The organism is Nocardia sp. NPDC003693 (assembly GCF_053981095.1).
This window is the reverse complement of sequence record NZ_JBSFNO010000008.1, coordinates 115,344-228,199: the sequence shown is the minus strand read 5'-3', so window position 1 is coordinate 228,199 and position 112,856 is coordinate 115,344. Positions and strand designations below refer to the sequence as shown.

General features: G+C 69.6%; 107 protein-coding genes and 1 pseudogene (2 of these 108 cut by a window edge). 60 read left to right on the top strand and 48 right to left on the bottom strand.

Translation table 11 applies throughout. From position 1 onward, the window contains the following. A protein-coding gene (locus ACWDOP_RS12630) for a malate synthase G (RefSeq protein ID WP_454200498.1) crosses the window boundary here: on the bottom strand, positions 1-1,899 show its 5' portion. Its footprint begins 288 nt before the window's first position; the window shows 1,899 of its 2,187 coding nt (coding positions 1-1,899); its start codon is at positions 1,897-1,899; its stop codon lies off the left edge, out of view. Between the two features lie 211 nt (positions 1,900-2,110). On the opposite strand from ACWDOP_RS12630, the gene ACWDOP_RS12625 reads away from it, so the two are divergent. The 5 genes from ACWDOP_RS12625 (at position 2,111) to ACWDOP_RS12605 (ending at position 6,648) form a co-directional block, all read left to right on the top strand. Then, positions 2,111-2,857: an SDR family NAD(P)-dependent oxidoreductase gene (locus ACWDOP_RS12625; protein WP_456345160.1), complete on the top strand. Its 747-nt coding sequence runs from the start codon at positions 2,111-2,113 to the stop codon at positions 2,855-2,857. After that, positions 2,854-3,489, top strand: coding sequence for a TetR/AcrR family transcriptional regulator (locus ACWDOP_RS12620; protein WP_456345159.1), 636 nt, complete (start codon positions 2,854-2,856; stop codon positions 3,487-3,489). The genes ACWDOP_RS12625 and ACWDOP_RS12620 overlap by 4 nt, the downstream gene beginning before the upstream one ends. Positions 3,490-3,499: 10 nt before the next feature. Next, the gene (locus ACWDOP_RS12615; RefSeq protein WP_454200501.1) at positions 3,500-4,789 is read left to right on the top strand and encodes an acyl-CoA dehydrogenase family protein; all 1,290 of its coding nucleotides are present in this window, start codon (positions 3,500-3,502) and stop codon (positions 4,787-4,789) included. A gap of 105 nt (positions 4,790-4,894) precedes the next feature. Next, entirely contained in the window at positions 4,895-5,425 is a 531-nt protein-coding gene (locus ACWDOP_RS12610) for a DM13 domain-containing protein (protein ID WP_456345158.1), read from the top strand. 206 nt (positions 5,426-5,631) lie between these two features. Beyond that, positions 5,632-6,648, top strand: a complete 1,017-nt coding sequence (locus ACWDOP_RS12605) for a S8 family serine peptidase (protein WP_456345157.1) — start codon at positions 5,632-5,634, stop codon at positions 6,646-6,648. 21 nt (positions 6,649-6,669) lie between these two features. Here ACWDOP_RS12605 and ACWDOP_RS12600 read toward each other — a convergent pair whose 3' ends face one another. From ACWDOP_RS12600 to ACWDOP_RS12560, 9 genes are all read right to left on the bottom strand, one after another. Continuing rightward, positions 6,670-7,401, bottom strand: coding sequence for a hypothetical protein (locus ACWDOP_RS12600; RefSeq protein ID WP_454200504.1), 732 nt, complete (start codon positions 7,399-7,401; stop codon positions 6,670-6,672). A gap of 126 nt (positions 7,402-7,527) precedes the next feature. Beyond that, on the bottom strand, positions 7,528-8,292 hold the full coding sequence (locus ACWDOP_RS12595; RefSeq protein WP_456345156.1) for an SDR family NAD(P)-dependent oxidoreductase: 765 nt from the start codon (positions 8,290-8,292) through the stop codon (positions 7,528-7,530). Between the two features lie 124 nt (positions 8,293-8,416). Further along, positions 8,417-9,079 (bottom strand): DUF305 domain-containing protein, encoded by a 663-nt coding sequence (locus tag ACWDOP_RS12590; RefSeq protein ID WP_456345155.1) that lies wholly within the window; start codon positions 9,077-9,079, stop codon positions 8,417-8,419. Beyond that, positions 9,076-10,593 carry an LVIVD repeat-containing protein gene (locus tag ACWDOP_RS12585; protein WP_456345169.1) on the bottom strand — a complete coding sequence of 506 codons (1,518 nt, stop codon included), beginning with the start codon at positions 10,591-10,593 and terminating at the stop codon, positions 9,076-9,078. The genes ACWDOP_RS12590 and ACWDOP_RS12585 overlap by 4 nt, the downstream gene beginning before the upstream one ends. Before the next feature lie 411 nt (positions 10,594-11,004). Further along, positions 11,005-11,901, bottom strand: coding sequence for a 3-methyladenine DNA glycosylase (locus tag ACWDOP_RS12580; RefSeq protein ID WP_456345154.1), 897 nt, complete (start codon positions 11,899-11,901; stop codon positions 11,005-11,007). Positions 11,902-11,903: 2 nt separating this feature from the next. Then, a complete protein-coding gene (locus ACWDOP_RS12575; RefSeq protein ID WP_454200508.1) occupies positions 11,904-12,968 on the bottom strand; it encodes a hemolysin family protein in 1,065 nt (354 codons plus the stop codon). After that, a complete protein-coding gene (locus ACWDOP_RS12570) occupies positions 12,961-14,337 on the bottom strand; it encodes a hemolysin family protein (RefSeq protein ID WP_456345168.1) in 1,377 nt (458 codons plus the stop codon). Before ACWDOP_RS12570 ends, ACWDOP_RS12575 begins: the two co-directional genes overlap by 8 nt. A 220-nt stretch (positions 14,338-14,557) precedes the next feature. Then, complete coding sequence (locus ACWDOP_RS12565; RefSeq protein ID WP_456345153.1) at positions 14,558-14,959, bottom strand: DUF6463 family protein; 402 nt, start codon at positions 14,957-14,959, stop codon at positions 14,558-14,560. Between the two features lie 44 nt (positions 14,960-15,003). Further along, positions 15,004-15,648 carry a DUF2867 domain-containing protein gene (locus ACWDOP_RS12560; protein ID WP_456345152.1) on the bottom strand — a complete coding sequence of 215 codons (645 nt, stop codon included), beginning with the start codon at positions 15,646-15,648 and terminating at the stop codon, positions 15,004-15,006. A 98-nt stretch (positions 15,649-15,746) separates the two neighbouring features. Here ACWDOP_RS12560 and ACWDOP_RS12555 point away from each other — a divergent pair, with 98 nt between their 5' ends. Next, positions 15,747-16,319: a TetR/AcrR family transcriptional regulator gene (locus ACWDOP_RS12555; RefSeq protein WP_456345151.1), complete on the top strand. Its 573-nt coding sequence runs from the start codon at positions 15,747-15,749 to the stop codon at positions 16,317-16,319. Positions 16,320-16,385: 66 nt separating this feature from the next. On the opposite strand, the gene ACWDOP_RS12550 is transcribed toward ACWDOP_RS12555, so the two are convergent. Next, positions 16,386-17,822, bottom strand: a complete 1,437-nt coding sequence (locus ACWDOP_RS12550; RefSeq protein ID WP_454200512.1) for a GuaB1 family IMP dehydrogenase-related protein — start codon at positions 17,820-17,822, stop codon at positions 16,386-16,388. A gap of 249 nt (positions 17,823-18,071) precedes the next feature. Between ACWDOP_RS12550 and ACWDOP_RS12545 the strand changes: the two genes are divergently transcribed. Then, positions 18,072-18,512, top strand: a complete 441-nt coding sequence (locus tag ACWDOP_RS12545; RefSeq protein WP_456345150.1) for a nuclear transport factor 2 family protein — start codon at positions 18,072-18,074, stop codon at positions 18,510-18,512. Positions 18,513-18,737: 225 nt separating this feature from the next. Next, positions 18,738-19,847, top strand: coding sequence for a hypothetical protein (locus tag ACWDOP_RS12540; protein WP_456345149.1), 1,110 nt, complete (start codon positions 18,738-18,740; stop codon positions 19,845-19,847). Between the two features lie 195 nt (positions 19,848-20,042). Here ACWDOP_RS12540 and ACWDOP_RS12535 read toward each other — a convergent pair whose 3' ends face one another. From ACWDOP_RS12535 to ACWDOP_RS12510, 6 genes are all read right to left on the bottom strand, one after another. After that, on the bottom strand, positions 20,043-21,512 hold the full coding sequence (locus tag ACWDOP_RS12535; protein ID WP_456345148.1) for a DEAD/DEAH box helicase: 1,470 nt from the start codon (positions 21,510-21,512) through the stop codon (positions 20,043-20,045). 37 nt (positions 21,513-21,549) lie between these two features. Further along, positions 21,550-22,491, bottom strand: coding sequence for a M56 family metallopeptidase (locus ACWDOP_RS12530; protein ID WP_454200516.1), 942 nt, complete (start codon positions 22,489-22,491; stop codon positions 21,550-21,552). A 43-nt stretch (positions 22,492-22,534) separates the two neighbouring features. Continuing rightward, entirely contained in the window at positions 22,535-22,936 is a 402-nt protein-coding gene (locus ACWDOP_RS12525) for a BlaI/MecI/CopY family transcriptional regulator (protein ID WP_454200517.1), read from the bottom strand. Between the two features lie 78 nt (positions 22,937-23,014). After that, entirely contained in the window at positions 23,015-23,839 is an 825-nt protein-coding gene (locus tag ACWDOP_RS12520; protein ID WP_454200598.1) for an ABC transporter ATP-binding protein, read from the bottom strand. Between the two features lie 5 nt (positions 23,840-23,844). Beyond that, the gene (locus ACWDOP_RS12515) at positions 23,845-24,954 is read right to left on the bottom strand and encodes a FecCD family ABC transporter permease (RefSeq protein ID WP_456345147.1); all 1,110 of its coding nucleotides are present in this window, start codon (positions 24,952-24,954) and stop codon (positions 23,845-23,847) included. Next, complete coding sequence (locus tag ACWDOP_RS12510) at positions 24,951-25,988, bottom strand: FecCD family ABC transporter permease (RefSeq protein WP_456345146.1); 1,038 nt, start codon at positions 25,986-25,988, stop codon at positions 24,951-24,953. Before ACWDOP_RS12510 ends, ACWDOP_RS12515 begins: the two co-directional genes overlap by 4 nt. Before the next feature lie 122 nt (positions 25,989-26,110). Here ACWDOP_RS12510 and ACWDOP_RS12505 point away from each other — a divergent pair, with 122 nt between their 5' ends. Beyond that, on the top strand, positions 26,111-26,818 hold the full coding sequence (locus ACWDOP_RS12505) for a hypothetical protein (protein ID WP_454200520.1): 708 nt from the start codon (positions 26,111-26,113) through the stop codon (positions 26,816-26,818). Between the two features lie 171 nt (positions 26,819-26,989). Here the strand turns inward: ACWDOP_RS12505 and ACWDOP_RS12500 are convergent, their stop codons facing one another. Continuing rightward, on the bottom strand, positions 26,990-27,586 hold the full coding sequence (locus tag ACWDOP_RS12500; protein ID WP_456345145.1) for a TetR/AcrR family transcriptional regulator C-terminal ligand-binding domain-containing protein: 597 nt from the start codon (positions 27,584-27,586) through the stop codon (positions 26,990-26,992). Between the two features lie 100 nt (positions 27,587-27,686). Here ACWDOP_RS12500 and ACWDOP_RS12495 point away from each other — a divergent pair, with 100 nt between their 5' ends. The 3 genes from ACWDOP_RS12495 to ACWDOP_RS12485 are packed head-to-tail and all read left to right on the top strand — an operon-like array spanning position 27,687 to position 30,716. Further along, entirely contained in the window at positions 27,687-29,027 is a 1,341-nt protein-coding gene (locus ACWDOP_RS12495; protein WP_456345144.1) for an alpha/beta hydrolase family protein, read from the top strand. Beyond that, on the top strand, positions 29,024-29,971 hold the full coding sequence (locus ACWDOP_RS12490) for a fumarylacetoacetate hydrolase family protein (protein WP_456345143.1): 948 nt from the start codon (positions 29,024-29,026) through the stop codon (positions 29,969-29,971). The genes ACWDOP_RS12495 and ACWDOP_RS12490 overlap by 4 nt, the downstream gene beginning before the upstream one ends. A 10-nt stretch (positions 29,972-29,981) precedes the next feature. Continuing rightward, positions 29,982-30,716, top strand: a complete 735-nt coding sequence (locus ACWDOP_RS12485) for an MBL fold metallo-hydrolase (protein WP_456345142.1) — start codon at positions 29,982-29,984, stop codon at positions 30,714-30,716. An 88-nt stretch (positions 30,717-30,804) separates the two neighbouring features. On the opposite strand, the gene ACWDOP_RS12480 is transcribed toward ACWDOP_RS12485, so the two are convergent. Beyond that, positions 30,805-31,629 carry an ABC transporter permease gene (locus ACWDOP_RS12480; protein ID WP_456345141.1) on the bottom strand — a complete coding sequence of 275 codons (825 nt, stop codon included), beginning with the start codon at positions 31,627-31,629 and terminating at the stop codon, positions 30,805-30,807. Continuing rightward, positions 31,626-32,564 carry an ATP-binding cassette domain-containing protein gene (locus ACWDOP_RS12475; protein WP_456345140.1) on the bottom strand — a complete coding sequence of 313 codons (939 nt, stop codon included), beginning with the start codon at positions 32,562-32,564 and terminating at the stop codon, positions 31,626-31,628. Before ACWDOP_RS12475 ends, ACWDOP_RS12480 begins: the two co-directional genes overlap by 4 nt. Before the next feature lie 169 nt (positions 32,565-32,733). Here ACWDOP_RS12475 and ACWDOP_RS12470 point away from each other — a divergent pair, with 169 nt between their 5' ends. Both ACWDOP_RS12470 and ACWDOP_RS12465 read left to right on the top strand, forming a co-directional pair. Next, complete coding sequence (locus tag ACWDOP_RS12470; RefSeq protein ID WP_456345139.1) at positions 32,734-33,372, top strand: PadR family transcriptional regulator; 639 nt, start codon at positions 32,734-32,736, stop codon at positions 33,370-33,372. Between the two features lie 55 nt (positions 33,373-33,427). After that, on the top strand, positions 33,428-34,237 hold the full coding sequence (locus ACWDOP_RS12465) for an SHOCT domain-containing protein (RefSeq protein ID WP_456345138.1): 810 nt from the start codon (positions 33,428-33,430) through the stop codon (positions 34,235-34,237). A 50-nt stretch (positions 34,238-34,287) separates the two neighbouring features. Here ACWDOP_RS12465 and ACWDOP_RS12460 read toward each other — a convergent pair whose 3' ends face one another. After that, positions 34,288-34,497, bottom strand: a complete 210-nt coding sequence (locus tag ACWDOP_RS12460) for a hypothetical protein (RefSeq protein WP_456345137.1) — start codon at positions 34,495-34,497, stop codon at positions 34,288-34,290. 220 nt (positions 34,498-34,717) lie between these two features. Here ACWDOP_RS12460 and ACWDOP_RS12455 point away from each other — a divergent pair, with 220 nt between their 5' ends. After that, on the top strand, positions 34,718-35,536 hold the full coding sequence (locus tag ACWDOP_RS12455; protein ID WP_456345136.1) for a SigB/SigF/SigG family RNA polymerase sigma factor: 819 nt from the start codon (positions 34,718-34,720) through the stop codon (positions 35,534-35,536). Between the two features lie 3 nt (positions 35,537-35,539). Here ACWDOP_RS12455 and ACWDOP_RS12450 read toward each other — a convergent pair whose 3' ends face one another. Beyond that, positions 35,540-35,746: a hypothetical protein gene (locus ACWDOP_RS12450; RefSeq protein ID WP_456345135.1), complete on the bottom strand. Its 207-nt coding sequence runs from the start codon at positions 35,744-35,746 to the stop codon at positions 35,540-35,542. A 635-nt stretch (positions 35,747-36,381) separates the two neighbouring features. Here ACWDOP_RS12450 and ACWDOP_RS12445 point away from each other — a divergent pair. Continuing rightward, a complete protein-coding gene (locus tag ACWDOP_RS12445; RefSeq protein ID WP_456345134.1) occupies positions 36,382-37,323 on the top strand; it encodes an AraC family transcriptional regulator in 942 nt (313 codons plus the stop codon). Between the two features lie 165 nt (positions 37,324-37,488). On the opposite strand, the gene ACWDOP_RS12440 is transcribed toward ACWDOP_RS12445, so the two are convergent. Continuing rightward, positions 37,489-38,577, bottom strand: coding sequence for a saccharopine dehydrogenase family protein (locus ACWDOP_RS12440; RefSeq protein WP_456345133.1), 1,089 nt, complete (start codon positions 38,575-38,577; stop codon positions 37,489-37,491). A gap of 74 nt (positions 38,578-38,651) precedes the next feature. Then, entirely contained in the window at positions 38,652-39,497 is an 846-nt protein-coding gene (locus tag ACWDOP_RS12435; protein WP_456345132.1) for a DUF1206 domain-containing protein, read from the bottom strand. Between the two features lie 169 nt (positions 39,498-39,666). Here ACWDOP_RS12435 and ACWDOP_RS12430 point away from each other — a divergent pair, with 169 nt between their 5' ends. Beyond that, positions 39,667-39,897, top strand: coding sequence for a hypothetical protein (locus tag ACWDOP_RS12430; protein WP_456345131.1), 231 nt, complete (start codon positions 39,667-39,669; stop codon positions 39,895-39,897). A 142-nt stretch (positions 39,898-40,039) separates the two neighbouring features. Here ACWDOP_RS12430 and ACWDOP_RS12425 read toward each other — a convergent pair whose 3' ends face one another. Then, entirely contained in the window at positions 40,040-41,071 is a 1,032-nt protein-coding gene (locus ACWDOP_RS12425) for a fused (3R)-hydroxyacyl-ACP dehydratase subunits HadA/HadB (protein WP_456345130.1), read from the bottom strand. 286 nt (positions 41,072-41,357) lie between these two features. Here ACWDOP_RS12425 and ACWDOP_RS12420 point away from each other — a divergent pair, with 286 nt between their 5' ends. Further along, on the top strand, positions 41,358-41,702 hold the full coding sequence (locus ACWDOP_RS12420) for a histone-like nucleoid-structuring protein Lsr2 (RefSeq protein ID WP_456345129.1): 345 nt from the start codon (positions 41,358-41,360) through the stop codon (positions 41,700-41,702). A gap of 72 nt (positions 41,703-41,774) precedes the next feature. Here ACWDOP_RS12420 and ACWDOP_RS12415 read toward each other — a convergent pair whose 3' ends face one another. From ACWDOP_RS12415 to ACWDOP_RS12405, 3 genes are read right to left on the bottom strand one after another with little or no spacing between them, the layout of a single operon-like run. After that, positions 41,775-42,758 carry an LGFP repeat-containing protein gene (locus ACWDOP_RS12415; RefSeq protein ID WP_456345128.1) on the bottom strand — a complete coding sequence of 328 codons (984 nt, stop codon included), beginning with the start codon at positions 42,756-42,758 and terminating at the stop codon, positions 41,775-41,777. Continuing rightward, on the bottom strand, positions 42,755-43,015 hold the full coding sequence (locus ACWDOP_RS12410; RefSeq protein ID WP_454200541.1) for a hypothetical protein: 261 nt from the start codon (positions 43,013-43,015) through the stop codon (positions 42,755-42,757). The genes ACWDOP_RS12415 and ACWDOP_RS12410 overlap by 4 nt, the downstream gene beginning before the upstream one ends. A gap of 37 nt (positions 43,016-43,052) precedes the next feature. Next, complete coding sequence (locus tag ACWDOP_RS12405) at positions 43,053-43,559, bottom strand: PRC-barrel domain-containing protein (protein WP_456345127.1); 507 nt, start codon at positions 43,557-43,559, stop codon at positions 43,053-43,055. Positions 43,560-43,806: 247 nt separating this feature from the next. Here ACWDOP_RS12405 and ACWDOP_RS12400 point away from each other — a divergent pair, with 247 nt between their 5' ends. The 8 genes from ACWDOP_RS12400 to ACWDOP_RS12365 all read left to right on the top strand — a co-directional run bounded on the left by ACWDOP_RS12400 (position 43,807) and on the right by ACWDOP_RS12365 (position 52,577). Beyond that, the gene (locus ACWDOP_RS12400) at positions 43,807-44,346 is read left to right on the top strand and encodes a DUF4333 domain-containing protein (RefSeq protein ID WP_454200543.1); all 540 of its coding nucleotides are present in this window, start codon (positions 43,807-43,809) and stop codon (positions 44,344-44,346) included. Positions 44,347-44,567: 221 nt separating this feature from the next. After that, positions 44,568-46,475 (top strand): ABC transporter ATP-binding protein, encoded by a 1,908-nt coding sequence (locus ACWDOP_RS12395; protein ID WP_456345126.1) that lies wholly within the window; start codon positions 44,568-44,570, stop codon positions 46,473-46,475. Further along, positions 46,472-48,232, top strand: coding sequence for an ABC transporter ATP-binding protein (locus tag ACWDOP_RS12390; protein ID WP_456345125.1), 1,761 nt, complete (start codon positions 46,472-46,474; stop codon positions 48,230-48,232). The genes ACWDOP_RS12395 and ACWDOP_RS12390 overlap by 4 nt, the downstream gene beginning before the upstream one ends. 78 nt (positions 48,233-48,310) lie before the next feature. Then, positions 48,311-48,955 (top strand): TetR/AcrR family transcriptional regulator, encoded by a 645-nt coding sequence (locus ACWDOP_RS12385; RefSeq protein WP_456345124.1) that lies wholly within the window; start codon positions 48,311-48,313, stop codon positions 48,953-48,955. A gap of 173 nt (positions 48,956-49,128) precedes the next feature. Further along, entirely contained in the window at positions 49,129-50,247 is a 1,119-nt protein-coding gene (locus ACWDOP_RS12380; RefSeq protein ID WP_456345123.1) for a PucR family transcriptional regulator, read from the top strand. Positions 50,248-50,372: 125 nt separating this feature from the next. Further along, complete coding sequence (locus ACWDOP_RS12375; protein ID WP_456345122.1) at positions 50,373-51,356, top strand: Acg family FMN-binding oxidoreductase; 984 nt, start codon at positions 50,373-50,375, stop codon at positions 51,354-51,356. Between the two features lie 48 nt (positions 51,357-51,404). Then, positions 51,405-52,124 carry a TMEM175 family protein gene (locus ACWDOP_RS12370; RefSeq protein WP_456345121.1) on the top strand — a complete coding sequence of 240 codons (720 nt, stop codon included), beginning with the start codon at positions 51,405-51,407 and terminating at the stop codon, positions 52,122-52,124. 12 nt (positions 52,125-52,136) lie between these two features. Continuing rightward, on the top strand, positions 52,137-52,577 hold the full coding sequence (locus tag ACWDOP_RS12365) for a pyridoxamine 5'-phosphate oxidase family protein (protein ID WP_456345120.1): 441 nt from the start codon (positions 52,137-52,139) through the stop codon (positions 52,575-52,577). Between the two features lie 58 nt (positions 52,578-52,635). On the opposite strand, the gene ACWDOP_RS12360 is transcribed toward ACWDOP_RS12365, so the two are convergent. Beyond that, entirely contained in the window at positions 52,636-53,325 is a 690-nt protein-coding gene (locus ACWDOP_RS12360; RefSeq protein WP_456345119.1) for a YczE/YyaS/YitT family protein, read from the bottom strand. Between the two features lie 73 nt (positions 53,326-53,398). Continuing rightward, complete coding sequence (locus ACWDOP_RS12355; protein ID WP_456345118.1) at positions 53,399-55,165, bottom strand: adenine deaminase C-terminal domain-containing protein; 1,767 nt, start codon at positions 55,163-55,165, stop codon at positions 53,399-53,401. Positions 55,166-55,329: 164 nt separating this feature from the next. Here ACWDOP_RS12355 and ACWDOP_RS12350 point away from each other — a divergent pair, with 164 nt between their 5' ends. Both ACWDOP_RS12350 and ACWDOP_RS12345 read left to right on the top strand, forming a co-directional pair. Beyond that, complete coding sequence (locus tag ACWDOP_RS12350; protein WP_456345117.1) at positions 55,330-56,238, top strand: LysR family transcriptional regulator; 909 nt, start codon at positions 55,330-55,332, stop codon at positions 56,236-56,238. Positions 56,239-56,568: 330 nt separating this feature from the next. Then, positions 56,569-56,880, top strand: a complete 312-nt coding sequence (locus ACWDOP_RS12345; protein WP_456345116.1) for a hypothetical protein — start codon at positions 56,569-56,571, stop codon at positions 56,878-56,880. A 121-nt stretch (positions 56,881-57,001) separates the two neighbouring features. Here the strand turns inward: ACWDOP_RS12345 and ACWDOP_RS12340 are convergent, their stop codons facing one another. The 3 genes from ACWDOP_RS12340 to ACWDOP_RS12330 form a co-directional block, all read right to left on the bottom strand. Beyond that, positions 57,002-57,577: a hypothetical protein gene (locus tag ACWDOP_RS12340; protein ID WP_456345115.1), complete on the bottom strand. Its 576-nt coding sequence runs from the start codon at positions 57,575-57,577 to the stop codon at positions 57,002-57,004. Between the two features lie 15 nt (positions 57,578-57,592). Further along, the gene (locus ACWDOP_RS12335; RefSeq protein ID WP_456345114.1) at positions 57,593-58,516 is read right to left on the bottom strand and encodes a Vgb family protein; all 924 of its coding nucleotides are present in this window, start codon (positions 58,514-58,516) and stop codon (positions 57,593-57,595) included. 70 nt (positions 58,517-58,586) lie between these two features. After that, entirely contained in the window at positions 58,587-59,033 is a 447-nt protein-coding gene (locus ACWDOP_RS12330; protein WP_456345113.1) for a hypothetical protein, read from the bottom strand. A gap of 163 nt (positions 59,034-59,196) precedes the next feature. Between ACWDOP_RS12330 and ACWDOP_RS12325 the strand changes: the two genes are divergently transcribed. From ACWDOP_RS12325 to ACWDOP_RS12310, 4 genes are all read left to right on the top strand, one after another. Beyond that, entirely contained in the window at positions 59,197-60,486 is a 1,290-nt protein-coding gene (locus ACWDOP_RS12325) for a hypothetical protein (protein WP_456345112.1), read from the top strand. Beyond that, the gene (locus tag ACWDOP_RS12320) at positions 60,483-61,247 is read left to right on the top strand and encodes a hypothetical protein (protein WP_456345111.1); all 765 of its coding nucleotides are present in this window, start codon (positions 60,483-60,485) and stop codon (positions 61,245-61,247) included. Before ACWDOP_RS12325 ends, ACWDOP_RS12320 begins: the two co-directional genes overlap by 4 nt. Positions 61,248-61,373: 126 nt before the next feature. Continuing rightward, positions 61,374-62,246 (top strand): oxygenase MpaB family protein, encoded by an 873-nt coding sequence (locus ACWDOP_RS12315; RefSeq protein WP_456345110.1) that lies wholly within the window; start codon positions 61,374-61,376, stop codon positions 62,244-62,246. Then, positions 62,243-62,605, top strand: coding sequence for a hypothetical protein (locus ACWDOP_RS12310; RefSeq protein WP_456345109.1), 363 nt, complete (start codon positions 62,243-62,245; stop codon positions 62,603-62,605). Before ACWDOP_RS12315 ends, ACWDOP_RS12310 begins: the two co-directional genes overlap by 4 nt. 178 nt (positions 62,606-62,783) lie before the next feature. Here ACWDOP_RS12310 and ACWDOP_RS12305 read toward each other — a convergent pair whose 3' ends face one another. Continuing rightward, positions 62,784-63,458, bottom strand: coding sequence for a TetR/AcrR family transcriptional regulator (locus ACWDOP_RS12305; protein ID WP_456345108.1), 675 nt, complete (start codon positions 63,456-63,458; stop codon positions 62,784-62,786). Positions 63,459-63,576: 118 nt separating this feature from the next. Here ACWDOP_RS12305 and ACWDOP_RS12300 point away from each other — a divergent pair, with 118 nt between their 5' ends. Beyond that, a complete protein-coding gene (locus tag ACWDOP_RS12300) occupies positions 63,577-65,076 on the top strand; it encodes an MFS transporter (protein ID WP_456345107.1) in 1,500 nt (499 codons plus the stop codon). A 143-nt stretch (positions 65,077-65,219) separates the two neighbouring features. On the opposite strand, the gene ACWDOP_RS12295 is transcribed toward ACWDOP_RS12300, so the two are convergent. Further along, positions 65,220-66,821 (bottom strand): AMP-binding protein, encoded by a 1,602-nt coding sequence (locus ACWDOP_RS12295; RefSeq protein WP_456345106.1) that lies wholly within the window; start codon positions 66,819-66,821, stop codon positions 65,220-65,222. 717 nt (positions 66,822-67,538) lie between these two features. Here ACWDOP_RS12295 and ACWDOP_RS12290 point away from each other — a divergent pair. From ACWDOP_RS12290 to ACWDOP_RS12240, 11 genes are all read left to right on the top strand, one after another. Then, positions 67,539-69,872 carry a sensor histidine kinase gene (locus ACWDOP_RS12290; RefSeq protein ID WP_456345105.1) on the top strand — a complete coding sequence of 778 codons (2,334 nt, stop codon included), beginning with the start codon at positions 67,539-67,541 and terminating at the stop codon, positions 69,870-69,872. 40 nt (positions 69,873-69,912) lie between these two features. Further along, positions 69,913-70,344 (top strand): roadblock/LC7 domain-containing protein, encoded by a 432-nt coding sequence (locus ACWDOP_RS12285; RefSeq protein ID WP_456345104.1) that lies wholly within the window; start codon positions 69,913-69,915, stop codon positions 70,342-70,344. A 44-nt stretch (positions 70,345-70,388) separates the two neighbouring features. Next, on the top strand, positions 70,389-70,790 hold the full coding sequence (locus ACWDOP_RS12280) for a DUF742 domain-containing protein (RefSeq protein WP_456345103.1): 402 nt from the start codon (positions 70,389-70,391) through the stop codon (positions 70,788-70,790). Positions 70,791-70,818: 28 nt separating this feature from the next. After that, entirely contained in the window at positions 70,819-71,385 is a 567-nt protein-coding gene (locus tag ACWDOP_RS12275) for a GTP-binding protein (protein WP_456345167.1), read from the top strand. 115 nt (positions 71,386-71,500) lie between these two features. Further along, a complete protein-coding gene (locus tag ACWDOP_RS12270) occupies positions 71,501-71,941 on the top strand; it encodes a PaaI family thioesterase (RefSeq protein WP_456345102.1) in 441 nt (146 codons plus the stop codon). 111 nt (positions 71,942-72,052) lie between these two features. Continuing rightward, positions 72,053-72,355 (top strand): urease subunit gamma, encoded by a 303-nt coding sequence (locus ACWDOP_RS12265; RefSeq protein ID WP_454205515.1) that lies wholly within the window; start codon positions 72,053-72,055, stop codon positions 72,353-72,355. A 5-nt stretch (positions 72,356-72,360) separates the two neighbouring features. Further along, complete coding sequence (locus ACWDOP_RS12260) at positions 72,361-72,672, top strand: urease subunit beta (protein ID WP_454205516.1); 312 nt, start codon at positions 72,361-72,363, stop codon at positions 72,670-72,672. Beyond that, a complete protein-coding gene (locus ACWDOP_RS12255) occupies positions 72,672-74,393 on the top strand; it encodes an urease subunit alpha (RefSeq protein WP_456345101.1) in 1,722 nt (573 codons plus the stop codon). Before ACWDOP_RS12260 ends, ACWDOP_RS12255 begins: the two co-directional genes overlap by 1 nt. Before the next feature lie 84 nt (positions 74,394-74,477). Continuing rightward, positions 74,478-75,146 (top strand): O-methyltransferase, encoded by a 669-nt coding sequence (locus tag ACWDOP_RS12250; protein WP_456345100.1) that lies wholly within the window; start codon positions 74,478-74,480, stop codon positions 75,144-75,146. A gap of 112 nt (positions 75,147-75,258) precedes the next feature. Beyond that, entirely contained in the window at positions 75,259-75,519 is a 261-nt protein-coding gene (locus ACWDOP_RS12245) for a hypothetical protein (protein WP_456345099.1), read from the top strand. A 242-nt stretch (positions 75,520-75,761) separates the two neighbouring features. After that, positions 75,762-76,178 (top strand): YchJ family protein, encoded by a 417-nt coding sequence (locus ACWDOP_RS12240; RefSeq protein WP_456345098.1) that lies wholly within the window; start codon positions 75,762-75,764, stop codon positions 76,176-76,178. On the opposite strand, the gene ACWDOP_RS12235 is transcribed toward ACWDOP_RS12240, so the two are convergent. Further along, a complete protein-coding gene (locus ACWDOP_RS12235) occupies positions 76,162-76,932 on the bottom strand; it encodes a VOC family protein (RefSeq protein ID WP_456345097.1) in 771 nt (256 codons plus the stop codon). The genes ACWDOP_RS12240 and ACWDOP_RS12235 overlap by 17 nt on opposite strands. A gap of 121 nt (positions 76,933-77,053) precedes the next feature. After that, complete coding sequence (locus ACWDOP_RS12230; protein WP_454205522.1) at positions 77,054-77,722, bottom strand: TetR/AcrR family transcriptional regulator; 669 nt, start codon at positions 77,720-77,722, stop codon at positions 77,054-77,056. A 133-nt stretch (positions 77,723-77,855) separates the two neighbouring features. Here ACWDOP_RS12230 and ACWDOP_RS12225 point away from each other — a divergent pair, with 133 nt between their 5' ends. Beyond that, positions 77,856-79,322, top strand: coding sequence for an MFS transporter (locus ACWDOP_RS12225; protein ID WP_456345096.1), 1,467 nt, complete (start codon positions 77,856-77,858; stop codon positions 79,320-79,322). On the opposite strand, the gene ACWDOP_RS12220 is transcribed toward ACWDOP_RS12225, so the two are convergent. Next, entirely contained in the window at positions 79,297-80,079 is a 783-nt protein-coding gene (locus ACWDOP_RS12220) for a hypothetical protein (protein WP_456345095.1), read from the bottom strand. The two genes, ACWDOP_RS12225 and ACWDOP_RS12220, sit on opposite strands and share 26 nt — an antisense overlap. 111 nt (positions 80,080-80,190) lie before the next feature. Between ACWDOP_RS12220 and ACWDOP_RS12215 the strand changes: the two genes are divergently transcribed. Then, on the top strand, positions 80,191-81,087 hold the full coding sequence (locus ACWDOP_RS12215) for an SDR family NAD(P)-dependent oxidoreductase (RefSeq protein ID WP_456345094.1): 897 nt from the start codon (positions 80,191-80,193) through the stop codon (positions 81,085-81,087). A gap of 99 nt (positions 81,088-81,186) precedes the next feature. Here the strand turns inward: ACWDOP_RS12215 and ACWDOP_RS12210 are convergent, their stop codons facing one another. Further along, the gene (locus ACWDOP_RS12210) at positions 81,187-82,164 is read right to left on the bottom strand and encodes a zinc-binding dehydrogenase (protein ID WP_456345093.1); all 978 of its coding nucleotides are present in this window, start codon (positions 82,162-82,164) and stop codon (positions 81,187-81,189) included. Positions 82,165-82,278: 114 nt separating this feature from the next. Between ACWDOP_RS12210 and ACWDOP_RS12205 the strand changes: the two genes are divergently transcribed. From ACWDOP_RS12205 to ACWDOP_RS12195, 3 genes are all read left to right on the top strand, one after another. Next, complete coding sequence (locus tag ACWDOP_RS12205) at positions 82,279-82,911, top strand: urease accessory protein UreF (protein ID WP_456345092.1); 633 nt, start codon at positions 82,279-82,281, stop codon at positions 82,909-82,911. A gap of 191 nt (positions 82,912-83,102) precedes the next feature. Further along, positions 83,103-83,849: an urease accessory protein UreG gene (gene ureG / locus ACWDOP_RS12200; protein ID WP_454205529.1), complete on the top strand. Its 747-nt coding sequence runs from the start codon at positions 83,103-83,105 to the stop codon at positions 83,847-83,849. A 32-nt stretch (positions 83,850-83,881) separates the two neighbouring features. Further along, entirely contained in the window at positions 83,882-84,532 is a 651-nt protein-coding gene (locus ACWDOP_RS12195) for an urease accessory protein UreD (RefSeq protein ID WP_456345091.1), read from the top strand. 149 nt (positions 84,533-84,681) lie between these two features. Here ACWDOP_RS12195 and ACWDOP_RS12190 read toward each other — a convergent pair whose 3' ends face one another. The 5 genes from ACWDOP_RS12190 to ACWDOP_RS12170 form a co-directional block, all read right to left on the bottom strand. Continuing rightward, a complete protein-coding gene (locus tag ACWDOP_RS12190) occupies positions 84,682-85,374 on the bottom strand; it encodes a hypothetical protein (protein WP_454205531.1) in 693 nt (230 codons plus the stop codon). Positions 85,375-85,722: 348 nt separating this feature from the next. Then, the gene (locus ACWDOP_RS12185; protein ID WP_456345090.1) at positions 85,723-86,637 is read right to left on the bottom strand and encodes a hypothetical protein; all 915 of its coding nucleotides are present in this window, start codon (positions 86,635-86,637) and stop codon (positions 85,723-85,725) included. Between the two features lie 98 nt (positions 86,638-86,735). Next, positions 86,736-88,178: an NAD(P)/FAD-dependent oxidoreductase gene (locus ACWDOP_RS12180; RefSeq protein WP_454205533.1), complete on the bottom strand. Its 1,443-nt coding sequence runs from the start codon at positions 88,176-88,178 to the stop codon at positions 86,736-86,738. 248 nt (positions 88,179-88,426) lie between these two features. Continuing rightward, positions 88,427-89,329 carry a tat pathway signal sequence gene (locus ACWDOP_RS12175; protein ID WP_454205534.1) on the bottom strand — a complete coding sequence of 301 codons (903 nt, stop codon included), beginning with the start codon at positions 89,327-89,329 and terminating at the stop codon, positions 88,427-88,429. Between the two features lie 102 nt (positions 89,330-89,431). Then, complete coding sequence (locus tag ACWDOP_RS12170) at positions 89,432-89,617, bottom strand: hypothetical protein (protein ID WP_456345089.1); 186 nt, start codon at positions 89,615-89,617, stop codon at positions 89,432-89,434. 201 nt (positions 89,618-89,818) lie between these two features. Here ACWDOP_RS12170 and recC point away from each other — a divergent pair, with 201 nt between their 5' ends. The 5 genes from recC to ACWDOP_RS12145 all read left to right on the top strand — a co-directional run bounded on the left by recC (position 89,819) and on the right by ACWDOP_RS12145 (position 101,643). Next, positions 89,819-93,175, top strand: a complete 3,357-nt coding sequence (recC, locus tag ACWDOP_RS12165) for an exodeoxyribonuclease V subunit gamma (protein WP_456345088.1) — start codon at positions 89,819-89,821, stop codon at positions 93,173-93,175. A 58-nt stretch (positions 93,176-93,233) separates the two neighbouring features. Beyond that, positions 93,234-97,121, top strand: coding sequence for a UvrD-helicase domain-containing protein (locus tag ACWDOP_RS12160; protein WP_456345087.1), 3,888 nt, complete (start codon positions 93,234-93,236; stop codon positions 97,119-97,121). Positions 97,122-97,176: 55 nt separating this feature from the next. Further along, on the top strand, positions 97,177-99,063 hold the full coding sequence (recD, locus tag ACWDOP_RS12155; RefSeq protein ID WP_456345086.1) for an exodeoxyribonuclease V subunit alpha: 1,887 nt from the start codon (positions 97,177-97,179) through the stop codon (positions 99,061-99,063). A 143-nt stretch (positions 99,064-99,206) separates the two neighbouring features. Continuing rightward, the gene (locus ACWDOP_RS12150) at positions 99,207-100,055 is read left to right on the top strand and encodes an alpha/beta fold hydrolase (protein ID WP_456345085.1); all 849 of its coding nucleotides are present in this window, start codon (positions 99,207-99,209) and stop codon (positions 100,053-100,055) included. A gap of 109 nt (positions 100,056-100,164) precedes the next feature. Next, the gene (locus ACWDOP_RS12145) at positions 100,165-101,643 is read left to right on the top strand and encodes a flavin-containing monooxygenase (protein WP_456345084.1); all 1,479 of its coding nucleotides are present in this window, start codon (positions 100,165-100,167) and stop codon (positions 101,641-101,643) included. Here the strand turns inward: ACWDOP_RS12145 and hutC are convergent. Beyond that, complete coding sequence (gene hutC, locus ACWDOP_RS12140; protein ID WP_456345083.1) at positions 101,640-102,410, bottom strand: histidine utilization repressor; 771 nt, start codon at positions 102,408-102,410, stop codon at positions 101,640-101,642. The two genes, ACWDOP_RS12145 and hutC, sit on opposite strands and share 4 nt — an antisense overlap. A 221-nt stretch (positions 102,411-102,631) precedes the next feature. On the opposite strand from hutC, the gene hutU reads away from it, so the two are divergent. The 4 genes and pseudogenes from hutU to hutG all read left to right on the top strand — a co-directional run bounded on the left by hutU (position 102,632) and on the right by hutG (position 107,829). Beyond that, positions 102,632-104,308, top strand: coding sequence for a urocanate hydratase (gene hutU, locus ACWDOP_RS12135; RefSeq protein WP_456345082.1), 1,677 nt, complete (start codon positions 102,632-102,634; stop codon positions 104,306-104,308). 34 nt (positions 104,309-104,342) lie between these two features. Continuing rightward, positions 104,343-105,636: pseudogene (locus ACWDOP_RS12130) on the top strand (purine-cytosine permease family protein). A gap of 13 nt (positions 105,637-105,649) precedes the next feature. After that, a complete protein-coding gene (gene hutI, locus ACWDOP_RS12125) occupies positions 105,650-106,834 on the top strand; it encodes an imidazolonepropionase (RefSeq protein WP_456345081.1) in 1,185 nt (394 codons plus the stop codon). Positions 106,835-106,869: 35 nt separating this feature from the next. Continuing rightward, on the top strand, positions 106,870-107,829 hold the full coding sequence (gene hutG / locus ACWDOP_RS12120) for a formimidoylglutamase (RefSeq protein ID WP_456345166.1): 960 nt from the start codon (positions 106,870-106,872) through the stop codon (positions 107,827-107,829). Between the two features lie 28 nt (positions 107,830-107,857). Here hutG and ACWDOP_RS12115 read toward each other — a convergent pair whose 3' ends face one another. Then, entirely contained in the window at positions 107,858-108,409 is a 552-nt protein-coding gene (locus ACWDOP_RS12115; protein ID WP_456345080.1) for a hypothetical protein, read from the bottom strand. Between the two features lie 145 nt (positions 108,410-108,554). Between ACWDOP_RS12115 and ACWDOP_RS12110 the strand changes: the two genes are divergently transcribed. After that, positions 108,555-109,049 (top strand): SLOG cluster 4 domain-containing protein, encoded by a 495-nt coding sequence (locus tag ACWDOP_RS12110; RefSeq protein ID WP_456345079.1) that lies wholly within the window; start codon positions 108,555-108,557, stop codon positions 109,047-109,049. Positions 109,050-109,193: 144 nt separating this feature from the next. Beyond that, positions 109,194-109,910 carry a hypothetical protein gene (locus tag ACWDOP_RS12105; protein ID WP_456345078.1) on the top strand — a complete coding sequence of 239 codons (717 nt, stop codon included), beginning with the start codon at positions 109,194-109,196 and terminating at the stop codon, positions 109,908-109,910. Positions 109,911-109,985: 75 nt separating this feature from the next. Here ACWDOP_RS12105 and ACWDOP_RS12100 read toward each other — a convergent pair whose 3' ends face one another. Both ACWDOP_RS12100 and ACWDOP_RS12095 read right to left on the bottom strand, forming a co-directional pair. Then, a complete protein-coding gene (locus tag ACWDOP_RS12100) occupies positions 109,986-110,975 on the bottom strand; it encodes a TAXI family TRAP transporter solute-binding subunit (protein WP_456345077.1) in 990 nt (329 codons plus the stop codon). After that, positions 110,972-112,856: the 3' portion of a TRAP transporter permease gene (locus ACWDOP_RS12095; protein ID WP_456345076.1), read on the bottom strand. Its footprint extends 359 nt past the window's final position; the window shows 1,885 of its 2,244 coding nt (coding positions 360-2,244); its start codon lies off the right edge, out of view; it ends in the stop codon at positions 110,972-110,974. The genes ACWDOP_RS12100 and ACWDOP_RS12095 overlap by 4 nt, the downstream gene beginning before the upstream one ends.

The window sequence follows — 112,856 nt, the reverse complement described above, 5'->3', positions numbered from 1 at the left end:
GCGGTCCTCCATCAGGCCGACATCCTTGATGTCCGGCACCTTCGAGCAGCCGACGCCCTGGTCGATCCAGCGGACCACGTAGCCGAGGATGCCCTGGGAGTTGTTGTCCAGCTCCTGCTGCTTCTCCTCCGCGGACCAGTTGGTGTCCTGGGCGAGGGGGATTTCCAGGATCTGATCGACGGTGGCGCGGGGACCGCCCTTGGCGATCTCGGCCTGCCGCTTGAACACGTCCACCAGGTGGTAGTGGGTGGCGTGCAGGGTGGCGGCGGTGGGCGAGGGCACCCACGCGGTGTTGGCGCCGGCCTTGGGGTGGCCGATCTTCTGGACCAGCATGTCGGCCATCAGATCGGGCATGGCCCACATGCCCTTGCCGATCTGCGCCTTGCCGGGCAGGCCGGCGGCGATGCCGGTGTCGACGTTCCAGTCCTCGTAGGAGGCGATCCACTGCTGGGCCTTCATGTCGGCCTTGCGGACCATGGGCCCGGCCTCCATGGAGGTGTGGATCTCGTCGCCGGTGCGGTCCAGGAAGCCGGTGTTGATGAACACCACGCGGTCCGCCGCGGCCTGGATGGACGCCTTGAGGTTGACCGTGGTGCGGCGCTCCTCGTCCATGATGCCGACCTTGAGGGTGTTGCGCTCGAGGCCGAGCACGCCTTCGATGCGGGTGAACAGCTCGTTGGTGAAGGCCACCTCGTCCGGGCCGTGCATCTTCGGCTTCACGATGTACACCGAGCCGGTGCGCGTATTGGCAACGCGCGCTTCGCCGTTCAGCGCGTGCTTGGCGATCAGCGAGGTGATGAGGCCGTCCATGATGCCCTCGGGGACCTCGTTGCCGGCCGCGTCGATGATCGCGTCGGAGGTCATGAGGTGACCGACGTTGCGGACGAACAGCAGCGAGCGGCCGTGCAGGACCAGGTCCGAACCGTCGAGCGCGGTGTAGACGCGGTCCGGGTTCATGGTGCGGGTGAAGGTCTTGTCACCCTTGGTGACCTCCTCCGCCAGGTCGCCCTTCATCAGGCCGAGCCAGTTGGTGTAGCAGAGCACCTTGTCCTCGGCGTCGACCGCGGCGACCGAGTCCTCGAAGTCCATGATCGTGGTGACCGCGGACTCCAGCACGACGTCCTTGATGCCGGCGGCGTCGGTGGAGCCGACCGGGGACTCGGGGTCGATCTGGATCTCGATGTGCAGGCCGTTGTGCTTGAACAGCAGCGAGGTCGGGGCCTCGGGGGTGCCGAGGTAGCCGACCAGGGTGTCCGCGTAGGCCAGGCCGATGTCGGTGCCGTCCTCGAGGGTGACCTCGAGCTCGCCGTCGACGATGGCGTACCTACTGGTGCCCAGGTGCGAGCCGGTGATCAGCGGCAGCGCGTCGTCGAGGAAGTTACGAGCCCACTCGATGACCTTGTCGCCGCGAACCTTGTTGTAGCCCTTGCCCTTCTCGGCGCCGTTCTCCTCGGAGATGGCGTCGGTGCCGTACAGGGCGTCGTACAGCGAGCCCCACCGCGCGTTCGCCGCGTTGATGGCGAAGCGGGCGTTCATCACCGGGACCACGAGCTGCGGGCCCGCGGTGGTGGCGATTTCGGCGTCCACATTGACCGTGCCGATCTGGAAGTCGGCCGGTTCGGGACGCAGGTAGCCGATCTCGGTGAGGAACTGCTTGTAGGCAGCCTTGTCGTAGCCGGCGCCGGGGTTGGCGCGGTGCCACTCGTCGATCTTGGCCTGGATGTCGTCGCGCTCTGCCAGCAGAGCCCGGTTAACGGGGGCGAGGTCGTTGATCACGGCCTCGGCACCCGACCAGAACGCGGCGGAGTCTACGCCGGTGCCGGGAAGAGCCTCGTTGTTCACGAAATCGTGAAGAACGCGCGCGACCTGGAGTCCGCCGACCTGAATCCGCTCTGTCATCTACTGCCTCGTTTCGAGATAGCCGGTGTAAAGGGTGCAAAAAGTACGCCCGTCATGTTACTCGCGGGTATGGCCGGTGGTGATGGCGCACCTGTTGTAAGCGCGCGTCGGCCGTCCTTGATTCCCGCGGATCCCCCTTGATTGTATCGCTCGGTACATTTAATGTACCGGGTAGAACATTTCCTGATTCGGTCGTGCGAAGGTGCCAGATATGGGAAAAGCGTTGTCCGGCAAGGTCGTTGTCGTGACCGGCGGCAGCCGTGGGCTGGGCCGGGAGATGGTGCTGGCCTTCGCCGAAGCCGGCGCCGACGTGGTGATCGCCAGTCGCAAGTTCGACGCGTGTGACGCACTCGCCACCGCCGTGCGCGAGAAATTCGGGCAGCGGGCGCTGCCGGTGGCCTGCAACGTGGGCGAGTGGGGGCACTGCGAGGCCCTGACCGAGGCCGCCTACGCCGAATTCGGGCGGGTCGACGTGCTGGTCAACAACGCCGGCATGTCCCTGCTGTACCCCAGCCTGGATCAGGTGACCGAGGCCATGTTCGACAAGATCATCGCCACCAATCTCAAGGGCCCGTTCCGGCTCTCGGCGCTGATCGGGGCGCGGATGGCCGCCGCCGGGGGCGGGTCGATCATCAACATCTCCTCCATCGAGGCCGTGCGGCCCGAACCCCTGGCCGTGCCGTACGCGGCGGCCAAGGCCGCGCTCGAGACCCTGGGCGGCGGGCTCGCGCGGACCTACGGGCCGGGTGTGCGGGTCAACACCATCCGCTGCGGGGCCTTCGACACCGACATCGCCAAGGCCTGGCCGCCGGAGATGAAGGACGAACTCGCCCGGCACACCGTGCTCGGGCGGATCGGCGCACCCGTGGACATCATCGGCGCGGCCCTGTTCTTCGCCTCCGACGCCTCGGCCTACTGCACCGGATCGACCCTCGCGCTCGACGGCGGCATCCGATGACCGCCGCGGTGCCCGCACGCCGGCGCGGCCGGCCGCCCGCGTCGGAGGCCAACCCGGGGGAGACCCGCGAGCGCATCGTGCGCGCGGCCATGGAACTGTTCGCGGAGAAGGGTTTTCACGCCACCAGCGTCGCGGAGATCGGCGACCGATCGGGCATCCAGCGTGGTGCGCTGTACTACCACATCGGATCCAAGGAGGAACTGCTCTTCCAGATCCGGCGCGGATACACCCAGATCATGCTGGACGCCGCGCTGGCCATCGCCGACGGCGCGGGCACACCGCTGGACCGGCTGCGCGGGCTCATTCGCGCGCACGTGCTGCTGATCATCGAGCACCAGCACGAGGTCACCATCGCGCTGCGCGACGCGGGCGCACTGACCGGCGAACGGCAGGCCGATCTGCAGACCCTGCGCGACGGCATCCAGAACTGCTGGCAGCGGGTGTTCGACGAGGCGTACGCCGCGGGCGCGCTGCGCTCGAACGATCACGTCGTCACCAACAGCGTCGTGGCCATGCTGAACATGGTCAGCGCCTGGTATCGCCCCGGCGGCGAGCACACCCCCGGCGAGATCGCCGACATACTCACCACCTCCATCCTCGACGGTGTCGCGGCACCGGCCGGAAACAAGTGAAAGGCTGACCATGGCTTGGGATTTCGAGACCGACCCGGAATACCAGAAGAAACTGGACTGGGTCGCGGAGTTCGTCCGCACTGAGGTGGAGCCCCTGGATCTGCTGTACCCGGAACCGTACGACCGCTCGAACCCGGAGATCCGGGCGCTCATGAAGCCGCTGCAGGAGACGGTGAAGGAGCAGGGGCTGTGGGCGTGCCACCTGGGTCCCGAACTCGGCGGCCCCGGCTACGGGCAGGTCAAGCTGGCGCTGTTGAACGAGGTCATCGGCACCTCGAAGTGGGCGCCGCTCGTGTTCGGCTGTCAGGCGCCCGATTCCGGCAACGCCGAGATCCTCGCGCACTTCGGCACCGAGGCGCAGAAGGCCAAGTACCTGCAGCCGCTGCTCGACGGTGAGATCGGGTCCTGCTATGTCATGACCGAACCCACCGGCGGCTCGGATCCGACCTCCTTCAAGACCCTGGCGGTGCGCGACGGCGACGACTGGGTCATCAACGGCGAGAAGTGGTTCAACTCCGCCGCCGAGTTCGCCTCCTTCCACATCGTGATGGTGGTGACCGATCCGGAGGCCGAGCCGCACAAGCGACTGTCGATGTTCATCGTGCCCGCCGACGCCCCCGGCCTGGAGATCGTCCGGAACTTCACCGTCCCGGGATTCTCGGAAAACGAAGGGCACCTGCGCTTCACCGACGTGCGCGTGCCCGCCGACGCGCTGCTGGGCGCGGAGGGGCTCGGGTTCATCGTGGCCCAGACCCGCCTGGGCGGCGGCCGGGTGCACCACGCCATGCGCACGGTCGCCATGGTGCGCAAGGCCTTCGACATGATGTGCGAGCGCGCGGTGTCGCGGCCCATGCGCAAGGGCGTGCTCGGCGGCCTGCAGATGACGCAGGAGAAGATCGCCGAGGCCTGGATCGAGATGGAGCAGTTCCGCCTGCTCGTGCTGCGTACCGCGTGGCGCATCGACAAGGAGCAGGACTACCGCAAGGTGCGGCACGACATCGCCGCCATCAAGGTGGCCATGCCCAAGGTCATGCACGACATCGCCCAGCGCGCCATGCACCTGCACGGCGCGATCGGCGTGAGCACCGATCTGCCCTTCGTGGACATGATGAACTACGCGCAGGTCATGGCCATCGCGGACGGGCCGACCGAGGTGCACAAGATCACCCTGGCGAAGGAGGTCCTCAAGACCTACGCGCCCGGTGACCCGGTGTACCCCAGCGGCTATCGTCCCGCGCTGCGCGAACAGGCCCGCGAACTGGTGGCGCGCCGGCTCGAGCACACCGTCGGGAACCTGTAGCCGCGCCCGGGCGCGCCCCGCGCCTCGCCGTTCGTCCGGTGAAAACCGTTCGGGTGGAGTTGAATCGACCCTGCGAGGTCGAGTGCGGCGAGGTCGGGAGGCGTCATGGTGCCGGTGCGGAAGATAGCGCGTTCACCCATCACCTGGGTGCTGACGGCGGTGCTGACCGCCGCGCTGGTGTTCGGGCTGGTCTTCTTCGAGCCGTGGCGGCTGTTCACCAGCACGACGGTCGAGGAGGCGGCCCCGACGGTGTCCGGTCCCGCGACCCCCGGCACCCCGCCGACCCGCACGCTGTTCACCGGCTCGCTCATCTCCCACGAGCACGACACCTCCGGCGCCGTCGAGGTGCTCCAGCTCGGTGACGGCAGCCGGGTGCTCCGGATCGAGGACCTCGACACCTCCGACGGGCCGGATCTGCACGTGTGGCTGGCGGCCGCGCCGGTGATCCCGGGCCGGGACGGCTGGGGCGTCTTCGACGACGCTGCCTTCCTGGATCTGGGAGAGCTGAAGGGCAACAGGGGAAGTCAGAACTACGACATTCCCGCCGAGGCCGATCTGTCGGTGCTGCGCAGCGTCACGGTGTGGTGCGCGCGCTTCCACGTGTCGTTCGGGGCGGCGGAACTCGTCGCGGGGTAAGGGCGGCGCGATGCCCCCGAAAGACCGGGCTTGCGCGCCCGGCTAGCACGGGTTGTGTTGTCCGGGAATGGTTTCCGTGAAAACCGAACTGTCCCACTTTGGGACACCGTTCCGCGTTGCGAGTGTGACTGATTAGCATTTCACTTCTTCGCAGGGCGGACGCGCGTCCGGCGGCGTCCGCGGGATCGCGAAGGACCACCCGCTCGATGAAGAGATCGCTGCTCACCCTCGGAACACTCGCCTGCGCCCTCACACTGGTCATGGCGTCCGGGGGTACCGCCACCGCGCAGACCCAGGCGAATCCGGGCTGGGGCCTGGATCGGATCGACCAGGCCACACTGCCGCTGAACAACAGCTTCAGCACCACCTCGGACGGCACGGGGGTGAACGTCTACGTCATCGACGGCGGGCTCGACATCGCCCATCCCGACTTCGGCGGGCGGGCGTCCATCGTGTGGGACAAGTTCGATCCCACGGGCCTGTCCGGCACCCCGACCGACGATCACGCCACGGTGATGGCGAGCATCGCCGCCGGATCGGTGTACGGGGTCGCCAAGAACGCCACGATCCTCGGGGTCAAGACGTACAACACCGCCGACGGCGTCCCGGTGCAGTCCGATCTCATCAGCGCGATCAACTGGGTCAAGAACGACGCCCCGACCCGGGGCCCCTCGGTCGCGGTCATCTCGACCAACTACGTCGACTACGGCCAGACCTCCGCGCTCAAGAACGCGGTCAACGCGCTGGCGAATTCCGGTGTGTTCGTTGCCGTTTCGGCGGGCAACATCATCGACGGCGACGACGCGTCCTCGTCGAACTGGAACGCCTGCTTCAACACCCCGGCGAGTTCGATCGGCGCGATGGTGGTCGGCGCCAGCGACGACACCGACCACGTGGTGCGGCACTCGACCTTCAACTCGCCCGGCGGCGGCACCGCGGTGTGGAGCAGCGCGTACGGCGGGTGCGTGGACATCTTCGCGCCGGGGCAGTACGTCGCCGCCGCCATGTCGGGCGGCGGCAACGCCCTGGAGGCGGGCACCTCGTTCGCGGCCCCCTACGTGGCGGGCGCGGCCGCGCTGTACAAGGCCAAGTTCGGGCAGACCGCCTCGGCGACGGTGAAATCCTGGCTGCTGCAACAGGCTTCGCCGGCCATCATCGATCCGCCGCAGTTCTTCCCCTACGGCACCACGCCGAAGAAGCTGCTGAACGTCAGCGGACTCTGACGAGCCGGCCCGGGGAGCCGGTCAGAGCGAGGGGCGAGGCTCGATCCATAGGGCCTCGGCCAGCGCGCACAGGCTGCCGTCGCGGGTGTACAGGGCGACGCCGACGGTGTACTTGCGGCCGTCCTGCTGCACCGGCCAGGCGTGCGAGATGTACTCCCGGCCCGCGAACATGGGCTCGAACTGGGTCGCGGTGAGCGCGGCGGTGAACGCGCCCAGGCCCATGCGCATGAAATGGAAGGCGGTGATGCCGCCGGGGCAGTCCAGCGCGGACCAGACGACCTCGGGCGGCAGCTGGCCGGTGCTGTCGGCCAGACCGGCGTCGGGCACCCAGGCCGCGGCCATCATGTCGCGGTCGCGCAGCGCCCACGGGAACAGGCGCAGGCCCCGGCCGGGCTCGCAGGCCGAACCGCAGCCGTAGCAGTCGGTGACCGCGCGCTTGGGGGTGGTGGCGGCGAAGCGGGTGACCGCCTCGGCTTCGGCCCAGGTCGGGGCGGGCGGCGCGAACCGGGTGAGCATCGAGGGGGTCGCCTCGACCAGCGGGGTGCCGTCCATCGTGGTGAGCGCGGTGCGCCCGTTCTCGGGGAGCGTCAGCCGGAGCGGGGTGTCGACCGCGACCACCCGGCGGAAATCCACACGCGTGGTGAGGTTTCCGCTTCTTCCGGCCAAAATACCCGCCACATAGCCGCCGAAGGCCAGATCGGGGTAACCGTGGATATGAGCCGGAATGGAAAACGTGTCCAGCTGACTGGTCATGCTGTCGGGACCTCCAGTGCCTGAGTCTGTGACCACGTTCGACGATAGCGCCGGACCCGCTGATCGGGGAGAAGACCCAGGTGGGAGTGACCCGTTGCACACGCTCACACGGCGTGGCGCGGCGACTCAGCCGAGCGCTGAACCGCCGCCGTGAACATTCACCTTCTGACCGCTGACGTACTCGGCGTTCTCGGACACCAGGAACCTGACCATATTGGCCACGTCCTCGGGCCGGCACACCCGGCCGAACGGCGAGCTGTCGTCCAGGGCGCGAATATCGGCGCCCCCGGTGACGGCATGGACCAGGCGCCGCCCCATCTCGGTGTCGACCAGGCCGGGCGCGACCACGTTCACCCGGATGCCGTACCGGAGTTCCTCCTTCGCCAGGGTGAAGGCCAGCGCCTCGAGCGCGGCCTTGGCCATGGTGTACGGCGCGCCGCCCGCGGCATGCGCGAGCGTCGCGACACTGGAGATCATGATGATGTCCCCGCGCGGGCGAGTTCGCATGGCGGGCAACACCAGTCGTGTGACGTGGTGGGCGCCGATCGCGTGGGTGGACACCACGCGCTGCACCTCGGCCGGATCGGTGTCCGCGACGAACCGGCCGCGGCTGGCGATCCCGGCGTTGTTGACCAGAATGTCGATGCCGCCGAACTCGTCGAGAATCTGATCGACCATGCGCTCGTCGTCCTCGATCGAGTCCACGCTGGCCCGCACCGCGAACGACCTGCGTCCCAGCGCTTGGATCGCGGCCACGGTCTCGGCCGCCGCGTCGGCGTCGGAACGGTAGTTCACCACCACGTCCGCGCCGTCCGCCGCCAGCGCCAGCGCGATCGCGCGCCCGATCCCGCGTCCGCTACCGGTCACCAATGCCACACGCGCGTCACTCATTCGGATGACATTACGGACACTTCGCCGTCGCACACCAGGATCGGTCACGGCCGAACCCGCCAACTTCGGCCGGGTCCGGCATCGAGACCGCGGCCTTGCCCGGGGCGGCGCGGATCACCGCGGATCAGGACAGTGGCTGGGCGTTGCGCTCGGCCAGCAGCAGGGTCAGGATGCCCGCCTCCTGGGACTGGCCGGTGATCATCGACCGCGCCGTTTCCTTCACCGGGCCCGACGTCACGAGCGCGTCGGCCGACTTGGCCATGGCCACCCCGCCCGCGTGATGACGCAGCATGAGCTGGATGAACAGGGTTTCCGCGGCCGCCCCGCGGGCGGCCGAGAGGGCGTCGAGCTCGGCCATGGTCGCCATGCCCGGCATGGTCGCGCTCGCGCCGGCGGATACCGTGGCGCTCGCACCCGCATGATCGTGCCCGGCGGGCATGTCGGCGGCGGGCATCCAGGACATCGGGTTCGGGTTGGTGGGCGAGGCGTTCGCCAGGCGCAGCCAGCCGAGCATGGTTCCGATCTCGGTGCGCTGGGTGTCGTCGATCTGCTGGGCCAGCTGGCGAATCGAGGCGTCCGCCGCGGGGTCCAGGCGCTGGACCATGAACAGCGCCTGCTGGTGGTGCGCGGTCATGTCCTGGATGAAGCCGATCTCCACGGGCGTGAGAACCGCGGGGGCGGAATGATTTTCGGGGATGATCGCGGGCCGCAGCAGCACGCCCGCGGCGATCAGCGCCAGCGCCAGCACGCCCAGCAGTACCGCGCGGGTCCCGCGCGCGGCGGTCACGATCCCACCGTGGAGCGCTGGTCGGCGGGCGGGGTGTACACCTCGGGCGCGAGCTCGAGCACCATGAATCCGTTGTCGTTGCAACTGGTCCACAGCTGCGAGCCGTGCCACTCCGGCGGCGCGAAGCACCAGTCGGTGGACAGATCGCCGAAGGCGATCATGCCGGTGCGGGCCGAGAGCGCCTGTGCCGGATCGAATTTGCCCTCGAGGATGGCGCGGGCCACGGCCGGGAACTGCATGGCCGGCACGCCGATGATCGAGGCGAGCGCGTGCGGGGAGTTCCACAGTTCCAGATTGCGTCCGGTGCGGGCCGGGGGATTGAAGTACGCGATCTCCTTGACGTCGAACGGATCTCGCACATCGAAGACGCGGATACCCGATTCCTGCCAGCCGCAGGCCAGCGCCGTCGGGTTGTCCGGCCGGTCGGCGGCGCAGTAGTGCGCGTCGTAGGAGAACACCGAGCCGCCCATCCCCGAGGCCAGCGCGGCGTCGAGGTTGTCGACCAGGTTGATCTCGAGCTTGATCTTGTTGACCACGCGCGGCGCGGTGTCGTCGGAGATGTCGACGAGTTTCACCCCGCCCGCGCCGCCCTCGTCCACGGTGAACAGGTAGGGCGCGCCGTCGTAGGTGACCGGGATGGAGTGCTGGGTGGCCCAGCCGTCGGTCCAGAACGTCCGGCCCAGGTGGGGCACCTGCGGATTCGGATCCCGGCGCTGCACCGCGCTGATGTCCAGCACGGTGAAACCGCCCAGGGCCGAGATGTACATGCGATTTCCGTCGGGGCTGATGCCGAAGCCGTGCGCCTCGATACCGGTCAGGCCCTGCCAGATGACGTGCGGGTTGCTCGGATCGGTGAGATCGACCGCGCTCACCAGGCCGGGCGCGATGCCCGAAGCCCAGTAGGTGCGCCCGTCGGGGGAGAACCCGCCCTCGTGGGTGGTCAGCGGCAGCGGCATGAGCAGATTCGTGCCGGGGCCCGGGTTGAGCAGGCGCGGTCGCGCGCAGTCGGAGATGTCGTAGACCGACAGGTAGCCCGCGCCGATGCCGATCGGAACCGCGGTGCCCACCAGCAGCTTTCGCTCGGCGTTGACCTTGAGCGACTCCCAGGTGCCGCCCAGCATGGCCGGTTCGGTGAGGGTCGCGGTCAGCACCGGGTTGGCCGGATCGGAGACGTCCAGGACCTGGACGCCCTGGGCGGGGCCGAGGATGTTGCCCGGGAACAGCGATCCGGTGTACGAGCAGTGCTCGAAGGTCGCGGAGGTGATGCCCGCGCCCTTGCCGACGTAGCCGCCCACGAACGACAGATTGCAGCGGTAGCCCTGCGTGCTGCGGCCGCTGTTTCGATCGGCCGCGGAGACGTCACCCTGAATGCCGGTCTCGGGCAGCGCATCCCCTCCGCACGCCGCCCGCGATACCGCCGTCCGTCCCACATCGAAGAATTGCTGCACCGCGCCGGTGAGATCCGCCTGCGGATTCGCACCCGCCCCGCCCATCGGCAGGACCGCCGCGCACATCAGTGCCACCCCCGCCAGGAGAGCCGGCCTGGATCGCCGAATACCCGACAACCGCGCCATCGCGGTGCCCCCGTTCCTTCAGAGCTACTGCCACTACCGAATGACCGTCGCCACAGTCGAACCCGGTGTGTGGTCACGGTTACATCCGGGACCGTAACCCAAAAACTGACTGATCGGTAGGGTCCAGCCGAAAAATCTTCCCAGACAGCTGAAATCGGGTCCGGCGTGATTTCGGTATTCGGCGGGTCGGCCGGACAGAATTAGTAAACTTGCACAGACCAGCGAAAATGTCGCCGCGAAGCAAGCCGGACAGGGCGTTGCGCTGGCGCGCGGCCGCGATATCGGCAATCGGACGGCCAACTGGACAGAGTTCCGGTCAGGCGCTCCGGTGAACTGTCTCGGTGGGTTCCGTCAGGAGGCGGCGGGCTCGGTGAGCAACGCCCGGCAGGCGGTCAGCAGCTGCTCGCGCAGTGGCGTGGCGCGCGCGGCCAGGTCGGCTTGGGCGCGGACGTATTCGGCGCGGCCGGCCGGGGTTTCGATGCGCACCGGGACGTAGTCGTAGTCCGACAGGTCGTACGGGCTCGCCTTCATGTCGAGTTCGCGTGCGGCGCAGGCGAGTTCGAAACAGTCCAGCAGCAGGTCCGAAGCGATCAGGGGTACCAGTTTGAAACCCCACTTGTAGATGTCCATGTTCGCGTGCAGACAGCCCGGCTGCTCACGCTCGACCTGGCTCTCGCGGGTCAGGGGTTCGATGTTGAGCGGCACCGCGTCCGGGGTGAAGAAGCGGAACGCGTCGAAGTGGGTGCAGCGCAGCTGCATCGACTCCACCACCGCGTCGGTGCCGTCGCGACCCAGCCGCAGCGGAACCTGCTGATGGCGAATGTCGTCACTGCGATAGACCATCGCCCATTCGTGCAGGCCGAAGCAGGAGAGCTGCGCGGGACGTGTGGCCGTCGCGGACAGCAGCCCGGCCACGAACTCCAGGGTGCCGCGCCGCTTGTCGAGGAAGGCCGGATCCGCGGTCCACGCCGCGTCCCCGCCCGCGGTCGAAACACGGTGGTACCCGCGCCATTCGGCGTAGTCGCCGGCCCCGGCCAGGGCCGTGCCCCAGCCGGGGTGCCAGCGCTTCAACTGGGCGGGCTTGTGCCCGTAGTAGGTGAACAGGAAATCGATCACCGGGTGCTTCTCCCCGGCCCGGCGGGTATCGAGGTACGGGCCGACCAGCGCGTCGACCCGGTCGCGGTGCGCCGCGGCGCGCGCCCGCCAATCGGCGGGCGCGAGCACACGGGAATCGGGCAGGACCGGCACCGCTACTCCGCTATGCGATGGGTGGCGTCGCGCACGGTGCCCACGAACTCCTCCACCAGATCCTCGAGGGCCACGATGCCGACGGTGTTGCCGCGGCTGTCGACCACCCGGCCCTGATGAGAATTGGTGCGGCGCAGGCGCGCCAGGGCCTCGAACAGGGTGGCCCCGGTGCTGACCGTGGGCAGCGGGCGGATATCGGTGCGCGGGATCGGCGTGGCCGGTCCCGCCTTGTCGTCGGCGACCAGCTCCAGCACGTCCTTGACGTGCAGGTAGCCCACCAGCGAACCGTCCGCCGCGCGCACCGGGTACCGGGAGAACCCGGTCTCGGCCACCGCGTTCTCGATGTCGCCGAGCGTGGTGCCGTCCCCGCGTAGCGGCACCGACCGGGTCTTGGCCAGCGGCACCATGACATCGGCGACGATCCGGTCGCTCGAGCCCAGCGCCTGGGTCAGGCGGCGGTGCTCCTCCTCGTCCAGCAGCCCTTCGGAATGGGATTCGCCGAACATCTCCGCCAGTTCGACCGAGGAGACGGTGGCGTCCAATTCGTCCTTGGGCTCGATCCGCAGCGCCCGCAGCGACAGGTTCGCCGCCATGTTGTAGACCGCGATGAGCGGCCGGGCGATGCGCAACCACACCAGGTGCATCGGAACCAGCAGCAGCGCCGAGCGTTCCGGTCCCGCGAGCGCGATGTTCTTCGGGATCATCTCGCCCAGCAGGATGTGCAGGATCACCACGACGGTCAGCGCCACCGCGAACGAGATCGGATGCAGCAGTCCGTCCGGCACGCCGAGCGCCCCGAACGGACCCTCCAGCAGATGCGCCACCGCGGGCTCACCCACCCGGCCCAGCAGGATCGAGCAGATGGTGATGCCCAGCTGCGCGGCCGCCAGCATGATGGACAGGTTCTGCCCGGCCTCGATCACCGTGTTGGCGGTGCGCTTGCCCTGTGCGGCAAGCGCTTCCAGGCGATCGCGGCGCGCGGAGATGAGCGCGAACTCGGCGGCGACGAAGAACGCGTTGCCCAGCAGCAGCGCGAACGTGAGGAAGACGGCGGTCAGATCACCCATGGTCGCGCTCCCATTCGGCCAGCGCCTCGGCGTCGATCGGGCGCAGCAGCACCCGGTCTATCCGCCGCCCGTCCATCCGCTCCACCTTGGCGAGCCAGCCGCCGCGAGTGTGCGGGTCGGTGTAGTGGCCGTTGCCGGGTTCGGGCAGCAGCACCTCGTCGCCCTCGACCGGAATGCGGCCCAGACGGGTCAGCACCAGGCCGCCCACGGTCTCGTATTCGCCTTCGGGGGCGTCGTAACCGGTGGTGCGGGAGACCTCGTCGATGCGCAGCAGACCCGAGCAGTCCCAGCCCAGGCTGGTCCGCCGGACGTCGAGTTCCTCCTCGTCGTGCTCGTCGCGCACGTCGCCGAGGATCTCCTCGATGATGTCCTCCATGGTGACGATGCCGGCGGTGCCGCCGTACTCGTCGACCACCAGGGCCACCTGCATGCCGTCGCGCCGCACCCGTTCGAGTACCTCGTCACCGTCCAGGCTGGCGGGCACGATGGGCACGGGCTGGGCGATGTCACGGAGTTTGACCGTGCGCCGCGCGGCGATGGGATGCAGGAACGCCTGTTTGACGTGCACCACGCCGAGGGTGTTGTCGAGGTCGCCGTCGATCACCGGGAAGCGGGAGTATCCGGTCTCGGCGGCGATCTCGATGAGATCGGCGACGGTGTCGTCCAGATCCAGCGATTCGATCTTCACGCGCGGGGTCATGAGTTCCTCGGCGCTGCGGTCGCCGAATTGCAGCGACCGATCCACCACCTGCGCGGTGCGCTGATCGAGCGCGCCGTGCAGGGCCGAGGTGCGCACCAGCGAGCCGAGCTCCTGCGGTGAACGCGCCGAACGCAATTCCTCCGCCGGTTCGATGCCCATCCGGCGCACGGCCCAGTTCGCCGCGCCGTTCAGGAAATTGATCATCCAGCGGAAGACCGTGGAGAACCAGATCATCGGGCCCGCGGTCCACCGGGCGGTGGCCAGCGGTGCGGCGATGGCGATGTTCTTGGGCACCAGTTCGCCGTAGATCATGGACAGCGAGGTGGCCAGCACGAGCGCCAGCACCAGCGAAATGGTATGTGCCGGACCGTCATCCACCCCGAGCGCCTCGAACACCGGCTCGAGGATACGAGCCAGCACCGGTTCGGCGATGTAGCCGGTGATGAGGGTGGTGATGGTGATGCCCAGCTGCGCTCCGGAGAGTTGGAACGACAGCGTGCGGTGCGCCTGGCGTACCTGCCGGGCGCGGCGGTCGCCGTCGCGGGCATGCGACTCGACGGTGCTGCGCTCCAGGGCGGTGAGTGAGAATTCCGCGGCGACGAACAGGGCGGTGCCCGCGGTCAATGCGATGAAACCGATCAGCATCAGAACGGTGAGCAGGGCCGACACGGTCAGCACCACCCGGCTGTCTGGATTGCTGGGGAGTCGATGGCGCCGGGTTTGTCACCCGGCTCGGTAGAGGAGCCCTCCTGAACGGCGCCCTCGGACGCGGGTGACAACTGGTTCCTTTCGCATGGGGTGGACCGTGACAGGTCGTCACGGCCCGCATCGCCATGCTACCGGCAGGTCTCCGGGCGGTGAGCACGGCCTGCCGGGGGCACGGATTTCTTTACGTCCGCGAAACGATTGGCGGGGTGGCGGTGCTCGGCGCGCGGCGGGCTCCGGCCAGCAACAGCCCGGCGGAGACCAGATCGACCGGCCAGGGCGAGGGTCCGAAGATCACCCCGCAGACGATGGCGTTGGCGGCGATGGTCCAGGCGAGGAACGTCGGCGGCACGATCCCGCGCCGGTCCAGCCACAGCACGAGCAGGCCGATCAGGATCTGCGGAATCCCGAAGCTGCCGAAGGTGAGCCAGTACGCGCCGTTCGCCGGGCTCATGTCGGCGAGGCTCTCGCCCCAGATCGCGGCGCTGAACCAGTCGTCCGCGTGCTCGGGTGCGGTCAGGGCGAGGGCGCTGACCATGTGTCCCGCGCCGATGAAGATGATGAGATAGCCGGCCCATTTGATCATTGGAACCACTCCTTCGTGGTGACTCGGCGGGCTGGGGGCGCGGGTCAGTGCCCGGGCGTGGTGAGGGCGAATCGGTTGCGCCAGGCGCGTTCCCACTGGCGGGTCAGGGCCGGGTACACGATCAGATAGCGGAAGGGGACGATGGCCGCCATGTACAGCCGGCCCAGGGCGCCGTTGGGTTTGACCAGCGCGGCCATGTGCAGTTCGTAGTCGCCGGTGGGGGTCGGGACCCAGCTCAGGTGGCAGACGGCGTGCACGGTCGCGTTGGCCAGTTCCATGGCGCATTCGTCGGGGAGTTCGTAGAGGTCGACGAGGGGGAGCCCGTCGTGACCCGCCGCGCGGGGCGGGGCGGGCAGGTCGGCGGGCAGGCGGTCGCGCAGCGACGGAACCCGTTGTGCCACGCCTTTTTCCGGGTCGTCCCAGCCCAGCAGCGTGCCGAGTTTCCAGCGCACCGCGAACAGGAATCGGGTGGCGCGCGACTGTTCGCCGGGTTCGTCGGTGGCGCGCAGGGCGGCGAGCATGAGCGGGAAGTCGTCCGGGCCCGCGCCGGGGGTGTGGAAGGCCCACACGTCCTCGAGATCGAAGTCGGGGGCGATCTCGTGGATGCGCCACGGGCGCGCGGTGTGCTCGGAGTCGGGAATTCTGCGGGCGGCGGTCGGCAGGAGCGCGCCGATGGATCCGAATGCCATAACATTGCCCCTCTATGGTTATACGGTTGCGTATAACTCGAGGTTAGACCGGTTATACGCATCCGTACAATAGGGTGGAAAGCGAGGTGGAACACACGATGGGAGCCTTGCGCACACCCCGGGAGGCGTGGGTCGAGGCCGGGCTGGCGGTGCTGGCCGAACGCGGGGTGGACGCGGTCCGGGTCGAGGCGCTGGCCAAGACGCTCGGCGTCACCAAGGGCGGGTTCTACCGCTGGTTCGCCGATCGCGCCGCCCTGCTCGAGGCCATGCTCGACGTCTGGGAACGGGAGAGCACCGTCGAGGTCTACGACCGCATCGACCGCGAGTGCGACAACCCCCTGGACAAGGCCCGCCTGGCCGGGCGGCTCACCTTCTCCGGCGACCGCCTGCTGCCGATCGACCTCGCCGTGCGCGACTGGGCCCGGCGCGATCCGGCCGTCGCCGAACGCCTTCGGCGCGTGGACAATCAGCGCATGCAGCTGCTGCGCGACGCCATCGGCACCGTCTGCTCGGACCCCGCCGAGATCGAGGCGCGCAGCCTGCTGGCCTTCTGCGCCGCGATCGGCAGCCACTTCCTCGCCGCCGACCACCCCGGTCGTACGCGCCTCGAGGTCATCGCGCGGGCGGGGGATCTGCTGTTGAGTCCGGCGCCCGGAGAAGGCGCCTCGTAAAAAGCCGAAACCCGGCGGGAGCCAAGGCATCCCGCCGGGTGTCGGCAGTGCGGTGCTAGGTCGCGATCACCAGCCGGACGGCAGCGGGCGGCCCTCGGCGAAGCCCGCGGCGGACTGCACGCCCAGCACGGCCCGCTCGTGGAACTCGCCGATGCTGCGCGCGCCCGCGTAGGTGCAGGAACTGCGCACACCGGAGGTGATGTGGTCGATCAGATCCTCCACGCCCGGGCGCTCGGGATCCAGGCGCATCCGCGAGCTCGAGATGCCCTCCTCGAACAGCGCCTTGCGGGCCCGGTCGAAGGCCGAATCGGTGGCGGTGCGGGCCGCGACGGCGCGCTTGGACGCCATACCGAAGCTCTCCTTGTACCGATTGCCGTCGCGATCGATGCGCATGTCGCCGGGCGACTCGTAGGTGCCCGCGAACCAGGAGCCGATCATCACGTTGGCCGCGCCCGCCGCCAGCGCCAGCGACACGTCGCGCGGATGCCGCACGCCGCCGTCGGCCCAGACATGCTTGCCGAATTCCTTTGCCGCGGCCGCGCATTCGGCCACCGCGGAGAACTGCGGGCGCCCGACGCCGGTCATCATGCGGGTGGTGCACATCGCGCCGGGGCCGACGCCGACCTTGATGATGTCGGCGCCCGCCTCGATGAGATCGCGGGTGCCCGCGGCGGAGACGACGTTGCCCGCGACCAGCGGCACGCCCAGATCCAGCGCGGCGACCGACGCGAGGGCCTCGAGCATCTTCTGCTGATGGCCGTGCGCGGTATCCATGACCAGCACGTCCGCGCCCGCGTCCACCAGGGCCTTGGCCTTGGCGGGCACGTCGCCGTTGATGCCGACCGCCGCCGCGATCCGCAGCCGGCCGCTCGCGTCGACCGCGGGCTGGTAGATGCCCGCGCGCACGGTGCCGGTGCGGGTCATCACGCCCGCGAGAGTGCCGTCCGGGTTGACCAGGACGGCGAGGGTGGAATGGCTCGCGTCGAGCAGTCCGAAGACGTCGCGCGGGGAGGCGTCGGCCGGGGCGCTCACGAAATTGGTGTCCGCGACGGTGCTCAACCGGGCGAAGCGGTCCACATCGGCGCACGCCTGCTCGGTGACCACGCCGACGGGGCGGCCGTTCTCGACGATGACCACCGCGCCGTGCGCGCGCTTGTGGATCAGCGCGAGGGCGTCGGAGACCGAACCCTCCGGATCGAGGGTGACCGGGGTGTCGGCGGTGAGCGAACGGCTCTTCACGAAGGCGATGGTGTCGGCCGCGGCCGGGATCGGAAGATCCTGCGGCAGAACCACGATGCCGCCGCGGCGGGCGACGGTCTCGGCCATGCGGCGGCCGGCGACGGCGGTCATGTTCGCGACCACGAGCGGAATGGTGGTGCCGGTCCCGTCACTGCTGGACAGGTCGACATCGAATCGGGACGCGACGTCCGTGTGATTCGGGACGAGGAAGACATCGTCGTAGGTCAGATCGTAGGGCGGATTCTGCCCGGGTAGGAACTGCACGGTTGTAGCCGCCTCATGGTTCGACGTTGGTTTCGTGTATTCCATGCTTCGGTGGCAGGTAAAGGGCACGAACGCGGGGCGGATACCCGTGGGGAACCCGCCGCGCGCTACCTGATGTCACGCATGCAGCAGGCCAGTGTAGTCGGCGCCCGCGACGGCGGGTGCGGGCGGGCTGCTGCGAGTGTGCCAGGTCTCATCGCGCGGCAAACCCTGTTGTCGCCGGATACGGGGTGCCCTAGGTTCGCGATCGTGACCGATCTGCAGGCGCTGACCGACCGGCTCGAAGTCGGCGACACCATCACGAAACTCTTCGTCTGGTTCGATCAGGGCCGGTGGTCCGATCTGGCCGACTCGGTGCTCGCCACGGAGGTGTTCTTCGACAGCGGATTCGGCGGGGTGGCCGAAACTCGCACCGCCGCTTCGATCGTCGAGGAGTGGGCCGAGGTTCACGGTGCCCTGGACGCGGTGCACCATCAGGCGGGCAACCACCTGGTGGAGATCACCGGCGATACCGCCCTCGCGCACGCGGACGCCATCGCCGTGCATCTGAAGAACGATGCGACGCAGGGCAAGACGCGCTGGTTCGTGGGCAGCTACGTCCTGGGGCTGCGGCGGTCGGCGCGGGGCTGGCGGATCGACCGGTTCGAGTACCGCCTGAAACTCATCGACGGAAACGCCGATCTGCTCTGATCGGCTAATTGCCAAAGATTTGCTCAGCTCGGGAACGGGTCTCGCGGCGCGCGCGTGTCGGCCGAAATTACCGGTGCGCCGCCCGCGAACCGATGTCCGTGTCGTCCTAACAGTCCGGACTGAGCCGTACTCCGGAGGGGGAGATTTCGTGAGGGTTCGGTGAAAATCCGCGCGCGACAGTGGTATTCGATGGAGAGTCCGGGCGGAACGGGGCAGACTGCCGCCATGGGAGAGGAATCGCCCGAAACGGGCGGATCGGCCGTGGCGGTGCTGCCCGGCCGGGGGACACGAGCACACACCTGGTGGCCGGGCATCGGCCCCACCGGATTCGCGGTGGCCTTCGGCACCGCCGCCGTCATCGAGATATTCGCGCTGCTGGCGCTGCCGGCCCCACTGTGGGTCGCACCGCTCGCCCCGCTCGCGCTGGCCTTGGCGCCCGTGCGCCGGCTGCGGCGCATCGGCCTGGGCGCCGCGATCGGCTGGGCGAGCGTGCCGATCGGACTGCTCACCGGGCCCGTACTGCTGGTCCTGGGCATCGTCCGGGGTGTGCGCCGCCTGCGCGGGGACACCCGGGCGCCAGAACGAGAACCCTTGGACCCGTGGGCCGTCGGCGCGCTGGGCATGTCGGTGGCCTGGGCGTTCCTGTTCGTGTTCACCTGGCGCATCATCGAACCCACGATTTCCTTCGTGCCCGGCTCGAGTGAGCTGTCCTCGCGGGACAAGGCCATCATCCTGACCGGCGTCGTGCTGATCTTCGTGGTCACCGTCGTGCTCGTCGTGCTGATGGTGTTGCTCGCGCTGCCCCTGGTCGTGTTCACCAAGCTGACCGACTCGGCGGGCCCGCACGGCCGCGACGACCTGCGCGCGCTGGTGCGCGGTTCGGCCCTGGCCCTGCTCGCCGGCGCCCTGCTCACCCCGGCCGCCTGGCGCGTGGTCGACGACACGATGTCCGGCCCCGCGGCCCGCGATCCCCGCGACGATCGCCTGGCCGCGATCGGCCTGCGCATCCCCGCGGACTACCGCTTCACCGGACATGACAACTGGTGCACCGGTTTTCAGGACCCGGTCTGCTACGACACCTACCGCTACACCGCGTCCTCCGGCAGCTTCGCGGTGTACGAGCAACTGTTCCAACCGGGTTCGCCCCTCGCCGGGGCGTTCCTGCCCCTGAGCCGAACCTCGTGCGCGGAGGTCCGCCGCACCTCGGACATCGACTGCGACCCGGCCGACACCGTGCTGCGCGGGGTCGACGGGCGCCTGCGGATCACCGTGCGCGGCGCCGCGACGGAGACGACCCTGACCGTGACCCTGTCGGACCAGCGCCTGGCGAACTGACCCGGGAGCGGCGCACCGCCGGGCCAGCGGGACCGGCGGCGCGCACGGTCGCGGTCGCCGGGCTCACCACCCTTGCACGGGGCCGTCGAAATCCGCCGAGCGGTGCAGCCAGTCGGCGCTGTCGGGCTGGGCGGCGACGCGGCGGACGGCGTCGTCGGGGAAGCGGGTGGTGGCGGTGGTGTGGAACGACAGCTCTCAGCGTGCGGTCTTGCCCTTGGGCTTTCGCTTCTTCGTGTGGGCGCGGCCGCCCGTGCGCGGGTCGATCCGGTGCCGGGGGCGCTGTTCCTTGACCGGCTCGGGGGCCGCGGCGGGTGCGCCGGTCGGGGCCGCGAGGGGGCGGCCGGACGGGCGGCGGGCGCCGGTGATCTCGGTGAGGCGGCGGTCGCCGAGGCGGATGTCCACATCGGTGAGGGTGACGCCCGCGCGGCGGGCGAGGTCCAGCGCCTCGTCCTTCTCGTCCGGGGTGACGACGGTGACCACGGTGCCGGTCGCGCCCGCGCGGCCGGTGCGGCCGGTGCGGTGCAGGTAGTCCTTGGGATCGGCGGGCGGATCCACGTGCACGACCAGGGAGACGTCGTCGATGTGGATGCCGCGCGCGGCGATGTCGGTGGCGACCAGCACCGGCCAGGTGCCGTCGGCGAACGCGGCCAGGGTCCGGGTGCGATGGTTCTGCGCCTTGCCGCCGTGCAGGGCGGCCGCGCGCACGCCGACCTCGCGCAGGCGGCGGGCCAGTTTGTCCGCGCCGTGCTGGGTGCGCACGAACAGCAGCGTGCGGCCCGCGCGGGCCGCGATGTCGGTGACCACCACGCGCTTGTCGGCGCGGCGCACGTGCAGGGCGTAGTGCTCGATATCGGGAAGTGCCGCTCCGGCTTCGGCATTGGCGGCGCCCATGACCGAAGTCGTACCGTCCGTACCGGTTTCGGGGTCGGCGCTCGCGCCCGCGCCCGGTGCGGGATTCGCGGCGGTGGCCCGGGAATTCGCCCCCGCCACCGCCGGATTCGCCGCCGCGGTCCCCGAATCCGGCGCGGCCGTCACCGAATGCGCGACGGGATCGGTCAGGTACTTGCGCACCAGCGCGTCGATGGCCTCGTCCAGCGTGGCCGAGAACAGCAGCTTGCGCGCGTCCGCCGGAATTCGGTTCAGCACCGCGGTGAGCTGCGGCAGGAACCCCAGCTCGGCCATGTGGTCCGCCTCGTCCACGGTGACGATCTCCACCGCCGACAGATCCACGGCCTTGCGCCCGATCAGGTCGGTGAGCCGGCCGGGCGTGGCGATCAGCAGATCCACCCCGCGCCCCAGCCGCTGTTCCTGCGCCTTGATGGCGAGCCCGCCGACCGCGCTCGCGATCCGGATGCCGACCGACAGCGATGGCTCGTCGAGCGCCCGCTCGATCTGCAGCGCCAGTTCCCGGGTCGGGGCCAGGATCAGCCCGCGCGGGCGGCGCGGCGCGGTGGGCGCGCCGGAGAGCCGGACCAGCATCGGCAGCCCGAACGCCAGGGTCTTGCCCGACCCCGTCGCGGCCTTTCCCAACACGTCGTGACCGGCGAGAATGTCCGGGATGACAGCGGCCTGGATGGGGAACGGCGCGTCGATCCCGTTGCGGCGCAGGGCCTGAACGAGCACGGGCGGCAGACCGAGGTCGGCGAAGCGTTGCTTACCCGACAACGGGGCAGCCTCCTGAGGTTGTGGTGCCCCGCCCGGGTCAGGCACGGCTGAAAAGACGGCTCAGTTCGACCAGCCAGGGGATGGCGACCGCGAGCGTCGGAATCACGAGGATAGCCGCCGCGGCCAGATACGCCGCCGTCGCGATGCGCAGATCGCCGATCGGACCCGCCAGCCGCTGGATGCGGATCAGCGTCGTCGGCCCGCCGACCGCCATCGCACCCTGCGGCGCAGGCGAATTCGAACAGGCCACCAGCGCGCGGGCCAGGGGAGTGGGACCGGTCACCTTCACCGCGGAGTCGTCGGCCAGCAGTTCGATGAGCAGCTTCACCGAATCCAGCGCGGATTTGGACCGCACCACCCGCGGGAACGCCTCGTGCGCGGCGGTGAACGCCTCGAGCACCAGATCGTGCCGGGCCCGCAGGTGCGAGCGCTCGTGACTCACGATGGCCGTGAGCTCCTCGTGGGACAGGCTGGTCACCGTGCCCTGGCTCAGCACCACGCGCTGGCGCAGGCCGGGCAGGCAGTAGGCGATGGGCTCGGTGGCGGCCAGCACGCGGATGTCGGCCGAATTGCGTTCCACGCTGCTCTGATCCAGCAGATCGACGAGCATGCGATGCCGGGCGCGGCGGCGGCGTGTGTGAATTCCCACTCTGATCACCGAGAAGATGAGCCGCGCCCCGATGAGCAGGGTGAGCGCGAAGACGGTGACCAGGATGATCCACAGCGGCAGACCGAGGACGTCGATCTCCCGGCTGGGTGTGGTGGTGGGCCTGCCGTCGGGTCCGGGCACCAGCAGTCGGCTGGCGATGGCGAGCCCGGATCCGAACGCGGACAGGACGGCGGCCAGGGCGATGGCCTGCCAGAGCACAAGCGCCGCACGGGGATTGCGGTACGGCCACTTGGCCCGGCTGAGCAGCGCCGGGGCCGGTCCCGCCAGAAACAAGGCGAGACCGGCGAAAACCGGCGCGGTTACGTCCATTCCTCAGCTCACTGCGTTGTGGGGGCCTGGGCCGAGGGTGACGCTACTGAGAGTCTTTCGGCTCCTTGCGCGTGGCCTCGGTGGCTTCGAGCTTAGCGAGTGCGTCGCGCAGAGCGGCAGCCTCATCGGCTCCGACCTGTTCGACGAAGTGCACCAGCGCCGCCCGGCGACTGCCGACCTCGTCCGCCTGTTGCAGCGCGTCGAACATCAGCGAAGCCACGAGCTCGTCCCGGGTGTGTACCGGAGCGTAGCGATGCGCGCGGTCATCCCGCTGCTGAAGGACGAGATTCTTTTTCGCGAGCCGCTGTAGAACGGTCATCACCGTGGTGTAGGCGAGCTCGCGGCGCTCGGCGAGTGCCTCGTGCACCTGCCGCACCGTTTGGGGTTCATCGGCCGACCACAACTGGTCCATGACCGCTTTCTCGAGTTCACCAAGACCTGCCATCCCACAAGTTTACGGAGGCAACGACACGAATGCGTACTACAAGTCGTCGTAACCGGCCGGTAGCTGGTGTGGTATTGGTCATACTCCGCGCACGTGGCGCGCGCCGATGGGCACGATCATGGGTCGGCCCGAGACCGGGCAGTCGAGCACCTTGGCCTGGAGGCCGAACACGTCGAGCAGGAGTTCGGCGCCGATGACCTCGGCCGGCTCGCCCTGGGCGATGATGCGGCCGTCGCGCATGACCACCAGCCGATCGCTGTAGCGGATGGCCAGATTCAGATCGTGCAGCACCATGACCACCGTGCGGCCGAACTCGTCGCGCAGGCGATCCACCAGATCGAGCACCTCGAGCGAGTGCGCGAGATCGAGATAGGTGGTCGGCTCGTCCAGCAGCAGGATGTCGGTGCCCTGCGCCAGCGCCATGGAGATCCAGGCGCGCTGGCGCTGACCGCCGGAGAGTTCGTCCAGGGTGCGCTCGGCCAGATCGGCGACGCCGGTCTGTTCCAGCGCGGTCATGACCTCGGTCTCGTCCTCGGCCGACCACTGCCGCAGCCACGACTGATGCGGATGGCGTCCCTTCGCGACCAGATCGGCGACGGTCAGGCCCTCGGGCGCGACCGGGGTCTGCGGGAGCATGCCGACGATGCGCGCGATATCGCGGGTCTTGAGCGCGGAGATGGCCTTGCCGTCGAGCACGACCTGCCCGGCCTGCGGGCGCAGCAGCCGGCCGAGCGAGCGCAGCAGCGTGGACTTGCCGCAGCCGTTGGGGCCGATGATGGTGGTGACGAGACCGGGTTCGATGTCGATCGAGAGCCCGTCCACGATGACGCGGTCGCCGTAGCCGAGGGTGATGTTCTCCGCCGCCAACCGGTGGGCGGCGGTGGAAAGCGGTTTGTCCGCCATGCGAGTCACAGGGTCGCCTTCCGATTGGTGCGCACGAGCAAGTAGATCAGGAACGGTCCGCCGACGGCCGCGGTGACGACGCCGACGGGCAGATCGATGGGAAACACGGTGCGCGAGACGAGATCCGCGCCCAGCACCGCGATGGCGCCCACCAGGGCCGAGGCGATGATCGGCTCGCCGGGGGTGCGCAGCAGGCGGCGCGCGATCTGCGGCGCCGCCAGGCCGACGAAGGCCAGCGGCCCGACCGCGGCGGTGGCCAGCGCCGACGCCATGACGGCGGTGGCGAGCAAAATGCCCTGCTGGGTCTGGATTTTCACGCCGAGCATGCGCGTGGTGTCCGAGCCGAAGCGCAGCGCCGCCAGCGTCCGCGCCGAGCCCGCCGCGACCAGCACCGTGATGCCCAGGCCGATCGCGGCGGGAATCAGGGTGGACCAATCGGATTTGTTCAGCGATCCGGTCAGCCAGTGCTGGGCCATGGACGCGTCGGGCAGGCTGGCGCGGGTGATGAGCCAGCTGACCACCGCCATGAGCGCGGCGTTCACGCCGATGCCGACCAGTACCAGCCGGAACGCCATGACCCCGCTGCCGCCGCCGGCGGCGTTCTTACCCCAGGCCATCAGATAGATGCCCAGTGCGGTGACCAGGCCCGCGCCGAGTGCCGCGAGCGGAACACCCACCAGCGCAAGGGTTCCCGTGGCCGCGCCGCCGCCGACTCCGACGATCACCGCGACCGCGCCGACGCTGGCGCCCGCGGTGATGCCGAGCAGGTCGGGGCTGGCCAGCGGGTTGTGCAGGATCGACTGGGTGATCGCGCCCGCCAGACCCAGGGCCGCGCCGACCACGACGGCGGTGAGCGCGCGGGGCAGGCGGGAATCGAGGATCACGAAGCGCTGCGCGCGGGTGCCGCCGCCGCCGAGGACGTCCAGGACGCGGCCGATCGGAATCCGGAAGTCGCCGATGGCGATATCGAGCGCGAACAGCACCAGCAGTGCGGCCACCATGATCGCGATCGTCACCAGCGCGGGTACGCGCAGCACGGTCGAGAAGGCGCCCGCGCGCAGGGCGGGGCGGACCTGACGCAGGTCCTTCGCGTCCGGGGAGGTCGAGGTGCTCACAGGCTCACCAGCTTTCGGCGGCGGACCAGCAGGATGAAGAACGGCGCGCCGATGGCGGCCAGCGTGACGCCGGCCTGCAGTTCACCGGGCTGGGCGACGAGCCGCCCGACGGTGTCGGCGGCGATCAGGACGATCGCGCCGATCAGGCCCGAATAGGGAATGAGCCAGCGGTAATCGGGCCCGGTGAGCGCGCGCGCCAGGTGCGGGACGATCAGGCCGAGGAAGGCGATAGGTCCCACGGCGGCGGTGGCGGCGCCCGAGAGCAGCACCACCGCGGCGAGCCCGAGCGCGCGATTGCCCGCGAGGTTGACGCCGAGCCCGCGAGCCACGTCGTCGCCGAGGCCGAGCAGGTTCAAGCCGGGTCCGGCGAACAGCGCGATCACCGCGCCCACCGACAGGAACGGCAGGACCTGCCAGAACACCGACAGGTCGTGGCCCGCGATGTCACCGGCGATCCAGTAGCGATAGGTATTCAGGGCCGTGCCGTCCAGCAGCACGATCACATTGGTCATGGCGGTCAGGAAGGCGGTGATGGCCGCGCCGGCCAGCACCAGGCTCAGGGGACTGGCCTTGCCGCCGCCCACGGACGAGACGCCGAAGACCACCAGGCCCGCGATGAGCGCGCCCGCGAAGGCGAACCAGATGTACTGGTTCGGCGAGGTGAGCGCGAACAGGTGGATGCTCAGCGCCGCGAGGAACGCCGCGCCCGCGTTGAGTCCGAGTAATCCCGCGTCGGCCAGGGGATTTCGGGTATAGCCCTGGATGAGGGCGCCCGCCATGCCCAGGGCCAGGCCGGTGATGAGCGCGAGTCCGGTTCGGGGCAGGCGCAATTCGCGGATGATCTGCTCGGCCGAGCCCTGGGCGGGGCAGGTCAGCGGAAAGCCATCCGGACAGGTGAGGGCATCGAAGACCGTTCCCAGTGGGAGCGAACGGGATCCGAGCGCGATGGAGGCCGTGAGCGCGCACAACAGCAGCACGACGAGAAGAGCTAATCCGAACAGCCGTGGCCGTCTGGTGGTGACTACAGCGGGCACGGTGACGAATTACTCCTGATCAATTGATTGCTCATTAAGCTTGGTAAGCCTAACCTATCTTTTCGCCCCCGCTTGTACCCCTTGCCTTGCGAGGCCCCGGAACAGTCGATGAAGGAGGTTCGATGCTCGAACCGGTAACCATGTGCGCGCCGCGCGACTCCAGGGTCGCTTTCGGCAGAGCCTGTGCCCGACTGCGGAACCTGCAACCCGAACACCCGCGGGTGTATGCCGTCGCCGCCATGTCCGAACAGGGAAAACGCCGGTGGTGGCGTCTGTCGGACGGGATTCGCGAGGGCCGTATCGAACTCATGTACCGGCGTCATACCGCCGAGATGAGCAATCCCGAGATCGCCGCCGAGGTGGTGGCCACCGCGCTCATCCACGCGGTCATCGGTCGCGTCATGGCCATGGTGATCGCCGAGGGGCGGGCCTGGGATCCGGGTCTGGAGAACTTGTGGATCCATACCGACAATGATGGCGGCATCGATTGGGCGGGTCTCGCCGACACCACCATTCGCGTCATCGAGGGTGACGGCATGGCCGGTGAGCCCGGTGTGGTGACCCTGCCGTGCGAGGCCGCCATGTACGTCTGGCTGGCCCATCGCTGCGAGCCCGCGCTGCGGCTGGTGCAGGAGGCGATGGTGCGCTGCGCCGGCCTCGGCGTGCGCCGCTTCTGGTCCCTGGTCGCGGAGTCCATCGTCGGCGCGGCCACCTACGTGCCCGCCCTGGCCGGCACCGACTCCGCCGCCGGCGCGCGCCGCGGGCAGGCCATGCTGGCCGCGCTGGAGGACCGCGGCCTGCCGGTCCGCCGGAGCGTTTCGGTCAGATAGACCGGTTCGCCCCCGGGCGACCGGTTCGAAACCCGCTTGCGTGCGCCACCGCCGCCGCGCGCAAGCCCTGGGCGGCAACCGCTTCCGGAGCCGCCGCAGCGGCGCGAAGTCCGGCCCGGCGAGTGGGCGAGGAATGGCGCTCGCCACGAGTCCGCCGCGGTCGCTGCCGAATCACCCGGCCCGCAGTGCGCGCACGACCCGGGTGGCCAGGTCCGCGGCGAAGGCTTCGTCCATGGCCTGCCGGGTCAGGAAGTGCCGGAAATGAATCGGCGCGACCAGTGTTTCCAGCGCCAGCCGGGCGTCCGTCCCCGCCGGTAGCTCGCCGCGCGCCACCGCCCGGGTGATCATCACCTCGTTGTGCGCGTTGCGCTGCTCCCAGAAGGTGTTTCGCGCCGCGACGATCTCGTCGGAGTCGGTGACGAAAGCCAGCGCCCGGGCCAGGCCGTTGCCCAGGGGCGTGTCGAGATAGGCGATGAGCCCGGTGGCGAACGCGGTCAGATCGCCGTGCAGGCTGCCGGTGTCCGGCAGCGGCAGCGTGCGCTCGCTCGCGGTGAGCATGACGTCCAGGACGAGATTCTCGCGGGTGCCCCAGCGCCGGTAGATCGAGCTGTCCCGCACCCCCGCGCGCCTGCTGATGTCGGGGATGCCGACCTTGTCGACGCCGAGTTCGGCGACGGCGTCCAGCACCGCGTTGTGCACGGCTTCGGTGACTTTCGCGGCCCGCCCGCCGGGCCGGCGCTGGGTTCCGGTGTCCTCGGCGGCGGTCATGCCCCGAGCTTAAAGCAGAAACTCTTGCTTTTGCACCTCGCCGGTCTCTACTCTCGCTTAAAGCAGAAGATTCTGCGATTCGAGAGCGAGAGGCCCGACGATGTCGTCCCTGCTGGAATTCGGACAGCGCGCGCTGGTCAGCGCACTCGCGCTGACCCACACCACCGAACGAGCGGCCCACCACCGGGGCGTCGCCCCCTTCCTGCCCCGATTGTTCGCCGACCGATTCACCCACCTGGGCGGGTTTCCCGCGGAGGAATTCCGGCGCAGGCTCGACGGCTGCCGGTCCTTCGAGGACGCCCGGTGGGCCGGCTACTGGGGCGGTTTCGCCGACGAACAGCTGACCCGCGCCGACGCCGCCCTCGCGCAGTTGGGCGGTCCGTGCGCCGCCCGGCTGTTCACCGACGCGGTGCCCACCGCGCTCGGCGAGCTGCTCGCGCCCGCGGTGACCCTGCTGGCCGACCGGGGTCCGGTGGCCGATCCCGGTGCGGCACAGCGGTTCTGCGCCGAGAACCCGGGGCACGCTGATGCCGCGACCGCCCTCGACGCGCTGATCAAGGCGCTGGTCTACGAATTCGCGGCGGCCTGGCCGGGCGGGAGCCCGGCCCGCCTGCGCGCCTACGAGCGTTCGCACCGCCTGTGCGAGGTGCTGGTCGCCGCCCTGGCGCCGGCCATGGGAGTCAGCGTCGAGGTGCTGCACATCCCGGTCGGCGGCGGCGAACGCGTGCGCGGGATGCTGGTCCTGCCCGCGGACGCGGGCGCCGCGCCCGTTCCCACGGTCCTGGTCAGCAACGGGCTCGAGGGCACGATCGCCGAGGTGCTGCTGCCGCTGCTGGCGCACCGCGACCTCGGGTTCGGCATGTTCGTCATGGAGATGCCCGGCACCTACTCCTACACCGCGCCGCTGAGCGACGCGGCCGACGACGTGTACGCGGCCGTGCTGGACCACCTGGCCGCCGACCCGCGAGTGGACCCCGGCCGACTGGGCATGCTGGGCTTCAGCTTCGGCGCCTACTGGACGGCGCGCACGGCGGCCATCGATCCCCGCCTGAAGGTCGCGGTGGCCAACGGCCCGCTCACCCACCGCAGTTTCGGGCCGGGCAACGCGATCGGCATGCCCGAGATCATGGTGACGGCGCTGGCCACCACCCTGGGCGCCACCGGGACCGCCGACCTGTCCCGCAGGTTGGCGAAACTGTCACTGGCGCAGCACTATCGCCGCATCGATGTGCCGCTGCTGGTGATCAACGGCGCGCGCGACACCCTGGCCGATACCCGGGACTCGGTCGATCTCGCCGCCGGGGCGCCCGACGCGCACCTGGTGCTCTACGCCGACGACGATCACTGCGCCATGGGGCACGCCGAGCACTGGGCGGAGCTGTCGGCACGGTTCCTGGCTGACCACCTGGGTACGCGCACCCCGGCCGGGAGCGTGCGATGAACCCGCCCGCACTGCCCCGGGTGCGGCGGGTCCTCGATCACGCCCGGCATCGCTTCGACACCCGGATCGACACCGGATCGGGCTGGCGCTCCTACGGCGAATCCGACCGTGCGGCCGGGCTTTCCGTGCCCGAACCCGCCTTCACCACCGATTTCGAGATGGCGCGGTACGACGCGCTCGGGCTCGCGGACGGGGTCGAGGTGCTGCCGGTGTGCCCGGTGTCGTTCCGCGACTTCATGCTCTTCGAAGAGCACGCCGTGGACGCGGCCCGCGGCATGGCCGCGCGGTTCGTCCCCGCCGGCTACCGGCTCGGGCGGGTGTACGAGACCCTGGTCCGCCGGACCTTCCCGCCGTTCCGCCCGCCCGCGCTCTGGTACCGCGAGCCCATCTACTACATGTCCAACGCGCAGACGATCGTGCCGTCCGGGGTGCCGATCGCCGCCCCGCCGTACAGCCGCGCTCTGGACTTCGAGCTCGAGCTGGGGGTGATCCTGGGCGCGCCGCTGCGGGACGCGACCGTGGAGCAGGCCGCCGCCGCGATCGCGGCCGCGGTCGTCATCAACGACTTCTCCGCCCGCGACGTGCAATTGGCCGAGATGCGATCGGGTTTCGGGCCGCAGCGCGCCAAGCACTTCGTGACCTCCATGTCCGCGACCGCGGTGATCGGCCCCGGAGTCGCCGACCGGCTCGGCGACCTGCGCGGCTCGGTCGCGGTCAACGGAAAGGTGTTGTCGCGGACGGGAACCCGAACCATGCGCTATTCGCTGCCCGAGGCCATCGCGCACGTGTCGCGCGGCGAGCAACTCTATCCGGGTGAACTATTCTCCAGTGGCACCCTGCCCGGCGGGTGTGGAATGGAGCTGGGCCGATGGCTTGCTCCCGGCGACGATCTGCGCCTGGAGCTCGAGGGGATCGGGGTCATCGAACATCGGATCCAGGAATAGTTGAGGCACTGTGAAAATCGATCAGGTTTCCGACTCCGTCTACGTGGTGGCCGGAACGAACGTGAACTGGGCCCTGGTCAGTGACGGCTCGGGGGTCACCGTCATCGACGCCGGCTATCGCTCCGACAGCGCCGACGTGCTGTCCTCGATCCGGCAGATCGGGCACGAGCTCAGTGATGTGGCGGCCGTGCTGATCACGCACGCGCACCTCGACCACATCGGCGGCGTGCCCGCGCTCGTCGCGAATACCGGCGCGCCCGTCTACACCGGCGCGGAGGAGGTGCGGCACGCCAAACGCGAATACCTGCAGCAGATCACGCCGCTCAGCATGGTCAAACAGCTCGCCACCGGCCGGGGCCGCGGCTGGGTCGCGCACACCCTCGTCGCCGTGCGCGGCCACATCGGCATGCGCATTCCGGAGGCGACCGAGGGCGACACCGCCACCCTGGCGGCGCTGCCCGGCGGCATCGTCGCGGTGCCGACCCCCGGGCACACCAGCGGGCACACCGCGTACCTGATGCCGTCCGAGGGCGTGCTGTTCAGCGGTGACGCGCTGGTCACCGGGCATCCGCTGGTCGAGCGGACGGGCCCGCAGATCCTGCCGGAGTTCTTCAATCACGACGAGGCGGAAACCCTGCGCACGGCAGCCGGATTGGCGAGCCGACCGGCCAAGGTGCTGGTTCCGGGCCACGGCTCGACCATCGCCTTCGACGGGGCGAGCATCGCCCGCGCGCTGACGCCGTAGACGGTACGGGGGCCGACGTCGTAGTACGTCGGCCCGAACCACTCTCGGCGCTGTGCGGCCGAAAAGCCCGGCCGCACCGCGCGCACCGTCAGCTGCTCAGATCCCGGAATCGCTTGACCGCCAGCGGGAAGAACACCGCGATCAACCCCAGCGGCCACAGCACCGCGAGCAGTTCCGCGTGCGTGGCCGCCCAGGAATCACCGGCCGCGACCGGATTCCCGAACAGTCCGCGAATCGCGGTGGCCGTGGCCGACATCGGATTCCACTGCACCGCCGTGCCCAGCCAGGACGGCATCGACTCGGGCGAGGCGATGGCATTGGACAGAAAACTGATGGGCCACACCAGAATCTGCACCGTCTGCACCAGCTCCGGCTTGCCCGCGACCATGGCCAGGTAGATCCCGATCCACAGCATGGCGAAACGCAGCAGCAACAGCAGGCCCAGCGCCGCCAGGAAGGACGCGAATCCGGCGTGCCAGCGCCAGCCGATCGCGTACCCGACCGCCACCATGACCGCCAGCCCCACCGCCGACTGGAGCATGTCCGCCACGCTGCGCCCGACCAGCACCGCGCCCGAATGCATGGGCATGGAACGGAATCGGTCGATGACGCCCTTGCCCAGATCCTGGGTGACCGAGGTCATGGTCGCCTCGAGCCCGAAGGCCATGGTCATGGTGAGCATGCCGGGGACCAGGAACGAGGTGAAGTCCCCGTCGATGCCGCGGCCGCCGCCGATGAGATAGCTGAACATCACCAGCAGCATCACCGGGAACACCAGCCCGACCACCACCTGCACCGGCTGGCGCGCCCAGTGCGCGAGTTCGCGCCGGGTCATGGTCCAGCAGTCGGCGATCGCCCAGCTCAGCGCCGAACCCGGCGCGGGCCCGCCGCGCACGTCCGAAACCGTCGTCACGCTACGTTCTCCTTCGTCAGATGCAGGAAGACCTCGTCGAGGGTCGGCCGGCGGATCGCGATGTCCTCGGCCTCGATGTCGTTGTCCCGCAACGCTCGAACGGTGTCGGTCAGCGCGATCATGCGGTCGGTGACCGCCGCGCTGAGCAGTCGCCGGTCACGATCGACGACGACCTCTCCGGGCAGCAGCATCGCCGCGCGATCCAGGTGCGCGGCGTCGTGCAGGACCACGTCGATGCGGTCGCCGCCGGTCCGGGATTTGAGTTCGTCGGCGGTGCCCTCGGCGATGGCCCGGCCGTGATCGATCACCGTGATCCGATCGGCGAGCTGATCGGCTTCCTCCAGGTACTGGGTGGTCAGCAGCACGGTGGTGCCGCCGTGCACCAGCGAGCGCACCGCGTTCCACACCTCGTTGCGCCCGCGCGGATCGAGTCCGGTGGTGGGCTCGTCCAGGAACAGCACCTCCGGTTCGGAGATGAGCGAGGCCGCCAGATCCAGGCGCCGGCGCATGCCGCCGCTGTACTGCTTCACCGCCTTCGAGCCGGTGTCGGCGAGTCCGAACCGGACCAGTAGTTCGTCGGCGCGCACGCCCGCGCGCCGCGCGCCCAGGTGGTAGAGCCGCCCGAACATCTCCAGGTTCTGCCTGCCGCCGAGTTCCTCGTCGACCGCGGCGTGCTGCCCGAGCAGTCCGATGCGGGTGCGGGCCGCGTCGGGCCGGGCGCGCACGTCGATGCCGGCGACTTCGACCCGGCCTTCCTCGGGCCGCAGCAGCGTGGTCATGATGCGGACGGCGGTGGTCTTGCCCGCGCCGTTCGGGCCGAGGACCGCCTGCACGGTGCCGGCGCGTACGCGCAGGTCCAGGCCGTCGAGCGCCTGTTTGCCGCCGTACCTCTTTCGTAAGCCTTCGACGTTGATCGCCAGGTGGGAATCGGACAAGAAACACCCCGTGGAGTCGGTTGGCCGCGTTCGACCGGAGGTGCTCCGGCGCTGGAGGACCCCTGATTAGTCAAACTTGATTACCAATCCACGCTAGCCCGGTCGCCCGCAACTAGTCAAGCTTGATCAGTGCTAGCCTGATCGCACTCGGCCCCGAAGGAGACACCCCATGTCAGCGATCCGACTGCTGGTCCTCGGCGCGGTTCGCCAGCACGGACGCGCGCACGGCTACCAGGTGCGCAACGATCTCGAGTTCTGGGGCGCGCACGAATGGTCCAACGCCAAGCCTGGGTCGATCTATCACGCGCTCAAGCAGATGGCCAAGCAGGGACTGCTGCTCGCGCACGAGGTCGCGCCCAGCACCGCCGGTGGCCCGCCCCGGGTGGAGTACGAGCTCACCGAGCAGGGCACCGCGGAATACCGTGCCCTGCTGCGCGAAGCGCTGACCTCGTACGACCAGAAGATGGACATGCTTTCGGCCGCAATCGGATTCATGGTCGATCTGCCGCGCGCGGAGGCCGTGGCCCTGCTGCGCGAACGCATTTCGGCGCTGGAAACCTGGCGGTCCTCGGTTACCGAGCACTACGTCCCCGAGGACGGCCCGGGGCAGCTCGGCCACATCGGCGAGATCATGAACATGTGGGTGCACTCGGCCGACAGCGAGGCCGCCTGGACCCAGGGCCTGATCGACCGGATCGAGGGCGGCGCCTACGTATTCGAGGGAGAGGGCGACCCGTTCGTCGGCATCCTCGCCGACGACGAACCGAACCCCTTCGCGACCGGACCGCACCCCGGCGACCTGCGCTGATCCACCCGTCGCACCCGTGCCGTCGTGAGATCCGAAGGGCCGCTACGATCCTCGCGTGGGGATTGTGCGCACCGTGGCGATTCGGGTACTGGCGCCGTACGAGCAGGCGTATCCGGCCATCGAACACGGTATGGACGTACTCGGCGTGGAGATCATCCGGCGTGGGAATCCGCTGCTGGCGCAATCCAAGCGCTCGCTGCGCAAGAACCGCTGGGCCGCAACGCTGTCGGCGGGCTTCCGGCCCGAGAGCCCGTCCTCGACGATCATCGAGTGGACCGTGGACATGATGGGCAGCAAGCACATCGAGCTCATCGACGAGATCGCCGAGGCCGCCGGGCTGCCCGTCGACGACCACGGTCTCGCGGCCGCCCTCGACCGAATCGGCACGCTGGGCTGGCTTTTCGGCCGTCGCGAGGCGCGTTCGCTGGCGGAGTACATCCGTCTGGACGAGTACGTGGTCGAGCTCGCGCAGGGTCTGTTCGACGATCAGGCCCAGGGGATGCTGGTGCTGACCACGCGCCGGCTGTTCTTCTTCGACAAGGGGCTGCTGAGCGCCACGGTGGAGGAGTTCTCCTTCGACGCGATCGTGGCGCTGGGATTCTCGACCCAGCCGGGCGGGGAGACGATCACCATTTCGACGTCGCGCTGGATGGCGTCGGTGGCGCAGATCGCGCACGGGCGGGGTGAGGCGTTCGTGGCGGCCTTCCGGCGCGTGCGGGCCGAAGCCGACGGCGGCGGCGCCCGGCGCGCGCCCGTGGGGGACATCGCCGAGCACCTGCGGGCGCTCGGGGAGCTGCGGGGCGCCGGGGTGCTGACCGAGGCGGAGTTCGCGGCCAAGAAGGCCGAACTGCTCGCGCGGATGTAGGCGGCCGGGCGGGTACTTCAGGAGCGGATCGCGACGGGGTCGGCCGCGGGTCAGTGCGTGTCGGTGGGCAGCGCCAGCATCTGGAAGGTCATCACCAGTGCGCCGAGCAGGCCCGCGGTGCCGGTCAGGGCGGTGAGCGCGGAGCCGGTGAGCAGGGTCAGGCCGAGGAAGAAGAACAGGCACAGGGCCAGCGCCACGGTGGTGCTGGTGCGATCGATCCTCGTCGTATTCCGGGTGTGATTACGTGAGTCGATGATCATGTACTAAGCGTTCCCCACGAGATTATTTATCAAACCGTGATTGGTGAAAACCCTCGATCGAGACCGGTGTCATTGCAGGTCAGGGGCGATTAATTCGCGGTGATTCGGGCAGATCGCCCGGTGTGGGCCATGTCGCGCCGAGTTGTTTCGATGCGGGCGGACGGGGTACAGATTAGAAATACCCACGTTTTGTACGGGATACCGCACCGAGGGGCTGATTATGTCAACTGAATACCCCGCACGACCCGCCGACACCCGCCACGACCGCAGCACGAACGACTCCTACGACCACCTCGAGCCCTGGCTCGGCAAGCTCGCCGCGCTGGATCCGCAGGACCCCGAACGGGCCCGCCTGCGCGAGGACATCATCGCCAAGGCCATACCGCTGGGCGAGCACATCGCGCGTCGCTACGCCGGCCGCGGTGTCGAGTACGAGGATCTCGCGCAGATCGCCGCCCTGGGCGTGGTGCTCGCGGTGGACCGGTTCGACCCGGACCACGGGTCGTCCTTTCTCGGCTACGCGATTCCGACCGTCATGGGCGAGGTCAAGCGCTACTTCCGGGACAGCACCTGGGCCGTGCGCGTGCCGCGCCGGTTCAAGGAGCTGCAGCAGCAACTCGGCACGGCGATTCCGCAGCTGGCCCAGCGCCTCGAACGCGAGCCCACCGCTCGCGAGCTGGCCGAGCACCTCGACGCCGACCTGTACGAGATCACCCAGGCGCTCATCGCCCGCAACAGCCGCACCGCCGACTCGCTCGACACCCGGGTGACCGGTACCGAGGACGGCGCCACCTTCTCGCCCGCGGACACCATCGGCGATCTCGATCCCGGCTACGCGCTCATGGAGGATTCGCTCACCGCCGGCCCGCTGCTGGCCGAGCTGCCCGAGCGCGAGCGCCGCATCCTGATCCTGCGCTACGGGCAGGAGTTGACCCAGGTGCAGATCGCGCGGGAACTCGGCGTGTCCCAGATGCAGATCTCGCGCATTCTGTCGCGCGTGCTGACGGATCTGCGCACCCGCGCGCTGCAGGCGGCGTAGGTCTCACGCGGCGGGGCGAAACCCCGAATGACCCTGCCGCCGTGTGTTTTCGGCCAGTTCGATGAATTCGTCCAGGGCGGCCAGCGCGGACCACTCGTTCCGCGCGACGAGGCCGGGGAATCGATCCGAACGGGCGACGTAGGCGGCCTCGTCCGCCGACCAGCTCACCCGCACCGCGGGCGCCCAGTCGGTTCGATCGATGGTGTTCATGGTGGTTTCCTGTTCTCCCACAAGCGGTTCAGGCCCTCGATTCAACCTTCGCGGCCGCGCCGGGTGGCGGGTCCTTACGGATCTCGAAGCCCCGGGTACGGATATTTTCCGCTTTCCTTACGGGTCTCACGCGGTGGCGGTTGCCACGGGACCTATCCACTGCCGGACGTGCACGAACTTTCGGCGGCGGTCGAGCCCCGGCCGCCGTGGCTAAGGGTAACCTTAGTTTGTTCATGGTGGGGATGCGAGATCGGCACACCGTGTCCGCCACCCGCCCCCGTCGCCGAAGGTGATCGCGGATTTCGTGCGGAACTGCCGCTACACCGAGGACTGGGCGGGGCGTTGACGCGTCGCCCCGGGATCGACACGGGGAACGGGCGGGCGCGGCGCGCAGAGAGGCCCCGCAGGAGCGAAGGGGCACCTGCGGGGCCTGGTCACTGCTCCTGCCGGGGGTGCTGAGACGCAGTGACCCGCATGTGCAGCTGTGCGTTCAGTATCGGGGGCGGGGGAGCGCGGCGGGTGTGGGCCGACGGCGAGATTCGTTTCGCGCCTGGCGGGTTCGTTCGGTGGCTATCATCGTCGGCTATGCGGGGTGAGGGGTTCTGATCGGGGCGGTTCCGGTGGAGCGGACCGAAATGCGCACGCGGGAGGCCGATCCGGCGGTCGCGCTCGTCAAGAGCCTGGTGATCGATCACCGGGCCCGCGTCGCGGTCACCGCGCCGGAACGAGTGCACGTGTCGGTGAGTTCGGTGACGGCCGCGGGACTCGGCTCGGATCTGCTGCGCTTCTCCGGGATCAGCTATCACGCCGAGGGCGAGCCCTCGGCCGAGCTGCTGGCGGCGGTGCTGCTCTCGGGCAGCGGCACCCTGTCCGCGGCCGGAACCGACCTGGTCCTCGCGCCGCGCGACATGTTCCTCGCGCCCATGGAATCCGGCTGGGCGACCGATCTGCAGGACATGGTCTACGCACTGGTGCGCTTCCCACCGGCCGAGGTGGCCGAGCACGCGGCCGACCTCTGCGGGCCCGCCGACCGGCCGCTGCGCTTCCACGCCCTCTCACCCGTGCCGGGCACCGAACGCTTCTGGGCCGACACCTGCGCCTACCTGTACCGGCAACTGGTGTCCTCGGGCATCGACGAGATCAACACCCTGGTCCTGCACGGCCTCAAACGCCTCACGGCCACCGCGCTGCTCGCCAGCTTCCCCAACACCACCATGACCGCGTCCTACATCCCGGGCCCCGGGCCGACCCCGTCGGCCACCGTGTGGCGCGCGGCCCGGTTCATCGACGATCACGCCGCCGAACCCCTTACCCTCGAACGGATCGCCGCCGAGGCCCGGGTGACCCCGCGCGCCCTGCAGGCCGGTTTCCGCCGCCACTTCGACACCACCCCACTGGGCTATCTGCGCCGCGTGCGCCTGGAACACGCGCACCGCGACCTGCGGGCGGCCGACCCCACCCTGGGTGCGACCGTCGAAAACATCGCGGCCCGTTGGGGTTTCCCGCACCCGTCGCGCTTCGCGGCCCAGTACAAACGGGCCTTCGGGGTGCTTCCGAGTCACACCCTCCGTTCGTGACAAGTGGCGGCCGAGTCACGCGCTCGGCTCGCGAAGCGTGACGTCCCGGCCCCGCACCGGGCGCGTGAGGTGTTCTGTCGCACCGTGTTTCGGGCCGCCGATGTGCGCGGCGTGCCGTGGCCGACGGAGATGCCGGGCGTGATGCCCTCGAATCGTGCGTGCGAATCAGGCCGGGTAGCGGGACCATCCCGCCGCGGTGACCGCGGCGTCCAGGGCCTCGAGGCCGAAAGCGTCCACCGGACCCAGGGCGCCGGCGCCGCGCAGCCCGCCCTCCAGCGCCGTCTGCGCGCCCCAGGCGAGGATCGCCGCGGTGAAGTCGTAGGGGTCGCCGCCCGCGAGAGTCACCGTGGCCGCGGTCTTTCCGCTCGCGTCCCGCGCCTGCGCCACCGCCCAGGTCCGGGTGCGCCCGCGGGATTCGGCCCCGGGCCCGCCGGTCGATCCCTGCACGGCGCGCGCCAGGACGCCGTTGAGGCCCCGCGTGAGCACGGGCACCTTGCCCGCGGCCGCGATCAGCCCGGAGCCGGCGCGCAGTCCCTGTGCCGCGAGGGTCGGCAGGCCCAGGTAAACCCCGGCCTCGCGCAGGCCCGGATACGAACGGGTGAGCGCGAGATGCTCCGAACCGGGAATCGACACTCCCGTCCGGGCGGTCCCGGCGACGTCGAACGTGTGCAGCCGCGCGCCCGAGCGTTCGGTGACGATCCGCCCGTCGCGCAGCGCGAAGCCGGGTTCGAACAGCATCCCGGCGATGGAGGCGCGGGTGCCCCCGCTGGTGCGCGGGTTGTCGGCGAAGTAGCCGATGTCGACGCGCACCGCGCCGGGCGCCGACGCCAGGGCCAGCCCGGCGGCGAGATTGCCCGGGACGTAATCGAATCCGAACGCGGTGAGCAGGGCCGAGCCGGCGGCCCGGGCCCGCTCGTCGTGGTCGAACACGGTGCGGATGAAGGGCCCCTCGCCGGTGGAATCGAGGTAGTGCGCCCCGGCGTCGATGGCAGCGGCCAGCGCGGGCCCGCCGTAGCGCAGGAAGGGGCCGACCGTGCTGACCAGGACGTCGCCCGGTTCGAGCAGGGCGCGTACCGACGCGGGGTCGGCGACATCGGCGACGGCGGTGCGCGCGCCGCCGAGATCGGCCGCGAGCTTCTCCAGGGCGGTCGCGTTCCGCCCGGCGAGCACCGGTGAAACTCCGCGCGCGACAAGGGCTTCGACCGTCAGTCGTCCCGTGTAGCCCGTCGCCCCGAACACCACGATCTTCGCCATCGCCGCCTCCTCGCCGTTTGTCGTATGTCTAGCACGACGGTTGTGAGATGGATAGAGCCGGAGTCTCTTATTGCCTACATCTTCGCCAGCCGCGCCATGACGAAGTTGTACAGACCGTAGGTGATGATCCCCAGCCCCGCCGCCACCAGCAGCGCCGCACCGTAGGGCTGCGCGCCGAGGGTCTTGAGCGCCCCGTCCAGCCCGGCCGACTTGTTCGGATCGGACTGGCTCACGGCCAGGATCACCAGCGCCCCGATAGCCCCGATCGCGAGTCCCTTAGCGATGTACCCGGCCATGCCGAGCCGCTCCACCGTCTTGCTCGGCGAGCCCTTCAGGTCCTTCAGGAAGCGCTTGGTGGCCCCCTTGTACACGTGGTAGCCGCCGACTCCGATGATCACCAGGCCCGCGACGATCAGCACGACGGTGCCCGCGGTGTTCTCCATCAGCCGCGCGGTGACGCTCTTGCTCTCACCACTGCTGGACTTGCCGCGCCCCCGGGCGAAACCGAATGCGGTGAGCGCGAATCCGAAGTAGATCACCGCGACGGCCGCGGCCTTGATCCGGTGCACCGCCTCGGACTTCGCGTCGTCCGAGCGCGGCTCGGATGCTTTGCCGAACACCGCTTCGGTCAAGCGCCACAACGCCATCAGGACGAAAGCGACCACCCCGATCCACAGGGCAAGTCCGCCACCGGGTTTCGCGGCCAGCTCGGCCATGGCCCCGGATTGGTCGGCGGCCCCGCCCCCGCCGCCGAAGGCGAGTCGGATGGCGATGTACCCCACGAACAGGTGCACGATTCCGCTCATCACGAATCCGGCCCGGGCGAATCGCGCGAAATACGGGTGCTGCGCCATCCGCTCGACCGTGGACGACGAATACGAGTTGTCAGGCCTGCCGGTCCGGGTAGACGGTTCGGTCATCGAAAATCCTTTGATCCCATACGAACTGGACCGTCAGCGCATACCCGGGCAGGGACCGGTGAAACAGGCGCGGCGCGAACGCCGTCCACCGCCCGCCACCGCCGTTTCGACGCGGCGCCGGCGGGTAACACCTCGTCGAACCCGTGCCCATCGAGAATGGAAGTCGAGGATGAACCCAACCCCGGTCCCGCCCACCACGCCCGAGTCCGAGGATCTGCTGCCGGACGTCGATCAGCTCCGCGAGGACGCCGACGCCGCCGTGGCCGAAACGAGCGTCCGGGTCGTCGGCCGCGGCCTGCAACTGGTCCACACCGCCAAACGCCACCCCGTACCGCTCACGGCCGCGGCCGCTTCCGGCGCGGTTCTGACCTGGTGGGCGATCCGCCGCAGGCGGTCGTGAGCAGGCGATCGTGAGTGCTCGGCGCAGGCGATCGTGAGTGCTCGGCGTGTTCTCGCCCGATAGCGCGCGCCCGCGCGCCCGAACCGGTACTCGTGACCGGTTCGGGCGCGCGGGCCGTTGTCGCCGCCGGGCGGGGGAGCGGTCAGGTCAGGCGGACGTCCGCGGTGGCCAGTCCGAAGATCTTGCGGCCCGCGGACTTCGCGACGATCACCACGACCGCCGATCTGGTCTCCGGATCGAGCGACTTGATCCGCCCGGTGAACTCGACGGTGCCCGCCGAACCCGCTTCGATGACCGTGTAATTCGAGAGCCGGACCCCGTACCTGGTCATGGCGCCGGGGTCGCCGAGCCAGCCGGTGACGAATCCCGCGCCCAGGCCCATGGTGAGCATTCCGTGCGCGATCACGTCGGGCAGGCCGGCGAGGGTCGCGACGCCGTCGTGCCAGTGGATGGGGTTCGCGTCGCCGGACACGCCCGCGTAGTTCACCAGATCGCCGCGGGTCAACCGGACGGTCCGCGCGGGCAGTTCGTCGCCGACGGCGACCTCGTCGAAGCGGAGCGTGGTCCGGGGTTCGCGGGTGCGCGAGATATCGGACAGTGCGGCAACGCCTTCCGCGGGCGGCACGATCTCCTCGTTCCCGGTGACGCCGCCGGCCCGCGAGGCGGTGTCGAGCCCGGTCATGATGACCCGGTCGATGGTGTCGCTGACGTCGGTGTTGACGTCCTCACCGGTGAGCCCGACCACCGTGGTGTGCATGACCTGTGCGATGTCGCCGTCCCGGTCGAGGAACGTGTTGGTGATGGTGAGCAGGTCCTTGCCGGCGATGCGCCGCACCGAGGACAGTTCGACATCGCTGATCAACCGGTCTCCGGCGAGCACGGGCCGGTGCATCTCGAAGACCTGATCCGTCTGCACGACCACGTCGTAGCCGTTCATGAGGGTGTCCAGCAGCCTGCGATTGGCCAGCATGGCGGTGGTCGAGATGAACGTGGTCGGCGCGATGAGACCGGTGTAGCCGAGTTCGGCCGCGGCGGCGTCGCTCCAGTGCGCGGGATTGAAATCCTGCACCGCGCGGGCGTACTCGCGGATCTTCTCCCGCCCGACCTCGTAAAAGTCCTCGACCCGGTAGCGATGTCCCACCAGTCCGGCCACGTCGAACGCTGCTTCCACCAAACTCCTCCTCCATCAGGATTGCCGTCACTCGTAACCGGAATCGCCCCAACCGGATTCGCGAGTGAAAACCCACCTTCTCACACGGGGTCCCGGCGCCGGTGCGATCCGGGGCATTCCTCGAGGCGTAAGGCGCTGACCAGCAACTCTTCTCCGGAGGGCGCGGGAATTCGGCGTGCGGGCGGGCCGTGCGAGGTCCTGAGATCAACGCCCGAAACCGGACTGTGTACAACTGACGCGAAGAACATCCGCGTTCGAGGACGCCAGCGCACCTACCGGAGGGATGATCGTGGCACGGAAAGTGGTCGTCAACATCATTGATGACTTCGACGGCGAATCGACGGCCGACGAGGCCGTCCTATTCTCACTCGACGGCATCGACTACGAGATAGATCTGTCGAGCGAGAACGCGGCGGCGTTGCGCGAGGTGTACGCGCCGTGGATCGCCAGCGCGCGCAAGATTCGCGGCAGCACCCGCCGCAAGGCCGCGACGGCCACCCCCACCCGGTCGACGGCCGACCGGCAGGAGAGCACCGCGGCCCGCGAATGGGCACGCGCCCAGGGCCTGCCGATCTCCAGCCGCGGCCGGATTCCGGTCGAGGTGCTGGAGTCGTATCGGGCCGTCGCGAGTTGAGACACCCGGCGCGGTGACCCCCGGCCGCTGCTGGGCCGGGGGTCCCTGCGTGAAGCGAAACCCGAAGCGCCGCTACGTCACGGGTCGCCCGTGACCACCACCGAGCGTCCGAGCTCGCTCGGCCATGCTCGCCAGGTGCGCACCGGCGGTGTGCGCCCGGCCACCGGCGGCGGCCATCGGTGCGGGGACGGCCCCTGATCCGGTTCCGCGCGTGCCGGTTTGCGTCGCGGCCATCGAATAGCGTTCGTGCCCGCGAGATTTCGTGACCAGTGTCGCGAGACCACCCGCCGCGGCGGCGATCAGGAGCCCGATCGGCAGTGCCCACCATTTCGCGGCGGAGTCCGATCCGGTGCCGGCCGCGGGGCCGGTCGCCATCGAGTCACCGGGCGGCGCGCCCGGTGTGGAGACATCCAACCCGCCCAGCTGTCCGGCGATCGCCGCGGGCACGGTGACGAAACCGTCCGCCTCGCTCCAGGAGATCTGCACCGGTTCGCCGTTCTGCCCCGTGAAGCTCTGGCTGTACACACCGTTCGCGAGCGTGGTGTCGCTCGTCGGTGCGCCCAGCACTCCGTCGGTCGCGTCCAGGTGTGACCACGCGGTGCGAATCGGGCCGCGCACCAGCCACGCGCCGTTCTGCGGGCTCCACTGGATCGTGGCCCCGTCGGGTGCGGAGAACTCGCTGAAGCGCGCGGTGCCCGCGACAGCGACGTCCGACTCGTCGTTGGTGGGATAGCCGAGCCCGGCGTCCGCGCCGCCGAGGGCGAGGTACTTGTCCAGGATGGCGCCGTACATCACCCGCGCGCCGGTATCGGCGGAGTAGATGATCTTGCCGCCCCGATAGTCCTGCGCCGCGCCGTCCGGCCCGAAAGCGTAGACGCCGCCGACCTTTTCACCGAGCGGTGTGGACGCCCCGCCCTTGTCCCGGTAGTGGTCGTCGATCGCCGATTCCGCGCCCGCGGGCTGCGCTCCCGCCGCCGGACCGACCAGTGCGCCGGCGCCGAGGATCAGCGCGGCGCAGGCCGCGGCCCCGGCGAACGACCTCCGCCACCCGTTCACGACGGCGCCCCCGTCTTCGGCCGCGTCACCAGTCCCAGCACCGCGGAGAACGCCGCGCCCACCGCGCCGCCGCCGGCGACCTGGGCGAGGATCTGACCGAAATCCAACCCGCTGCCGGTGGTGGATTCGATGATCGCGCCGGTGATTCCGCCACCGATCGCGCCGGCGAGACCGTGGACGAGCGGCCCGAAGGGGCTGCGCGATCCACCGACTCCGCCGCCGACCGCACCGCCGAGCAAACCCAGCAGCCATTCCATGATTCCTCCTGGTTGTCAGCTGATCGGGAATGGAAAGCTATGCGCGCCTGTCGTTGTCGTCGATCCAGACCTCCGTGGCCTCGATGTGTCCCGCCGACCGGGCGCGTTCGCGCTCGGCGTCGGCCACGAGCCGTTCCTCGGTGATCGGCAAACTCTCGGCGCCCGCGTGGCCATAGGTCAGCGGGGTGTCCTCGTCCCGGACGCGCTGCGCCCGGGACGAGGACACGCCCCGGCGCTGGCCGCCGCGGTAGTACGTGATCAGCGCCTGCTCGTCCTGCGGCTCGAGCATTCCGTCGTGTTCGAGGTGCGGCGCCGCGCGCACCTGTTCCCGGTCGGCCCGCACCCGCAGCGAGTTGTCCGCGGGCTGGTATTCGGCGCCGTCCAGCGGCGCCAGGGCCTGCTCACCGCCCATGCCCGTGCCGATCGCCGCCCACGTCGCGGTCCCCGATTCGTTGTCGATGTAGAAGCCCTCGACCGGGCCGATCTCCGCGCCCGCCGCGTCTCGCGCGATGCAGCCGATCAATGATTCCAGCGTCTTCGCCATGATTCGTCCTCCGGTTGGGCGGCGGTCCGGGGCGAGGTCGGCCCGGTCGGAGCGCCGCGATGGAAACGATCCGGTGTCAGCGTGCTGCGATAACGCGCATACCCGGCCGGAATGCTGTCAAACATCCAGCTAACGATTGCGGTGGGTTCGCGGGCGGGTGCCCCGGTCGGGATGCGAATTGGTTGCGAAGTCGATCTTTCCTGGCGAAACGGTGAAGTTCGTTCCGGCATCGGCCCTAAAATTGCCTATGCGGAAACTGATAGCTGCTCTGCCCCTCGTGTTCGTCCCGATACTCGTGGCCGGATGCAACTCGGGGCCCGGTTCTGTGAGCAAAAGTGACGTGGAATCCAAGACCGGTAGCGTATTCCACGATACGTCGCACGAAGACGCGAAATCCGTTGTGTGCGAAGGTGATCTGGACGCGAAGGTGGATGCCACCCAGAAGTGCGCCATCACGTCCGGCGACGGTCAGGTCTGGTCCGTCGTGGCCAAGGTGACCAAGGTGGAAGGCGATACCGCCTACTACGATCTCGACATCACGGACAAGTACGTCGCCCCCGACGACGTGGCCTCCAATGTCTCCAACTTCTACCAGGAACGAGTGGGGCTCGCCCCGCAGTCCTCGAGCTGTACCGGCCTCCTGCGCGGAGCGACCGGCACCAGCATTCGCTGCGTGGTAACCGAGAACGACGGCACCCGGTGGGGAGTCACCGCGACCACCACCAACGTCGAGGGCGATCAGGTCAACTACGACATGATCGTCGACGACCAGCCCCTGGCGGGCTAGCCGCCCGGCGGCAACCCGGCGCCCCTCGGGGCGGCGGGCTGCGTCGCGGCCTTCCGAAACCCGAAACCCGAAACCATGCTGCGCAAGCCCCCGGGGGAGGTCTTGCGTGGTCTTCGCACCGGTCATATTCTGAACGCCATTCAGATTTAAGTATGGCAAACCTAAGTTCGATCCGATCGCGACGATCGCCGCCGCGGGGGAAGTGCTGAGGCAGGAGTGATATGACCGCATCACCGACATCGGCCGCCGCGCCCGGCGAGGTCCGGCCCGCGCCGCCGCCGAAGCCCGGCGACCCTGAGCCCGCGAGCGCCGGCGCGCCGAATCCGGACGCGTCGGACACCAGGGCGCACCAGCGGGCGGGCGCGCGGGCGCTGGCGGACCTCATGCGGCCGGTGTCCGCGCAGTTGGGCCTGGCCCGGCTGCTCGCGGTGGTGTCCGGCGCGCTCGCCGTCGTGCCGTACATCGCGCTCGTGCACATCGGCGACGTCCTGGTCACCGCCCATACCGCGGGTGTGGATGTGGACGGCGACGAGGTGTCGCGCTGGCTGCGAATCCTGCTCGGGGCCTTCGGACTTCGGCTGGGCATCTATTTCGTCGCCCTGCTGGTCACCCACCTGGCCGACGCGCGGCTCGGGCACCTGATCCAGGAACGCATGGTGCGACGGTTCGCCCGGGTGCCGCTGGCGTGGTTCACCGCGACCAACTCCGGACGGGTACGCAAGGCCCTGCAGGACGAGATCGGGACGATCCACCACCTCATCGCGCACCAGCCGGTCGACGGCACGAACGCCGTCGTCATGCCGGTGGCGCTGGCCGTCTACGCGTTCGTGATCGACTGGCGGCTCGGCCTGCTCTCGGTGGCGACGCTGCCGCTGTACGTCGCCGCGATGGCGTTGTCGATGCGCGGCATGGGCGCCAAGACCGTGGAAATGGATCGGCGCCTGTCCACCGTCTCCGCCCGCATGGTCGAGTTCGTCACCGGGATCTCGGTGGTCAAGGCGTTCGGCCGGGTCGGCAAGGCGCACCGCAGCTTTCAGGAGGCCGCCGACGATTTCAATCAGTTCTACCTGAAGTGGGTGCAGCCGCTCATTCGCGTATCCGCCCTGGGCACATCGTTTCTGGCCGTCCCGCTGGTGCTGCTGATCAACATCGGCGTCGGATCGGTACTGGTGCACGGCGGTTCGGTCACCGCGCCCGATGTCCTGGCCACCGCCCTCATCGCCCTGCTGATCCCGTACGCGCTCGAGGTGCTCATGAACTCGATGTGGGCCGAGCAGCTCGCGGGCGGCGCCGCGCTGCGGATCACCGACCTGCTCGAGACGCCGACGCTGGCCGACCGCGACGCGGGAGCGGAGCCCGCGTCGAACGAGGTTGTCTTCGAGGGGGTTTCGTACTCGTACCGCTCCGGAGCGGACGCCGCGCTCGCGATCGACGACGTGAGCTTCACCCTGCGCGCGGGCACGGTCACCGCCCTCGTCGGTCCGTCCGGTTCCGGCAAGTCGACGATCGCGACACTGCTGGCGCGCTTCGACGATCCACGGTCCGGCGTCATCCGCATCGGCGGTGTCCCGGTCGGTGAGATCCCGGATCTGTACTCGCGCGTGGGATTCGTCCTGCAGGACCCCCAGTTGCTCGCGATCAGCATCCGCGACAACATCGCCCTGGGCCGCCCCGGCGCGACCGACGAACAGATCCGCGCCGCCGCCCGCGCCGCCCAGGTGCTCGACGAGATCGACGCGCTGCCCGGCGGATTCGACACCGTCTACGGGAAGGACACCGGCCTGTCCGGCGGTCAGGCCCAGCGCATCTCGATCGCCCGGGCACTGCTGGTCGACGCGCCCATCCTCGTGCTGGACGAGGCCACCGCCCTCACCGACCCCGAATCCCAGCACGAGATACAGCAGGCGCTCTCGGCGCTGGTCCGCGGCCGGACCGTCCTGCTGATCGCGCACCGCCCCGAGGTGATCAAGGGCGTCGATCAGATCGTGCTGATCGAACACGGCCGCATCCTCGCGGCCGGGACGCACGACGAGCTGCTGAGCCAACCCGGATACGCGCGATTGTGGCTGTCGGACAACGGAACTCGACCCGCCGAAGGCCCGGCACCGACCACGGGAGACCCGCGATGAACCTGCCCCTGCTCGACATCGTCCCGCGCATGAGCCGGATGATCTCCCAACCCCGATTGATGAAACCCGCGCTCGCCCTCAGCGTCGTGGCCGGGCTGACCGAGGGCCTGGCCCTGGCCGCCCTGCTGCCCGCCATCAGCGCGCTCGCCGAGGACGCCCCCGTCTGGGGGCTCGGCCTGGGAGGTTGGCTGTGCGTGCTCGCGGTCCTGGCGACCGTGGGCTTCGCGGTGAACTACGCGCAGAGCCGCTCCACTTACGCTGTCGCCCTGGACTTTCTGCGCAGCATTCACCGGCTCACCGGCGACCAGGTCGCGAAGCAACCGCTGGGCTGGTTCGCCCGGCCGATCGCGGGCAAGCTCTCCCGGATGGTCTCCACCGAACTGATGTCGGCGGGGGAGATCTTCGCGCACATGCTCGGCCCGCTGGTCGCGCGGATCACCACCGCCGGGGTGATCATCGTCGCCGCGTGGCTGTGGCACCCGCTGCTCGGGCTGATCATCACCATCGCGGTGCCGGTGTTCGCGCTGATCACGTTGCTCTCCACCGATCTCATGCGGCGCGGCAAGGCCATCCACGAGCCCGCGGAGATCGAAGTGGCCGGCCGGGTCGTGGAATACGCGCAGTGCCAGGGCGCCCTGCGCTCGAGCGGCCGCAGCACCGACTTCGCGCCGCTGACCGAGGCGCTCGATCACGCGTACGCGGCCAAGAAGCGCGGACTCTGGCTCGAATCGGCGGGCATGCTGCTCAGCGGCATGATCACCCAGGGCGTGGTCGTCGCGCTGATCAGCGCCGCGGGCTCGCTGGCGGTCGCCGGAACCCTGGAACCCGTTCCCGCTCTTGCCTTCATCGGGCTGGCGCTGCGGTTCTCCTCCACGGTATCGGCCATCACCGAAGCCGCCATCGCGCTGGAATCGCGCCGTCCGCTGCTCGACGCGCTGGACGAGGTGCTCACCGCCGAACCGCTGCCCGAACCGGCCGCGCCCGCCGTGCTCACCGCGCCCGGCTCGGTCGAATTCGACGGTGTCACTTTCGGCTACGCGCCCGGGGCCACGCCGGCGTTGCGCGAGGTGTCGCTGCGCGTGCCCTCGAATTCCATGGTCGCGCTCGTCGGGCCGTCCGGCAGCGGCAAGACCACGATGGCGCGCCTGATCAGCCGGTTCTACGACGTCGACGCCGACGCGGTCCGGGTCGGCGGCGTCCCGGTCGCCGAGCAGACCGGTGAGCAGCTGATGGCGCAGCTGTCCCTGGTGTTCCAGGACGTCTACCTCTTCGACGACACCCTCGCGGCCAATATCGCGGTCGGGCGCGAGGACGCCACCGAGGCCGAGATCCGCCGCGCGGGGGAACTGGCCGGGGTGCGCGAGATCGCCGAACGGCTGCCCGGCGGCTGGGACTCGCGCGTCGGCGAGGGCGGGCGCGCGCTGTCCGGTGGTGAACGCCAGCGCGTGGCCATCGCGCGGGCGCTGCTCAAGCAGGCGCCGATCGTGCTGCTCGACGAGGCGACCTCGGCCCTGGACGTGGAGAACGAGGCGCACGTCGTCGCCGCGATCGAGCGGCTGCGCGAACGGGCGACGGTCATTGTCATCGCCCACCGCCTGGACACCATCGCCCGCGCCGACCTGATCGTCCAGCTCGACGGCGCCGGCGCCGTGGTCGCGCGGGGCACGCACGCCGAACTGCTGGCCGCCGGAGGCACTTACGCCACATTCTGGGATCACCTGCACAGTGCGAAGGGTTGGCAACTCGCCAACCACTAGCCTGACATCCATGAGCGAACCCAGCGCGGAGCCCGTCGACCCAGCCGCCCCCGACCGGGCAGCCGGCGAGCTTCCGGCGTGAGCGCACCGCGCTGGGCCGCCGGCAAGAAGGTGGGCCGCAAGCCCGCCTTCGGCCGCGAAGACGTCGTCCGGGCCGCCATGGAGGAGGGCCTGGACACCTTCACCCTCGCCGCGATCGCCGAGCGGATCGGTGTCGGCGCGCCCGCGATCTACCGCCTCTATCCCTCCCGCGACGACATCGTCGTGGCCTGCCTGGACGCCATCGCCGCCACGATCGCGCTGCCCGAGCCCGGCATGGATTGGCGGGAAACGTTGCGGCAGTGGGCGAACGAGTGCTGGCGCATGTGCGAGGAGAATCCCCGGCTGCCGCTGGTGGTCTACTCCTACGCGCCGGCGTTCACCCGCATCACCGAGGTGCTCGAGGCGTACGGCGCGCATCTGTCGGGTCAGGGCATCACCCCGGGGCAGACCAGTTTCGCGCTCGACTTCCTCGGTGACACCGTGTTCGCCTGCCACCTCGGTGTGCAGACCATGCGCACGACCGACCCCAGCGGCGCCACCGGCCTGGATCAGGTCCGCCGGGCGCTCGCGGACAAGTCGAGCATCCTGCAGCCGCAGGATTCGTGGCAGCAGCGCGGCCTGACCGATCTCAAGATCGAATTCATCATCACCGGGCTCGAACACAACTGGCCGGAGGCCTGACCGGCGCTGCCTCCACCCGTCGCGGTGATCGGATGGCAAGCTGGGGTAGATCCCGGTTCCGGCCACCTCGACGTTGCGGAGTTTCCGATGGACGATCGCGGCACGCTACTCACGACTGAATCACCTTCCCGCACAGGACGATCGGCCGCCGAACCCGGGCGGACGAGCCGGCGGTGACCGACTTCGACATCGCGGGCTCCGAGACGCTGGCCGGGGAACTGTGGCAGCGATTCCGCCGGGAGATACCCGCGTACGCCGACATCGACGAGGCCGACACCGTGCCGTCGCTCGCCGCGGCGCTGATGCGACTGGACTCGGCGGTGCGCGAGCGCCGCGAGCTGACCGAGCCGGAGATCGAGCAGTTCCACGAGTACGGCGCCATCCGCGCCCGGCTCGGCGTGCCCCTCGAGGCGGTGCTGCGCGGGTGGCAGATCATGATCGCCGAGATCATCGAACGCGTCGGGCGCAATCAGATCTGGGTCGACCGGCCGGGGTCGACGCTCATGAACGTGCTGGTCGCGCTGCTGCGGGTGTCCGACGCCGCGACCGTCGCGCTGAGCGCCGGGCATCGCGACACCGCCGCACAGATCCAGCGCCGGCGCGACGGTCTGCGCGACGATCTGATGCGGGGCATCCTGGCGGGCCGGTTCGGGATCGATGAGCTGCGCGGCCAGGCCCAGTACCTCGGGTTGCGGCTGGACCAGCGCTACGCCGCGTTCCGGGCCATCAGCACCGAACCCGAGCACACCGAATGGCGGATTCGGCAGCAGCCCGCGTGCCGTCCGCCGCAGGGGCTGACCGCGCTGCTGGACGGTGACGTCGTGGGATTCTTCAGCGGGCCGACGGGCCCGGAGGTCGACGACGAGTTCCTCGGGATCGGGCCCCGGGTCGAGCTCGACGAACTGCCCCGATCCATTCGCATCGCCGGCCGGGTCGCCGAGACCGCGCGACTGTTCGCCCGGCCCGGCCGCCACACTCTGATCGAGCTCAGCATGCGGGCGGCGGTCGTGGGTGACGTCGAGGTCGGGGCCGCCCTGGCGGAGCGCTACCTCGAGCCCGTCCGTGACGACGACGCCTCACCGATCCTGGACACCGTCGAGTGCTACCTCTCGGCCGGGATGAACGCCTCCGAGACCGCCAATCGGATGTACCTGCACCACAACACCGTGCGCTATCGCCTGGCCAGGTTCGAGGAGCTGACCGGGGTGAGCCTGAAGGATCCCGAGATCGCCTTCCAGGTGTGGTGGGCCCTGCGCTACCGCGAACTCGGCTGGTCCCGACCCAATAACTGACAACCCCTCCGGCCGGACCTTGTCAGTTATTACGAGTGCCGCGGGCTCGAATCCGGGTTTCCTTGAACGTAGCTGTTCAGAAACGGACAACCGATCACCGGTTACCGACTCGGAAAGAGCGATGAATGATCGACAAGCCGACGCTGCACCAGGCCTTCGAAACCGCGATCGACATGGCAGTCCGGGCACCGTCGATCCACAACACCCAGCCGTGGCGCTGGCGCGTCACCGACGACGCGGTGCTGCTGTACGCCGACACCTCCCGGCATCTGCCGGCCACCGACCCGACCGGGCGCGCCCTGGTCATGAGTTGCGGGGCCGCGCTGCATCATCTGCGCGTCACGCTGGCGATGCTCGGCTGGCACGCCGAGGTGCGCTACGTTCCCGACCCCGGGGATCCCGATCTGCTGGCCGTGATCACGGCCGTGCCCCGCGCGGCGACCGCCACCGATATCGAGATGGCCGCGGCCATCATGCACCGGCAATCGGATCGGCGGAGCTATGACGATCGCCCGGTGAGCTCGGCGCTGCTGCGCGATATCAGCTCGGTGGCTCCCGCGTTCGGCGCCGCCGCGCGGCTGGTGCCCCCGCAGTTGCGGTGCGCGCTGTCCGAGGCCACGCACACCGCGGTCGCCCGGCACGCCCGCGACGGCGCCTACCAGCGGGAGATCACCATCTGGAGCGGCAGGCACGGCGCCGCCGACGGCGTGCCCGCCGCCAACACCCCACCGGTCCGCGAGGACGGTGAGATCCTGTTGCGCGCGTTCGCCGACCCCGAGCTGGCCGATCCCGCCGACGTGGTCGACGGCGCGCAATGGTTCGTGGTCGGTACCCCCGCCGACGACATCCAGGCCCGGGTGCGCGCGGGCGAGGCCGTGTCGGCGGTGCTGCTGACCGCGACCCGTCTGGGCCTGGCCAGCTGTATCCAGTCCGAACCCCTCGGGATCCTCGAACTGGGTGTGGCCCTGCGCTCGGAGGTCCTGCACGACTGCGCGTTCGCCCAGACGATGATCCGGATCGGCTGGGCGCCCCGCACGGCCGCCCCGCTCCCGTTCACCCCGCGCCGCGCGATCGCCGAGGTGGTCGAGGAGGGCGCGGTGGCTTCCTAGACCGGCGGCGCGGTAGCCCGCGTGGCGGTGCCGGGGGAGAATGCGGGAATGGAAGGGCACCGGGGGCTCGAGCGGCTGGTCAACTTCAGCGACGCGGTGGTGGCGATCGCGGCGACCCTGCTGGTGTTGCCGCTGGTCGACGTGGTGAAGGACGCGGGGGACACCGGGTTGCGCGAGCTACTCGCCGACCATCGCAGCGATCTGGTGGCGTTCGTGGTGAGTTTCGCGGTGATCTACCGGCTCTGGCTGCTGCACCACGGGCTGTATCGCACGCTGCGCGGCTACAACGGGGCGCTGCTGTGGACGAACCTGCTGTGGTTGATGAGCATCGTGTTCCTGCCCGTGCCGACCGAATTGATCTCCTCCGGCGCCGGTTTCGGCCGGGACGCGATCGCCCTGTACCTCGGCACCATCGCGGTCTCGTTGCTGGCGTTGCTGATTCAGCGCTGTGTGATCGCCGCGTCCCCGGCGCTGCGCGCGGACGTGACCGACCCGTCGGTGCAATCCTCGGCGGTCGCCGCCGCGACGGCCGTCGCGGCGTTCCTGCTGGGCCTGGCGTTCCCGCAGATCGGTCTGTGGTTCCTGCTGCTGTTCGTGGTGAGCGGCCCGGTCGGGACCGTGATCGAACATCGCCGCCGCCCGCCGCCGCCCCGGAGAGCTGAGAATCGCGCCTCTGCGCGCGAATTGCCGCTGGACACAGCGTGTTCCCTGCACTGCGGCGGGGCCGAGCCCGACGGGCGGCCGCCGCGATCTGTCGGCGGCCGCTGACATGCTGGCCCCATGGCAACCTGGGATCAATTCGCGAGTGAGGCACCCGAACTGGCGGCGCGGGTGCGGGAGCGGTTCGAGGCGAACAAGACCCATGTGCTGGCGACGCTGCGGCGGGACGGCGCGCCGCGGGTCAGCGGCTCGGAGGTGGAGTTTCTCGGGGCGGACCTGATGTTCGGCTCGATGCCCGGCGCGGTGAAAGCCGCCGACCTGCGGCGCGACGGCCGCTGCGCGATTCACGCCCACCCCGGTGACGGTGACGCCAAGGTGATGGGCGTCGCGGTCGAGATCATCGGTCCCGCGAAGGCGGCCTTCGGTTCTCCGCCGGGCGTCCACGACTACCGCCTCGATCTGACCGGCGTGGTTTTCACCCGCGTCGACGAGGTCACCGAACTCCTGGTGATCGAGCACTGGCGGCCGGGCCGGGGTGTGGACGTCAGCCGGCGCGCATGAGTCGAGCGGCGCCCGGGTGAGCGGGCGCCGCCGGAATCGGACGCGGAGGTCGGGCCGTTCAGTCCGCCGTGGCTGAAGTAGCCTGGCGCGCGGTGTATTTCCGGAAGAGGAAGAAATACAGGCGCACGTACTGGCCGACCAGGATCGCGTTGATGATCGTGCCCTCGCGGATGAAATGCGGTGCGCCGAGCAGGACCAGGCCGATCGTCGCGGAGAGGGCGAGCAGGGTGCAGTCGAAGGCCGTCTTGATGTTTCCCCATTTCCAGCCGGTCCGGTTCGCGATGGTGTTGACGAACAGGTCGATCGGCATGAGGACCAGATTCGCGCGGATCATCAGGAACAGCCCGAGTGCGAGCAGCGCGTCGGCGAAGACCAGCAGTGCGACCTTCGCCGGGTAGGGGCCGATGTGAATCCAGCCGGTCAGCGCGAGATTGACGTCCAGGAGCAGGGCCAGGACCAGGGCCGGGATGATCGAGAGCAGATGGCCGGTCTTGAAGGCGCGCGGCCAGACCAGGAAGGTCAGCGCGAGCATGATGAGTTCGAGGATGAGGTTGACATTGCCCTGGGTGAGTCCGGGGAAGACCAGCGTCATGGTTCGAGTCAGGCTGCTCTGCGGCGAGATTCCTATCCCCGCCCGGATCGCCAGGCTCAGCCCCAGAGTCAGTACGTAGATGCCGGCGACGTAGGTGATCCAGCGGCGCACCTTGTTGCCGGTATCGGCGACTCCCGTTTCGGTGTCGTGCAGCATTGCGGTCGCATTCCCTCGTTCGTGTCTTCGCAACGAGTTGTCTTGTGGTGTGGGAGATCTCGGCAGCCGCGTGCTACTTCATGAACCCGAATCGGTCCAGCGAGATGAACAGGGTGAGCAGCTTGTTGACGACCGGTTCGCCTTCGTTCTCGTTGCCGAGTCCGGCGAGCGCGTCGTCGATCGCCCGGGTCGCGCCGACGAGTTCGGCGAGGTCCATATCGGCCATCACGCCGTAGAACTCCAGCGGCAGCGCGGCCCTGCGCTGCCCGCCGGCGGTCACCACGCATCCGCCGACCAGGCCGTCGAGTTGCCCTAGACTGCACAGCATTTCGGCGCTGTCGTCACCGACCACCACGAAATACGAGGTTGGCGCGGGCCAGCAGACGGAGACCGCGCCGTCCGCGATCGAGACGCCCTGGAACAGCCCGTTGACGATGTGCCGCTCGCCCTCGGCGTACCGCTGCACCACCGAGATGCGGTTCAGTCGCACGCCGTCGTGTTCGGGCACCACTCGCCCGTCGCGGAACGGCACCCAGATCTCCCGCGCGAATTTCAGATGCCCGCGCCCGTACACGTCGAAGAGCAGGACCTTCGCCAGGTCACCGTCGGCCGAGAGCTCGATCGGGGTGAGGTCGAGGTGCTCGGCGCGCAGGCCGTCGAGGCCGGGGACGGGATCCTTGGCCAGGGCCGAGTAGTCGATGGCGACCGGGTCGATGAGCGTGCGGTCCTTGGCGACCAGCCGCCCGCCCTTGAACACGTAGCGTGGATTGATCCTGGCCAGACTGTCGGTCAGGACGATGTCGGCGAATCGTCCGGGGCTCAGCGAGCCGAGGTCGCGGTCCCGATGAAAAGAACGCGCGGTGTACAGCGTGCCCATCTTGATCGCCTGGATGGGTGGCATTCCCATGTCGATCGCCAGGGATATGACCCAGTCGATATGCCCCTGCCGCAGGATTCTGTCCACCGAGATGTTGTCCGCGCAGAGTTGGAAGTTCTCGGCGGGCCAGCGGCGTTTCACGATGGCGCGCAACATCGTTCGAATGACCTCCGGGCTGCCGACCCCGAATTTGATCTGCGTGTTCAAGCCGTAGCGCAGGCTCTTCTCGATGTCGTCCTCGTTCCAGACATCGTGGTTGTTGTCGACGCCGATCGCGGGCATGTAGTTCAGCAGCGTGTCCGAGAGCGCGGTGACGCCCCAGTGGCAGTTCACGACACCCGCGTTCGCGCGGCCCAGCGCCGATTTGCGGAAGTCGTCGGCGTTGCCGGTCATGTAGGACAGGTGCGCCAGTTCGCCGAGTCCGATCACGGGATCCATGCCGAGCATCGCCTCGGTGACCTCCGGTGAGGTCTTCTTGCCCGGGGCGAAGGCGTAGAGCCGGTACGGCAGTTTGTCGTGGTCGGCGAAGAGGACTTTCACCGCGTCCAGCGCCTCGTCGCCCGCCGCGCTGGCGAAGTCGAGCGTCTCGCCGAACACGGTGGTGGTTCCGCTCGGCACGATGGCTTCGCCGAAGGCCGCGGGGTGGGCGAGCTGGGATTCGAAATGCAGGTGGGCGTCGATCAGGCCCGGAATGGCGTAAAGGCCCTCGCCGTCGAAGGTTTCGCGGAATCGGACGATCGATTCGTCGGGATTCGTGGCGATGATGCGCTGTCCGTGGATGAGCAGCGAGCCCGGATACACCGATTCGGTGTGCACGTCGACGATATGGATATCGCGCAGCAGCAGATCGGCCTCGCGTTCGCCGGTGAGAATGCCGAAGATCGTTCGAACGTGTTCGTCGTGTGCGGAAACGACCGTGGCGGAAGGCGATCGGTCGTCGGTCTGCGAATCGAATGGGGGCATGGCGGATCCTCACCTCGGAGCTCACGTACTTGCAGGTCGGGAGGGTGATTCGACTTGCTTCTCGACCTGTTTCGATAGAACTCGATGGCGACCGTTGCTGACAAGCATTCGTTTTCGCGCAACCTGTACTCTATTTTCGAACGGTATGTCTGGGAGGTAACGCGATGCTCCACTCGCGAATGCTGCACTACATCGACGAGGTGGCGCGGCTGGGCTCCATTCGGGCGGCCGGCGCCGAACTGCACGTCGCGCCGTCGGCGATCAACCGCCAAATCCTGCTCCTGGAAGCCGAACTCGGTCAGCCGCTGTTCGAGCGACTACCCCGGGGCATGCGCCCGACCCCGGCCGGGGAGGCGCTGCTGGCGCACATCCGGCTGACGCTGCGGCAGTATCGCGAGACGGTCGCGGATATTCGCGATCTGCACGCGCTCGGCACGGGCGAGGTCGTGATCGCCACGATGACCGGTCTGGCCAGCGGCCTGGTCGCCACCGCCGCGGCCGCGTTCCACTTCCGGCATCCGCAGATCCGGATCTCGATCCGCACGATGACGACGCTCGAGGTCCTGCGCGCGGTGGAGAACAGCGAAGCCGATATCGGGCTCGCGTTCAACGTCCCGTCCTCGACGCGGATCGAGGTGTGCTGGCAGATGAACACCAAGCTGGGAGTCGTTGTCTCGCAACATCATCCGCTGGTCGGAATGGACACGGTCACCCTGGCTCGCTGCACTCCGTTTCCGCTGATCTTCGCGGACCGGTCGATGGTCATCCACGGCATCGTCGCCGAGGCCTTCGCCAAGGCCGGTCTCGACGTGCAGCCCGCGTTCCACACCAACTCCATCGAGACGATGAAGCATCTCGCGATGTCCGGCGACGCGATCGCCTTCCTCAGCGAGTTCGACATCGCCGAAGAGCTCCGGGACGGCCGGTTGGTCTATCGCCCGGTGCGAGACGCGTTCAGCAACAACATGGTGTCGCTCGTCCGGCGCGAGAAGCACGCGCACGGCCTCGCCAGCGTGCTGCTCGTCGACGAGATCGTGAGCGGGCTCCGCCCCGCGGAGCCGGGCTCCGACTAGGTTCCGGCGCGTGTCTCGGTCGACCGTGACACGCGTCGTCGGCGGTCCCGCACGTCGACAGCTTTCAGTCGGCCTACGCCGGCGGTGTCATGGTGCCGGCGACCCTGCTCGCCGGCGGCTGCACGCCGGGGATGGTCCTGGCGTGGAATCGCCCGGATCCCGAACCCGAAGCCTGACAACGGAACAGGTCGCTCTCACGCCGGAAACCTGATCCGTCGGAAATTTCGCATGGTACCCGGCGCAACGGGGTGCTACCGTTCGCGACAGCGACGAAACCCGCAGGGAGGCGCGGGATTCGCGTGGTACAAGCGGTAGCGGAGGCGGGGCCCGATGAAGAACAAGATCATGAACCAGGTCGGGGAGCTGATGATCTGGCTCGGCATTCTGGGGGCGATCGTCGGCGCCGCGATCTTCGCCGTCGCCCTGTTCTCCGACCCGAAGGCCGAGGCGACCTGCGATGGCCAAACCATGAAGCCGGGCGACTCCTGCGTCGGTTCGGGCTCGACCCGCACCTACAACGAGGTGAAGTCGGACAACGAGAACATCAAAGACGGGCTGTACATAGGCCCGGCGGTCCTGCTGGTCGGGGCAGCGGTAGCAGTGGTCGGTTCCCGTCTCGACAAGGCGTCCGGCATAGCCTGAAAGCCTCTTAGGGGGCGTGTGCGGAATGCCCGTGCACGCGTGATGATCCCGGCAGGACGGCAGCCTCCTTGCCGGCTGCCGCATAGTTGGTGGCTTCGTCCCATTGGCTGGGAGAGAGTTCCTATTCCGGAGAGTTCAGGCGGTCGATGTCGAAGTGCTTTCCCCACCAGGTGGGAATGTCTTTTCCGATCCTGTGAAGCAGCCTTGCTCTGGAGCGATATTCACTCATCGATGGCGCCGCGCTGGCGAACCAGTCTGTTACCGAACCCCATCCGATCTCCGCGGGATTGTCGCCATCGACAATCCAGACGGGCGGGTTCGGGTCGTGGAGGTCGTTCCCGTCGATGACGTTGTAGAGGTATGCCTGGTGTTCGACGAGGACGAGCATGCCGGCCGAGTCGGCCAACTCGACGTTCTGTCCCGGACGGGCGGCCGTCGCCGACTTCTTGGATGCCGCGCCCACCCTGGTGATGCCGAACAAGCTTCCGCGAAGCCATATCCCGGGGTTCGAGCCCAGCAGGCGCATTATCTCCCGGACGCTCGCGGGAAGTGCGTCGCAGCCCTGTGAGGCGGCCCAACGGTCGATCTGTTCGTCTGTCGCCGGGGCTACGGATTCGGGTCTCCAGCCGGCAGCGGCGGTTCGATCGAAGATCGTGCGTACGTCGAGGATCGCTCGTCGGTCAGCTTCGGATGTCATCGGTTGATTTGCCGACTACGGTTCGGCGCGGGCCACCGCGCCGACTTCCAGCGCCGCCCACACCGCGCCGTCGGGGCCGACGGTGATGCCGTGTGGTTCGGATCCCGCTGTGGGCAAGTCATATTCGGTGATTACACCGGTTGGGGTGATCCGGCCGAGGCGGTTGGCTCCCCACTCCGTGAACCAGCAGTCGCCGGAGTCCAGTGCGGTGACGGCGTGGGGTTTGGACATCGGATCGGGTAGGGGGAACATCCGTATCGTGCCGGTGGGATCGATGGTGCCGACCCGGCCGGCGGCTATGTCGGCGAACCACACCGAATCGGGACCGCTAGTGATTCCTACCGGTGCGCCCTGGCCGGGTAGCGGGTGCAGGGTGATGTTGCCCGCGAGATCGATGCGTCCGATCGCGTTGGCCTGGTTGAGGGTGAACCACAGTGCGCCGTCGGGACCCTCGGTGATCATGGACGGGAACCCGCCGCGGGCGGGAAGGTCGAAATGGGTCAGCTGCCCGTCGGGGGTGATGCGGCCTATCCGGTCGGTGTTCATCTCGGTGAACCACATCGCCTCGTCCGGTCCGGCGCAGATTCCGAACGGGCCGGCGCCCGGCGCCACGCTGAACGCCGTGGCGACACCGTCGGTGGTGATGCGACCGATGTGATCGTCGCCGGTTCGGGCGAACCACAGTGCGTCATCCACGCCGGTGGCGATGACGGTCGGCCGCGAGCCGGCGGAGCCGGTCGGATACCGGACGAGGGTGCCGTCGACGGTCATTCGCGCGATCTCGCCACTGTGGGCCAGGGTGAGCCACAGCGCGCCGTCCGGGCCCGTGGTGATTCCGTAGGGGCCGGCCTCGGCGTCCGCCACCGCGAACTCCCGGATGATGGTGCTGTCGGTCTTCTTCACGTGCGGCATCCCTTCCCCGGCTTTGTCATTCGTCATCGATCGGCAGTGTGGCGTACCCGCTCGATGATGATCGCGGCAGGGTGGACCCGATCGGGAGACGCCCTGATCACAGCTCGATCGGGCGGTAGGCGAGTGCCTCGTCGACGATCGAGGTGGCCGTGAGGTCGTCGCGCCGGGGGTAGTAGATCAGGTCGGCCGCGCGGGGGTGGGGGACGTTGGTCGTGAAAACCAGCAGGTAATAGTCGGTTTCGTCGTCGGCGGCCAGGATTCGTTCGACCACGGCAACGAGGTCGGAGCGGGTGATGCCGGGGAATCGGGGGTGGGACGGACGGGCGGCCTCGCGAGCGAAATCGTCGAGATCCCGGGAACCGTGATACTCGGTGAAATCGAGGAACGTGTAGGTGTGGCCGGTGGCGGCGTTGAACGCGGCCACCGCCTCCTCGGCGGGGCCGCCCGCGCGGATCAGGGTCGCGATTCGTTCGATCTCGGCTCCGATTTCGGTGAGACGCCGACGGTCCACGACGGGTGGTAGCAGCTCGGGGCGCAGGTCCATGCCGGGCATTATGCGCTGCTGCTCGGGGTAATCGCGTTGCCGGCTACGCCCGCTGACCTGGGCTCGGCGAACCTCCCACGATCGCTGAGAATATTAGAAGATCAAAGCCTATCCTTCTCATCCACCGCCGTGTTAGAACTATCGCCAACGGCAGGAGGCGGTTGTGAAACGTCCGTATCGACTGATCATCTGGGGTCCCGGCGACATGGGCGGGCGGGCGCTGCGCACCGCGCTGGAATCGCCCGATTTCGAGGTCGTGGGGGTGAAGGTGTTCAGCCCGTACAAACACGGCCGCGACATCGGAGAGCTGGCCGGGCTGCCGCCGGTGGGTGTCACCGCCACCACCTCGAAGGCGGAAATCCTTGCCCTGGAAGCAGATTGCGTCGTGCACACACCGACCACCCCGGCGCTGGTCCAGGGCGCGGACGCCGACGTGCTCGACCTGCTGCGTTCCGGAAAGAACGTGGTCTCCGCGGCGTCGTACCACAACCCCGCCATGGCCACCTGGCTGTCCGAATCACGGTCTCCGCTAGAAGTATTGGAAACCGTCTCGCGAATGCGGGTCACCGGCGACGCCTTCGGGCCGCAACTGCCCAAGGCCCTGGCAGCGTTGCGAACCGTTATGCGAGTGGTTGATTCGGGCCCGGTACGACCGGCGCGACCACTGCTCGACCGGCTCGCCGAGCCGCTGGTGGACCGCGCCATCCCGCGCCGAGCCTCGGGCGCACGGCTCCACGAGGCGTGCGTGCGCGGGGGAGTCTCGCTGCACGGCACCGGATTACACCCCGGCCTGATGGTCGAACAGGTGCTGTTGCGCCTGGCCGGACTGATGGACGAGGTCCGCGAGGTGAAATTCCTCGAGGTCGGCGACCTGTCCGCGGCGCCGGACGGTATGTGGGGTGGTTTGGCCAGCCTCGGTTTCGGCATGCCGCTGGACGCGGTCGACTCCGATCACGCCATCGCGCTCATGCAGCACTTCTACTTCGACGCGGTGCTCGCCGCCGTCGCGCACTCCCTGTTCGGCGCGAACGCCGACGAGGTCCGGGTAGAGCGGCACGTCTACCCCGTACCCGCGCGAACGCGGGTGGAAGCGGGCGGCAGCGTGATCGAGCCGGGAACGGTCGGCGCGATCCACATGAGCTACCGCGGCTACCTCGGCGACCGGCTGTTCATGACGAATGCCGAATGCTGGCACGTGGGTCCGGGCAACGCCCACCTCGGCCCCGACCATCCCGCCGGCCTGTCCGGCGGACACGTCATCACCCTCGACGGCGACCCCGCCCGCATCGAGATGCGCAACGAACTGGACGCGGACTCCTACGACGGCGACTGGTCGGCGGTCACCGACATCTCGGTCAAAGCGATGCTGGATGTCATCCCCGACCTGTGCGCCGCGCCGCCGGGCATCGTCATGCCGGACCTGAGCCCCCGACTCCATGTGGAGACCCTATGATCACGCCCATCGCGGTGCTCGGCACCGGACCGATCGCCGACCGCTTCGCTCGCAATCCGGATGTCGTTGTCACCGAACCGGATTCGTCCCGCGTGGTGATCCACCTGATCTCCGATGTCGAGGAGATCACCACCCAGCTCGAGGCGGGCCGTGACGTGATCACCGCGCTCGCGTTACGGGCGCTGCCGCTGGACGAGATGCGCCGGGCCTGCCGGGCGGGCGGGTCCACGCTGCACGCCACCGGCGGCTTCGGATCCGCGGTCGCGGCGCGGCTGACACGCTCGCTGGCGGCCGCCGCCCGCGAGATCACCCGAATCGAACTGGTCGAGGAGATCGACCTGCCCGCGGATCCGGTGTTCCCGTGGAACACCGTGCCCGAAGACGCGCTGCCCGCGTTCTATGCCGATGGTCTGGATGTGCTGGACGAGGCGGCGTTCGGATACGAACGGTTCGAATCCGCGACCGTCGTGCCCACCGACTCCGGCGCGCTGCACTCCTTCGGAGATCGAACCGCCTACCGCTCGATTCGCACGCACGGCACCGCCCCCGTGCCGCTGCGCTACCGGCTGATCATCACCACTGCCGCTGGAACATCCACCGCCACTGTCGATTTCCACCCCGTCGACGGCCTGCACCCGGCCGACCATCTCACCTACCGTGAGCTGGCCGCCGCGATCGGCCCGATCCGGGAGAGCCGGGCCGGCATCGCCCGCCGCGACCTCGCCATCACCTACCTGGCCGCGGACGACCGAGTGCGCTGACACCGGGCGCCGGTGCGAACGCGCGTCCCGATCCGGCCCCGGTTTCCTTCCGTCGTTCAAGATCGGTAACCTCTCGTGAGAGGATTGGAACACAATCTTCTCATCTTTTCACGAGAGGTACTGACGATGACCGCAGCCGTCGACTCGATCCGGCACCAGCCGGCCACAACCTGCCGTTACGGCACCGTGGACGACTTCGACATCGAGGACTTCTTCGACGGCATCTCCACGCTCCTCGGCGGTATCGCCAACGTGGTGCTGCAACTGAGCCTCCAGCCCGTCGCCTACGGGGTCATGGAGAGCACGGTCGAAAGCGGCCGCGCGGATATCCACCCGTGGAAGCGGCTGCGGACCACTCTCACCTACATCGCCGTCGCGCTCATGGGCTCCGAGGACGAGCGCCACGCCTACCGCCTGGAGGTCGATCGCAGCCATCGCTCGATTCGCTCGGCCCCCGGCGCCGAATCCAAGTACAACGCCTTCGACCCGAAACTGCAGCTGTGGGTTGCCGGTTGCCTGTACTGGGGAATGGCGGATCTCCATGAGCGCATGCACGGTTCGCTCGATGCGGACACCGCGGACGTGTTCTATCAGTACTGCGCACGGCTCGGCACCACCCTGCAGATGCGGCCCGACATGTGGCCCGCCGACCGGGCCGCCTTCGAGGAGTACTGGAACACCAACCTGGCGGCCCACACCATCGACGACCGCACCCGGGACTACTTCAACCTGCTCATCGATCTGAAGGTGAGCAAGCTCCCCATCCGCCCACTCCTGGCCCCTGTGCACCGGTTCATCGTCACCGGCCTGCTGCCCCCGCAGATTCGGAAACAGCTGGGAATGTCCTGGAGCGATGCCGACGAACAACTCCTCACCCGAGCGCTGCGGATGATCGGGACCGCCCACGGCACGCTCCCGCGGACCGCCCGGCTGTTCCCCATGAACGCTCTCATGGCCGACATGCGCCGCCGCCGGCGCGCGGGCACGTCGATGCTGTGATCGACGCGATGGCCGGGGACCGCGAGGCGCAACAGCGGCGGGTGCTGACCGCCGCCTGCGAAGTGTTCGGCCGCCGCGGGTTTCACGCGGCGCAGATGTTGCAGCACGATCCCGCCGTGCGCGGCTGCACGGATCGCGCGATCGACGACTGCGTGCACGCGGTGGCCGGTTTTCTGGCCCGCGACCCCCACACCGACCTCGATCAGGCCCGTCTGGTCGCGGCCGGCCTGATGGGCATCTGCCGCTTCACGGCCCAGTACTGGGTGGACGGCGGGTGCCGGGTTCCGAAAGAACACGCGATCGCGACAGCCGTGACGCTGTGTGTACGAGGAATATCCGCGTCCTCGCGCCCGCGCTGAGCGTGGTCCGCGCAATAGTCTCGCCGCGTCAGCAGATCGGAACCGTGCCCGGTGGGGTCGGGCGGCCCGAGGTGATCGTGCACAGCGACTTCCAGAACAGATCAGCTCTTCACGGCGGGTTCGTTCGTTCCGATCACGCGCGCCCCCAATTCCATTGCCTTGCAATCGAATCGGAACGTCAGCGTTTGCGGCCCGTGCAGATATGGGATTTCGCCTGCTCAACCTGCTCATCGGTCAGTGGCGGCACGGTCAGTGGTCGGCGCGGGGTGGCGTCGGCGCGGATCCCGTTGAGGATGACGGCCTCGTAGCGCTTCCAGAGGTCGGGGTTCACGGGTCGAGCGAATTCGGCCAGGGAATCGACCATGTGGACGAGGGCGAAGATGTCCGAGGGCTCGATCTCGGGTTGGATCACGCCCGCCGCGCGAGCGCGATCGACCACCGCCGAGATCACCGGCTTGATGCGATTGCGCATCTCGGCCAGGCCGTCGAGATCGTTGTCGAGTTCCAGCATCACTTCGCTGAGACCGCGGTTGGTCGCCAGGTGCGTGCACGCGTATTCGAAGAACTGCACCAGCCCCTCCCAGGGATCGGGGTGGGCGGCCGCGGTCTCGGCGGCGACGGCGAACTCGCCGACATTCGCCGCGAAGACCTCGGCGATCAGCTCGTCCTTGCCCGTGAAGCGGCGGTAGACCGTCCCGATCCCCACTCCCGCACGCTCGGCCACGTCGTCGAGGGAGATCTCCAGGCCGCGATCGGCGAAGAGCTCGCGGGCCGCCTCGACGATCCGGCGCTGATTGCGGGCCGCGTCGGCGCGCAAACGCCGAGGTGGAGACCCGGTAGTGGCGTGGTTCACAAGTGCCTCCCGATGAGACGCGCGAGACTAAGTGGAGGACTCACCTCCGTTATGGTGCTAGCTTACTCGATAAGCGGAGTATCGCCCTCCGCATCATGCTTCGACACCAAGGGGACTCATGACAACCACGTACGACCGTGGGGCACCCGCCCCCGAGAAGACGGATTCGGGCCGCCGCGGCTCGCATGCTCTGCGCTGGTGGGTGCTCGCCGTTCTGGGCGTCGCACAGCTCATGGTGGTACTCGACGCGACCGTCGTGAACATCGCGCTGCCCGCGGCGCAGGCGGACCTCGGCTTCGGCGACGGTGACCGGCAGTGGGTGGTGACCGGCTACGCGCTGGCGTTCGGCAGCCTCCTGCTGCTGGGCGGTCGCCTCAGCGACCTGTTCGGCCGCCGCAACACCTTCATCGTCGGCCTCGTCGGCTTCGCGGTCACCTCCGCCATCGGCGGCGCGGCCACCAGCTTCGAGATGCTGGTCGCCGCACGCGTCGGCCAGGGTGTGTTCGGCGCGCTGCTCGCGCCCGCGGCCCTGTCGCTGCTGAGCGTCACCTTCACCGAACCGTCCGAGCGGGCAAAGGCTTTCGGCATCTTCGGCGCGGTCGCCGGCGCCGGTGGCGCCATCGGCCTGCTGCTGGGCGGCATGCTCACCGAATGGGCGTCGTGGCGTTGGGTGATGTTCGTCAACCTCGCCTTCGCCGCCGTCGCACTGATCGGCGCGATACTGCTGCTGGCCAAGCACACGGTCACCGAACGCCCCAAGCTCGACATCCCGGGCACCCTCGTGGTCACCGCCGCGCTGTTCGGCATCGTCTACGGCTTCTCGCACGCCGAGTCGACCAGCTGGACCAACCCGGTCACCCTGGGCTTCCTCATCGGCGGCGCGGTACTGCTCGCGGTCTTCGTGTGGCTGGAGACCCGGGCCGCGAATCCGCTACTGCCCCTGCGCATCGTGCTCGACCGCACCCGAGGCGGCTCGTACCTGACGGTGTTCGTCATGGGCATCGGCATGTTCGCGATCTTCCTGTTCCTGACCTACTACATGCAGCTGAGCATGGGATACTCGCCGATCAAGACCGGCCTGGCCTTCCTGCCGATGGTCGCGGGCATGGTCATCTCCTCGACCACCGTGCCCTCGCTGGTACTACCCAAGCTGGGCCCGAAGATCGTGGTGAGCGCCGGCTTCCTGATCGCCGCGGCGGGCATGGGCCTGCTGACCCAGATCAGCCTGGACAGCTCCTACGTCGCCAATATCCTTCCGGCACTGGTGCTCATGGGCCTCGGCCTCGGTGGCGCGATGTCGACCGCCTTCCAGGGCGCGACCTCGGGTGTGCACCACGAGGACGCGGGCGTCGCCTCGGCGATGGTCAACACCAGCCAGCAGGTCGGCGGCTCGATCGGCACCGCGCTGCTGAGCACCATCGCCGCCTCGGCCGCGACCGACTACCTCGGTTCGCATCAGCCCAGCGCACTGGTCGCGGCGCAGGCTCAGATCGAGAGCTACACCACCAGCTTCTGGTGGGCCACCGCGATTTTCGTGGCAGGTGCGGTCCTGACCGGGATCCTGATGCCCAACACGGTTCCGGCGCCTGCGGAAGGGGAACCGGTGCTCGCGCACTGATTTCCGGAACGAACACCACGGCGCCCGCGTCAACGATGACGCGGGCGCTGTGCTGTGAAAGATCGCTATCTCGACGGCCGTTGACCTGCTTCGGCGCGATCGGTGATGGTGCCGTGGCCGAGTGGCGCGAAATGGCCGGTGGTTCAGCGATACCCGGCCGCGATCTCCACGCGTCGCAGTTTGCCCGAGGTGGTCTTGGGGAGTTCTCCGACCGGGACCAGATCCACCAACCCCGGCGTGACCCCGCATTCGGCCGCGACCCGTTCGGAGATCAACCGGCGAGCGGCTGTCTTGTCGTCGCCGGAGTACTCGGCCACGACGACGAGCTGATCACGCCGTGCACCACCACCGCCGCCACCACTGACCGCGGCGATGGCGCCCGGGCGAACCCCCGCGACGCCCACGACCGCGCGCTCGATCTCCTGCGGGAAGATGTTCCGCCCCGCAATGGTGATCAACTCCTTGCTGCGGCCGCAGACGACGAGCTGGTCGTCGACCAGATAGCCCAGGTCGCCGGTGCCGATCCATTCCCCGGCGCCGATCGGCGTGTCACCGTGATACCCGATCATCTGTGCGGCGGAACGGAATTGGATCTCGCCGACCGGGCGCACGGCATCGAATTCGGTGCCGTGGGTGGTGGGCGCGACCCGGAGCTCGACACCGTCGAGCGCCGCGCCGAGCAGCGCGGCCCGATGCGTCGTTCCGCCGGGCAGCGCTACCTCGTCGTAGGTCAGTCCGGCGTCGGCCGCGGGCATCGTGAGCGCACAGGTGGCCTCGGCGAGCCCGTAGGACGCGCAGACCGCGCGGGCGTCGAACCCCGCCGACGCGAGCTGTTCGCTGAATTGCTGTGTCGCGGCGACGTCGATGGGTTCACCACCGTTGATGGCGACCCGCAGCGCGCTCAGATCCGCACCGGCCGACAGCCGCGCGTAGCGGCCGACCAGCGCGTAGGCGAAATTCGGTGCGGCGGTGACGGTCGCGCCGCTGGTGGTGAGCCACTGCAGCCAGTCGAAGGGTGATTTCGCGAATGCCGAGGTCGGTGCGAGCCAGGTCGGAGCGCCGGTCAGCAATCCCGCCAGCAGCATCATCAAACCCATGTCGTGATAGAGCGGCAACCAGCTGCACAGGACATCGCCGTTTCGAAACTGCTGGCGCGCGAGCACATCTCGGACGTTGGCCAGCGCGGCGGGCGCTGTCAGCGCGACGGCCTTCGGCAGACCGGTGGACCCCGCGGTGCCCTGATAGATCGACACGGCATCGACCGCTGTGGGCGTCGGCTCGAATCCCGCCGGCGCGGTACGCCAGAGGTCGACTTCGTCGAATGCCCCTGTGCGGAAGCCGGATTCGGTGGCCTGGGCCCCGCTCAGCGCATGTAAAGCGGTGCCCTGGCAGTACACCTGCCCCACGCCCAACGCGCCGAGTTGGGTCGTCGTTCGCGCGGCCCACGAATCCAGGCTCGTGAAGCGGTTGGGCCCCGGCAGCAGGGTGGAGGCACGTCCGGCCAGCCACGCCGCGAGCACGATCGTGACGGTTTCATAGCTCGATTCGCCGATCACCGCCACCGGCCCCGCCGTGCTCTCCCGGTCCTGCAGGTGAGCGGCGATGCCCTCGGCGTGCGCCAGCACCTCGCTCCACGGTCGACTGTCCCAGCGGTTGTCGTCCTTGTTCAGGATGTGGAGGTCGGCATCGCGACTGGAGGCCGCGCGGATGGCCGCGGCGAGCGCGTTCTCTGTCGGTGGTGTCATCGCGTTCCCTACTTTGTCGCCGATCTCTGAGGCGTTGGCCGACGGTCGATCGAGATCCTGCAGCCAACCGGGACCGGCGGCCATGGATCGAGAGTAATGAGACGGAATGTGTGACCGACATCACCGCGTCCGCGCTCCCGATCGGCCATCCGATGGGCACGGAACAGTGCACGTACAAATCCGCGGAGTTCTCCATAGCTGGTCCGGGTGCTATTCGGGGCTCGACGGCGGCGGACGCGCGGACCGTCCGGCGAACTCGACCGATGTCGGGCTTGCTTTGTTAGGTAAGCCTGACCTACACTGGAAATCGGCGTTGGGGACCGAGTGAGAGTCCGGAGGGCTGCCGAGACCCCCGGTCCACTGCCGCGGCGGGTTCCCCTTTCGAGGGGAGCCCGCCGCTTCGTATTTCGGGGACGCGTGCCAGTGGCCGGGGGAGTGCGGGACGGCACAATGCATACGCGTCCGGCATGGTGTTCTGGGCCACCGGCAGTTTGCGGACATGGCCGTCGAGGGCTGTCGCGCGGATGGCGTCACCGCCGCCGGTGCTCCGATGTGAGCGGATCGAAACTACGAAAATTGTTGATTACCAGCGTGTATCCATACCTGGGCATGCCTCTTCGGGTCGTTGACACCCGGTAGCCGCTGTGGAAATTTGCTCCCTGTCTTTTCCGTGCGCTCGCCGTGGAGCCGCAACGGCCTACGCGTTGGAGGAGCAGGGTGAGAACAGCTGTCGCGTCCCGGTTGGTTCGGCCGCGGACCATTCGCGGGCAGCTGGCGCGAATTCTGCTGGTATCGCTGACCCTGGTGTTCGCGCTGCTCGGCGTCACCATCGCCGGTGAGGTCCAATCCTATTGGCGCAGTGGGGATACCGTCGCCGAGGTCGGCCTCGCGCTGGCCGTGCAGGACGTGCTGCACGAGATACAGCGCGAACGTGGTCTCAGCAACGGCTTGCTCGGCGGCGGCCGGCTCGAGCAGGCGGTCACCGAGCAGCGTGGCGAAACCGACCGAGCATTGCGGGCGTTGGACACCGCGCTGGCCGGGCGCGCTCCCGGCAGGGTGCAGGTGCGCCAGGCCGTCGGTCACCTGTCCGGGCTGGGCGATATCCGCGCTCGCATCGACGCCGGAAGCCTCGCTCGTCCGGCGGCGTTCCAGTTCTATACCGACGCGATCAACGCCTTGAATCTCTCGGAACCGGGGCTGGATCAGGCCGACGACCCCGTGGTCCGGCACGGCCTGCAGGCGCTCTACGCGCTCTCCGAAGCGAAAGAGCAGACTGCGAAGGAACGCGGGTTCCTCAACGGTGTCTTCGTCTCCGACGCGTTCGGGCCCGGCGAATACGTCCAGTTCCTCGATATCCGCGCCGCCAAACTCGCCGGTCTCGCCGCGTTCGCCCGCGATGCCACCGGTGCCCAGCAGGAGTTACTGGATGCCGCGATGCGCAGCGAGAACGCGATCAGGGCAACCGAATCCGAGAACATCGCGATCGGCTCCAGCGCTGGACCGCTTACCCAATCGGTGGAACCCGGCGTTTGGTGGGCGCAGATGACCGCCGTCATCGACGCGCAACGCGAGGTGCAGCAGGCGGTCGGTGACGCAGTCCGGCAGCGCGCCGAGGACTTGCGCGGCGGCGCGGCCGTCAAACTCGGCGTGTTGGCGCTGCTCGCGCTGTTCGCCCTGGCCGCCGAAATCGCCCTGGTCTTCGCCAGTCTGCGCGCCATCGTTCGCCCGCTCGCCACCCTTGCCGCCGCGGCCGACGACGTCGCCGGCCGCCGCCTGCCCGAGGTGATCGCGGCCTGGCAGGTCGCCGACTCCCGGCCGGACCCGCCCGAACCGGTCCGCACTCCGCCCGGCGCGAGCGTCGAAATCGCCGCTGTCGCGGATGCTTTGGATCGCGTGCAGGGGACCGCCTACGAATTGTCCTCGCAGCAGGCCCTACTGCGCCGCAACAGCACCGAGTCCATGGCCAATCTGGCTCGCCGCAACCAGAACCTGGTGCGCCGCCAACTCGGCCTGATCAGCGAATTCGAACGCGAGGAAATGGACCCGAAGGCGCTGTCCAACCTCTTCGAGCTCGACCACCTCGCCACCCGCATGCGCCGCAACGCCGAAAGTCTGCTGGTCCTCGTCGGCGAGGCCGGCCCGCGCCGCTGGGCCGCACCCATCCCGCTCACCGACGTGATCCGCGCCGGCCTCTCGGAAGTCGACGACTACCGCCGCGTCGCCCTGCGCCGCATCGACGATGTCGCCATCCCCGGCGCCATCGTCAGCGAACTGGCCCACGTGCTCGCCGAACTGATCGAGAACGGACTGGCCTTCTCCCCGCCCGACCTCGAGGTCGAAATCTACGGCCGCAAGATCCCCACCGGCTACGTCCTCGCCGTCGTCGATCACGGCGTCGGGATGCCCCCCGAACAACTCGCCGAAGCCAACGCCCGCCTCAGCGGCGCGACCGACTTCCTCCTGACCCCCACCCGCTACCTGGGCCACTACGTCGTCGGCCGCCTGGCCCGCCGCCTCGGCATCGAAGTGGAACTCACCGTCTCCCCGGTCAGCGGCGTCGTCGCCCGCCTCCTGCTACCGCCGGAACTCTTCGGCGGAGAGAAGGATCAGCACCCGATACCCGGTGCCGGTGCGCCGCAGTCCATGCCGCGCATCGACTCGCCGGCCGCCGAACCCGCGAACACCGTCGAGCGGGCGGAATCCGCAATCCATGCCGCACCGCCGGCAATGCTGGGCCCAGGGGTTCGTGCCGATCAGGATGCCCGCTCCGGCGCAACCGCCAGGCCTGAATTCGCGAGCATCGAGCCCGCTGATGGTGCCGACGCCGCCTCGGAACCGGCAGGCGTTCAGCGGACCCGGAACGGACTTGTCAAGCGCGCCAAGCGATCGCGGCCGGTCGATGCGACGGACCGGCGCCGGGCGGCACCGCGACCGCCGAGTGCTCCGCTGGTCGAGCGGTCGCCGGAGGACGTGCGCGGCATGCTGTCCGCCTTCCGGGCCGGGCATCAGCGTGGTGGACCCGCGGAGGGCGCCGCGAAGGAGAGCCGGTGACCACACATCGGAAAGTAATGAGCACCGTGAAGGGGAGTCAATGACCACACAGCTACCGACCGCCGCCGATCCGCACACCTTCGACTGGTTGCTGGCCAACTTCGTGCGCAATACCGATGGGGTGCGCGACACCGTCGCGGTGTCCTCGGACGGGCTGCTCATCGCCATGTCCGAGGGACTCGACCGCACCGGCGCGGACCGGCTCGCCGCAATGGTGTCGGGTCTGTCGAGTCTGGCCCGAAGTGCTTCGCGTAGTTACGCGTTCGATGGTTTGAAGCTGATCATGATCGAGATGCGGCGGGGCTTCCTGCTGGTGTCCGCGCTCGGGGACGGGAGCTGCCTCGGCGTAATCGCCGAGGGCGGTTGCGATGTCGGGCTGGTCGGCTATGAGATGGCGGTGCTGGCCGAGCGGGCGGGGGCGCTGCTCGATCCGGCGACCATCTCACAATTGCGAGAGACGTTGCGCAGATGAGAGATCCGGACCGGCCGCGGCTGCCCGACCCGCGGATGATCCCGGTGACAGCTTCCAGGACGTGGGTCAGCGACACCCGAGGGCGGGCAACTCGATTCGAGCCGAGTGCGGCGACGGTCGAGGGCGAAGACGCTTTCGTGCGACCGTTCATCGTCACCGCCGGTCGCACCACCCCGCTGGTGGACGGGCTGCGGATCGAAACCCTGGTGCAGGCCCCGCGCGCCGCGCTGTCCGCCCCGCTGCGGTTCGAGGAACGCGCGGTGGTGCGCCTGTGTCAGGCGCCGCATTCGATCGCCGAAATCGGCGCCGCTCTTCGGGTTCCGGTCGGCGTCGCGAAAGTTGTCGTCAGTGATCTGGCCGCCGCGGGCCATGTCACCGTGCGCGATGCGCAGGAACTGTCCACCGCGGCCATCGAGAGGATCAGGGATCTTGTCCGGGCACTCTGAAGTTCGCACCCCCGCCGCGGAACGCCCCCTGGCTTCCTCGGTGAAGATCGTCGTCAGCGGCGGATTCGGCGTCGGCAAAACAACGTTCATCGGCGCCATCTCCGAAATCGAGCCCCTGGTAACCGAGGCGGCCATGACCGAGGTCGCGATCGGCGTCGACGATCCCGGCCGCCGCGCCGAGAAAACCCAAACCACCGTGGCTCTCGACTTCGGCCGCATCACCCTGGACTCGTCGCTGATCCTCTACCTTTTCGGAACCCCCGGTCAGGACCGCTTCGTCTTTCTCTGGGACGACCTCGTCGACGGTGCCCTCGGCGCGGTCATCGTCATCGACACCAGCCGCGTCGAAGACTGCTACCCGGTCCTCGATTACTTCGAGGAACACGGCACCCCCTTCGTCGTCGCGGTCAACCGCTTCGACCAGGGCCCCGACTTCGCCCTCGACGAAGTCCGTGAAGCCCTGGGCCTGGACGAGTGGATCCCCCTCCTCGAATGTGATGCCCGCCGGCGTGATTCGGTTCGCGACATCCTCGTGGCCCTCCTCGAACAAGTCCTCCTCCATCGCCTCTCCCCGACCCACGCCCGGGTGAGCTGACCGAGATCACCGGGCTGTGGACGGCGGGCACGGGTTGGATCGCTGCCGCGGCGGGTTCCCCTTTCCAGGGGAGCCCGCCGCTTCGTATTTCGGGGACGCGTGCGAGTGTGACGGTATGACCGACGACTTCTCCCAGATCAAGTCCATGGCCGACGTGACGCCCGAGCTCATGACGAAATTCAGCGAGGGCACCTTCACCGACCTCATCGGGCTGAAGTTCACCGAACTCAGCGCGGACCGGGTCACCGCGGAATGGGTGGTGACGCCGCAGCAGTTCCAGCCCGCGGGCATCGTGAACGGCGGGGTGTACTGCACCGTCATCGAAACCCTGGCCAGCATCGCCGGCAGCGCGTGGCTGGGGGAGCGCGGGACCGTGGTCGGGGTCAACAACAACACCGACTTCCTGCGCGCGGTACGCGAGGGCACGCTCAAGGGCGAGGCCACCCCCGTGCACCGCGGCCGCTCGCAGCAGCTGTGGGTCGTCGTCATCACCGACGAACAGGACCGCACCGTGGCGCGCGGGCAGGTCCGGCTGCAGAACCTCACCCAGGGCTGAGCGGCCGGGCCGGACAGCGCCGAACTGCCCGGCCCGCGCCGAAACACGCGGTTAACGCGGACCGTGCCAGAATGGCCGACAACCCGCCCGCGACCTCGGTGAGGAGCCCGAATGCGACTGTCGCCGCACGAGCAGGAACGCCTGCTGCTGAGTTACGCGGCCGAGCTGGCCCGCAGGCGACAGGCGCGCGGGCTCAAGCTGAACCATCCGGAATCGGTGGCGCTCATCGTCGACCACGTGCTCGAGGGCGCGCGCGACGGGCGCACGGTCGCCGAGCTCATGTCCTCGGGCCGCACCGTGCTCACCCGTGCCGACGTCATGCCCGGCGTCCCGGAGATGATTCACGACGTGCAGGTCGAAGCCACCTTCCCGGACGGCACAAAACTCGTCACCGTCCATCACCCGATCGGCTGACGCGCATGATTCCCGGTGAATACCTCTGCGCCGACGGCACGATCGAGCTCAATCCCGGCGCGCGGCGGGTGGAACTCGACGTGGTGAACACCGGCGACCGACCGGTCCAGGTCGGCAGCCACGTGCACTTCCCGCAGGCCAATCCCGCCCTGGAGTTCGATCGCGACGCCGCGCACGGCCACCGCCTCGACATCCCCGCGGGCACCGCCGTCCGCTTCGAACCCGGTCTGGCCCAGCGGATCCGGCTGGTCCCGCTCGGCGGCGCCCGCGAAGTCCACGGCATCAGCCTCACCCCTCCCGGAAAGCTGGACGCCTGATGGCCGAACTCTCCCGCGCCCGCTACGCCGAACTCTTCGGCCCCACCACCGGCGACCGAATTCGCCTGGCGGACACCGACCTGCTCATCGAGATCACCGAGGACCGCAGCGGCGGACCGGGTCTCGCGGGCGACGAGGCGGTGTTCGGCGGCGGCAAGGTGCTGCGCGAATCCATGGGCCAGGCCCGGGCCACCCGCGCCGAGGGCGTCCCGGACACCGTCATCACCGGCGTGGTCATCATCGACCACTGGGGAATCATCAAGGCCGACATCGGCATTCGCGACGGCCGCATCAGCGCCATCGGCAAGGCGGGCAACCCCGACACGATGTCGGGCGTGCACCCGGACCTGGTCGTCGGCGCCTCCACCGAGATCATCGCCGGCAACGGCCGCATCGTCACCCCGGGCGCCATCGACACCCACGTGCACTTCATCTGCCCGCAGCTGCTCGAGGAGGCCATGGGCGGTGGCATCACCACGCTCATCGGCGGCGGCACCGGACCGGCCGAGGGCTCCAAGGCCACCACCGTCACCCCGGGCGCGTGGCACCTGGGCCGCATGCTCGAGGCCACCGACGGCTGGCCCATGAACATCGTGCTGCTCGGCAAGGGCAACACCGTGCGGCACGAGGCCATGTGGGAGCAATTGCGCGGTGGCGCGGCCGGTTTCAAGCTGCACGAGGACTGGGGTACCACCCCGGCGGCCATCGACGCCTGCCTCACCGTCGCCGATGCCTCGGGAGTGCAGGTGGCCCTGCACTCGGACACCCTGAACGAGGCCGGATTCGTCGAGGACACCCTCGCCGCCATTCGCGGTCGCGCGATCCACTCGTATCACACCGAGGGCGCGGGCGGCGGGCACGCGCCCGACATCATCACCGTCGCAGCGCATCTCAACGTGCTGCCCAGTTCCACCAACCCGACCCGCCCGCACACGGTCAACACCCTGGACGAGCACCTGGACATGCTCATGGTGTGCCATCACCTGAGCCCGTCCATCCCCGAGGATCTGGCCTTCGCCGAGAGTCGCATCCGGCCCTCCACCATTGCCGCCGAGGATCTGCTGCACGACATGGGCGCGATCTCCATGATCGGCAGCGATTCCCAGGCGATGGGCCGCATCGGCGAGGTGGTCATGCGCACCTGGCAGACCGCGCACGTGATGAAGAAGCGCCGTGGCCCACTCGCGGGAGACGGTGCGGCGGACAACAATCGGGTTCAGCGCTACATCGCGAAATACACGATCTGCCCGGCCGTCGCGCACGGGCTCGACCACGAGATCGGTTCCATCGAGGTCGGCAAACTCGCCGATCTGGTGCTGTGGGAACCGGCGTTCTTCGGGGTGCGCCCGCACGCGGTGCTCAAGGGCGGCATGATCGCCTGGGCCGCGATGGGCGACGCCAACGCCTCGATTCCCACCCCGCAGCCGGTGCTGCCGCGCCCCATGTTCGGGGCCGCGCCGGTGGTGGCGGCGGGCACCTCGCTCTCGTTCGTGTCCGAACAGGCCATCGAGGACGGGCTGCCGAACCGCCTGCGGGTGAATCGGCAACTGGTGCCGGTGGCCAACGTTCGCAAGCGCACCAAGGAACACATGCCGCGCAACGACGCGATGCCGCGCATCGAGGTCGATCCCGACACCTTCGCCGTCCGGATCGACGGCGAGGTGTGGGCGGAGGAGCCCGCGGTCGAGTTGCCGATGGCGCAGCGCTACTTCCTGTTCTGACGCGGGCGGGCGGGCGGCCCCGGATCCCGATCACGCTGAATCGAAGGGGACCGGCGTTCTCGCGCCGGTGGCAGACTTGCCGGTATGACTACTGCCGACTGGGCCGATGTTGATCGCTATCTGGTGGACACCCTGGTGGGAGACGGGGACGCCGCCACCCTGGACGCGAACGCCGCCGCCGGGCTGCCCGCCATCGACGTGTCGCCGCCGCAGGGCAAGTTCCTGTACCTGCTCGCCAAGTCCGCCCGCGCGCGCCGGGTCCTCGAGATCGGGACGCTCGGCGGCTACAGCACCACCTGGCTGGCCCGCGCGGCCGGCAAGGACGGCCGGGTCGTCACCCTCGAGTTCGAGCCCAAGCACGCCGAGGTCGCCCGCGCGAATCTGGACCGGGCCGGGGTGGGGGACCGGGTCGACATCCGCGTCGGCGCCGCGCTGGACACGCTGCCGGTACTCGCCGAGGAGGGCCCCGAGCCGTTCGATCTGGTCTTCATCGACGCGGACAAGGTCAACAACGCGAACTACGTCCGGTGGGCATTGCGGCTGACCCACCCGGGCTCGGTCATCATCGTCGACAACGTCGTGCGCCACGGCGGGATCGCGGACCCGGATTCGGCCGATGCCGCGGTGCGCGCCAGCCGCGAGGTCCTCGAGCTGCTCGCGGCCGAGCCGACCCTGGAGGCCACCGCCGTGCAGACCGTCGGCAGCAAGGGCTGGGACGGATTCGCCTACGCGGTGGTCAAAGACGCCGACTGACGGGTGTTATAGCTCACCCGACGCCCCTGAACTGGGGTGATGTCGGGGGTGTGGCGCAGTTCTCGCGTTTGCTGTTTGTATGCCGGGTGATCGGTCAATACCGTCGGTGGGTATGAGCGACCCGTACGGACCCACCTTCCCGCCGCCCGGGTTCATGGCGCCACGGGAGCCCGGTGACCCCGAATCCGAGACCCTGCGAGAACGCCTGCGCCACACCGTAGTTCTCGTCGCGCCGGTCGCCACCCTGGTGCTGATGGTCGGCCTGCTGGCCGCCATCATGTGGCAGGGCGACCACGGCGGTGCGGCGCACGTCAAGGACGGCCGGGCCACCACGGCCACGGTCGCGCCCACCGTCGCCCATCAGCCGTCGTAACCCTCGGCGCACGAGCCTCGGCCGCGCACCGGGACAGGGCCGCGTTTGTTTCGCGGCCGATGAATGTGCCCATATGTGTTCTGCGACAGTGCTTTCGATCGTCCGACCGGCTGCGCGAGCGTCGGCCGCCCCGTGAATCGGGCCGTGCGCGAACACGCCGGGCCGGCGTGCGGACGCGGGGCGGTAGGGGGTGCGGTATGCCGCTGTTCGGCGCCGGGTCTCGTCCCAGCACAATGGTGCGCATGTCGAAGCGTGGGAAGCCCCGTCCGGTCGCCGAGGACTGCCCGTGCGGTCTGCCCGCGCTCTATACCGAGTGCTGCGGCCGTCTGCACGCGGGAACCGTGCGGGCCGGTACCGCCGAACAACTGATGCGCTCGCGGTTCAGCGCGTTCGCGGTGCGTGACGAGGCGTATCTACTGCGCAGCTGGGATCCGAGCACGCGCCCGGCCGACGTCGACTTCGATCCCGGCACCCGCTGGGAACGGTTGGAGATACTCGGCTCGACCGGCGGCGGGCCCTTCCACACCGAGGGCACGGTCGAGTTCCGCGCGCACTACCGGGCCGGCGGCGCGGCGGGCGTGCTGCACGAGAACAGCCGCTTCCGCCGCGCCGACGGCGAGTGGGTCTACCTCGACGGCGACATCAGCCCACGGCCATGATTCCGAAGATAGCCCCGGCCTGATCGGCGAGCACGCCGACCCGCGACGGCCCGGGCAGGTCCTGCGGCTCCTGGATCACGCAGCCGCCCAGTTCGACCGCGCGCGCCGCGACCTTGTCGGCGTCGGAGACGCGAATCGTGGTGCCCCAGAACGGCGCCGGTTCACCCGGCGTCACCCGGTGCGCCCCGCCGAACTCGTGGCCCCCGGCCACCGTGATCGCCTGGTACGGATTCTCGGTCGCGGTCTCCCACGCGGCATTGCCGTAACTCCAGCCCAGCACTCGCCCGTAGTGGGCGAGCGCCTCGGCGGGCGCGCGCACCGCGCCGTACTCGATCCAGCACGGGTTGTCCGGCTGCCCCCAGCGTTCGGTGCCGGACGCGGTCCGCAGCCGGGTGATGCCGTAGGGCGCGCCGTCTGGATCGGTGAGAATGCCGAACTCCAACTCGCCGAACGCGTCTCGCGGTTCCAGGAAGACCGCGCCGCCGTCCGCGACGCTCGCGGCGGCCGTGGCCGCGACGTCCTCGACCGCGAAATACGGCAGCCAGATGGCGGGTTTGAGCGAACCGTCGTCGGCGCGCGCGGTCACGATGCCCCCGACCTGAGCATCCGCCAGTGACAACCGCGTGTAGTGCCCGGCCTCGGCTCCCATGTCCTGTGCGGTCCAGCCGAACAGTCCGCGATAGAACTCCGCGGTGGCGCCGATATCGGGTGCGGTGACCTCGAACCAGCAGGGTGTGCCCGGGGTGAATGGCATGTCATCTCCTCGTCGATCGAATCGTGACGCGCAGGCGGGTACGCCGGATGTGCGCCGCATGCATCAATGGGGACGATGCGCGGCGGCGGAATTCATCGCCGCCGGGGAAACCACGCCGGAATCACCTGCCCGCGCGGGCCTCGAAGCCGTCGCACAGCGCGGTCAGCCCGCTGTCGAGCAGGTAGCCGGGATCCAGGAGCCCGGCGTCGCCGATGCCGTGCAGGTCGGCCAGGGCGGGCGGGGTCGGCCAGCGCGGGGTGCCGTCCAGCAGCGCGGTGAGGCCCGAGCCGGGTTCGGCGTCGCTGTCGCGGACCGCGAGCAGGTCGGCGCTGACGTGCTGCAGGGCAACCCCGGCGATGTAGCTCCACACCGACAGTGACATGCGGGTCGCCTCGCGGGTGTCGACGCCGAGCTCGCGGAAGCCCTCGACCAGCCACGCCAGCACGACCAGGCTGTGCTCGCCGAAGTTGTAGCGCGGCACCGCGAAGGTGAACAGCACCCACGGATGTTGCCGGTACAGCCGCCAATCCACCTCGGCGGCGATGCGCACACGATCACGCCAGGTCCAGCCCTGGCCCGCGGCGGGCGGGTAGGGATTGCGCCGCGAGACCTCGTCGGTCATCTCGGCCAGCAGCGTGTCCTTGTTGGGGATGTGCCGGTACAGCGACATCGCCCCGGCACCCATCCGCTCGGCGATGCGGCGCATCGACAGCGCGTCCAGTCCGTCGACGTCGGCGAGGGTGATGGCGGTGTCGACAATGGCCGTCCGGGTGAGCTTGGCCTCGGTCATCGGATGATTCTTCCCTTTTCCACGACGGCGTGCGTACACTGTACCCCGGCCCACGCGTACGTCGTACGCACGGCCGCTCCGATCTCCCGGGCTGCCGCGTACAGCCCCGAAAATTCAGCCCGAAGGATAGGTGATGACCAGTACTCTCGCGCGCTCTGCCGAGCAGACGCCGCGCCGCGCCTGGGCCGGACTGGCGGTGCTACTGCTCCCGGTCCTGCTGGTGTCGATGGATATGTCCGTGTTGTACCTGGCCATGCCCACCCTGACCGCGGACCTGGATCCCTCGGCGACCCAGCAGCTGTGGATCCTGGACATCTACGGCTTCATGATCGCCGGCCTGCTCATCACGATGGGCAATCTGGGTGATCGCATCGGACGCCGCAACATCCTGCTCGCGGGCGCCACGGTCTTCGGGCTCGCCTCGGTGCTGGCGGCTTTCGCCCCGAGCGCGCCGGTGCTCATCGCCGCGCGCGCCCTCATGGGCCTCGGCGGTGCGACGCTGCTGCCCTCGAGCCTGGCGCTGATCTCCAATCTCTTCCCCGAGGCTCGCGCGCGCGCCACCGCCATCGGCATCTGGACGGCCTTCTTCGCGGGCGGTTCCGCCGTCGGTCCGATCATCGGCGGCGTACTGCTGCACCACTTCTCGTGGGGCTCGGTCTTCCTGATCAACACCCCGGTGCTGCTGGTCCTGCTGGTCTTCGGGCCGCTGCTGCTGCCCGAACACCGCGCCACCGCCCTGGGCCCGCTGGACCTGCGGAGCGTGGCCCTGTCCATCGGCGGCATCCTGCCCCTGGTCTACGCGATCAAGCACTGTGCCGCAGAGGGATTCGACGCGCCCGCGATCGGTATCGGCCTGGTCGGAGCGCTGCTGCTCGTGCTGTTCGTGCGCAGGCAGCGGAACCTGAGCGAGCCGCTGCTGGATCTGAGCCTGTTCCGCCGGGGCCTGTTCTCGGTCGCCATCGGCTCGAGCACGGTCGGCATGCTCGCGCTCGCGGGCATGAGCTTCCTGACCAGCACCTACCTGCAATCGGTGACCGGACGCGATCCACTGCAGGCCGCGCTGCTCGGAATCCCCATGGCCGTCACGGTTTTCGCGTGCTCGATGACCGGCGCCCGGGTCGGGCGGTTGCTGGGCAACCGGCGCAGTTTCGTGCTCGCGCTCGGTATGGCCTCGATCGGCAATCTGCTGCTGCTCGGCATGGGGGTGCACGACGGGATCGGCTACTACATCGCCGGAACCGTGATCGCCGGCGCCGGACTGGGTATCGCGTTCACCCTGGTGTCCGAGGTGGCGGTGTCCTCGGTGCCGCCCGAGCGGGCCGGTTCCGCGGTGGGCATCTCCGAGACCAGTTTCGAACTCGGCAACGGCCTGGGCCTGGCGCTGCTGGGTTCGCTCGCCGCGCTGGTGTTCCGCAACGGCGGTGATTTCGGTCAGACGCTGGGCGAGACGATCACGCACGCCGGGGACAACGCGGCGCTGATCGAAGCGGCGCGCACGTCCTTCGTGCAGGGCATGCACGTGGCCACCACCGCGGGCGCGATCCTGCTCGGGATCATGGCGATCATCGCCGGGGTCAGCGGCCGAACACCGCGCCCATGACCTCGCCGATCGCCCGGTTCGCCGGCCGCAGGACCCGGGCGTTGATCCAGCGCAGCGGGCGCACCACGGTCGCCCGCCACGCGCGGGCCAGCGCCGTGAACAGCGGTCGCAGGACGGTGCGGTAGAGGTAGCGGCAGGGGGCCACCACCAGGAATCCGACGATGGCGGTGGCCACCCGCCAGCCGAACGCCAGCGCGGCCCCGAAGGCGTGCGCGATCGGCAGGATGATCCACCGCACGAGGGCCAGAACCGGCACAACGATCAGCCACTTCACCAGGAACCAGGTGATCCGGACGACGGCCCGGGTCACCGGGCGCAGAATCCAGCGGTCGATCCACCGGGCGGTCGGCGCGATGACGCGGGTGCCGAGCCAGACCAGCGCCGGGCGCAGCGCGCGCCGCCAGATCCACTGCTCCACGGCGGTTTTCAGCGGCCGCAGCACGAAGTCCAGCAGGAGCGCGCCCAGCGGGGTGAGGATCGCGCCCCACAGCAGCTGCTGAATCACCAGGCCCCACAGGTAGTCCTTGACGAACACGATCGCCGGGCGCACGATCCAGCGCCGGATGAAGCGGCCGATCGGAGCGAGCAGATGATCGAGGATGAACTCGAGCGTCGCGACCACCACGCGGCCCAGGAGTTTGCAGCCCTCCCAGAGCACGCGTAACGGCAGGAAGATCACCACCGCGATGGCGCGGGCGATCCAGCCGCCGATGGTGGTGTTTTCCGAATCCCGCTGTGGCGGAGTCTGTACCGGCATGCGTCCCATCCTTTCCCGTGCGGGACGCGATCGATCCCGTAGCAAAACTCTTCGTGCCCCGGGTATTTCCACTCAGGCCCCCGGTCGCGCCAACGAGGTTACAGTCGAAGCGTGGGTGAGAATTCGACGCCGAACACCACCGAGAATCCCGGGTCGAACGGCCGTCCGTTCGCCGAGCGGGTCGCGACCAGGATTCTGTATCCGACCACCCGGCCGCGCGCGAAAGAGTTGCGCGAGGCCGTGTCCGGGCGGGTGCTGCTGGTCACGGGCGCCTCGCACGGGATAGGCAAGGCCGCGGCCAAGAAGCTCGCCGCCGCCGGTGGGATCGTGCTGCTGGTGGCGCGCACCCTCGACGATCTCGAAGTGGTGGCCGCGGAAATCCGCGCGGACGGCGGTGTCGCGCATATCTATCGCGCCGATCTCACCGATATGGCGGCCGTCGAGGAACTCGGGGCCGCGGTGCTCGCCGAGCACGGGCGGGTCGATGTGGTGATCAATAACGCGGGCAAGTCGATTCGCCGTTCGCTCGACGAATCCTATGATCGCTTCCACGATTTCACCCGCACCATGGATATCAATTACCTCGGCCCGGTGCGATTGCTGCTGACGCTGCTGCCGAGCATGCGCGAGCGCCGGACCGGGCATATCGTCAACATCTCGACCTGGGGCCTGCGCATGCCGCCCGCCCCGCGCTGGGCGGCCTACGGCGCCTCCAAGGGCGCGTTCGACATCTGGCTGCGCACGGTGGCGACCGAGATCGCCGTCGACAACGTCACGACGACCTCGGTCTACATGCCCCTGGTCCACACCCGCATGAGCGCGCCGAGCGATTTCAGCGGCGTACCCGGGCTCACCGCCGCCGAAGCCGCGGATCTGGTGTGCCACGCGGTGGTTTCGCGCCCGCACGAGATCACCCCGTGGTGGACGGGTCCCGTGCAGGCGTGGACGGACCTGCGCCGCAGCGCCACCCAGCGTTTCATGGAGCGCAGCTTCCGCGGCCGGGAGTGAAGCGGGCCCGCCGCGCATTTGTGGCGGGCGCGGTTCGGAGATGACGTCCGTGGTCGGTGTGCGGGCCGCCGCGCGTCTGCGGCGGGCCGTTCACCGGTGTCAGGGAATCAGCACGACTTTGCCCGTGGTGGCGCGGTTTTCGAGGGCCCGATGCGCGGTCGCGGCCTGGGCCAGTGGGAAGCGGTGCAGGTCGGGGCGGAGCCGACCGGCGGCGGCCTCGGCCAGCGAACGTTCCTCGAGGGCGCGCAGACCGCCCGCGCGCTCGAGCATGGGCGGGCCCAGCACCACGCGCGAGCTCACCCCGAGCGCGGCGAGTTCCGCGTCGGTGATCGGGGCGTCGCCGTCGGAGAACCCGTAGATCAGGCGGGTGCCGCCGGGTTCGAGTAAACCCAGTGCGGTGCGGATGATGTCGCCACCGACGCTGTCGAACAGCACCCGCGCGGGACGGTCGCCGTACTCGGCGCGAATACGGTCGGCCCAGTCGGGGCGCAGGTAGTCCACGGCCAGGTCCGCGCCGTTGCGCGCGACCAGGTCGACCTTCTCCGGCCCGCCCGCCGCGCCGATGACCGTGGCGCCGGCGTTCTTCAGGTATTGCACGAGCAGCGTGCCGATGCCGCCGGCGGCGGCGGTGACGATGGCCACCGTCCCCGGGGTGAGGTCGGCGAATTGCGCTATGCCCAGGGCGGTTCGACCGGTGCCGATCATGGCGACGGCGGTCGGCGCGTCCAGGCCGGCCGGAATCTCGTGCAGCCGTTCGGCATCGGTGACGGCGAGTTCGGCGTAGCCGCCGGGTACCGGCCCCAGGTGGGCGACGACGTCGCGGCCCAGCCACTGTTCCGCGACACCGGGCCCGATCAGATTCACGCGGCCGGCGACCTCGCGGCCGGGAATGGTCGGTAGCGCGGGCAGGGGCAGCGGTCCCGCCGCGATGCCTCGCCGGAGGGCGGTGTCGATGACGTGCACCCCGCTCGCGGCGACCGCTATACGCACCTGACCGGGTCCGGGGACCGGATCCTCGACGGTGTCGTAGCGCAGATTCTCGGCGGACCCGAAGGCTTCGAGACGTATGGCGTGCACGGTGACTCCTAGAACTCGACTGCCGCTAAGCCTGCAACCTCACCCCGGGTTCAGGTCAAGCGTCCGGTCCGCTTCGCTTTAAGATCGAGCGATGCGATCCCCGGAGCAGCGCCGATGAGCCTGGCCACCCTGCTCAACCTCGCCGACTCGCGCCTGCCCATCGGCGGGCACGTGCACTCCGGCGGCATCGAGGAGGCCATCGCCTCCGGGCTCGTGCGCGACGTACGGACGGTCGAGCTGTACCTGCGCCGCCGGGTGCGCACCTCGGGCGCGGTGGCGGCCGCGCTGGCCGCCGCAGTGTGCGCGGGCGAGCTCACCCCGGCCCGCGCCGAGCTCGAGGCCGATGCCCGCACCCCGTCCCCGGCGGCGCGCGCGGCCTCGCGCGCCCAGGGCCGCGGCCTGCTGCGCCTGGCCAAACAGGTCTGGCCGCAAGCGGATTGGACCCCGCTGCCCCCGCGCCCGCACCTGTCCACGGTCTTCGGCGTCGTCGGCACGGCCTGCGCCGCCACCCCCGAGGAGGTTGCCGCGGTCGTCGTCTACACCACGATGACCGGCGCCGCGACCGCCGCCCAGCGCCTGCTGGCCCTGGACCCCGCCGCCGTGGCCGCCTGCACCATCCGCCTGTCCGCCCTGTGCGACGACACCGCCCGCGCCGCCGCGAAGTCCCTGACCGCCCTCTCGGACCCCCTCCAGGACGTCCTGGCCGAACGCCACGTGACCAGGGACATGCCCCTGTTCGCCTCCTGACCCACACGAAAGTCCCAGTGCGCGAACGCGTCTCGCTCCGCTACAGACTCGGGTCGAACACGAGTCGCAGGTCTCGCAAACCGTCCCGGGTACCGGCGGCGGTGTAGTCACGACCGCACACCTCGTCGACCGGCAGATCGCAATCCCGGGCGGGTTACACGCGGTTCACGCGGGTGGGCGAGGATGGACCCATGCCACCTCATTTCATCGATGGAGAGCCGCACGATCATGGGCCGGACCGGCCGCGGCGCGAGCGGACGGCGGGGGAGCCGGTGCGAATCGGCATCGGGGGACCGGTCGGGTCGGGTAAGACCGCGCTGGTGGCGGCGTTGTGCAGGCAGTTGCGGGAGGAGCTGTCCCTCGCGGTGCTGACCAACGACATCTACACGACCGAGGACGCGGACTTCCTGCGGCGGCACGCGGTGCTGCCCGACGAGCGGATCACCGCGGTGCAGACCGGCGGCTGCCCGCACACCGCCATTCGCGACGACATCACCGCGAACCTGGACGCGATCGACGATCTGATCGAGGCGAATCCGCCGCTGGACCTGATTCTGGTGGAGTCGGGCGGGGACAACTTGACCGCCACGTTCTCCTCGGGGCTCATCGACGCGCAGATCTTCGTGGTCGACGTGGCCGGTGGCGACAAGGTGCCGCGCAAGGGCGGCCCGGGCGTGACCTTCTCCGATCTGCTGGTGATCAACAAGACCGATCTGGCGCCCATGGTCGGCGCGGATCTGGCCGTGATGGACCGGGATTCGACCAAGGTGCGCGAGGGCAGGCCGTTCGTGTTCACCTCGCTCACCGAGGATCCGGCCGCGACCCCGGTGCTGTCGTGGGTGCGTGATCAGCTGCGACTGGCCGCCGCCCAGGACGCGGCCGGAACGCACGCGCACACCGCGCAGGATGCGACAACCGGTGCGCCGCATACACACTGACGCACCCGCCGGCCGGCCCGCGGCGGTGGGCCGTGCGCACTGAACTGCGGATCGTGGCCGCGGCGGGCGAACTGCCGCGGCTGCACGCGGTCGGCGGACTCGCGGCGCGGCACACCGGCCCGGAGACCGTGCACCTGATCGGCACCGCCGCCACGCCCCTGGGCGGGGACGAACTGGATATCTCGATCGTGGTGGGCCCGGGCGCGCGGCTCGCCGTGCGGTCGGTGGCGGCCACGATCGCGCTGCCGGGTCTGCGAACCCTGACGTCGGTGGCGCACTGGCGCTTCGAGGTGGGCGCGGACGGGGAGCTCGACGTCGATCCCGAACCCACGGTGGTCGCCGGCGGCGCGCGGCACGATACGTTCACCACGGTGTTGCTGGGCGAGAACGCGCGCCTGCGGCTGCGCGAAAGAGTGCAGATCGGCCGGATCGGCGAGGACCACGGGTACTGGTCGGGGGAGCTGCGCGCCGATGTGGGCGATACGCCGCTGCTGCGACACCGGCTGGAGCTGGGCGCGGACGCCGTGACCGAGGACGCGCTGTCCGGTCCGCGCGCGCTGGAAAGTGTTCTCACCTATCCGGATTCCCGTGCGGCCGAGACCGCCGGACCGGAGTCGGCGTTGCTGCCGCTCGCCGCCGGGGGCACGCTGTTCACCCGGACCGCGCGGCTCCTGCGCGTGTGACCCGCGGCGTGCCGGTGGGCGCGCGAAGCGGCGCGTGCGGACCACCCGGAAACTTCACGTGCGACGGGAACCGGACCTCACCCCCGGTACCCGCCGCACGGTCCTGCTCACTATCGAATTACCGCGAAAAGAGTGTCGCCGAAACGAAATCAGTTGCCGACGACGCGCGGCGGAGCGTTGTACGCGTTCACCGCGCCGACGGCCGCACCCACCGCGGCGCCTGCCACGGCAGCGGGGATGGCGACGGCAGCGGCGCCGGCGGCCGCGCCGGCCAGCGGACCGGCCACGAGGCCGACCGGGAACAGCGGCAGGCCGACCACGAGGCCCAGGGCCGCGCCGACGGTCGCCGAGGTGAGCGCGACCGGCATCGAGGCACTCGCGCCCGCGACCGCACCCATGGCCGCGGTGCCGACGGTCTGTCCGGCGATCCGGTCGGAACGGCTGCGCTCCATCCCGATCGAGTCGAGGAAGGTGGCGATGTTGGCCTCGGTCTGCGCCGACTGGTCGTTGATCTGGATGGCCTGCTCTTTGTCCATCCAGGTCGGAGCGTCGACCACCACGTCGCCGAAGCGGAACTTACCGGCGGGCGGGGCGATCGGCGGCACCGCGGGGACCGGCGCCGGCGGGTGCAGTACTCCGACGGGAGCCAGGTAGCTCTTGTCCGGGGCCTGACGCGACCACTGGATCGAGCTGTAGGTCTGGTCGGGGATCTGCAGGCCCTCGTAGGGCATGACATTGGGCGCGTCGGCGGCGGGCCACTGAGCGGGCGCGTCGCCGGTGTGGGTCACCGCATTGGGTTCCACCGGTGAGGCGTTGGCGGCGCCGGTGCCAACGATCGCCAAGACTAGGGGAACCGCGCCTGCCGCCACCACATTTCCGACTTTGTTGCGGTGCGGGTTGAGCGCGCGGTGCTTACCTGCGGCCATTACGACCTTTCTTCCGGGGGGACATCGACGCCCGACATTCGGACCCGCCGGTCAACCGGATTGGTGGTCGAATCGGACTATCGGAATCGTCCGTATTGCCGAAAGTTAGCTAAATTCGGAACAATTCACGCAATAGGGCCGGAATCCCCGCTGAGGGATCCCGGCCCGGATGCGATTGCAATCACTCGGGCGTTGCTGCCGGTTCGATAGAACCGGTTATCGGCGCCCGAGCACACGTCTGCCGGCGAATTCGATCGATGGGAACTACCCCGCGGGCACGACCTCGGCCGGCGCCATGACGCCGTTGGCCGCACCGACCGCCGCGCCGATGCCCGCGCCGACGGCCGCTGCGGGCACCGCGACGAGCGCGACCGCCGCACTGGCCCCGATGGTCGGGCCGAAGAACCAGCCGAAGGGCGCGAACGGCGTACCGGCCAGCGCGCCGACCAGTCCGCCCATGGCCGCCGCGGCGATCTCCACGGGCGCGGCCACACCGACGCCCACCACCGCGCCGACGGCGGCGTTGCCGATGGTCTGGGCCGCGATGCGATCCGACCGGCTGGCCTCGAAGCCCGCCGAATCCAGGCTCGCGGCCAGATCGGCCTCGGCGCGCGCGGACACGCCGTTGATCTGCGCGGCCTGCTCCGGGGTGAGCCACGCCGGGATATCGACCTGGGTGTCACCGAAGCGCAGTTTGCCCTCGGGCGCGGCGATGGGGGCCACGGCCCGGGCCGCCGCCGGATCGGGCATGCGCAGCGCGTCGAAGTCCACCGCCGCGAGCGGGGCGTTCGGGATCTGGCGTACCCCGGTGGCGGAATCGCGCCCGACGTAGACCACCGGCGCGACCTCGGCGACGGCGGGCTCGGCCGCCACCGCCTGCTCGGTCTCGGCCGCCGGTTCGACGTCGAGCGCGACCGGCGCGGTCTCGACGGCGGGCGGTGCGGCCGGGATCAGGCCGCGCAGTTCTGCCGGAACCGCGAACTGCCCGAACGGGGTGTCGAGCAGTCCGGTCTGCGGCTCGGTGGCGGCGGGCTGGGTTTCTTCTGTCGGAACCGGTTCTGCCGCCGCGGTTCCGGCGGAACCGAGTGCGGCGACCAGCGGGAGCGCGCCCGCGATGGCGAGGGAACCGATACGCCGCCGACGCGACGAACTCCGATCAACCGGTTGGCGTTTGCCCATGGATGACCTCTCTAACCGAATGTCCACTGATGTCGGGCATTCGGATCAGTCATACGGGCCGGATTGGTTAGGGGATCCCCCCGGTCGAGGTTAGGGGATTACCCTGCGCGCTGTTCCCCGGACGGACCGGTCTTGGTGTTCGCTGTGGATTTGCCATTCTCCGAAGGGGATTCGCCGCCGATCTGCTTGTGCAGTTCGAGCGCCTCCTCCGGGTCGTCCAGCGCCTCGAGTGCGAGCCGGGCGAACACCCACTGCTCGGTCGCGGCCATCTGCCCGCGGTGCCGGCCCAGGAACGAGACGAACCACTCGAAGACGGTGACGAAGCGGCTGCGGAACCCGACCAGGTACCACAGGTGCAGCGCGAGCCACGCCAGCCAGGCGAAGAACCCGCTGAACTCGAGCTTGCCGACCTGGCACACGGCGTAGAACCGCGACACCGTGGCCATCGAGCCCTTGTCGAAGTACTTGAAGGGCTTGCGCGCGTCGGGCTGCTCCCCGGAGAGCCCGGCCTTGATGGCCTTGGCCGCGTAGGTGCCGCCCTGGATCGCGCCCTGCGCCTGGCCCGGTACGTTCGGCACCGACATGAGGTCGCCGATGACGAAGACGTTCGGGTAGCCCTTGATGGTCAGGTCCTGCTCGACGATCACGCGCCCGGCCCGGTCGGTCTCGGTGCCCTTGGAGCGCTCGGCGAGCATCTTGCCCAGTTCGCTGGCCTGCACGCCGGCCGACCACACCTTGCACGCGGACTCGATGCGGCGGGTGCCGTCCTTGTCCTTCACGGTCACACCGCGCGCGTCGACGTTGGTGACCATGGCGTTGAGCTGGATCTCCACGCCCATCTTCTCGAGCCGCTGGTGCGCCTTGCCGCCGAGCTTGGGGCCCATGGGCTTGAGCACGGCGTCCGCGCCCTCGACCAAGATGACGCGTGCGTCGCGGGTGTCGATGTTGCGGAAGGTGCCGTCCAGGGTGCGATCGGCGAGTTCGGCGATCTGCCCGGCCAATTCGACGCCGGTGGGGCCGCCGCCGACGACCACGAAGTTCATGAAGCGCTCGCGGGTCTCCTCGTCCTTGGCCAGTTCGGCCTCTTCGAAGGAGCCGAGAATGCGCGCGCGCAATTCGAGGGCGTCGTCGATGGTCTTCATGCCCGGGGCGTAGGTGGCGAAGTGGTCGTTGCCGAAGTAGGACTGCTGCGCGCCCGTGGCGACGATCAGGCTGTCGAACGGGGTGACGGTGTCCTGGTTGAGCAGGCGGGAGGTGACGGTGCCGCCGTCGAGGTCGATGTCGTTGACCTCGCCCATGATGACCCGCACGTTGCGCTGTTTGCGCAGCACGATGCGGGTGGCGGGGGCGATCTCACCGACGGACAGGATGCCGGTTGCGACCTGGTAGAGCAGCGGCTGGAACAGGTGCGTGGAAGTCTTGGAGATCAACGTGACGTCCACGTCGGCCTTGCGCAGGTGCTGGCAGGCGAACAGTCCACCGAACCCGGACCCGATCACCACCACGCGATGGCGCTGTTCGACGGAATTATCGGTGCTCATCTAGTCCCTGCTCCTCGCCAGACGGTGAAAGTACGACACTTCACGCCCAACGGTAGTACGGCGTGAGGTGCGACGACCAATCAGGACCAATCGGAAACCGCGTCGCAACAGCTCTATCGAAAATACAATATGGGCGGTCGCTCAGGGGCAATCTCGTGGTCATCTTGGCCGGTCGGTTCTCACCCCGGGTGCCCGGCGGGGGCCGCGACCCCGGCCGGAGCCGGGATCGCGACCTCGTCCGGAGCCGGTCAGCGTCCGGCGAAGAGCATTTTCGCGACGCGCGTCGTGGTTTCCGAGCCGTCGGTGTAGCTGCCGTCCAGGCCCTGCTCGCTCATGATGGCCAGGGTGTAGCGCTCACCGGGGCCGGCGAACCCGACCGAGTTCACGACCCAGCCGCCGTTCTCCTGCGACCAGCCGTTCTTCAGGCCGGGCTGCATGGCCGCGCCCGCGCCCCACACACCCCAGTGCTGGTTGGTGTCGACCCGGCGCATGCGATCGACCAGGTAGGCGCGATCGTCCGGGTGCATGTGGGTCAGCACGTTGTCCATGAGCGCGTCCAGGTCGGACGGGCTGCACTGCTGGAATCCCCAGTCCGGGAACAGCTTCGTCTGCTCCACGGTGGTGACCGGGGGCAGCGGCACGATATTGCGCATTCCGTTGGCGCGGAAGGCATTCTGGAAGGCCATGCGGTCCATGCCCGCGTACTTGTTCCAGAGAATGTCCGCCGCGTTGTCGTTGGAGGTGGCGAGCATGGATTCGAGCAGGGCGCGATCACCGGGATCGAGGTTGATGGCCCCGACCCGGGCGCGATTGATCAAATCCTCCGCGATGGCCAGTTTGATGGTGGACGCGGTCCAGAACATCCTCTCCGCGTGGTCATTTCGATAGATGCCGCCGGTGACTCTGTCCCGCACCACGTATCCGGTGGTGCCGGGCCTGGTTCGCAGGTAGTTGTCGACAGCGGTGATCCGGGTACTCAGATCGCAGTCGAAACCGGGCAGGCAACCCTGCGCGAGTACCGGCAGCGCACCGGCCGAGGGGACGAATACCGGTGCGGCTGGAATGAAGGCGGCAGCGGCGAGGACGCAAGCGGAGGCGGCCACGCGGGAGCGCCGGGCCATGGGGGAACGCACGCAGGGAACAATAGACATCACAATGCGGTTGGCGCACGTCTTGAGCGAAAGCAATGGATGTGATAGCGAAATTCCACTGTCACACCGGGATTCGCGAACCCCTCCGGCGCGTCGATGCGATCAACGGAAGGCGGCTGTCAGTTCCTCGATGCTGCGTCCGTTGAGCCGGTAGCAGTGTTCGAAGGCTTCGGTGTGCCGATCGCGCGGCCACGCCGCCAGTACCACTCCGCGGCCGTAATACCGCGAATGCACGAGTTCCCAGCGGTCTCCGACCCGGCGGACCGTGAACCCGCGTCTGGGGACCATGGGAATCACCGACGCTGACATGCCTCGAACCAGCCTTTCCTTCACCGATTTTCCTGCCTCCCCCGAAATGCACTGTCGCATACCACACTCGATATGCCGGGTGACGCGCCCTAGCTAATCTTCGGCGTGTGGCGGGCGTCACCCGGCGAGCCGGGGTGCCCGGTGATTGCATGTGAGTCGCTGACTGTATAAACACAGCTCGTGCACATTCATCGGGCCGAGCGTGCGGACACGCTCGCCGACGCGCTGGCCGAACTGCTCGCCGATCCGCCGGCCGATCCCTTCACCGCCGAGGTGGTGGCCGTTCCGGCCAAAGGCATCGAGCGGTGGCTGCAGCAGCGGCTGTCCGCGGTGCTGGGCAGCGCGTCGCTCGCCGATGGAGTATCGGCCAATATCGATTTCGCCGATCCGGCGGGATTGGTCGCGGCGGTGCTGGCCGAGGCCACCGGGTACGCGCCGGACGCGGATCCGTGGGCGGCCGAGCGCGTGGTGTGGACCCTGCTGCCGGTCCTCGACGCGGTGCTGGACGAGCCGTGGGGCGCGGTGCTCGCCCGGCACCTCGGGCACGGTGACCCGGCGGGGTACCGGGTCGGGCGGCGCTACGCGACGGCGGCCCGGATCGCGGCGCTGTTCGCGGGCTACGCCCAGCAGCGCCCGGCCATGATCGCCGAGTGGGCGGGCGGGGCCGACACCGACGGCGCGGGGCACGAGCTGCCCGAGGACCTGCGCTGGCAGCCCGAGCTGTGGCGGCGGCTGCGCGCGGCGGTCGGCGCGCCGAGCCCGGCCGAACGGCTCGAGGCGGCCTGCGCGCGCCTGCGGGCGGACCCGTCGGTGGTGTCGCTGCCGGACCGGATCTCGCTGTTCGGGGTGACGCGCTTGAGCACCGATCAGTGGGAGGTGCTGTCCGCGCTGTCGAGCGGGCGGGGTGTGCACCTGTGGCTGGTGCATCCGAGCCCGGCGCTGTGGACCAAGCTCGCCGACTCCGAGGTGATCCCGAATTCCACTGTGCGGGTGCGGCATCCGCTGCTGGCGGCGCTCGGGCGCGATGTGCGGGAACTGCAGGAGCGGCTCGCGGGGTACGACCACATCGACACCTACCATCCGCGCCCGGACGCGGCGGGTGCGGCGGGTGCGCCGGGCTCGCGCACCCTGCTGACCGAGTTGCAGGCCGCCATCCGGCAGGATCGCTGGTCGCTGCTGCCCGACCCGGGCCTGGCCGACGGCAGTATCACCGTGCACTCGTGCCACGGCCCCGCGCGGCAGGTGGAGGTGCTGCGGGACAGTCTGCTCGGGTTGTTCGCGGCCGATCCGACCCTCGAACCGCGCGATGTCATCGTCATGTGCCCGGACGTGGAGAGTTACGCGCCGCTGGTGCGCGCGGCGTTCGGGCAGTGGTCCCTCGAGGGCGGTGAGAACGGGCATCCCGCGCACGGGCTGCGGGTGCGCCTGGCGGATCGGGCGCAGCGCGCGGTGAATCCGCTGCTGGATGTCATCGGCATTCTGCTGGAGTTGGCCGACGGGCGGGTCACGGTCACCGAGGCGCTGGATCTGGCCGCGTCCGAACCGGTGCGGCTGCGCTGCGGTTTCGACGACGACGACATCGAGCGACTGCGGGACTGGGCCGCGGAGACCGGCGCGCGCTGGGGGATCGGACAGCGCCAGCGGCAGGCGTTCGGGCTCGGGGACTTCGCGCAGAACACCCTCAACGCGGCCGTCGACCGGATCCTGCTGGGTGTGGCCGCGGGCGAATCCAGCGAGGACTGGCTGGAATTGGTGTTGCCGCTGGACGACGTGGACAGCAACGACATCGACCTGGCGGGGCGCTTCGCCGAGTTCGTCGACCGGCTCGCGGTCTGTCTGCGCGATCTGCGCGGGCCGACCCTGGAGGAGCCCGCGGGGTCCGCGCGGCCCGCCGCCGAGTGGGCGCAGGTGCTGGGCCGGGCCCTGGATCTGCTGACCGATGTGCCGCTGTCGCAGGGCTGGATGGGCGTGCAGGCCCGGCGCGAGCTCGCCGCGGCCACCGAGCACGCGGGCCGTATTCCGCTGCGGCTCACCGACATCGCGGCGCTGCTGGACGCCAGGCTGGCCGGGCGGCCCTCGCGCGCGAACTTCCGCACCGGTGAGCTGACGGTGTGCACTATGGTGCCCATGCGGTCGGTGCCGCACCGGGTCGTGGTGCTGCTCGGACTCGACGACGAGGTGTTCCCGCGCGCCGGCGGGGTGGACGGGGACGACGTGCTGGCCCGGCATCGCCGCCCGGGGGACCGCGATCCGCGCAGCGAGGATCGGCAGCTGCTGCTGGACGCCATCATGGCGGCGGGGGAGCGACTGGTGTTGCTGCACACCGGATCCGATCCGGTGTCCGGTGCACATCGGCCGCCCGCGATTCCGCTGGCCGAGGTGCTGGACACGGTGCGCGCCCACGTCGGGGCCGCGGCCATGGACCACGTGATCACGCGACATCCGTTGCAGCCCTTCGACCGTCGCAACTTCCGGGCCGAGCGGCCGTTCAGCTTCGACACCGTCGCGCTGGCGGGCGCGCGGGCGGCCCAACGACCGGCCGGGCCGCGCCCGCCGTTCCTGGCGGCCCCGCTGCCGAGCGGTGAGCCCGCGGATGTGGAGCTCGCGGACCTGGTGGCCTTCGTCGAACATCCCATGCGCGCGTTCCTGTGGCAGCGCTTGGGGATTCGGGTGCCCGAGGACGCCGAGGAGATCGCCGACCGGCTGCCCGTGGAACTCGACGGGCTCAGCAAATGGAACATCGGCGAGCGCATGCTGACCTCCCGGCTCACCGGGGTCGATCCGAACGCGCTGCGGGCCGCGGAGTGGCGGCGCGGCACCCTGCCGCCGTTCGCGCTCGGCGCGGCCGTGCTGGACGAGGTGGAGGGCACCGTGGACCGGCTGGTGCGGGTCGCGCAGCCGCTGCACGAGATCCCGGGCCGCACCGTCGACATCGCGGTGGATCTGGGCGACGGCCGCCGGCTCACCGGCACGGTGCCCGAGGTGCACGACGACGCGGTGCTGCGCACGACCTTCTCCCGGGTCGCGCCCAAACACCGGATGGCCGCGTGGGTGCGGCTGCTGGCGCTCGCGGCCACCGGCGATCATCAGAGCTGGCGGGCCATCACGATCGGGCGCGGCAAGATGCAGCGCCCCACCTGGCAGTCCACCCTGGTCTCGCCGAACGCGCCCACGGCCCGGGCCCTGCTGCGCGAGCTGGCGGACCTGCGCGACCGCGGCCTGGCCGAGCCCCTGCCCATCGTCCCCGCGGCCTCCGCGGTCTACGCCGAACGCCGCCTGGCCGGCGCCACCCCCGAGGACGCGCTGCTGGCCGCGGAACACGAGTTCGACGGCGGCAAGGACGGTCCCGGCCGCTACGGCGAACACACCGACCGCTACCTGCGCTACATCCTCGGCCCGGCCCCGCGCTTCCACCAGCTGACCGAGGCCCCCGCCGGGGATCCGTCCTCCCCGCAATCCGAACCGACCCGCTTCGGCGAACTGGCCCGCCGCCTGTGGAACCCGCTGCTCACCAACGAACACCAGGGCCAGCCGTGACGACCACCCACCCGAGCACCACGGTGCTCATCCACCCGAGCACCACCGAAAGGCGCGGATGACCGACGACCTCTTCTCGCTCGCCGACGCCCCCGCCATCCCCCCGGCCCCCCGCGCCCGCCGCGACCACCCCGCCCCGCCCCAGCCCGCCTCCGCCCCGGAGCCCCCGGACGCCCCGGACCTCTTCAGCGTCCAGGACGAGCGCACGGACTCGGGCGCCCCCCACGCCACCGAACCCGCCGCCTCGGCACACCCGCGGCCGGAAAACCAGGACGGTCCAGCCCTTTTCGGCGTCCAGGACGACCGAGCCGACTCGGCGGTTGCTCCCGCCGCCGCTTCCGTTCCTGCGGCCGAATCGGACGATGCCGCCGCTGATCGGCCGGCCGAGGAGCCGGGCGCGCCGGGTCCTGCCGGGCTCACCGACGAACCGGCCGAACCCGACCTGTTCGGTGGCGAGGTGCTCGGTGGGGAGGGTGTCGAGGACGGCGAAACGTCGGCGGAATACGCTGCGGGGGAGATGGATTCGGTAGCGGCTGATGTGGGGCACGGGCAGGGGGAAGGGCTGTGGGGGGTCGAGGAGAGGTCGGGTGGCGGGGTGAACCCGGGTGCGGGGGACGGGGACTCGGGGGACGGGTTCTCGTTGACGGGGGCGCTGCCGGTCGGGACGACCGTGCTCGAGGCCAGTGCGGGCACGGGCAAGACCTACGCCATCGTCGGGCTGGCGGTGCGGTTCGTGGCCGAGGCGGGGGTCGACATCTCGCGACTGCTGCTGGTGACCTTCAGCCGGGCGGCTACCCAGGAACTGCGCGAGCGCACGCGGGACCGGTTCGTGGCGGTGGCAGCGGCGCTCGCCGACCCGGAGCGGGCGCAGGCGCGGGGCGACGAGCTGATCCGGCATCTGGCACAGGCGAATCCGACCGAGGTGGCCGCGCGGCGGGAACGACTGCTGGCCGCGCTCTCGGACTTCGACGCCGGGACCATCGCCACCACGCACAGCTTCTGCCAGCGCATGCTGGACGAGCTCGGATTCGCGGGTGAACTCGATCCCGGTGTGCGGCTGGTGGAGAGCGTCGAGGACGTGGTCTCCACCGTCGCGGACGACCTGTACCTGAGCCGGTACGCGCGCGGGGACGCCCCGTTCGGCCCGCCCGACGCCCAGCGCCTCGCCTCGGCCGCGGTCGGGGACCGGGCAGCGGTGCTCGTGCCCGACGCCGAGGGCGAGGACGACCCGGCGGGGGAGCGGGTCGCGTTCGCCGCGGCCGCCCGCGCGGAAACCGCACGGCGCAAACGGCTTTCCGGCCTGCGCGATTTCGACGATCTGCTCACCCTGCTGCACGACGTGCTCGCCGATCCCGAGCACGGCGACCGCGCCTGCCGCCGGATCCGGGATCGCTTCCAGGTCGCCCTGGTCGACGAGTTCCAGGACACCGACCCGCTGCAGTGGGACATCCTGCGGCGCGCCTTCCACGGGCACACCACCCTCGTGCTCGTCGGCGACCCGAAACAGGCCATCTACGCCTTCCGCGGCGCGGAGGTGCTCAGCTACCTGGACGCGGTCGTGCACGCCGACGCCAAGCGCGAGCTCACCACCAACTGGCGCAGCGACGCCGGTCTGCTGGCCGCTCTCGAGCACCTGCACGGCGGAGCGGCCTTGGGACACAAGGAGATCACCGTCCACCGGGTGGCGGCGACCCGGGACTTCAGCCGCCTGTCCGGCGATCCGGCCTCGGTGACCCCGTTCCGGCTGCGCTGCCTGCCGCGCACCGGCGCGGGCCCGCTGAACCGCTCCGGCTATCCCACGGTCGGACGCCAGCGCGAGCGCGTGGCCGTCGACGTGGCCGCCGACATCGTGCGCCTGCTGGAGTCGGGCACCCTGATCGATGCCGGAACCCCGTGCGAAAGGCCGCTCGGGCCGGGCGATATCGCGGTGCTGGTTCGCAATCGCAACCAACTCGACCTGGTGCGCAAGGAACTCGAACTCGCCGGTGTGGCCGCCGTACTCGCCGGTGGCGCGAGCGTGTTCGGCACACCCGCCGCCACCGAATGGCTGTGGCTGCTGCACGCCCTGGAACAGCCGCACCGCGCCGATCGCGTGCGCCTCGCGGCGGGCACCGCGCTGCTCGGGGTGAGCGCGCAGGAGATCGATTCCGGCGGTGCGGATCTCGTGGGCCGGCTGGGCGCGGAACTGCGCGACGCGGCCCGGCTGTTCGGCCGCACCGGTTTCGCCGCGGTCTTCGAGAAGATGAGCGCGCAGACCCGGCTCACGCCCCGCCTGCTGGCCCTCGAGGGCGGCGAACGCCGGCTGACCGACCTGCGCCAGATCGCGCAGTTGCTCGACGAGGCCGCCCTGCGCGAGGGCTTGGGCCTGAGCGCGCTCACCCGCTGGCTCGCCGACCGCGTTCGCGACCCGCAGTCGGGCAGTGTGGCCGATCGCAGCCGCCGGCTGGACCGGGACGCCGCGGCCGTGCAGATCGCGACCGTGCACGCCAGCAAGGGCCTCGAATTCCCGGTCGTATACCTGCCTTTCGCGTGGGACGCCGCCAAGCTTCGCAACCCCCCGACCATGCTCTTCCACGACGAACAGGGCCGCCGAGTTCTGGACGTCGGCGGTCCCGACGCCCCCGGCTACGGCGCCCGCCGCCTGCGCGCGGAGAGCGAGGAGGCGGCCGAGGAACTGCGCCTGCTGTACGTGGCGCTGACCCGCGCCGGTGCGCAGGTGGTGGCCTGGTGGGCGCCCGCGTTCGACACCCAGACCGCACCGCTGCACCGTATGATCCTGGGCCGCGAGCCGGGCAGTCCCGCGGTGGCAGACAAGGTCGGCGTGCCCGCGGATTCGGTTGTGCTCGAGCGCATCCGGGAGTGGGCGGCGACCGCGCCGCCCGGGGTGCTGGCGATCGAACCGCTGCTGGACTTCCAGCGCGCACGCCTGGGCCGCACCGACGCCGGCGTCGCCCCCGAACCCCTGGAGGCGGCGCGCTTCGACCGCGTCCTGGATCAGGATTGGCGGCGCACCTCCTACTCGGCGCTCACCGCCGGGGCGCACGACGCCCTGCCCGCCGGGGACACCCCCGACGGCGGCGGCGTCGCCGACGAGCCCGCGACCCCGAACGTGCTGCTCGACGACGCCGAGCTCTTCACCGCGGCCGCGCCCTCGCTCATGAACACGCTGCCCTACGGCGCGGAATTCGGCACCCTGGTGCACGAGATCCTGGAGTACGTCGACACCGACGCCCCCGATCTGGCCGCCGAGATGCGCGCGCGCTGCGAACACGCGGTCGCCGAGCAGATGTTCGACGCCGACCCCGAGGTGCTCGCGCGGGCGCTGCTCGCGGTCATGCACACCCCCATCGGCTTCGGCACCCTGGCCACCGTCTCGGCCCGGGACCGGTTGAGCGAGCTGGATTTCGAGCTGCCCCTCGCCGGCGGCGACCAGCCCGTGGCGGGCCGGGTCACCGTCCCCGCGATCGCGGATCTGCTGCGCCGCCACCTGCCCGCGGACGACGTGTTCGCCCCCTACGCCGATCAGCTCGCCCACCTCGACGACGCTCCGCTGCGCGGCTACCTGACCGGCAGCATCGACGCCGTACTGCGCATCCCCGGACCGGCTTTCGTGGTGGTCGACTACAAGACCAACCGCCTGGGCGCCGGTGATCTGACCGTCGCGCACTACACCCACGAGCGCATGGCCGCGGAGATGATGCGCTCGCACTACCCCCTGCAGGCGATCCTGTATTCGGTTGCCCTGCACCGCTACCTGCGCTGGCGCCTGCCCGGCTACGACCCCGCCACCCATCTGGGTGGCATCCGGTACCTGTTCGTCCGCGGCATGATCGGCCCCCACACCCCCGACGGCGCAGGGGTTTTCGACTGGAAGCCCCCCGCCGCCCTGGTGGTTGCCCTGTCCGCCCTCCTGGCGGGCGACGTCCTCGGATCGGAGACCCGTTGATGCCCCCGACCACGATTGCCCGCCCGGTGTCGCCGCGTTCGAAAGGGGTGGCGCGGTGACCGCCATCCAGCTGGCGCAGCGGGGTACGGGACTGCTGCAGGTGTTCAACGCCGCCGGGGTCCTCAACGCCGCGGATGTGCATGTGGCGCTGCGGCTCACGCGGCTCGCACGCGAGAGCTCGGAGGCCGTGGTGTTCGCGACCGCGCTCGCGGTGCGCGCGGTGCGATCGGGTTCGGTGTGCCTCGAGGTGCGGCGCATGCACGAGATCGGCGTCGACGCCGAGGGCGCCGAGGAGTCGGCGATCGACCCGGCCACGCTGCCGTGGCCGGACGTCGAGCAGGTCATCGCGGCGCTGCGGGTGAGCCCGCTGGTGTGCGGGAGCGCGGCCGGGCCGCTACGCCCGCTGCGGCTGATCGAACCGGCGGGCGGTTCCGAGGCGGGCCCGCTGCTGTACCTGGACCGGTACTACCGGCAGGAGGAGACGATTCGGCAGGTGCTGACCGAGCGCTCCACCACCCAGCCCATGGTCGACGCGGATCTGATTCGGCGCGAACTGGATCGGCTGTTCCCCGACCAGGGCGGCCCGGGCGAGCCGCCGGACCGCCAGCGCCTGGCCGCCGCGCTGGCGACCACCCAGTGGACCACCGTGGTCGCGGGCGGTCCCGGCACCGGCAAGACCCACACCATCGCCCGGGTGCTCGCCCTGCTGGTCGCGCACCAGGCGGCGATTCCGGGCGCACCCACCCTGCGCATCGCCCTGGCCGCCCCCACCGGCAAGGCCGCCGCGCGCCTGCAGGAATCGGTGCGCGAGCAGGCCGGCGACATCGGCCTGCCCGAACTCACCGCCGCCACCCTGCACCGGCTGCTGGGCTGGCAGCGCGGCGGCGCGGGCCGCTTCAAGCACAACGAGTTCAACCGCCTGCCCTACGACGTCATCGTGGTGGACGAGACCTCCATGGTGTCGCTGACCATGATGAGCCGTCTGCTCCCGGCGGTGCGTCCCGACGCGCGCCTGGTGCTGGTCGGCGACCCGGACCAGCTGGCCTCGGTCGACGCCGGCGCCGTACTCGCCGACCTGGTGGCCGGACCGATTGCCGGACAGGCCAATCCGGCCCTGGAACAGATTCTCGGCGGCGATCTGCGCGCCACCGCCGCGCACCCGGACGCCCTGTCCGGTCGCGAACGCGAGCGCCTGCGCGGCGGGATCGTCCGTCTCACCCGGGGCCGCCGCTTCGGCGGAAAGATCGCCGAACTGGCCGTGGCCGTGCGCGCCGGTGACGCCGACACGGCCATGGACCTGCTCGTCGCGGGCGGCGCCGAACTCTCGCTGCACACCCCCGAGGACATCGCGGAGGTGCGCGCCGATGTGCTGCGCGCGGCCCGCTCCGCCACCGACGCCGCCGTCGCGGGCGACGCCACCGCGGCGCTCACCGCCCTGGAATCGCATCGCCTGCTCTGCGCTCATCGCCAGGGCCCCTTCGGCGTCGAACGCTGGGACCGGCTGGCCGCGAGCTGGGCCGCGGCGGCGGGCATCAGTACCGATCCCGGTCCGGGGCACTGGTATCCGGGTCAGCCGCTGCTGGTCACCGCCAACGATCACGAGGCGCGCATCTACAACGGCGACACCGGCGTCATCGTGCGCGCGCCCGACGGCACGCTGCGCGCGGCGCTGCAGCGCGGCACCGAGCCGTATCTGGTGCATCCCACCCAGTTCCCGGGCGTCACGACGGTGTACGCCATGACGATTCACCGCAGCCAGGGCAGCCAGTACGACAACGTCTCGGTGGTGCTGCCCGGCCCGGAATCCACGCTGCTCACCCGAGAGTTGCTGTACACGGCCATCACCCGGGCCCGGCGGCACGTGCGGGTGCTGGGCACCGAGGAATCGATCCGCGCGGCAATCGGCCGGCGAGTGCTGCGCGCCAGCGGTCTGCGGGCCTGACATTCCGCGGACACACCGGTGCGGGGGTGCGAGGTCGGCGAGTTCTTTCCCGGCCTCGATCGCAGGCGTAGCGTGGTGCTCCGAATTGCCGTTGTCGCGCGTGGAATTCGAGGCCCGCGCGCCACTCGCCGGAAGGTTTGCAGATGGGTGACACCGAACCGGAAATCGATCAGGTCGCCGACACCGTCATTTCCGCGGACGGCACCCGAGTCGAATATCTGACCGTCGGTGACGGTCCCGCGGTGATCGTGGTTCCGGGCGCACTAACCCTGGCTGTCGGATTCGCCCGTTTCTCCGGCGCATTGAGCACCGGATTCACCGTGCACACCATCCAGCGCCGCGGGCGCGGGGGGAGCGGTCCGCAAAGTCCGGATTACACGATCGCCGACGACGTCGCGGATATCGCCGCGCTGCAGGCGAAAACGGGTGCGGCGCTCGTGGTCGGGCACAGTTACGGCGGTCTCGTCGCCCTGGAATCCGCGCGCGGCAATTCCGGCGTCGAGCGTCTGGCCCTCTACGAACCCGGTGTCTCCATCGCCGGTTCGCTGCCCGCGGACTGGATGCCCGCGTTCGAGAAATACCTCGCCGAGGACAAACCCGTCGACGCGTTCGTCGAATTCGTCCGCGCCCTGGGTCCGGACATCGTGCGCAAGATGCCGCGCTGGGCGCAGCGCCGCATGATGCCCATGGCCATGAAGGGCCCCGAAAAGGATGCGATATTCGGCCAACTCGCCGAGTGCCTGCGCGAACACCGGGAAATCGTGCGCCTGAACGACACCTATGCCAACTACGCCGAGATCACCGCGGAAACCCTGCTGCTGGACGGCGACAAGGATCGCCACGCGTTCATCGAACCCAACCACGAACTCCTCGCGTCCACGATCCCGCACTGCGAACGCCACACCATTCCGGGCGTAGACCATTTCGGAATCGACAAGGGCGATCCCGAACGGGTGGCCGGCGTCATCGGGGAGTTCTTCTCCCGCAGGTGAACAGGCCGCGGAGCGGACGGGTGGATACTGAAAACGGATACGCCGGTGTCCCCGGCCGGGTTCGGTTGACGACGAGCGCCGGATTCATGCGAATCGAAGGGTTGTACCGATGAGCGCTACACCCGAGCACGTCGATGTGCTCATTGTCGGGGCGGGATTGTCCGGGGTGGGGGCGGCGCACCACCTGCAGGAAGCCTTCCCCGGCCGCACCTACGCCATCCTGGAGATGCGCGACGCGCTCGGCGGCACCTGGGATCTGTTCCGCTACCCCGGGATTCGCTCGGATTCGGACATGTTCACCCTCGGCTACCGGTTCCGGCCCTGGCTGGGCGACAAGGCCATCGCCGATGGCGGCTCGATCCTGAACTACGTGCGCGACACCGCGTCCGAGGCCGGGATCGACGCGCACATTCGCTACCGGCACCGCGTCGTGCGCGCGGAATGGTCGAGTGCGCACAATCGCTGGACCGTGACGGCCGACCACGACGGCACCCCGGTGACCATCACCGCCGGATTCCTGTTCAGCTGTTCGGGCTACTACCGCTACGACCGGGGATACACCCCCGAATTCCCCGGTACGGAACGCTTTCCGGGTCCGATCGTGCACCCCCAGCACTGGCCCGAGGACCTGGAGGTGGAGGGCAAGCGGGTCGTCATCATCGGCTCGGGCGCGACCGCGGTCACCCTCGGCCCGGCCCTGACCGCCCGCGGCGCGCACGTGAGCCTGCTGCAGCGCTCACCCTCGTACATCATTTCCATGCCCGCCCGCGACGCCTTCGCCGATCGGGTGCGGCGGGTGCTGCCCGCCCGGGCCGCCTACACCCTGGCGCGCGCCAAGAACGTGGTCTTCTCCACGATCATGTACCAGGTGTCCCAGCGCTATCCGAAGCGGATGCGGGCCTGGATCCACGGTCTGCAGGAGCGCTGGCTGCCCGCGGGCTACGACATCGACACCCACTTCAATCCCGCGTACGACCCGTGGGATCAGCGACTGTGCCTGGTACCCAACGGCGATCTCTTCCGCGCGATCCGCCACGGCAAGCTGGACATGGTCACCGACCGCATCGACACGTTCACCGAAACCGGTCTGGACCTGGCCTCGGGCAACCGGCTCGACGCCGACGTCATCATCACCGCGACGGGGTTGAACCTGGTGGTGTTCGGCGGCGTCGACCTGGTCGTGGACGGCCGCACCGTCGACCTGCCAGAAGCCATGGCCTACAAGGCCATGATGCTGTCCGATGTCCCCAACTTCGCCTTCATCATCGGGTACACCAACGCCTCCTGGACCCTCAAGGCGGATCTGGTGTGCGAGCACGTGGTTCGCCTGCTGCGCCACATGGACGCCAACGGCTACGCCACGGCCACCCCGGTCCGCGATCCCAGCGTCGGCACCGCGCCGTTCATGGACTTCGAACCCGGCTACGTCCTGCGCGCCCTGGACCGCCTGCCCAAACAGGGCGACCGCGCACCCTGGAAGCTCACCATGAACTACCTGCGCGATGTTCCGAAACTCCGCTACGGTCGCGTCACCGATCCGGCCCTGCGTTTCGACCGAGCCCCCGCGAAAGCCGGCTCTCCCCACTAGCGTTCGAACACGCCCTCGAGGCGGTTGCGCGAGCCCGGATGCACCAGCCGCGCGACACTGACCAGCCCGGTCTCGGACCAGGTGCGCCGCCGGATCAGCAGGCACGGTTCGGCGGCGTCGATCGCGAGCAGGCGGGTCTCCTCGGCGCCGGCCAGCACGGCCTCCACCACGTGCTCGCCGCGCACCAGCGGGGCCACCCTGCTGAGATAGTCGTTCGGGGTGGTGGCGGTGAAATCCTGGGCCAGGTAGTCCGGCGCCTGCACCGGATTCACGTACCGGTCCTCCACCTGGATCGGGACGTCGTCCTCGAAGTGCACCAGGATCGAATGAAAAGCCCTGGGCCCGATGGACTCCCGCAGGAACGGCTGCCCGGCGTCGAGCTGCTCCGCGCGCACCAGCACCACCTCGGTGCGGTGCCGATGCCCGCGCCGGGCGATCTCGTCGGCGATGTTGCGCACCTCGAACAGCGGTGAGGGCTTCTTGGTTTCGGCCACGAACGTGCCGACGCCCATCATGCGCACGATCAACCCCTCGGCGGTGAGTTCGCGCAGCGCCCGGTTGATGGTCATGCGCGAGAGCCCGAGCGCGGCCACGAACTGGTGCTCGGACGGCAGCTGATCGCCCTCGCGCCAGCGCCCCGCCCGAATCTGCGCCGCCACCAGCAGTTTGATCCGCTCGTACGCGGGCGCCGACTCCCCGCCCGCCGCCGCGTACAGGTCGGTGAGCGAGGTGTCACCCGTGCCGTTCGAACTCGCGACCGTCGCCATGCCCCTGTACTGCTCCCTACCCGATACCAGCGCTCCGACCACGACGCCGCGCACCCGGCCGTGTCGATCATGCAGCCTACCGGCCGCTATCGCGCCGCCTTGACAGTTGTATAGACAGGACTATACAACTGGTGCGGAATGCGATCCAGCACACATCGACGGGCCGCCGGAGAACGGGGTCACACGGTTCGGCTGTGCGCCCGACGAGACCGAGGACAACCATGGACATCACTTCCCCCGGGCACGAGGCCCGTCCCGTGCGCGCACCCCGCGGCCCCGAGCTGACCACCCTGGGCTGGCAGCAGGAGGGCGCGCTGCGCATGCTCATGAACAATCTCGATCCCGAGGTCGCCGAACATCCGGACAGCCTGGTCGTCTACGGCGGCACCGGCCGCGCCGCCCGCAGCTGGGCCGCCTTCGACGCCATGGTCGCCACCCTGAAGACGCTGAAGAGCGACGAGACAATGCTGGTGCAGTCCGGCAAACCGGTCGGGGTGTTCCGCACCAGCGAGTGGGCCCCGCGCGTACTCATCGCCAATTCGAACCTGGTGGGGGACTGGGCGAACTGGGAGGAGTTCCGCAGGCTCGAGGAACTCGGGCTCACCATGTACGGGCAGATGACCGCCGGCTCCTGGATCTACATCGGCACCCAGGGCATCCTGCAGGGCACCTACGAGACCTTCGGGGCCATCGCGCGCAAGCGATTCGGCGGCTCGCTCGCCGGAACCATCACCCTCACCGCGGGTCTCGGCGGCATGGGCGGCGCGCAGCCGCTGGCGGTCACCATGAACGAGGGCGTGGCCATCTGCGTCGACTGCGACGTTTCCCGCATCGACCGCCGGATCGCGCACCGCTACCTGGACGTCAAGGCCGACGACCTGGACCACGCGCTGGAACTGGCGATTGCCGCCCGCGATGCCCGCCGCCCGCTGTCCATCGGCGTGGAAGGCAATGCGGCGGAGGTCTTTCCGGCCCTGCTCGCCCGGGAAGCGCCCCTGGACATCGTCACCGACCAGACCTCCGCGCACGACCCGCTCGCGTACCTGCCCATCGGCGTCGACTTCGCCGACATGAAGACCGTCGCCGAGAAGGACCCGGTGTGGTTCACCGAGCAGGCGCAGCTGTCCATGGCCGCGCACGTGCGCGCGATGGTCGGCTTCCTCGATCGCGGCGTCGAGGTCTTCGACTACGGCAACTCCATTCGTGACGAGGCCCGCAAGGGCGGTTACGACCGCGCCTTCGATTTCCCCGGCTTCGTGCCCGCCTACATCCGGCCGCTCTTCGAGGAGGGGCTGGGCCCGTTCCGCTGGGCGGCGCTCTCGGGCGATCCGGCCGATATCGCCGCCACCGATCGCGCCATCCTCGAACTGTTTCCGGACAACGCGCACCTGCGCCGCTGGATCACCATGGCGGGGGAGAAGGTCGCCTTCGAGGGCCTGCCTGCGCGCATCTGCTGGCTCGGCTACGGCGAACGGCATCTGGCCGGGCTCAAATTCAACGAGATGGTCTCCAGCGGTGAGCTTTCCGCGCCGGTCGCCATCGGCCGCGATCACCTGGACTCGGGGTCGGTGGCCTCGCCCTACCGCGAAACCGAGTCCATGCGCGACGGTTCGGACGCCATCGCCGACTGGCCGCTGCTGAACGCGCTGCTCAATACCGCCTCCGGCGCGTCCTGGGTGTCGCTGCACCACGGCGGCGGGGTCGGGATGGGCCGGTCCATCCACGCCGGGCAGGTCGTCATCGCCGACGGCACCGAACTCGCCGCCCGCAAGATCGAGGCCGTGCTCACCAACGATCCCGGCACGGGCGTCATCCGGCACGCCGACGCCGGGTACGAACACGCCATCGACACGGCCCGCGCCCGCGGCGTCCGCATCCCCATGTCCGAGCAGCACTGATCCACCGCGGTCGCAGAGCAGGAAGGCCGAGACCATGACGCACGACGGTCCCGCCGAAGTCGTACTCACCCCCGAACGCCACACCATCGACGTCATTCCCGACGCTGAACGGCACGGCAGCCCGCGCAGTCAGTTCACCTTGTGGTTCGGCGCGAACATGCAGATCACCGCCATCGTGGACGGCGCGCTGGCGGTGCTGTTCGGCGCCGACGCGCTGTGGGCGATCCTCGGCCTGCTGATCGGCAACATCGCCGGCGGCGCGGTCATGGCGCTGCACTCGGCGCAGGGGCCCAAACTCGGCCTGCCGCAGATGATTTCCAGTCGCGCGCAATTCGGGGTGCGCGGCGCGGTGGTGCCGCTGCTGCTGGCGATCCTGATGTACCTGGGCTTCGCGGCCACCGGCACCGTACTTGCCGGGCAGGCGATCTCGAAGATCCTGCACATCGAGAGCCGCGAACTCGGCATGGTGATCTTCGGGTTGCTGACCGCGTTCATCGCGGTGACCGGGTACAAGCTCATCCACATCGTCGGGCGGATCGCGACGGTCGTCGGCATCATCGGCTTCACGTACCTGGCCGTGCGGCTCTTCGCCGACTACGACGTGTTCGCCCACGTGGGCGTCACCGACTTCACCGTCCCCACGTTCCTTTTCGCCATCGCGCTGGGCGCGAGCTGGCAGATGACCTTCGGCCCGTACGTCGCGGACTACTCCCGGTACCTGCCGCGCTCCACCAGCGACCGCGCCACCTTCTGGTCCACCTTCGCGGGCACGGTGCTTGGGTCGCAGTGGTCGATGACGTTCGGCGCGCTCATCGCGGCCGTGGCCGGGGGTGCTCACCACGGTCACCGCGTTCGAAGCCCGTTCGCGCATCTCGACCACCGCGCGCACGCTGTACATCCTGGCTTTCACCACCACCGCGACGCTCATCGCCATCGCGGCCAGCGCCGACTTCCTGGCCAACTTCAAGAATTTCGTGCTGGCGCTGCTCATGGTGTTCACGCCGTGGAGCGCGATCAACCTGATCGACTACTACCTGATCTCCAAGGAGCGCATCGACATTCCCGCGCTCTACGACGCCGCCGGGCGCTACGGGGCCTGGAATGTGACCGCACTGAGCTGCTACATCCTCGGTGTCGTCATCCAGATTCCGTTCCTGGCGACCAAGCTCTATACCGGTCCGGTCACCGGGTGGCTCGGCGGCGCGGACATCTCCTGGATCGTCGGCCTCGTGGTCACCGCGGGCCTGTACTACCCGCTCGCCAAGCGCACCGCCAACCCGCCGGATCGGATGATCTATCCGCCGGACACCGAAATGGCCGAGGTCTGAGAGGAATTCGATCGTGGGCGCGTTCGTCGTCAGCAATATCGGCACCCTGGTCACCAACGATCCGGTGCTCGGGTCCGGGCCGCTGGGGGTGCGGCACGGGGCCGCCGTGGTCTTCGCCGACAGGGTGGTGAGCTGGGTCGGGGACAGCGCCCGCACCCCCGCCGCCGATCACGGTCTGGACCTGGGCGGGCGGGCGCTGCTGCCCGGCTTCGTGGAGAGCCATTCACACCTGGTGTTCGCGGGGGACCGGGCCGAGGAATTCTCGGCCCGCATGACCGGGACGCCGTACACCGCGGGCGGTATCCGCACCACGATCGCGGCCACCCGGGCCGCCGATGACGCGGCGCTGGAGGCGAATACGCGCCGACTGCTGAACGAGTCGCTGCGCTCGGGCAGCACCACGGTGGAGATCAAGACCGGGTACGGGCAGAGCACCCGCGACGAGCTGCGCGGGGTCCGGATCGCGAGCCGGTGCACCGACGAGGTGACCCTGCTCGCCGCCCACGTACCGCCGCCGGAGTACGCCGGGCGGGCCGACGACTACGTCGCCATGGTGTGCGCGGAGATGGTCGAAGCCTGTGCCCCGTACGCGAAGTGGATCGACGTGTTCTGCGAGCGCGGTGCGTTCGACGAGGAGCAGTCCCGCGCGGTGCTGAAAGCCGGTGTGGCGCACGGGCTGGTGCCGCGGGTGCACGGCAATCAGCTCGGTCAGGGGCCGGGTGTGCGGCTGGCAGTGGAGATGGGCGCGGCCTCGGTCGACCACGTGACCTACGTGTCCGCCGCCGACATCGACGCTCTCGCGGGCGGTTCCACGGTGGCGACGCTGCTGCCGGGCGCGGATTTCTGCACGCGCAATTCCTATCCCGGCGCACGGGCCCTGCTGGACGCGGGCGTGACCGTGGCCCTGGGTGCGGACTGCAATCCCGGCACCTGCTACACCACCAGCCTGCCGTTCTGCATCTCCCTGGCGGTGCGGGAGATGCACATGACGCCGGAGGAAGCGGTGTGGTCCGCCACGGCCGGCGGTGCGAAAGCGTTGCGGCGCGACGATATTGGGACGCTGTCGGTCGGTGCGCGCGCCGACGCCATCGCCCTGGACGCACCGTCCTACCTGCATCTGGCTTATCGCCCCGGCGTCGCGCTCGTGCGCGAGGTCTTCAAGGACGGCACACTCATCACCTCGGGAGGACACCGATGACGGCGACGGATCACGGGGACGACGCGAAAGCGGTAATGGTGACCGATGTTCCCCCCGCCCCCTGGACCGGCCGTGTCGACGGCGACGGCCCCGAACACCTGCGCTGGCACGGCGCGGTCCGCCCCTACGACGCGACGGCCCCCGAAACCGGCTGCGTACTCATCGGTTTCGCCAGCGACGAGGGCGTGCGTCGCAACGGTGGCCGCGTAGGCGCAGCCGCGGGCCCCGACGCCCTACGCTCCGCCCTCGCCTCCCTGGCCCTGCCCGCCCCCCTGTCGATCGAGGACGCCGGAACCGTGGCCGTCACCGACGGCGACCTGGAAGCGGGCCAGTCGCGCCTGGCCCGAGCGGTAACCACAGCCATCGACTCCGGCCGCCTACCCGTAATCCTGGGTGGCGGCCACGAGGTCGCCTACGGCACCTATCTCGGCGTGGCCGCCTCCCGCCCCCGCCACACCCACCCCCGCCTCGGAATCCTGAACCTGGACGCCCATTTCGACCTCCGCGCCGCCCCACAACCCAGCTCCGGCACCCCGTTCCTCCAGGCCCTGAAGGCCGAAGAGTCCGCCGGCACCCCGCTCCGCTACGACGTCCTGGGCATCAGCCGGCCCAGCAACACGGTGGCCCTCTTCGACACCGCCACCACCCACGATGTCCACTACCTCCTCGACGAGGCCTGCACCCCAACGAATCTGGCCGCCGTCGACAACTTCCTGGATGCCTTCATAGAGGCGGTAGACCTGATCTACCTGACGATCGATCTGGACGTCCTCCCCGCATCGGTGGCCCCCGCCGTGAGCGCCCCCGCCGCCTACGGAGTCCCCCTGGAGACGATCCACCACGTCTGCGCCCGCCTGACCACGACCGCGAAGTTGATAGCCCTCGACGTAGCCGAACTGAATCCGTCCCTGGACGCCGACAGTCGCACGTCCCGGACCGCCGCCCGCCTGATCCACCGCGTGGTGACCCACCACGTGCCGTTGCAACCAGCCTGAGCCTCAGCGGCGGCACCGAGTCAGGATGTCAACGCGCCAACGCACTGCCGCCGCGAAGCTCGGGAAAGAACGCGTACGGGTACGTCCCGGGCACCCGCCCTCGAGCGGCCCGGACTTCGGTGTCGATCTCATCGAACCGTCGCAACAGTTCGATGCCCCTGCGCGCCGTGTCCTCGTGAAGGGCACGCACGTCGTCGAATGCTGCTGGAGAGTCGCCGTTTCGAAAGATCTTCGCTGTCTGGTGCATCGCCACGTTCCGGTCGCCGGCCCACGCCTTGATTTCCAGGATGACGGGCAAGAACTGCGGTGCGGATCGAGCGCGTTCGTTCGACGGGTCGTTCTGCTGGTGCTCCAAGGCTCGGCACAGGGGGCCCACCGCGCTCTTGCAGCTGTCGGGCTCCTCCTGCGCGACGTAGCTCAGGCGGCTGGCCAAGCGGTCTCCCAGCAGAGAATCGAGCACGGCTACAGCCTCGAGGTAATGCCCGGTGTCCATACACTCGACCAACCAGTCGAAGGCGGCGCTGTAGCGATTCAGCCGTCGCAGACCCATCTCGTGGCTCTCGGACTTTTCCCGTTTCACTGCTCGTCTCTCTGTCGCGCTGTGGAATCGCCTACGAGACTAGCCTGATGGTGACGAATCCCGTTGTGCGGGAACGTTTACGATCGGATCGAGGCGCGGAGATGAATCGGTAGGTTCGGGGAAGCAGTCCGTTCTTTCACGATAGGTGGGCACTGTGGTTGCGACTCAGGTGGCTGTGTGTGGTCCGAGGGAATGCACAACGGCTGATGCCGAGAACGCTCGCGAGATCGGACGGCTTCTGGCCCGCCACGGTGTCACCGTTTTGTGCGGCGGTGGGCGGGGAGTCATGGCGGCCGTGGCCGAAGGAGCTTCGGGGGCGGGTGGATTGGTGGTCGGAGTGCGGCCCGACCTGGACCCGGACAACGTGTGTGACGGGCTGTCGGCCGTGCTCTACACCGGGATGGGCGAGGCACGGAACGCCATTCTGGTGAACTCCGCCGACGTGGTCATCGTCGTCGGGGGAAGCTGGGGCACCCTCTCGGAACTCGCGCTGGCCAACCGTCGTGGCGCTGTTCCGGTGATCACGATCGGCGGCTGGCGGATCAGCGATCGGGACGGCAGACCGGTCGAGTCGGGTATTGAGGCGCACTCTCCGGAGGAGGTCGTTCGACTCGTGCTGGCACATGCGAGGCGGACGTGAGTTGCGTTGTTGTACGGGCCTTTCCTGAGCGCACCGTCGCCGCGCACTCCGCGCTCCTCTGTGAAGATGCATTCCTACTGCCGATAACCGACTGCGGCAGAAAGGCATTCACCCGGCGATGTCGGGTCCACTACCGTCGCAACCGTGCTTTACGCGATTCTGTGGCTGGCCCCGTTGGTGAGCTGGGCGTTGATCGCCCGGAGCTGGCGCGGGCGGATCGGCGGGCTGTGTGTGCTGGGGATCGTGGCGGCGGGGCAACTCGTCATGTGGAACGGGTGGGTGGGACGGGAGTATCAGCTCACCTCGCTGGCGGTGCTGACCGGGATCACCATGTTCGTGGTGGTGATCGGCCCGGTGGTGGACATCTTCCGGGCTCCGCCGCCACCGCGGTCGGCGCACGGGCGGATGGCGCTCGGGTGGCTGCTCAACGCGGGGTACGTCGTGCTGTGCGGGCTGATCCTGCTGACCTCGGTGACGGTGGTGGGCATGTACGGGCGCATGTCGTGGATTCCGGAGGAGGACGCGCTCGAGCCACTCCCGGCGGGCCTGTCGGTCCGGGAGACCTTCGACCTGGGCTGTACCGCCCGCAGTTCCGACAGCAGCTGTGACCGCGACTTCGTCATCGAGGCAGAGAACGGCACCCCGGACCGGACCGCCGAGCGCGTCCTCCGCCACCTGGAAGCCACCGCCGGCTGGACCTTCGTCCCCGCGACGTCGCCGTTCCGTGGCGCCCGTGCCGCCTGGACCGCAGGGTGCCGCGAACAGGGCCGCGCACTCGACCGCGTGGTCGCCTGCTCGTACCTGGTGATCCGCGAGAACGACACCGTCGTCGTCCACCTGAGCTACCAGGACGACTGGTGAACCCGGCGCGGTCGGAGGCTCGACCGCGCCGACCGGTGCTGTGCGACAGCGTGTTTCCGGGCCGAACGGACAGGACTACTTCAGTGCGTGGTCCGCGCCGCGGTGGAGCTCGACGGGGGCGGTGTTCCGGGCGGCGGCGCGGTCTATGCCTTTCGCGGCCGGATTCGCCTGTTCCAGTTGGGGTTTGCGATCGAACAGGACATTCGTCAGGGCGCAGGCGAGGTTCGCGTCGAGGTCGGACCGGACCAGCAGGAGATTCGGGACGACGATCGTTTGCACCTCTGCGGGGAGGGAATAGGTGGCGGCGGGGATCGTGCCTGCCTCGTAGACGGGGTTCACCGTGCGCATCGGGTCGAGCAGGCTCGCTATGTCCAGGAAGCGGACCTTGTCCTTCGCGGTCGTGAACAGGTCGGTGATGCCGGGGGTCGGCAGGCCGCCGGACCAGAACATGGCGTCGATCGAGCCGTCCTTCAGACCGTCGATCGTCTTGGCCAGATCCAGGCGCTGGGCCGCGACATCGGACTCGGGATTCAGGCCGGCGGCGGTCAGCAGGCGCTGGGCGATGACCTCGGTGCCGGACTTCGGAGAACCGGTCGACACGCGCTTGCCGCGCATGTCGGCGACGGACGCGATGCCGGAGTCCGCGCGCACGATCACCTGGGTGTAGTTGGTGTAGATGCGCGAAAGAGCGCGCACCGGTTGCTTGTCGGTGAAGCCGCCCGTGCCCAGCACCGCGTCGGCGGCGCTGTCCGCGAGCGAGAACGCCACCTGATAGTTCCCCGACACCAGCTGCTGAATGTTCTGCACCGAGGCGCCGGTCTCGGCGGCGGTGGCCTTGACCTTGCCGCCGGTGGCCTCGGAAATCTGTTGCGCGTAAGCGTTTCCGAGCGCGAAATACACCCCGGTCGCGTTGCCGGTCGCGATGCCGACCCGGGTGTCCTGACCGACCTCGCACGTCACCGCGCCCCCGGTATCGGCCTGCGGCGCGTCCTGACGCCCACCGCACCCGGTGAGCGCGGCCGCCGCCAGCACCGCCGCCACGGCGATCGTTCCGAACCTCGTCATGGTGTGCCCTCGAGTTCTGCCTGTGGCGGAACCGCTTCCGCCGGAGTTGATTCCCGGTCGCGCCGGGTCATACGGGTGAGCAGCCAGGCCACCGCGAGCAGCGCGAGCCCGATGCCGAGACTGACCACGTTCGGATACAGCAGCACCACGCCCGCCGCGGCCGCCAGCGCCCGCGCCGGTCTGCCCGCCGCGCCCGCGCCGAAGATCCAGCCGCCCGTCGCCATGGCCAGCGCCGCCACCCCGACCGCGACCATCAGACCCGTCGCGATGATCTCCAGGATCGGCCCCCGACCCAGCAACCGCTCACCGGACCCGGTGAGCACGAACACCAGCGGCACCAGGAACGCGGGCAGGGCGTAGCGCAGCGTCTGCCACATCGTCGGCATGGTCCGCCCGCCCGTCACCGCGGCCGCGCCCACCGCCGCCAGCGCCGTCGGCGGGGTGACCTCGGAGAGCACCGAGTAGTAGAAGACGAACATGGCGGTCGCGGGCGGCGACACCCCCAGCGCGAGCAGCGCCGGGCCGATGATCACCCAGCCGATCACGAACGAGGCCGTCACCGGAATGGCGAGACCCAGCAGCGCGAGCGCCACCGCCGCCAGCAGAACCGTGCACGTCAGCACGACGGTCGCGTTGTCCGACACCGCCGACGCCGCCCGCACCAGCACCGCCGCGAGCTGCGCGCCCAACCCGGTCTTGGTGGTCATGGAGGTGATGACGCCCGCCGCCGCGCACACCGCGACGACGGGCAGGGCCGCGCGAATACCGCGGGACAGCGCCGTCAGCGCGCCGATCACGAAGTCACGAGCGGTCGAGCGTCCCGCAGCCTCGGGTGTCCCGTGATGCACGACCGGATCGGGCTCGCGCGCCGAATCATCCGCGGCGTCGGCGCGCGGCGGGCCCGCCGCTTCCCCGCCCGGAGCCGCCCGATCGGTCACCGTTCCCGGCACCGTCGCACCCGAATCACGCCGCCGCGCAGCCCGATCGGCGATCGCCAGGACGAAGGCGAGCGCGGTGGCGTAGGCGACCGCCCGCGTCGCGCTGATCCCGGCCAGCAGCAAACCCATGATCGCGATCAGCGACAGGAAGTGATACCCGAAGCGCCCCAGCAGCTTCCACGCCGACATCCGCGCCTCCGTGGGCGGCGCGACCACCCCGGACCGGGCGTGGAACCGCCGCGCGTCGATCTCCACCGCGAGCAGAATGCCCAGGTAGTACAGGATCGTCGGAATCGTCGCCCACACCAGCACGGTGAGATACGAAACTTCCAGGTACTCCGCCACGATGAACGCCGCGACCCCCAGCGTCGGCGGGGACAGGATCGCGCCGACCCCCGCCGCGGCGAGCATCCCGCCCGCCTGTTCCGGGGCGTACCCGGCGCGCCGGAGAATCGGCCACGTCACCGCGCCGGTACTCACGGCCGTAGCGGTCCCCGACCCCGACACCGTGCCCAGCAGGAACCCCGAGGTCACCGCCGTCCGCCCGGCCGCGCTGTTCGAGCGCCGGAACGCCGCGACCGACAGGTCGACGAAAAAGCGTGCCGCACCGGAGAATTCGAGCACGGCGCCGTAGATCGTGAACAACACGATGTAGCTCGCCGCCACATCCAGCGGGGTGCCGTAGAAACCGCTCGCGGAGTTGTAGAGCGCGTCCACGATCTGCGCGAAATCCAGTCCGGCGTGCGCGACGGACCAGTGCTGGGGCAGCAGCCCGCCGTAGTACCCGTACGCCAGGAACAGCGCGCACACCACCGGCAGCACCCAGCCCGTCGTGCGCCGGCAGGCCTCGAGCACCAGCAGCAGCACCACCGCGCCCATGCCGACATCGACCGGATCCAGCAGACCCTGCCGGTCCAGGAACGCGTCGTACCCGCCGCCGCCC

Bases quoted from the DNA above. Each gene is read 5' to 3' on its own strand.
- ACWDOP_RS12205 (WP_456345092.1), top strand. From the start codon at position 82,279: ATGAGCCTGGCCACCCTGCTCAACCTCGCCGACTCGCGCCTGCCCATC.
- ACWDOP_RS12625 (WP_456345160.1), top strand. From the start codon at position 2,111: ATGGGAAAAGCGTTGTCCGGCAAGGTCGTTGTCGTGACCGGCGGCAGC.
- ACWDOP_RS12180 (WP_454205533.1), bottom strand. From the start codon at position 88,178: ATGAGCACCGATAATTCCGTCGAACAGCGCCATCGCGTGGTGGTGATC.
- ACWDOP_RS12565 (WP_456345153.1), bottom strand. From the start codon at position 14,959: ATGATCAAATGGGCCGGCTATCTCATCATCTTCATCGGCGCGGGACAC.
- ACWDOP_RS12595 (WP_456345156.1), bottom strand. From the start codon at position 8,292: ATGAGTGACGCGCGTGTGGCATTGGTGACCGGTAGCGGACGCGGGATC.
- ACWDOP_RS12320 (WP_456345111.1), top strand. From the start codon at position 60,483: ATGATCACGCCCATCGCGGTGCTCGGCACCGGACCGATCGCCGACCGC.
- ACWDOP_RS12160 (WP_456345087.1), top strand. From the start codon at position 93,234: ATGACCGACGACCTCTTCTCGCTCGCCGACGCCCCCGCCATCCCCCCG.
- ACWDOP_RS12525 (WP_454200517.1), bottom strand. From the start codon at position 22,936: ATGGCAGGTCTTGGTGAACTCGAGAAAGCGGTCATGGACCAGTTGTGG.
- ACWDOP_RS12250 (WP_456345100.1), top strand. From the start codon at position 74,478: ATGACTACTGCCGACTGGGCCGATGTTGATCGCTATCTGGTGGACACC.
- ACWDOP_RS12505 (WP_454200520.1), top strand. From the start codon at position 26,111: ATGCTCGAACCGGTAACCATGTGCGCGCCGCGCGACTCCAGGGTCGCT.
- ACWDOP_RS12375 (WP_456345122.1), top strand. From the start codon at position 50,373: ATGATCGACAAGCCGACGCTGCACCAGGCCTTCGAAACCGCGATCGAC.
- hutG (WP_456345166.1), top strand. From the start codon at position 106,870: ATGGTGACCGATGTTCCCCCCGCCCCCTGGACCGGCCGTGTCGACGGC.
- ACWDOP_RS12430 (WP_456345131.1), top strand. From the start codon at position 39,667: ATGAACCCAACCCCGGTCCCGCCCACCACGCCCGAGTCCGAGGATCTG.
- ACWDOP_RS12365 (WP_456345120.1), top strand. From the start codon at position 52,137: ATGGCAACCTGGGATCAATTCGCGAGTGAGGCACCCGAACTGGCGGCG.
- ACWDOP_RS12145 (WP_456345084.1), top strand. From the start codon at position 100,165: ATGAGCGCTACACCCGAGCACGTCGATGTGCTCATTGTCGGGGCGGGA.
- ACWDOP_RS12245 (WP_456345099.1), top strand. From the start codon at position 75,259: ATGAGCGACCCGTACGGACCCACCTTCCCGCCGCCCGGGTTCATGGCG.
- ACWDOP_RS12330 (WP_456345113.1), bottom strand. From the start codon at position 59,033: ATGGACCTGCGCCCCGAGCTGCTACCACCCGTCGTGGACCGTCGGCGT.
- ACWDOP_RS12610 (WP_456345158.1), top strand. From the start codon at position 4,895: ATGGTGCCGGTGCGGAAGATAGCGCGTTCACCCATCACCTGGGTGCTG.
- ACWDOP_RS12395 (WP_456345126.1), top strand. From the start codon at position 44,568: ATGACCGCATCACCGACATCGGCCGCCGCGCCCGGCGAGGTCCGGCCC.
- ACWDOP_RS12255 (WP_456345101.1), top strand. From the start codon at position 72,672: ATGGCCGAACTCTCCCGCGCCCGCTACGCCGAACTCTTCGGCCCCACC.
- ACWDOP_RS12355 (WP_456345118.1), bottom strand. From the start codon at position 55,165: ATGCCCCCATTCGATTCGCAGACCGACGACCGATCGCCTTCCGCCACG.
- ACWDOP_RS12240 (WP_456345098.1), top strand. From the start codon at position 75,762: ATGTCGAAGCGTGGGAAGCCCCGTCCGGTCGCCGAGGACTGCCCGTGC.
- ACWDOP_RS12615 (WP_454200501.1), top strand. From the start codon at position 3,500: ATGGCTTGGGATTTCGAGACCGACCCGGAATACCAGAAGAAACTGGAC.
- ACWDOP_RS12270 (WP_456345102.1), top strand. From the start codon at position 71,501: ATGACCGACGACTTCTCCCAGATCAAGTCCATGGCCGACGTGACGCCC.
- ACWDOP_RS12170 (WP_456345089.1), bottom strand. From the start codon at position 89,617: ATGGTCCCCAGACGCGGGTTCACGGTCCGCCGGGTCGGAGACCGCTGG.
- ACWDOP_RS12410 (WP_454200541.1), bottom strand. From the start codon at position 43,015: ATGGAATGGCTGCTGGGTTTGCTCGGCGGTGCGGTCGGCGGCGGAGTC.
- ACWDOP_RS12150 (WP_456345085.1), top strand. From the start codon at position 99,207: ATGGGTGACACCGAACCGGAAATCGATCAGGTCGCCGACACCGTCATT.
- ACWDOP_RS12235 (WP_456345097.1), bottom strand. From the start codon at position 76,932: ATGCCATTCACCCCGGGCACACCCTGCTGGTTCGAGGTCACCGCACCC.
- ACWDOP_RS12230 (WP_454205522.1), bottom strand. From the start codon at position 77,722: ATGACCGAGGCCAAGCTCACCCGGACGGCCATTGTCGACACCGCCATC.
- ACWDOP_RS12500 (WP_456345145.1), bottom strand. From the start codon at position 27,586: ATGACCGCCGCCGAGGACACCGGAACCCAGCGCCGGCCCGGCGGGCGG.
- ACWDOP_RS12225 (WP_456345096.1), top strand. From the start codon at position 77,856: ATGACCAGTACTCTCGCGCGCTCTGCCGAGCAGACGCCGCGCCGCGCC.
- ureG (WP_454205529.1), top strand. From the start codon at position 83,103: ATGCCACCTCATTTCATCGATGGAGAGCCGCACGATCATGGGCCGGAC.
- hutU (WP_456345082.1), top strand. From the start codon at position 102,632: ATGGACATCACTTCCCCCGGGCACGAGGCCCGTCCCGTGCGCGCACCC.
- ACWDOP_RS12490 (WP_456345143.1), top strand. From the start codon at position 29,024: ATGAACCCGCCCGCACTGCCCCGGGTGCGGCGGGTCCTCGATCACGCC.
- ACWDOP_RS12300 (WP_456345107.1), top strand. From the start codon at position 63,577: ATGACAACCACGTACGACCGTGGGGCACCCGCCCCCGAGAAGACGGAT.
- ACWDOP_RS12295 (WP_456345106.1), bottom strand. From the start codon at position 66,821: ATGACACCACCGACAGAGAACGCGCTCGCCGCGGCCATCCGCGCGGCC.
- ACWDOP_RS12435 (WP_456345132.1), bottom strand. From the start codon at position 39,497: ATGACCGAACCGTCTACCCGGACCGGCAGGCCTGACAACTCGTATTCG.
- ACWDOP_RS12620 (WP_456345159.1), top strand. From the start codon at position 2,854: ATGACCGCCGCGGTGCCCGCACGCCGGCGCGGCCGGCCGCCCGCGTCG.
- ACWDOP_RS12555 (WP_456345151.1), top strand. From the start codon at position 15,747: ATGGGAGCCTTGCGCACACCCCGGGAGGCGTGGGTCGAGGCCGGGCTG.
- ACWDOP_RS12440 (WP_456345133.1), bottom strand. From the start codon at position 38,577: ATGGCGAAGATCGTGGTGTTCGGGGCGACGGGCTACACGGGACGACTG.
- ACWDOP_RS12405 (WP_456345127.1), bottom strand. From the start codon at position 43,559: ATGGCGAAGACGCTGGAATCATTGATCGGCTGCATCGCGCGAGACGCG.
- ACWDOP_RS12520 (WP_454200598.1), bottom strand. From the start codon at position 23,839: ATGGCGGACAAACCGCTTTCCACCGCCGCCCACCGGTTGGCGGCGGAG.
- ACWDOP_RS12220 (WP_456345095.1), bottom strand. From the start codon at position 80,079: ATGCCGGTACAGACTCCGCCACAGCGGGATTCGGAAAACACCACCATC.
- ACWDOP_RS12335 (WP_456345114.1), bottom strand. From the start codon at position 58,516: ATGACGAATGACAAAGCCGGGGAAGGGATGCCGCACGTGAAGAAGACC.
- ACWDOP_RS12495 (WP_456345144.1), top strand. From the start codon at position 27,687: ATGTCGTCCCTGCTGGAATTCGGACAGCGCGCGCTGGTCAGCGCACTC.
- ACWDOP_RS12460 (WP_456345137.1), bottom strand. From the start codon at position 34,497: ATGATCATCGACTCACGTAATCACACCCGGAATACGACGAGGATCGAT.
- ACWDOP_RS12585 (WP_456345169.1), bottom strand. From the start codon at position 10,593: ATGTGCGCGGCGGTCCTGCCGATGGGCGGGGCGGGTGCGAATCCGCAG.
- ACWDOP_RS12175 (WP_454205534.1), bottom strand. From the start codon at position 89,329: ATGTCTATTGTTCCCTGCGTGCGTTCCCCCATGGCCCGGCGCTCCCGC.
- ACWDOP_RS12340 (WP_456345115.1), bottom strand. From the start codon at position 57,577: ATGACATCCGAAGCTGACCGACGAGCGATCCTCGACGTACGCACGATC.
- ACWDOP_RS12605 (WP_456345157.1), top strand. From the start codon at position 5,632: ATGAAGAGATCGCTGCTCACCCTCGGAACACTCGCCTGCGCCCTCACA.
- ACWDOP_RS12285 (WP_456345104.1), top strand. From the start codon at position 69,913: ATGACCACACAGCTACCGACCGCCGCCGATCCGCACACCTTCGACTGG.
- ACWDOP_RS12530 (WP_454200516.1), bottom strand. From the start codon at position 22,491: ATGGACGTAACCGCGCCGGTTTTCGCCGGTCTCGCCTTGTTTCTGGCG.
- ACWDOP_RS12445 (WP_456345134.1), top strand. From the start codon at position 36,382: ATGCGCACGCGGGAGGCCGATCCGGCGGTCGCGCTCGTCAAGAGCCTG.
- ACWDOP_RS12560 (WP_456345152.1), bottom strand. From the start codon at position 15,648: ATGGCATTCGGATCCATCGGCGCGCTCCTGCCGACCGCCGCCCGCAGA.
- ACWDOP_RS12600 (WP_454200504.1), bottom strand. From the start codon at position 7,401: ATGACCAGTCAGCTGGACACGTTTTCCATTCCGGCTCATATCCACGGT.
- ACWDOP_RS12265 (WP_454205515.1), top strand. From the start codon at position 72,053: ATGCGACTGTCGCCGCACGAGCAGGAACGCCTGCTGCTGAGTTACGCG.
- ACWDOP_RS12390 (WP_456345125.1), top strand. From the start codon at position 46,472: ATGAACCTGCCCCTGCTCGACATCGTCCCGCGCATGAGCCGGATGATC.
- ACWDOP_RS12360 (WP_456345119.1), bottom strand. From the start codon at position 53,325: ATGCTGCACGACACCGAAACGGGAGTCGCCGATACCGGCAACAAGGTG.
- hutC (WP_456345083.1), bottom strand. From the start codon at position 102,410: ATGGCGACGGTCGCGAGTTCGAACGGCACGGGTGACACCTCGCTCACC.
- ACWDOP_RS12540 (WP_456345149.1), top strand. From the start codon at position 18,738: ATGGGAGAGGAATCGCCCGAAACGGGCGGATCGGCCGTGGCGGTGCTG.
- ACWDOP_RS12100 (WP_456345077.1), bottom strand. From the start codon at position 110,975: ATGACGAGGTTCGGAACGATCGCCGTGGCGGCGGTGCTGGCGGCGGCC.
- ACWDOP_RS12185 (WP_456345090.1), bottom strand. From the start codon at position 86,637: ATGGGCAAACGCCAACCGGTTGATCGGAGTTCGTCGCGTCGGCGGCGT.
- ACWDOP_RS12315 (WP_456345110.1), top strand. From the start codon at position 61,374: ATGACCGCAGCCGTCGACTCGATCCGGCACCAGCCGGCCACAACCTGC.
- ACWDOP_RS12470 (WP_456345139.1), top strand. From the start codon at position 32,734: ATGTCAGCGATCCGACTGCTGGTCCTCGGCGCGGTTCGCCAGCACGGA.
- ACWDOP_RS12450 (WP_456345135.1), bottom strand. From the start codon at position 35,746: ATGAACACCATCGATCGAACCGACTGGGCGCCCGCGGTGCGGGTGAGC.
- ACWDOP_RS12350 (WP_456345117.1), top strand. From the start codon at position 55,330: ATGCTCCACTCGCGAATGCTGCACTACATCGACGAGGTGGCGCGGCTG.
- ACWDOP_RS12575 (WP_454200508.1), bottom strand. From the start codon at position 12,968: ATGGGTGATCTGACCGCCGTCTTCCTCACGTTCGCGCTGCTGCTGGGC.
- ACWDOP_RS12260 (WP_454205516.1), top strand. From the start codon at position 72,361: ATGATTCCCGGTGAATACCTCTGCGCCGACGGCACGATCGAGCTCAAT.
- ACWDOP_RS12345 (WP_456345116.1), top strand. From the start codon at position 56,569: ATGAAGAACAAGATCATGAACCAGGTCGGGGAGCTGATGATCTGGCTC.
- ACWDOP_RS12455 (WP_456345136.1), top strand. From the start codon at position 34,718: ATGTCAACTGAATACCCCGCACGACCCGCCGACACCCGCCACGACCGC.
- ACWDOP_RS12400 (WP_454200543.1), top strand. From the start codon at position 43,807: ATGCGGAAACTGATAGCTGCTCTGCCCCTCGTGTTCGTCCCGATACTC.
- ACWDOP_RS12370 (WP_456345121.1), top strand. From the start codon at position 51,405: ATGGAAGGGCACCGGGGGCTCGAGCGGCTGGTCAACTTCAGCGACGCG.